This is a genomic window from Rhodococcus coprophilus NBRC 100603, from assembly GCF_001895045.1.
Lineage (GTDB): Bacteria > Actinomycetota > Actinomycetes > Mycobacteriales > Mycobacteriaceae > Rhodococcus > Rhodococcus coprophilus.
The window spans coordinates 1-114151 of the sequence record NZ_BDAM01000010.1; the positions used below are offsets into that span (position 1 = coordinate 1).

110 protein-coding genes and 5 riboswitches (1 of these 115 cut by a window edge) are annotated in these 114151 nt (G+C 67.0%); of the genes, 35 read left to right on the forward strand and 75 right to left on the reverse strand.

Going from position 1 to position 114151, the window contains the following annotated elements; genetic code table 11:
* A partial coding sequence (fgd, locus tag RDCOP1_RS16590; RefSeq protein WP_072702792.1) for a glucose-6-phosphate dehydrogenase (coenzyme-F420) occupies nt 1–1005 on the reverse strand: 1005 nt, incomplete at its 3' end.
* Nucleotides 1006–1268: 263 nt separating this feature from the next.
* On the opposite strand from fgd, the gene RDCOP1_RS16595 reads away from it, so the two are divergent.
* The 3 genes from RDCOP1_RS16595 (at nt 1269) to RDCOP1_RS16605 (ending at nt 3704) form a co-directional block, all read left to right on the forward strand.
* Entirely contained in the window at nt 1269–2033 is a 765-nt protein-coding gene (locus tag RDCOP1_RS16595) for an SDR family oxidoreductase (RefSeq protein WP_072702795.1), read from the forward strand.
* A gap of 201 nt (nt 2034–2234) precedes the next feature.
* On the forward strand, nt 2235–2885 hold the full coding sequence (locus tag RDCOP1_RS16600) for a DUF998 domain-containing protein (RefSeq protein WP_169848917.1): 651 nt from the start codon (nt 2235–2237) through the stop codon (nt 2883–2885).
* A 45-nt stretch (nt 2886–2930) separates the two neighbouring features.
* Entirely contained in the window at nt 2931–3704 is a 774-nt protein-coding gene (locus RDCOP1_RS16605) for a sulfite exporter TauE/SafE family protein (RefSeq protein WP_072702798.1), read from the forward strand.
* 51 nt (nt 3705–3755) lie between these two features.
* Here the strand turns inward: RDCOP1_RS16605 and cobU are convergent, their stop codons facing one another.
* From cobU to RDCOP1_RS16640, 7 genes are all read right to left on the reverse strand, one after another.
* Nucleotides 3756–5093, reverse strand: coding sequence for a bifunctional adenosylcobinamide kinase/adenosylcobinamide-phosphate guanylyltransferase (gene cobU / locus RDCOP1_RS16610; RefSeq protein WP_072702801.1), 1338 nt, complete (start codon nt 5091–5093; stop codon nt 3756–3758).
* A complete protein-coding gene (locus tag RDCOP1_RS16615) occupies nt 5093–5902 on the reverse strand; it encodes an ABC transporter ATP-binding protein (RefSeq protein ID WP_072702804.1) in 810 nt (269 codons plus the stop codon). The genes cobU and RDCOP1_RS16615 overlap by 1 nt, the downstream gene beginning before the upstream one ends.
* Nucleotides 5902–6861 (reverse strand): FecCD family ABC transporter permease, encoded by a 960-nt coding sequence (locus RDCOP1_RS16620; RefSeq protein ID WP_231923082.1) that lies wholly within the window; start codon nt 6859–6861, stop codon nt 5902–5904. The genes RDCOP1_RS16615 and RDCOP1_RS16620 overlap by 1 nt, the downstream gene beginning before the upstream one ends.
* Before the next feature lie 62 nt (nt 6862–6923).
* Nucleotides 6924–7805, reverse strand: coding sequence for an ABC transporter substrate-binding protein (locus RDCOP1_RS16625; protein WP_072703705.1), 882 nt, complete (start codon nt 7803–7805; stop codon nt 6924–6926).
* 88 nt (nt 7806–7893) lie between these two features.
* Nucleotides 7894–8042, reverse strand: a riboswitch (cobalamin riboswitch).
* A gap of 28 nt (nt 8043–8070) precedes the next feature.
* Nucleotides 8071–9294, reverse strand: a complete 1224-nt coding sequence (locus tag RDCOP1_RS16630; protein WP_072703708.1) for an O-succinylhomoserine sulfhydrylase — start codon at nt 9292–9294, stop codon at nt 8071–8073.
* Complete coding sequence (locus RDCOP1_RS16635) at nt 9291–9701, reverse strand: rhodanese-like domain-containing protein (protein ID WP_072702810.1); 411 nt, start codon at nt 9699–9701, stop codon at nt 9291–9293. The genes RDCOP1_RS16630 and RDCOP1_RS16635 overlap by 4 nt, the downstream gene beginning before the upstream one ends.
* A 48-nt stretch (nt 9702–9749) precedes the next feature.
* A complete protein-coding gene (locus RDCOP1_RS16640) occupies nt 9750–10184 on the reverse strand; it encodes an Rv0361 family membrane protein (RefSeq protein WP_072702813.1) in 435 nt (144 codons plus the stop codon).
* A gap of 289 nt (nt 10185–10473) precedes the next feature.
* On the opposite strand from RDCOP1_RS16640, the gene RDCOP1_RS16645 reads away from it, so the two are divergent.
* A complete protein-coding gene (locus RDCOP1_RS16645; RefSeq protein WP_072702816.1) occupies nt 10474–11871 on the forward strand; it encodes an FAD-dependent oxidoreductase in 1398 nt (465 codons plus the stop codon).
* A gap of 187 nt (nt 11872–12058) precedes the next feature.
* Nucleotides 12059–13135: an alkene reductase gene (locus RDCOP1_RS16650; protein WP_072702819.1), complete on the forward strand. Its 1077-nt coding sequence runs from the start codon at nt 12059–12061 to the stop codon at nt 13133–13135.
* 46 nt (nt 13136–13181) lie between these two features.
* Here the strand turns inward: RDCOP1_RS16650 and RDCOP1_RS16655 are convergent, their stop codons facing one another.
* The 7 genes from RDCOP1_RS16655 to purT all read right to left on the reverse strand — a co-directional run bounded on the left by RDCOP1_RS16655 (nt 13182) and on the right by purT (nt 19312).
* Complete coding sequence (locus RDCOP1_RS16655) at nt 13182–14237, reverse strand: ABC transporter substrate-binding protein (protein ID WP_072702821.1); 1056 nt, start codon at nt 14235–14237, stop codon at nt 13182–13184.
* Nucleotides 14238–14274: 37 nt separating this feature from the next.
* On the reverse strand, nt 14275–15021 hold the full coding sequence (locus RDCOP1_RS16660) for an ABC transporter permease (protein WP_169848918.1): 747 nt from the start codon (nt 15019–15021) through the stop codon (nt 14275–14277).
* A complete protein-coding gene (locus tag RDCOP1_RS16665; protein WP_231922897.1) occupies nt 15018–15749 on the reverse strand; it encodes an ABC transporter permease in 732 nt (243 codons plus the stop codon). The genes RDCOP1_RS16660 and RDCOP1_RS16665 overlap by 4 nt, the downstream gene beginning before the upstream one ends.
* A 35-nt stretch (nt 15750–15784) precedes the next feature.
* Nucleotides 15785–16621, reverse strand: a complete 837-nt coding sequence (locus RDCOP1_RS16670; RefSeq protein ID WP_084722665.1) for an ABC transporter ATP-binding protein — start codon at nt 16619–16621, stop codon at nt 15785–15787.
* A gap of 8 nt (nt 16622–16629) precedes the next feature.
* Nucleotides 16630–17475: a TauD/TfdA family dioxygenase gene (locus RDCOP1_RS16675; protein WP_072702827.1), complete on the reverse strand. Its 846-nt coding sequence runs from the start codon at nt 17473–17475 to the stop codon at nt 16630–16632.
* 152 nt (nt 17476–17627) lie between these two features.
* Nucleotides 17628–18110: a DUF456 domain-containing protein gene (locus tag RDCOP1_RS16680; RefSeq protein ID WP_072702830.1), complete on the reverse strand. Its 483-nt coding sequence runs from the start codon at nt 18108–18110 to the stop codon at nt 17628–17630.
* Nucleotides 18107–19312 carry a formate-dependent phosphoribosylglycinamide formyltransferase gene (gene purT, locus RDCOP1_RS16685; RefSeq protein ID WP_072702833.1) on the reverse strand — a complete coding sequence of 402 codons (1206 nt, stop codon included), beginning with the start codon at nt 19310–19312 and terminating at the stop codon, nt 18107–18109. The genes RDCOP1_RS16680 and purT overlap by 4 nt, the downstream gene beginning before the upstream one ends.
* Before the next feature lie 45 nt (nt 19313–19357).
* Between purT and RDCOP1_RS16690 the strand changes: the two genes are divergently transcribed.
* Nucleotides 19358–22099, forward strand: a complete 2742-nt coding sequence (locus tag RDCOP1_RS16690) for a vitamin B12-dependent ribonucleotide reductase (protein WP_072702836.1) — start codon at nt 19358–19360, stop codon at nt 22097–22099.
* 21 nt (nt 22100–22120) lie between these two features.
* Nucleotides 22121–22552 carry a hypothetical protein gene (locus RDCOP1_RS16695; protein WP_072702839.1) on the forward strand — a complete coding sequence of 144 codons (432 nt, stop codon included), beginning with the start codon at nt 22121–22123 and terminating at the stop codon, nt 22550–22552.
* Between the two features lie 19 nt (nt 22553–22571).
* Here the strand turns inward: RDCOP1_RS16695 and RDCOP1_RS16700 are convergent, their stop codons facing one another.
* Nucleotides 22572–22985 (reverse strand): VOC family protein, encoded by a 414-nt coding sequence (locus RDCOP1_RS16700; RefSeq protein ID WP_072703717.1) that lies wholly within the window; start codon nt 22983–22985, stop codon nt 22572–22574.
* A gap of 113 nt (nt 22986–23098) precedes the next feature.
* On the opposite strand from RDCOP1_RS16700, the gene RDCOP1_RS16705 reads away from it, so the two are divergent.
* Together RDCOP1_RS16705 and RDCOP1_RS16710 are read left to right on the forward strand one after the other, a co-directional pair.
* Nucleotides 23099–23479 (forward strand): nuclear transport factor 2 family protein, encoded by a 381-nt coding sequence (locus RDCOP1_RS16705; protein ID WP_072702842.1) that lies wholly within the window; start codon nt 23099–23101, stop codon nt 23477–23479.
* 94 nt (nt 23480–23573) lie between these two features.
* A complete protein-coding gene (locus RDCOP1_RS16710) occupies nt 23574–24671 on the forward strand; it encodes a CaiB/BaiF CoA transferase family protein (protein ID WP_072702845.1) in 1098 nt (365 codons plus the stop codon).
* Between the two features lie 64 nt (nt 24672–24735).
* Here RDCOP1_RS16710 and yczR read toward each other — a convergent pair whose 3' ends face one another.
* Nucleotides 24736–26187, reverse strand: coding sequence for a MocR-like transcription factor YczR (yczR, locus tag RDCOP1_RS16715; RefSeq protein ID WP_072702848.1), 1452 nt, complete (start codon nt 26185–26187; stop codon nt 24736–24738).
* A 74-nt stretch (nt 26188–26261) separates the two neighbouring features.
* Complete coding sequence (locus tag RDCOP1_RS16720) at nt 26262–27551, reverse strand: adenylosuccinate synthase (RefSeq protein WP_072702851.1); 1290 nt, start codon at nt 27549–27551, stop codon at nt 26262–26264.
* A 254-nt stretch (nt 27552–27805) separates the two neighbouring features.
* On the opposite strand from RDCOP1_RS16720, the gene RDCOP1_RS16725 reads away from it, so the two are divergent.
* The gene (locus RDCOP1_RS16725; protein ID WP_239537286.1) at nt 27806–28468 is read left to right on the forward strand and encodes a hypothetical protein; all 663 of its coding nucleotides are present in this window, start codon (nt 27806–27808) and stop codon (nt 28466–28468) included.
* A 15-nt stretch (nt 28469–28483) separates the two neighbouring features.
* On the opposite strand, the gene RDCOP1_RS16730 is transcribed toward RDCOP1_RS16725, so the two are convergent.
* The 4 genes from RDCOP1_RS16730 to RDCOP1_RS16745 all read right to left on the reverse strand — a co-directional run bounded on the left by RDCOP1_RS16730 (nt 28484) and on the right by RDCOP1_RS16745 (nt 32056).
* Nucleotides 28484–29899 carry a DUF2252 domain-containing protein gene (locus RDCOP1_RS16730; protein WP_084722666.1) on the reverse strand — a complete coding sequence of 472 codons (1416 nt, stop codon included), beginning with the start codon at nt 29897–29899 and terminating at the stop codon, nt 28484–28486.
* A 25-nt stretch (nt 29900–29924) separates the two neighbouring features.
* Nucleotides 29925–30479, reverse strand: coding sequence for a potassium channel family protein (locus tag RDCOP1_RS16735; protein ID WP_072702857.1), 555 nt, complete (start codon nt 30477–30479; stop codon nt 29925–29927).
* Between the two features lie 63 nt (nt 30480–30542).
* Nucleotides 30543–31364, reverse strand: a complete 822-nt coding sequence (locus RDCOP1_RS16740) for a class II glutamine amidotransferase (protein ID WP_072702860.1) — start codon at nt 31362–31364, stop codon at nt 30543–30545.
* 113 nt (nt 31365–31477) lie between these two features.
* Nucleotides 31478–32056: a TerD family protein gene (locus tag RDCOP1_RS16745; RefSeq protein ID WP_072702862.1), complete on the reverse strand. Its 579-nt coding sequence runs from the start codon at nt 32054–32056 to the stop codon at nt 31478–31480.
* A 230-nt stretch (nt 32057–32286) separates the two neighbouring features.
* Between RDCOP1_RS16745 and RDCOP1_RS16750 the strand changes: the two genes are divergently transcribed.
* The gene (locus RDCOP1_RS16750; RefSeq protein WP_072702864.1) at nt 32287–32940 is read left to right on the forward strand and encodes a (2Fe-2S)-binding protein; all 654 of its coding nucleotides are present in this window, start codon (nt 32287–32289) and stop codon (nt 32938–32940) included.
* 44 nt (nt 32941–32984) lie between these two features.
* On the opposite strand, the gene RDCOP1_RS16755 is transcribed toward RDCOP1_RS16750, so the two are convergent.
* Complete coding sequence (locus RDCOP1_RS16755; protein WP_084722667.1) at nt 32985–33263, reverse strand: SDR family oxidoreductase; 279 nt, start codon at nt 33261–33263, stop codon at nt 32985–32987.
* A gap of 227 nt (nt 33264–33490) precedes the next feature.
* Between RDCOP1_RS16755 and RDCOP1_RS16760 the strand changes: the two genes are divergently transcribed.
* Nucleotides 33491–33676: a hypothetical protein gene (locus tag RDCOP1_RS16760; RefSeq protein ID WP_231922896.1), complete on the forward strand. Its 186-nt coding sequence runs from the start codon at nt 33491–33493 to the stop codon at nt 33674–33676.
* Between the two features lie 21 nt (nt 33677–33697).
* On the opposite strand, the gene RDCOP1_RS16765 is transcribed toward RDCOP1_RS16760, so the two are convergent.
* Complete coding sequence (locus tag RDCOP1_RS16765; RefSeq protein ID WP_072702868.1) at nt 33698–34501, reverse strand: SDR family NAD(P)-dependent oxidoreductase; 804 nt, start codon at nt 34499–34501, stop codon at nt 33698–33700.
* Between the two features lie 184 nt (nt 34502–34685).
* On the opposite strand from RDCOP1_RS16765, the gene RDCOP1_RS16770 reads away from it, so the two are divergent.
* Nucleotides 34686–35561, forward strand: coding sequence for a class II glutamine amidotransferase (locus RDCOP1_RS16770; RefSeq protein ID WP_072702870.1), 876 nt, complete (start codon nt 34686–34688; stop codon nt 35559–35561).
* 71 nt (nt 35562–35632) lie between these two features.
* Here RDCOP1_RS16770 and RDCOP1_RS16775 read toward each other — a convergent pair whose 3' ends face one another.
* From RDCOP1_RS16775 to RDCOP1_RS16785, 3 genes are all read right to left on the reverse strand, one after another.
* Nucleotides 35633–36220 carry a TetR/AcrR family transcriptional regulator gene (locus RDCOP1_RS16775; protein ID WP_072702872.1) on the reverse strand — a complete coding sequence of 196 codons (588 nt, stop codon included), beginning with the start codon at nt 36218–36220 and terminating at the stop codon, nt 35633–35635.
* Nucleotides 36217–37668, reverse strand: coding sequence for an MFS transporter (locus RDCOP1_RS16780; RefSeq protein WP_072703723.1), 1452 nt, complete (start codon nt 37666–37668; stop codon nt 36217–36219). Before RDCOP1_RS16780 ends, RDCOP1_RS16775 begins: the two co-directional genes overlap by 4 nt.
* A gap of 143 nt (nt 37669–37811) precedes the next feature.
* Nucleotides 37812–38300 (reverse strand): winged helix-turn-helix transcriptional regulator, encoded by a 489-nt coding sequence (locus tag RDCOP1_RS16785; protein WP_072702873.1) that lies wholly within the window; start codon nt 38298–38300, stop codon nt 37812–37814.
* A 123-nt stretch (nt 38301–38423) separates the two neighbouring features.
* On the opposite strand from RDCOP1_RS16785, the gene RDCOP1_RS16790 reads away from it, so the two are divergent.
* From RDCOP1_RS16790 to RDCOP1_RS16800, 3 genes are all read left to right on the forward strand, one after another.
* Entirely contained in the window at nt 38424–38870 is a 447-nt protein-coding gene (locus RDCOP1_RS16790; protein ID WP_072702875.1) for an SRPBCC family protein, read from the forward strand.
* Nucleotides 38871–39024: 154 nt separating this feature from the next.
* Nucleotides 39025–39579, forward strand: a complete 555-nt coding sequence (abmR, locus tag RDCOP1_RS16795; protein WP_072702877.1) for an ATP-binding transcription factor AbmR — start codon at nt 39025–39027, stop codon at nt 39577–39579.
* A gap of 157 nt (nt 39580–39736) precedes the next feature.
* Nucleotides 39737–40441 carry a DUF899 domain-containing protein gene (locus tag RDCOP1_RS16800; protein WP_072703726.1) on the forward strand — a complete coding sequence of 235 codons (705 nt, stop codon included), beginning with the start codon at nt 39737–39739 and terminating at the stop codon, nt 40439–40441.
* 43 nt (nt 40442–40484) lie between these two features.
* Here the strand turns inward: RDCOP1_RS16800 and RDCOP1_RS16805 are convergent, their stop codons facing one another.
* The 5 genes from RDCOP1_RS16805 to cobN all read right to left on the reverse strand — a co-directional run bounded on the left by RDCOP1_RS16805 (nt 40485) and on the right by cobN (nt 48100).
* The gene (locus RDCOP1_RS16805; protein WP_072702879.1) at nt 40485–41267 is read right to left on the reverse strand and encodes an ABC transporter ATP-binding protein; all 783 of its coding nucleotides are present in this window, start codon (nt 41265–41267) and stop codon (nt 40485–40487) included.
* A gap of 13 nt (nt 41268–41280) precedes the next feature.
* Nucleotides 41281–42258 carry a FecCD family ABC transporter permease gene (locus RDCOP1_RS16810; protein ID WP_231923081.1) on the reverse strand — a complete coding sequence of 326 codons (978 nt, stop codon included), beginning with the start codon at nt 42256–42258 and terminating at the stop codon, nt 41281–41283.
* A gap of 74 nt (nt 42259–42332) precedes the next feature.
* Nucleotides 42333–43415 (reverse strand): ABC transporter substrate-binding protein, encoded by a 1083-nt coding sequence (locus RDCOP1_RS16815; RefSeq protein ID WP_072703733.1) that lies wholly within the window; start codon nt 43413–43415, stop codon nt 42333–42335.
* Nucleotides 43416–43425: 10 nt separating this feature from the next.
* Nucleotides 43426–43615, reverse strand: a riboswitch (cobalamin riboswitch).
* Between the two features lie 82 nt (nt 43616–43697).
* Nucleotides 43698–44483 carry a precorrin-6A synthase (deacetylating) gene (gene cobF, locus RDCOP1_RS16820; RefSeq protein WP_072702881.1) on the reverse strand — a complete coding sequence of 262 codons (786 nt, stop codon included), beginning with the start codon at nt 44481–44483 and terminating at the stop codon, nt 43698–43700.
* Nucleotides 44480–48100, reverse strand: a complete 3621-nt coding sequence (gene cobN, locus RDCOP1_RS16825) for a cobaltochelatase subunit CobN (protein ID WP_072702883.1) — start codon at nt 48098–48100, stop codon at nt 44480–44482. The genes cobF and cobN overlap by 4 nt, the downstream gene beginning before the upstream one ends.
* A gap of 53 nt (nt 48101–48153) precedes the next feature.
* Nucleotides 48154–48347: riboswitch (cobalamin riboswitch) on the reverse strand.
* Nucleotides 48348–48384: 37 nt separating this feature from the next.
* Here cobN and RDCOP1_RS16830 point away from each other — a divergent pair.
* The 3 genes from RDCOP1_RS16830 to RDCOP1_RS16840 are packed head-to-tail and all read left to right on the forward strand — an operon-like array spanning nt 48385 to nt 51650.
* On the forward strand, nt 48385–49458 hold the full coding sequence (locus RDCOP1_RS16830) for a ferredoxin-like domain-containing protein (RefSeq protein WP_072702885.1): 1074 nt from the start codon (nt 48385–48387) through the stop codon (nt 49456–49458).
* 12 nt (nt 49459–49470) lie between these two features.
* Nucleotides 49471–50121, forward strand: a complete 651-nt coding sequence (locus RDCOP1_RS16835) for a precorrin-8X methylmutase (RefSeq protein ID WP_072702887.1) — start codon at nt 49471–49473, stop codon at nt 50119–50121.
* Nucleotides 50118–51650, forward strand: coding sequence for a precorrin-2 C(20)-methyltransferase (locus tag RDCOP1_RS16840; protein ID WP_072702889.1), 1533 nt, complete (start codon nt 50118–50120; stop codon nt 51648–51650). Before RDCOP1_RS16835 ends, RDCOP1_RS16840 begins: the two co-directional genes overlap by 4 nt.
* Nucleotides 51651–51656: 6 nt before the next feature.
* On the opposite strand, the gene RDCOP1_RS16845 is transcribed toward RDCOP1_RS16840, so the two are convergent.
* Complete coding sequence (locus tag RDCOP1_RS16845; protein ID WP_072702891.1) at nt 51657–52412, reverse strand: cobalt-precorrin-4/precorrin-4 C(11)-methyltransferase; 756 nt, start codon at nt 52410–52412, stop codon at nt 51657–51659.
* Nucleotides 52409–53620 carry a precorrin-6y C5,15-methyltransferase (decarboxylating) subunit CbiE gene (gene cbiE / locus RDCOP1_RS16850; RefSeq protein WP_072702894.1) on the reverse strand — a complete coding sequence of 404 codons (1212 nt, stop codon included), beginning with the start codon at nt 53618–53620 and terminating at the stop codon, nt 52409–52411. The genes RDCOP1_RS16845 and cbiE overlap by 4 nt, the downstream gene beginning before the upstream one ends.
* Nucleotides 53621–53661: 41 nt before the next feature.
* Nucleotides 53662–53856, forward strand: a riboswitch (cobalamin riboswitch).
* A 38-nt stretch (nt 53857–53894) separates the two neighbouring features.
* Between cbiE and RDCOP1_RS16855 the strand changes: the two genes are divergently transcribed.
* The 4 genes from RDCOP1_RS16855 to RDCOP1_RS16870 are packed head-to-tail and all read left to right on the forward strand — an operon-like array spanning nt 53895 to nt 59779.
* Nucleotides 53895–55847, forward strand: a complete 1953-nt coding sequence (locus RDCOP1_RS16855) for a magnesium chelatase subunit D family protein (RefSeq protein WP_084722668.1) — start codon at nt 53895–53897, stop codon at nt 55845–55847.
* Complete coding sequence (gene cobO, locus RDCOP1_RS16860) at nt 55847–56461, forward strand: cob(I)yrinic acid a,c-diamide adenosyltransferase (protein WP_072702900.1); 615 nt, start codon at nt 55847–55849, stop codon at nt 56459–56461. The genes RDCOP1_RS16855 and cobO overlap by 1 nt, the downstream gene beginning before the upstream one ends.
* 10 nt (nt 56462–56471) lie before the next feature.
* Nucleotides 56472–58850 carry a bifunctional hydrogenobyrinic acid a,c-diamide synthase/histidinol phosphate aminotransferase CobBC gene (gene cobBC, locus RDCOP1_RS16865; RefSeq protein ID WP_072702903.1) on the forward strand — a complete coding sequence of 793 codons (2379 nt, stop codon included), beginning with the start codon at nt 56472–56474 and terminating at the stop codon, nt 58848–58850.
* The gene (locus RDCOP1_RS16870) at nt 58847–59779 is read left to right on the forward strand and encodes a cobalamin biosynthesis protein (protein WP_072703736.1); all 933 of its coding nucleotides are present in this window, start codon (nt 58847–58849) and stop codon (nt 59777–59779) included. The genes cobBC and RDCOP1_RS16870 overlap by 4 nt, the downstream gene beginning before the upstream one ends.
* 134 nt (nt 59780–59913) lie before the next feature.
* Here the strand turns inward: RDCOP1_RS16870 and RDCOP1_RS16875 are convergent, their stop codons facing one another.
* The 4 genes from RDCOP1_RS16875 to RDCOP1_RS16890 are packed head-to-tail and all read right to left on the reverse strand — an operon-like array spanning nt 59914 to nt 63135.
* Entirely contained in the window at nt 59914–60657 is a 744-nt protein-coding gene (locus RDCOP1_RS16875; protein WP_072702905.1) for a cobalt-precorrin-6A reductase, read from the reverse strand.
* Nucleotides 60654–62147, reverse strand: coding sequence for a cobyric acid synthase (locus RDCOP1_RS16880; RefSeq protein ID WP_072702908.1), 1494 nt, complete (start codon nt 62145–62147; stop codon nt 60654–60656). Before RDCOP1_RS16880 ends, RDCOP1_RS16875 begins: the two co-directional genes overlap by 4 nt.
* Nucleotides 62148–62152: 5 nt before the next feature.
* A complete protein-coding gene (locus RDCOP1_RS16885; RefSeq protein WP_072703738.1) occupies nt 62153–62926 on the reverse strand; it encodes a CbtA family protein in 774 nt (257 codons plus the stop codon).
* A 14-nt stretch (nt 62927–62940) separates the two neighbouring features.
* The gene (locus tag RDCOP1_RS16890; RefSeq protein ID WP_072703741.1) at nt 62941–63135 is read right to left on the reverse strand and encodes a CbtB domain-containing protein; all 195 of its coding nucleotides are present in this window, start codon (nt 63133–63135) and stop codon (nt 62941–62943) included.
* Nucleotides 63136–63164: 29 nt separating this feature from the next.
* A riboswitch (cobalamin riboswitch) is annotated at nt 63165–63283 on the reverse strand.
* A gap of 44 nt (nt 63284–63327) precedes the next feature.
* Between RDCOP1_RS16890 and RDCOP1_RS16895 the strand changes: the two genes are divergently transcribed.
* Nucleotides 63328–63873 carry a histidine phosphatase family protein gene (locus RDCOP1_RS16895; protein ID WP_072702911.1) on the forward strand — a complete coding sequence of 182 codons (546 nt, stop codon included), beginning with the start codon at nt 63328–63330 and terminating at the stop codon, nt 63871–63873.
* 4 nt (nt 63874–63877) lie between these two features.
* On the opposite strand, the gene RDCOP1_RS16900 is transcribed toward RDCOP1_RS16895, so the two are convergent.
* From RDCOP1_RS16900 to RDCOP1_RS16910, 3 genes are all read right to left on the reverse strand, one after another.
* Nucleotides 63878–64807: a cation diffusion facilitator family transporter gene (locus tag RDCOP1_RS16900; protein WP_072702914.1), complete on the reverse strand. Its 930-nt coding sequence runs from the start codon at nt 64805–64807 to the stop codon at nt 63878–63880.
* A 75-nt stretch (nt 64808–64882) separates the two neighbouring features.
* Entirely contained in the window at nt 64883–66025 is a 1143-nt protein-coding gene (locus RDCOP1_RS16905; RefSeq protein WP_072702917.1) for an FUSC family protein, read from the reverse strand.
* On the reverse strand, nt 66012–66428 hold the full coding sequence (locus tag RDCOP1_RS16910; RefSeq protein ID WP_072702919.1) for a DUF3151 domain-containing protein: 417 nt from the start codon (nt 66426–66428) through the stop codon (nt 66012–66014). The genes RDCOP1_RS16905 and RDCOP1_RS16910 overlap by 14 nt, the downstream gene beginning before the upstream one ends.
* A 79-nt stretch (nt 66429–66507) precedes the next feature.
* Here RDCOP1_RS16910 and RDCOP1_RS16915 point away from each other — a divergent pair, with 79 nt between their 5' ends.
* The gene (locus RDCOP1_RS16915) at nt 66508–67791 is read left to right on the forward strand and encodes an Rv0361 family membrane protein (protein ID WP_231922894.1); all 1284 of its coding nucleotides are present in this window, start codon (nt 66508–66510) and stop codon (nt 67789–67791) included.
* Between the two features lie 85 nt (nt 67792–67876).
* Here the strand turns inward: RDCOP1_RS16915 and fbaA are convergent, their stop codons facing one another.
* A complete protein-coding gene (gene fbaA, locus RDCOP1_RS16920) occupies nt 67877–68914 on the reverse strand; it encodes a class II fructose-bisphosphate aldolase (RefSeq protein ID WP_072702922.1) in 1038 nt (345 codons plus the stop codon).
* A 177-nt stretch (nt 68915–69091) separates the two neighbouring features.
* Here fbaA and RDCOP1_RS16925 point away from each other — a divergent pair, with 177 nt between their 5' ends.
* Nucleotides 69092–69841 carry a VTT domain-containing protein gene (locus RDCOP1_RS16925; RefSeq protein ID WP_304362877.1) on the forward strand — a complete coding sequence of 250 codons (750 nt, stop codon included), beginning with the start codon at nt 69092–69094 and terminating at the stop codon, nt 69839–69841.
* 122 nt (nt 69842–69963) lie between these two features.
* Here RDCOP1_RS16925 and RDCOP1_RS16930 read toward each other — a convergent pair whose 3' ends face one another.
* From RDCOP1_RS16930 to RDCOP1_RS16940, 3 genes are all read right to left on the reverse strand, one after another.
* Nucleotides 69964–71088, reverse strand: a complete 1125-nt coding sequence (locus tag RDCOP1_RS16930) for a glycoside hydrolase family 76 protein (RefSeq protein ID WP_072702925.1) — start codon at nt 71086–71088, stop codon at nt 69964–69966.
* A 114-nt stretch (nt 71089–71202) separates the two neighbouring features.
* Nucleotides 71203–71886 (reverse strand): TrmH family RNA methyltransferase, encoded by a 684-nt coding sequence (locus tag RDCOP1_RS16935; RefSeq protein WP_072702928.1) that lies wholly within the window; start codon nt 71884–71886, stop codon nt 71203–71205.
* Between the two features lies 1 nt (nt 71887).
* Complete coding sequence (locus tag RDCOP1_RS16940) at nt 71888–72496, reverse strand: hypothetical protein (protein ID WP_072702931.1); 609 nt, start codon at nt 72494–72496, stop codon at nt 71888–71890.
* Nucleotides 72497–72651: 155 nt separating this feature from the next.
* Between RDCOP1_RS16940 and RDCOP1_RS16945 the strand changes: the two genes are divergently transcribed.
* Nucleotides 72652–73095 (forward strand): hypothetical protein, encoded by a 444-nt coding sequence (locus RDCOP1_RS16945; protein WP_072702934.1) that lies wholly within the window; start codon nt 72652–72654, stop codon nt 73093–73095.
* Between the two features lie 7 nt (nt 73096–73102).
* Here the strand turns inward: RDCOP1_RS16945 and RDCOP1_RS16950 are convergent, their stop codons facing one another.
* The 9 genes from RDCOP1_RS16950 to clpB all read right to left on the reverse strand — a co-directional run bounded on the left by RDCOP1_RS16950 (nt 73103) and on the right by clpB (nt 82674).
* Nucleotides 73103–73828 carry a lysoplasmalogenase family protein gene (locus RDCOP1_RS16950; RefSeq protein ID WP_072702937.1) on the reverse strand — a complete coding sequence of 242 codons (726 nt, stop codon included), beginning with the start codon at nt 73826–73828 and terminating at the stop codon, nt 73103–73105.
* Between the two features lie 53 nt (nt 73829–73881).
* A complete protein-coding gene (gene galK / locus RDCOP1_RS16955) occupies nt 73882–75018 on the reverse strand; it encodes a galactokinase (protein WP_072702940.1) in 1137 nt (378 codons plus the stop codon).
* Nucleotides 75015–76136 (reverse strand): galactose-1-phosphate uridylyltransferase, encoded by a 1122-nt coding sequence (gene galT, locus RDCOP1_RS16960; RefSeq protein WP_072702943.1) that lies wholly within the window; start codon nt 76134–76136, stop codon nt 75015–75017. Before galT ends, galK begins: the two co-directional genes overlap by 4 nt.
* Nucleotides 76137–76139: 3 nt before the next feature.
* The gene (gene pyrE, locus RDCOP1_RS16965) at nt 76140–76679 is read right to left on the reverse strand and encodes an orotate phosphoribosyltransferase (protein WP_072703751.1); all 540 of its coding nucleotides are present in this window, start codon (nt 76677–76679) and stop codon (nt 76140–76142) included.
* 109 nt (nt 76680–76788) lie between these two features.
* Complete coding sequence (locus tag RDCOP1_RS16970; RefSeq protein ID WP_231922893.1) at nt 76789–77394, reverse strand: LemA family protein; 606 nt, start codon at nt 77392–77394, stop codon at nt 76789–76791.
* 105 nt (nt 77395–77499) lie between these two features.
* Nucleotides 77500–78285, reverse strand: a complete 786-nt coding sequence (locus tag RDCOP1_RS16975; protein ID WP_072702947.1) for an SDR family NAD(P)-dependent oxidoreductase — start codon at nt 78283–78285, stop codon at nt 77500–77502.
* Between the two features lie 42 nt (nt 78286–78327).
* On the reverse strand, nt 78328–79005 hold the full coding sequence (locus RDCOP1_RS16980) for a TtfA family protein (RefSeq protein ID WP_174555832.1): 678 nt from the start codon (nt 79003–79005) through the stop codon (nt 78328–78330).
* 21 nt (nt 79006–79026) lie between these two features.
* Nucleotides 79027–80052 (reverse strand): hypothetical protein, encoded by a 1026-nt coding sequence (locus tag RDCOP1_RS16985; protein WP_072702950.1) that lies wholly within the window; start codon nt 80050–80052, stop codon nt 79027–79029.
* Between the two features lie 66 nt (nt 80053–80118).
* Nucleotides 80119–82674 carry an ATP-dependent chaperone ClpB gene (gene clpB / locus RDCOP1_RS16990; RefSeq protein ID WP_072702953.1) on the reverse strand — a complete coding sequence of 852 codons (2556 nt, stop codon included), beginning with the start codon at nt 82672–82674 and terminating at the stop codon, nt 80119–80121.
* Between the two features lie 223 nt (nt 82675–82897).
* Here clpB and RDCOP1_RS16995 point away from each other — a divergent pair, with 223 nt between their 5' ends.
* A complete protein-coding gene (locus tag RDCOP1_RS16995; RefSeq protein ID WP_072703758.1) occupies nt 82898–84058 on the forward strand; it encodes an FAD-binding oxidoreductase in 1161 nt (386 codons plus the stop codon).
* A 30-nt stretch (nt 84059–84088) separates the two neighbouring features.
* On the opposite strand, the gene RDCOP1_RS17000 is transcribed toward RDCOP1_RS16995, so the two are convergent.
* Both RDCOP1_RS17000 and RDCOP1_RS17005 read right to left on the reverse strand, forming a co-directional pair.
* Nucleotides 84089–84652 carry a hypothetical protein gene (locus RDCOP1_RS17000; RefSeq protein WP_072702956.1) on the reverse strand — a complete coding sequence of 188 codons (564 nt, stop codon included), beginning with the start codon at nt 84650–84652 and terminating at the stop codon, nt 84089–84091.
* Between the two features lie 61 nt (nt 84653–84713).
* Nucleotides 84714–86267, reverse strand: coding sequence for an AMP-binding protein (locus RDCOP1_RS17005; RefSeq protein ID WP_072702961.1), 1554 nt, complete (start codon nt 86265–86267; stop codon nt 84714–84716).
* Between the two features lie 200 nt (nt 86268–86467).
* Between RDCOP1_RS17005 and RDCOP1_RS17010 the strand changes: the two genes are divergently transcribed.
* Nucleotides 86468–87259, forward strand: coding sequence for an FAD-binding oxidoreductase (locus RDCOP1_RS17010; protein WP_072702964.1), 792 nt, complete (start codon nt 86468–86470; stop codon nt 87257–87259).
* 47 nt (nt 87260–87306) lie between these two features.
* Here RDCOP1_RS17010 and RDCOP1_RS17015 read toward each other — a convergent pair whose 3' ends face one another.
* From RDCOP1_RS17015 to RDCOP1_RS17060, 10 genes are all read right to left on the reverse strand, one after another.
* Nucleotides 87307–89016, reverse strand: a complete 1710-nt coding sequence (locus tag RDCOP1_RS17015; protein ID WP_072702967.1) for a 3-ketosteroid-delta-1-dehydrogenase — start codon at nt 89014–89016, stop codon at nt 87307–87309.
* Between the two features lie 354 nt (nt 89017–89370).
* The gene (locus RDCOP1_RS17020) at nt 89371–90255 is read right to left on the reverse strand and encodes an SDR family NAD(P)-dependent oxidoreductase (RefSeq protein ID WP_072702972.1); all 885 of its coding nucleotides are present in this window, start codon (nt 90253–90255) and stop codon (nt 89371–89373) included.
* Nucleotides 90256–90257: 2 nt separating this feature from the next.
* Nucleotides 90258–91151, reverse strand: a complete 894-nt coding sequence (locus RDCOP1_RS17025) for an SDR family NAD(P)-dependent oxidoreductase (RefSeq protein ID WP_072703761.1) — start codon at nt 91149–91151, stop codon at nt 90258–90260.
* A 41-nt stretch (nt 91152–91192) separates the two neighbouring features.
* Complete coding sequence (locus RDCOP1_RS17030; protein ID WP_072703764.1) at nt 91193–92146, reverse strand: alpha/beta hydrolase; 954 nt, start codon at nt 92144–92146, stop codon at nt 91193–91195.
* Between the two features lie 136 nt (nt 92147–92282).
* The gene (locus RDCOP1_RS17035) at nt 92283–93131 is read right to left on the reverse strand and encodes an SDR family oxidoreductase (protein WP_072702975.1); all 849 of its coding nucleotides are present in this window, start codon (nt 93129–93131) and stop codon (nt 92283–92285) included.
* A 10-nt stretch (nt 93132–93141) separates the two neighbouring features.
* Nucleotides 93142–95130: a flavin-containing monooxygenase gene (locus tag RDCOP1_RS17040; RefSeq protein WP_072702978.1), complete on the reverse strand. Its 1989-nt coding sequence runs from the start codon at nt 95128–95130 to the stop codon at nt 93142–93144.
* Nucleotides 95131–95166: 36 nt separating this feature from the next.
* Nucleotides 95167–96783, reverse strand: a complete 1617-nt coding sequence (locus tag RDCOP1_RS17045) for a flavin-containing monooxygenase (RefSeq protein ID WP_111731703.1) — start codon at nt 96781–96783, stop codon at nt 95167–95169.
* Between the two features lie 23 nt (nt 96784–96806).
* Entirely contained in the window at nt 96807–97721 is a 915-nt protein-coding gene (locus RDCOP1_RS17050) for a VOC family protein (protein WP_072702985.1), read from the reverse strand.
* 30 nt (nt 97722–97751) lie between these two features.
* A complete protein-coding gene (locus RDCOP1_RS17055) occupies nt 97752–98936 on the reverse strand; it encodes an acyl-CoA dehydrogenase family protein (RefSeq protein ID WP_072702988.1) in 1185 nt (394 codons plus the stop codon).
* A gap of 45 nt (nt 98937–98981) precedes the next feature.
* Nucleotides 98982–100181 carry a 3-ketosteroid-9-alpha-monooxygenase, oxygenase component gene (locus tag RDCOP1_RS17060; RefSeq protein ID WP_072702991.1) on the reverse strand — a complete coding sequence of 400 codons (1200 nt, stop codon included), beginning with the start codon at nt 100179–100181 and terminating at the stop codon, nt 98982–98984.
* 213 nt (nt 100182–100394) lie between these two features.
* Here RDCOP1_RS17060 and RDCOP1_RS17065 point away from each other — a divergent pair, with 213 nt between their 5' ends.
* The gene (locus RDCOP1_RS17065) at nt 100395–101174 is read left to right on the forward strand and encodes an IclR family transcriptional regulator (protein WP_072702994.1); all 780 of its coding nucleotides are present in this window, start codon (nt 100395–100397) and stop codon (nt 101172–101174) included.
* Between the two features lie 186 nt (nt 101175–101360).
* Here RDCOP1_RS17065 and RDCOP1_RS17070 read toward each other — a convergent pair whose 3' ends face one another.
* Both RDCOP1_RS17070 and RDCOP1_RS17075 read right to left on the reverse strand, forming a co-directional pair.
* On the reverse strand, nt 101361–101765 hold the full coding sequence (locus RDCOP1_RS17070) for a VOC family protein (protein WP_072702997.1): 405 nt from the start codon (nt 101763–101765) through the stop codon (nt 101361–101363).
* Nucleotides 101762–102520 carry an SDR family NAD(P)-dependent oxidoreductase gene (locus RDCOP1_RS17075; RefSeq protein WP_072703000.1) on the reverse strand — a complete coding sequence of 253 codons (759 nt, stop codon included), beginning with the start codon at nt 102518–102520 and terminating at the stop codon, nt 101762–101764. Before RDCOP1_RS17075 ends, RDCOP1_RS17070 begins: the two co-directional genes overlap by 4 nt.
* Nucleotides 102521–102645: 125 nt before the next feature.
* Here RDCOP1_RS17075 and RDCOP1_RS17080 point away from each other — a divergent pair, with 125 nt between their 5' ends.
* From RDCOP1_RS17080 to RDCOP1_RS17100, 5 genes are read left to right on the forward strand one after another with little or no spacing between them, the layout of a single operon-like run.
* Nucleotides 102646–103461: an enoyl-CoA hydratase-related protein gene (locus tag RDCOP1_RS17080; RefSeq protein WP_072703003.1), complete on the forward strand. Its 816-nt coding sequence runs from the start codon at nt 102646–102648 to the stop codon at nt 103459–103461.
* On the forward strand, nt 103458–104615 hold the full coding sequence (locus tag RDCOP1_RS17085; RefSeq protein WP_072703766.1) for an acyl-CoA dehydrogenase family protein: 1158 nt from the start codon (nt 103458–103460) through the stop codon (nt 104613–104615). Before RDCOP1_RS17080 ends, RDCOP1_RS17085 begins: the two co-directional genes overlap by 4 nt.
* Entirely contained in the window at nt 104612–105709 is a 1098-nt protein-coding gene (locus RDCOP1_RS17090; protein ID WP_072703007.1) for an acyl-CoA dehydrogenase family protein, read from the forward strand. Before RDCOP1_RS17085 ends, RDCOP1_RS17090 begins: the two co-directional genes overlap by 4 nt.
* Entirely contained in the window at nt 105706–106995 is a 1290-nt protein-coding gene (locus RDCOP1_RS17095) for a CaiB/BaiF CoA transferase family protein (protein WP_072703010.1), read from the forward strand. Before RDCOP1_RS17090 ends, RDCOP1_RS17095 begins: the two co-directional genes overlap by 4 nt.
* A gap of 56 nt (nt 106996–107051) precedes the next feature.
* Nucleotides 107052–107759: a GntR family transcriptional regulator gene (locus RDCOP1_RS17100; protein WP_072703013.1), complete on the forward strand. Its 708-nt coding sequence runs from the start codon at nt 107052–107054 to the stop codon at nt 107757–107759.
* Nucleotides 107760–107860: 101 nt separating this feature from the next.
* Here RDCOP1_RS17100 and RDCOP1_RS17105 read toward each other — a convergent pair whose 3' ends face one another.
* The 7 genes from RDCOP1_RS17105 to RDCOP1_RS17135 all read right to left on the reverse strand — a co-directional run.
* Nucleotides 107861–109186: an NAD(P)/FAD-dependent oxidoreductase gene (locus RDCOP1_RS17105; RefSeq protein ID WP_231922892.1), complete on the reverse strand. Its 1326-nt coding sequence runs from the start codon at nt 109184–109186 to the stop codon at nt 107861–107863.
* Entirely contained in the window at nt 109173–109493 is a 321-nt protein-coding gene (locus tag RDCOP1_RS17110; protein ID WP_072703015.1) for a 2Fe-2S iron-sulfur cluster-binding protein, read from the reverse strand. The genes RDCOP1_RS17105 and RDCOP1_RS17110 overlap by 14 nt, the downstream gene beginning before the upstream one ends.
* A 9-nt stretch (nt 109494–109502) precedes the next feature.
* Nucleotides 109503–110753, reverse strand: a complete 1251-nt coding sequence (locus tag RDCOP1_RS17115) for a cytochrome P450 (protein ID WP_072703020.1) — start codon at nt 110751–110753, stop codon at nt 109503–109505.
* A gap of 42 nt (nt 110754–110795) precedes the next feature.
* Nucleotides 110796–111704 carry an SDR family NAD(P)-dependent oxidoreductase gene (locus RDCOP1_RS17120; RefSeq protein ID WP_072703023.1) on the reverse strand — a complete coding sequence of 303 codons (909 nt, stop codon included), beginning with the start codon at nt 111702–111704 and terminating at the stop codon, nt 110796–110798.
* A gap of 36 nt (nt 111705–111740) precedes the next feature.
* Nucleotides 111741–112688, reverse strand: coding sequence for an SMP-30/gluconolactonase/LRE family protein (locus RDCOP1_RS17125; RefSeq protein WP_072703026.1), 948 nt, complete (start codon nt 112686–112688; stop codon nt 111741–111743).
* 278 nt (nt 112689–112966) lie between these two features.
* A complete protein-coding gene (locus tag RDCOP1_RS17130; protein ID WP_072703773.1) occupies nt 112967–113902 on the reverse strand; it encodes an alpha/beta hydrolase in 936 nt (311 codons plus the stop codon).
* Nucleotides 113903–113954: 52 nt separating this feature from the next.
* Nucleotides 113955–114151 carry the 3' end of a hypothetical protein gene (locus tag RDCOP1_RS17135; RefSeq protein WP_072703029.1) on the reverse strand. Its footprint extends 289 nt past the window's final position, so 197 of the gene's 486 nt are visible here — the last part of the coding sequence; its start codon lies beyond the right edge, outside the window; the stop codon is at nt 113955–113957.

Consider the following 114151-nt stretch of genomic DNA (forward strand, 5'->3'; position numbering starts at 1 on the left):
TGCGCGCAAACGAGGCGCCAAATCCCGCTCGAACAACTCCAAAAACCGCCGCTGATCATGACCCGGCGCATGAAACACCAAATGATTCAACCCCGCATCCACATACGCCCGCACCGCATCGACCGCCTCATCCGGATCCGACGCCACAATCCACCGCTTCGCCACCTGCTCGATCGGCAACGCATCCGCCGCCGCCTCCATCTCCACCGGATCATCGATGCTGTGCTTCTGCTCCGGCGTCAACGACAACGGCGCCCAAAACCGCGTGTTCTCCAACGCCCTGCCCGGATCGGTGTCATACGAAATCTTGATCTCGATCATCTTGTCGATCCCCGCGACATCACGCTCGGCCTTCGCCGCACCCTCCGCCACCGCCGGCAACAACTTCTCCGTATACAACTCCATCCCCTTACCCGAGGTGCAGATGAACCCATCACCCGCCCGGCCCGCATACCGCGCCACCACCGGACCCCCCGCCGCCACATACACCGGAATCCCACCCTCGGGCACGTCATAGATCGACGCCCCCTTCGCCGAATAGAACTCCCCCTCGAAATCCACCCGATCCCCACCCCACAGCTCACGCATCAACGCCACCGACTCCCGCAACCGGGCGAAGCGTTCCTTGAACTCCGGCCACTCCCCCACATAACCGGTCGCGATCTCGTTGAGCGCCTCCCCCGTCCCCACACCCAGAAACACCCGCCCCGGATACAGACACCCCATCGTCGCGAACGCCTGCGCGATCACCGCCGGGTTGTACCGAAACGTCGGAGTCAACACACTCGTACCGAGCTGCAACCGCTGCGTCCGTTCCCCCACCGCCGTCATCCACGCCAGCGAAAACGGGGCATGCCCGCCGTTGTGCCGCCACGGCTGGAAATGATCCGACACCGTCGCCGAATCCATCCCGTGCGCCTCGGCGAGCACCCCGAGTTCGACCAGCTCACGCGGTCCGAACTGCTCCGCCGACGCCTTGTATCCCAACTTCAATTCCTGAGCCACCGATTCCTCCGACCGTCGTAATGCAACTTCCCCGAGTATGCCCCTCCGGTCGGGACCGGCGGCATGCCCCGAAAAGGTCTCGAAAGGAGCAGTGCTCCAACGGTCATCGGGTTCAAATCGGCTGGACCTGACCCGCATGTCCCCGGCTGGGCCTCGGGGCAGGTGCGCGGAGCTTCGTCGGGCCCGCGCGGACGTGCCGTACTCGGCGACCATGCCGGAACGAGTCGCAGTGTCTAGGCTCCCCCAACATCTAGGCTCCCCCCATGAGCAGACCCAGCGTGTTCGTCACCGGCGCCGCATCCGGAATCGGACGAGCCACCGCACTGCAGTTCGCGCGACACGGCTACCGCGTCGGTGCCTTCGACGTCGACGCGGCAGGATTGCAGAGCCTCGCCGCTGCGCAGCCCGACATCGTCACGGGCATTCTCGACGTCACCGACGCCGACGCCTGGGCCCGTGCACTCTCGGAGTTCTGCCCGGACGGACAGCTCGACATCCTCGTCAACAACGCCGGCATCCTGTCGTCCGGTCCGTTCGAGGACACCCCACCCGAGCGACACCGCCGGATCATCGACGTCAACGTCACGGGCACCGTCCTGGGCTGCCACAGTGCCTTCGAATATCTGCGCCGCACCCCGGGCGCGCAGGTGGTCAACCTCTGTTCGGCGTCGGCGATCTACGGGCAACCCGACCTCGCCACCTACAGCGCTTCCAAATTCGCGGTACGCGGTCTGACGGAGGCTCTTGAACTCGAATGGAGCCCGCACGATATCCGGGTGTTCGCGTTGTGGCCGTTGTTCGTCGACACCGCGATGACGGAGGAGATGAGCGTCGGTGCCGTCCGCACGCTGGGCATCCACTTGACTCCCGACGATGTCGCCGAGGCACTCTACGACGCGACCCGCGGGCGTGCCTGGGGCCGGGTGCACCGCGCGGTGGGATGGCAGGCACGACTGCTCGCGGCAGTCGCGCAGGGCTCACCGGCGAGGTTCAATCGACTGGCCAACAAGTGGGTGACACGCCGCTGACCGCCGGTCCATACCGGGACCGGCACACGGTGCTGCTTCGGACGTCGCTGCGGGGAGAGGAAGAATCGGACATACGTCGACCTCGCCGAACTGTCAGCCGCCGGATCACGTTGCGCACCTGCCGGAACAACTTGTTTCGAGGACCCGCAGAACTTCGAAATCGACGGCGTAGAAGTGGTTGATCCTGCGACGATGGAGCGCGTGGGCAGCGTCGAACGAGTAACAACCAGCGAAGCCGGACCGAGCCGCGAGCGTCCGGGCGCACCCTGGTGGGCCGTGGTCTCGGCCGCGCTCGCTCCCGTTTCGTTGACCGCGGGGTGGGTGATCGCGGGCGCGGTACAACCACCGGAATACAGCGCTGTGCGGCAGAGCCTGAGCGTGCTCGCCAGCCACGGCGGTGCCGAGCGCTGGATCATGACGACGTCGCTGTTCGTGCTCGGTGCCTGCCACGTCGTCACGGCCCTGGGCCTGACATCTTTGCGACCTGCCGCGCGTCTCGTTCTCGGCGGCGCGGGAGTGTCGGGAATCGCGCTCGCAGCACTTCCCCAACCGGCCGGGGGATCCGCGTCGGAACATGTCGCATCCGTCGTCATCGGCTCGGTGTTGATCGCGGTCTGGCCCGCGTTCGTCGGCTCGTCCGGCCGCTCGCAGTCGTTCGTTCTCAGCGTCCGCGGGTCGGCAGCCGCCACCACGGTATTCGTTGCGCTGACTGTGGCATTCCTGATCTCCGCTCAGGGTGGGAACTACTTCGGGCTCGTGGAGCGGGTAGGGATCACACCCGAAACGGTGTGGCCCCTCGTCGTCGTTCTGGCCTTGCGGCGCAGTGCACGCCGGGAGGTAAGCGTGTCGTAGAACGCGCCGCCTCGAACCCGTCAGCCCGTCCGTAGACTCCGAGCAGTGACACCGCTGGAGTTGTTTCTCGTCGCCCTTGCCGGGCTCGGCGCCGGCGCCATCAACTCCCTCGTCGGCTCCGGAACCCTCATCACCTTCCCGACCCTCGTCGCGTTCGGTGTCCCACCGGTCACCGCGACCATGTCGAACGCGATCGGACTCGTCGCGGGTGGCGTTTCCGGAACATGGGGATATCGCCGCGAGTTGCGCGGCCAGTGGCCGACGTTGCGGTGGCAGATTCCCGCTTCGATCTCCGGTGCGCTGATCGGGTCGTGGCTGCTGCTCCACTTGCCGGAGACGGTCTTCGAAACCGTCGTGCCGGTGCTGTTGATCCTCGCGCTCGTTCTCGTCGTGCTCCAACCGCAGATCCAGAAGTGGGTGCTGCGGCGCACCGACGGTGACCCGGACGGGCGGATCGGCCCGGTGCGGATGATTCTGCTGGTGGTCGGCACTTTCGCTGTCGGCATCTACGGCGGATATTTCACCGCCGCGCAGGGGATTCTGCTGATGGGTTTGTTCGGGGCGCTGCTCACCGAACACATCCAGCGTCAGAACGCCGCGAAGAATCTGCTCTCGTTGCTCGTCAACATCGTCGCGGCCACCGCATACATTCTCGTGGCGTTCGACCGCATCGATTGGACGGTGGTCGTGTTGATCGCCGTGGGATCGCTGATCGGCGGATATCTCGGTGCCCGCTTCGGCCGGCGTATGTCCCCGACGGTGTTGCGTGCGGTCATCGTGACCGTCGGGCTCATCGGTCTGTACCGGTTGCTCGCCTGATCGGCCTTGCGCGTCAACGCGTCACGCCCGATCCCGCTCCGCGCAGGTTCGTCACCGCAACGTCAGCGGGATCCCCGCGACGACGAGCGTGACCGTCTCCGACACCGCAGCCACGGAGGCATTGAGACGCCCGAGGGTGTCACGGAACAGGCGGCCCGATGCACTGCCCGGGACCACACCACTGCCCACCTCGTTGCTCACCGCGACGACCGGAACCGGGCACCGCTGCCACGCGTCGAGGAGTTCGGTGATGTCGGCGTCGACTGCGCCCATGTCGCCGCCGTTCCACACGTCGTGCAGATCCATGCGCGCGGTGAGCCAGGTGCCGAGACAGTCGATCAGCAGGGGATCGGTCGCCGCGCGCAGAACGGCACTCACATCCGAAGTCTCCACCGTGGACCACGATTCGGGCCGCCGCTCGCGGTGCAGCGCGACCCGCTGCGCCCACTCGGCGTCCCCGGCACGGGTCCCACCGGTCGCGACGTAGGTGACAGCGCGGTACGACGCGAGCAGTTCTTCGGCGTGCCGTGACTTACCCGAGCGCACACCTCCGAGAACCAGCGTCCGGTGCGCCTGCTCGGCCTTGTCCCCCACACGCACCACCTCTCCGTCGGTCCCGGGCCGGGCCCCGCACTCTCGCAGTCGCTCCCGCAACCGGGTGATCGGCGGGTTGTGGTGGCCGAGGTGCACCGCGACCACCTCCGTCGTCTCGGTAGCGGCACCGCACCCGCGCAGCGCGGAGACGGTGTCGAAGAATTCCGGCAGCCCGTGGTGCCCCGAGCCCAGATCGGAACGATCGCCGAAGGTCTCTTCGAGGAACACCGCGTCGAACCGCGCGTCGCGAACGGCGTCGAACCACTCGGGCGGAAGCGGGCCGGTGTCGCACGCCCACAGGATCCGGGACCCGTCAGGACCGGTCAGGTCGTAGAGCACCGCGTCGCCCTCGCGGAACACCTGGTGCCGTGCGGGTAGAACACGCACCGCATAGCCGCCGACGGTGAGCGTGTCGCCCGCCTGGACCGGCACGAACCGAACCGGATCGTCCGGGCCTGCCCACGGCCGGCACGCGTCGAGCGCATCCGCCGGACCCACCACCTCGACGACGTGCCCCACGTCGACCCAGGAGCGGAACAACAGTGCCTGCGCTCCGAGGTGGTCGGTGTGGGCGTGGGTGAGCAGGATGTGGCGCACGTCCGCGAGCGTCCGGCCGAAACGCACCGCGGCGCGCGGGGCTTCGGGGCCGCAGTCGAGCATGAGCACGTCGTCGATCAGCGCGGCGGTCTGCCCGCGGATGTCGCCTCGACGCGCGGCATCCTGACAGGACGCGCACCCACAGAAGGGGTTGGGCCAGCCGTCCGCCGCACCGGTGCCCAGCAGCATTACGTCCATCACGGCGCCTTCCACGGGTCGCGAAGCGGGAGCACGGCACGCCCGGCGGGCCGGTCGAGGATCTCGACCCGCGCCCCGTAGACCTGCGCAATCCGGTCGACCGTGAGCACCGCGGCCGGCGTTCCGTCCGCGACGACCCGCCCGCGGTCCAGGAGCACCAACCGGTCACCGTACTGCGCCGCCGACGTCAGGTCGTGCATCGCGGCGATCACGGTCAGATCGCTCTCGGTACGCATCGAGTCCACGAGTTCGAGTACCTGCTGCTGATGACCGATGTCGAGTGCGCTGGTGGGTTCGTCGAGCAGCAGGACCCGTGGCTCCTGCGCCAGCGCGCGCGCGAGCACCACCCGTTGCAACTCGCCGCCCGACAGTTCCGTCGCGAACCTGCGTGTGAGCGGCCCGAGTTCGAGGCGCTCGACGACACGGTTCACGATCGTGAGATCGCGTTCCGTTTCCGATCCGAACCGCGCGATGTGTGGTGTGCGGCCCAGCCGGACGAGTTCCTCGACGGTGACGCCCTCGGGCACGACGGGGCGCTGGGGCATCAGCGCGACCGTGCGAGCGGTCACCCGCCGCGCGGCCCTGCCCGGGCTCACGGATGCGATTCGGACTTCTCCGCTCGACGGCACGAGTCCGGCGAGAACGTGCAACAGAGTGGTCTTGCCGGATCCGTTGGGTCCGACGAGCGAGACCCACGCGCCGGGCGGCACCACGAGATCGACGTCGTGGAGCACCTGGACGCCGCCGCGGGTGGCCCCGACGTGCCGGCACGTCACGGCGGGCGACGGGCCGGAACCTTCACCGGACATCAGGCACCTCGGCTTCGTCGGAGCACAAAAAGGAAGAAGGGCGCGCCGATTGCTGCGGTGACCACGCCGATGGGCAGTTCCGACGGTGACATCACGGTGCGGGCAACCACATCGGAGAGCACGAGGAACGTCGCGCCGACCATGAGCGAGAGCGGCAGCAACATGCGGTGCCCCGGCCCGACGAGCAACCTGACCGCGTGTGGCACCACGATGCCGACGAAGCCGATCAGTCCGCTCGCCGAGACCACGGCCGCCGTGCCGAGGGTGGCGACGCAGACGAGGAACAAGCGCACGCGCGCAGGGTTGATTCCCAGGCTCGCCGCTTCGACGTCGCCGACGGCCATCACGTCGAGGGTGCGGCGATGCAAGGCGATGATCGCGACGGTGACCACGACGTACGGGAGGACCACCCTGACGTCGGTCCAACCGTCGGTGGACAGTCGGCCGAGCATCCAGGAGTACACCTGGCGCAAGGTGTCGTCGTGCAACTGCATGAAGAACGTCTGGATGGCGTTCGCGAACGCCGCCACGGCCACACCAGCGAGGATGATGACGACTTCGGAACGCACCCCGCCGACCGAGCGCCCGAGCGCGTAGGTCGCGCCGACGGCGAGCAGGCCGCCGGCGAACGCGGCGACAGGCACCCCGGCAAAGCCGGCGGCGCCTCCCACGACGATCGCGAGCGTCGCACCGAGTCCGGCCCCGCTCGACACACCGAGCAGGTAGGGGTCGGCCAGCGGGTTCCGGAAGACGCCCTGGTAGGCCGCTCCCGCGACCGCGAGCATCGCTCCGACGAGTACTCCCAGCACGACGCGCGGCATGCGGATGTTCCACAGGATCGCTTGCTGACGCGTCGAGAGACCGGACTCGACGTCGACGAGCGGCAGCCGGTCCACGATGTCGAGGAGCACGCCGCGCGGTGTGAGCCCGGCCGGGCCGACGAGGATGCTCACCAGCATCGCCGCAAGGAGGAGGATCGCCGCACCGCCCAGCACGACGGCGCGGCGACGCGGCGTCGCGATCAAGGTGCGGTCTGGGCCGCGGGAATCCCGGTGACGATCCTGGCGACTTCGCGCATCAGATCCACCACGCGCGGTCCCCACCGACTGGCGATGTCCTCGTCGAGGACGTAGACATGCCCGTCGCGGACCGCGGTGAGTTCGTTCCACCCCGCCCGCTGCGCCACGTTCTCGGGGGTGACACCGCAGCACTGTCCGTCCGCGAGGAAGACGACGTCCGGGTTCTCTTCGAGGATGAACTCGGACGACAGCTGCGGATACCCGATCTCTCCGGTCGCGATCGACGTGAGCCCCAGCATCGAGAAGATCTCGCCGATGTAGGTGTCGTCGGTGACGGAGTAGTAGGTGTTGTCGAGTTCGTGGTAATACCGAAGCGGCACTTCGTGTTCGGGCAGACCGGCGAGGATCTCGTCGACCTCGGTTCGCATCTGCGCGACCAGTTCGGCGGCGTCTGAGACATGTCCGGTGGCAGCACCGACCTGCTCGATCTGCGCGTACGTGTCGTCGAGGGTCGTTGCCGCGGGGAGGATCAGGGTTTCCACGCCGGCCTGTTCGAGTCCGGCGACGAGATCCGCGGTGTCGGCGTTGGCGACCACCAGGTCGGGTTCGTACCCGAGGATCGCTTCGACGTTGGGGGTGTATCCGGACAACTCGGTGACCGGTACGCCTGCCGGGTAGTCGGATTGGTCGTCGACGGCGATCACCTGATCGCCGGCACCGACTGCGTACAGCAATTCGGTGCTCACCGGGCTGAGCGACACGATGGCACTGGGCGTGTCGGTTGCAGCAGTATCGGGGGCGTCGTCGACGGCGCCACACGCCGTCGCCAGCACAGCACAGGCGGTGATTGCGGCCGCCAGCAACCGCGGGGAATCGAGGGGCACAGCCATCCTCCGTAGCTCGGAGGACGAAAACAGTACGGCTGCAACATCGGGAGTTGCGGCACGTGACCGTCCTTCGTCCGAGGATCAGTACGTGCCCGCGGCGCCGGCTGACCTGGCTTCCCCGGTGGAGTGCCGGGGTTCACAGTTGCGGGGACAGCGCCGGATTCTCACCGGCTTCACCGTAACGCTGCGGGTGCCCTGCCCTACTGGCAGAGCACCCGCAGCGTATCCCACAGTCTTTCCGGCTCGGAAGAGTGCTACCCGATCAGGAGAGTGCCTGTTCGAGGTCTTCGAGCAGATCCTCGGGATCTTCGAGACCGACAGAGAGGCGCACGACGCCGTCGGTCAGCCCGATCGCGGCCCGCCCCTCCGGGCCCATCGCGCGATGGGTGGTGGTCGCCGGGTGGGTGATGAGCGACTTCGAGTCACCGAGGTTGTTCGAGATGTCGACGATGCGCAGCTTGTTGAGCAGTTCGAAGGCACGCTTCTTGCCTTCGCCTTCGGGAGCGTCGAGTTCGAAGGTGAGGATCGTGCCGCCCCCGCTCATCTGCGAGCGCGCGAGGGCGTGCTGCGGATGCGACTCGAGGTACGGGTACTTGACCCAGCGCACCTTCTCCTGCGTCTCGAGGAACTGTCCGAGGCGCAGTGCGGAATCGACCGCGGCGCGCACCCGGATCGGCATCGTTTCGAGGCCTTTGAGCAACGTCCATGCGTTGAAGGGGCTCAGCGCCGGACCGGTGTGGCGAATGAGCTGCTGCACGGGGCCGTCGATGTAGTCCTTGGGCCCGAGGATCGCGCCGCCGAGCACGCGGCCCTGGCCGTCGATGTGCTTGGTGCCCGAGTACACGACGACATCCGCACCGAGATCGATGCTGCGCTGCAAAAGAGGTGTCGCAAAGACGTTGTCCAGCACCACTTTTGCTCCGGCGGCGTGAGCCATCTCGGAAACGGCACGCACATCGACGAGGGTCTGCATCGGGTTCGAGGGCGTCTCGAAGAACACGGCGGTGGTGGGCACGGACAACGCCTGTTCCCACTGGTCGAGGTCTTCTCCGTCGACGAACACCGTCTCCACACCCCATCGGGGCAGGATCTCGTTGCACACCACGAAGCACGAGCCGAACAGGCTGCGCGCCGCGACGAGCCGGTCACCCTTCCCGAGCAGGGCCGCGAGTGCCGTGAACACGGCGGACATACCGGACGCTGTCGCGTAGGCACCCTCGGCGCCGTCGAGCAACCGCAACCGCTCCTCGAACATCTTCACGGTCGGGTTGCCGTACCGCGAGTACACGAAGTGGTCGACTTCACCGGTGAACGCCGCCTCGGCGGCCTCCGCCGATTCGTATACGAAACCGGAATTGAGGTACAGCGCCTCGGAGGTCTCCTCGAAGCCGGAACGCAAGGTCCCGCCGCGCACACCGAGGGTGGCGGGACGCACCCCGTCGGGCAGACGGCGCTCGAAGGCGCCGCCCTTGGGGATGGAACTCACGATTGCCTCCACGGCAGGCCCGCTGCTCGCCAGCCCTCGGCGCCGCGGTGCCCGTCGTCGGCGAGCGCACCTTCGAAGCCTTCGAGGATGTTGTAGGCAGGGGTCAGGCCCGCTGCGGTCGCCGCCTCGGCAGCACCGATCGAACGCTGGCCCGAGCGACACAGGAACATGACGGGACCGCCGGAGACCCCGGCCTTCGCCAGGTCGTCCACGAACGTTCGGTTCGGGGCACCGTCCGGGTGGCGAACCCATTCGACGAAGACGGTCCGGCGGCCGAGCGACGAGGTCTCGGGGACCCCGACGTATTTCCATTCGGCGTCGGTTCGTACATCGACGAGCACGGCATCCGGGTTTTCCCGCAGCAGCTCCCAAGCTTCCTGCGGCGTTATGTCACCTGCGTAGCTCACCAGGACATGTTTTCACAGGTCACGGCCTGCCGTGCACGCGGGAGGTGGTCAGAACGTGCAGACTCGCCAGACCGAGTCGACCCGGACGACCTGCCAAGTCTCGATCTGCGACGTCCCGTCGACGGTCGCGCGCACGTCCACGGTCGCGCGGTCGCCGTCCACCGCGATGTCCTGGGTGGCCTGCAACTGCACGTTGCCCTCGACGTCGGCGAGCGGCGCTTCTTGTGCCGGCAGCTCCGCGCAGCGCAGGCGCGCGAGGATGTCGGTGTCGTTCTCGTTGTGCGCGCTGACGTAGTCGGCCACCGTACGGTCGATCCGCTCGTCGTCGCTCAGTTCGTTCTGCGCGGGCGACAACATCTGAGCTCCCACGACACCCAGGATGAGCAACACGACGATCAGCAACGCCCCCATGAAAGGCCAGGGGGTACCGCCGTCGGGGCCGTCCGCGGCGGGTTCGGGATCGGGTGTTCGACGCTGTGCCATACCCCCGATCGTATCCCCGGCCGGATTGCAGCCGGTCACGGAGCATTTGCCGAATAAACCCTCTCGAGGTAGGAATTGTGGCGTGGAAACCACTCAGCTCGTTCGACGCCTCGCCGTCGACCTGTGCCGTATGAGTGCCCACATGTGTTGTCGCTGAGGCGATTCTCTCGACGGTTCTCTCATTTCACCCATACCGTCCTTCCCCGCGCACTGCGCCCGCCCACTGAGGGCAGCCTTAATTTAAGCTGGATATGTCCGTCCGCTCACCGAAGAGGTAGTTGATCCCCTGATGACTGATCAGACTCGTCCCCTTCGCGTCGCGATCGTCGGTGCCGGTCCCGCCGGTATCTACGCCGCCGATGCGCTCATGAAGTCCGACACTGCGCAGGATCCGGGAGTCAGCATCGACCTGTACGAGCGGATGCCGGCGCCGTTCGGCCTGATCCGCTACGGCGTCGCGCCGGATCACCCCCGCATCAAGGGCATCATCACCGCCCTGCACAAGGTGCTCGACAAGCCGAACATCCGGCTGCTCGGCAACCTCGACTACGGCACCGACTTCACGCTCGACGACCTGAACCGCTTCTACGACGCGGTGATCTTCTCCACCGGCGCGAACGCCGACCGGGCGCTGAACATCCCCGGTGTCGACCTCGACGGAAGCTACGGCGCGGCCGACTTCGTCTCCTGGTACGACGGCCACCCGGACGTGCCGCGCGAATGGCCCCTCGAGGCCGAGAAGGTCGCGGTGCTGGGCGTCGGCAACGTCGCGCTCGACGTCGCACGCGTTCTCGCCAAGACCGGCGACGAGCTGCTGCCGACCGAGATCCCGCCGAACGTCTACGAAGGCCTCAGGAACAACAAGGCCGTCGAGGTGCACGTGTTCGGGCGTCGCGGCCCGGCGCAGGCCAAGTTCACACCACTCGAACTGCGCGAACTCGATCACTCCCCCACCATCGAGGTTATCGTCGACCCCGAGGACATCGACTACGACGAGGGCTCGGAGCATGCTCGGCGCACGTCGAAGCAGGTCGACATGGTTGCCAACACCCTGCAGGACTGGGCGATCCGCGACGTGGGCAACCGCCCCCACAAGCTGTTCCTTCACTTCTTCGAGTCGCCGCACGAGATCCTCGGCGAGGACGGCAAGGTCGTCGGCCTGCGCACCGAGCGCACCGAACTCGACGGCACAGGGAACGTCCGCGGAACCGGCAAGTACCGCGACTGGGACGTGCAGGCCGTCTACCGCGCGGTCGGCTACCTGTCGCAGAACATCGCCCAGCTGCCGTTCGACGAGCAGGCGGGCACCGTCCCCAACGAGGCGGGTCGCGTCCTCGAGAACGAGGCCGGCGACGGTCCGCAGCGCTTCATGCCGCACACCTACGTCACCGGCTGGATCAAGCGTGGTCCCGTCGGCCTCATCGGCCACACGAAGGGCGACGCCAACGAGACGGTCGCGAACCTGCTCGAGGACCGCTCGGCGGGTCGCCTGAACACGCCCGAGGAGCCGTCGGAGGACGCGGTGGTGAAGTTCCTCGAGGGCAAGCAGTTGCCGTACACCACGTGGCAGGGCTGGTACCGCCTCGACGCGCACGAACGCAGCCTCGGCGAGGCCGAAGGCCGCGAGCGTGTGAAGGTCGTCGAACGCGAGGACATGTTCCGCGCGTCCGAGCCGCACAAGGCCTGATCCACCGGCTTCTCCGCCCGGTGACGCCTCGCGTCGCCGGGCGGAGTTGTATGTGCGGCCTGTACTGCGGTGATGGGAAATGATCGGCTCCGACGGGCCGCGGTCGGCCGCCGCGATCGGCGGTGACCCTTCTCATAGCCGGCCCGGCATCGGGAATCCCGGCCGCAGGGACCCTGTTGCGCAACGAATGGATCTGTTCACACCTGTCACACTCGGCGACCTCGAACTCGGCAACCGCATCGTCATGGCTCCCCTGACCCGCCTTCGCGGCGGACCGGAGGGCATCCCCGGCGACCTGATCGCCGAGCACTATCGGCAGCGGGCCGGTGTCGGACTCGTCATCGCGGAGGGGACCTACGTCAGCTTCGAGTCGCAGGCCTTCGTCGGACAGCCCGGCATCGTCACCGACGAGCAGGCCGAGGGCTGGCGGCGGGTCGCCGACGCGGTGCACAGCCGTGGCGGCCGCATCGTGCTGCAATTGATGCACGGCGGCCGGGTCACCCACCCGGATGTGAACGGGGGCCGGCGCGTCGTCGCACCGAGTGCGATCGCGATCGACGGGGAGGTCCACACGACCGCCGGCAAGCAGCCGTACCCGGTACCGCACGCGTTGACGACCGACGAGGTCAAGGCAGTCGTCGACGACATCGTCGCCGCGGCGCGCCGGTCGATCGAGGCAGGCCTCGACGGCGTCGAGATCCACAGTGCCAACGGCTACCTGCTGCACGAGTTCCTCTCACCGGCGTCGAACCAGCGCACCGACGAGTACGGAGGTTCGGTCGAGAACCGGATCCGCCTCGTCGTCGAGGCGGTGACCGCCGCGGCGGAGGCCGTCGGTGCGGGGCGCGTCGGGCTGCGTATCTCCCCCGAGCACAACATCCAGGACGTCCTCGAGACGGACCGCGAGGACGTATCCGCGGTCTACGGCGCCCTCGTCGACCGGTTGCGGCCCCTCGGCCTGGCGTATCTGTCTGTGCTGCACAGGGAACCGACCGGAGAGTTCGTGCAGGAACTGCGACAGCGCTTCGGCGGCAAGGTGATCGCCAACAGCGGCTTCTCGTCGCCGACCACGCGCGACGAAGCCGTACGCCTGATCGAGGATTCCCACGCGGACGCGGTCGCGGTGGGCCGCGCGGTGCTCGCCAATCCCGATCTCGTCGAGCGGTGGCGCAACGAACACCCGGAGAACGCACTCCGGCCGGAGCTGTTCTACGGACCCGGCGCCGAGGGATACACGGATTACCCTCGCCTGCAAGAGGTCTGATCCCTACCCGCCCTTCGGGTGCGTGGTGGCCGGAGCACGCCGTCCCTCACTGGGAGGAACGCGCCTCGGCCACCACCGCGAGGTCGACGAAAGATGACGGCTCGGGAAGGTTTTCGTAGCCGCCGGCCGTGAGTGCCTGCCACATGGGCCCTTCCATCTGGGCCACATCCATCGAGAAGAGTCCGCTCGGACTCTCGACGAGCGGCACCTGAAGTTCTGCCTGGCGAATCTGCTGTGCTTCCTCCAAGCCCAGGTCGACGCCGTACTTCCCGACCGCGAGTTGTGCCGCGGCCGCAGGATCGGCGAGGTAGTCCTCCCAGCCGCGCATGGTGGCGCGCATGAATCGCACGATCTTGTCGCGGTTCGCGTCGAGGGCTGCGCGTTCGACGAAGACGAGGTCGGCGTACTGCGTCGAACCGAGTTCCGAGAAGGTGACCACCTCGTAGCCGTCACCCTTACGCAACCCGTACTGCTGCTCCAGTGTGATCGGCTGATTGGTGACGAAACACGTGTAGCAGTCGCCTTGGCCTTCGACCAGCGGGCTCGGGTCGAATCCGACCGGCGTGAAGTCGTACACCGGGTCGAGTCCGGCCCCGATGAGCACCGCGTCGAGGGTGGTCTGAATACCTTCCTGCCCGAGGATGCGGGCACTCGCGAGGTCTTGCGGAGTCCGAATGGGCTTGTCGGACAAAGACAACAGCCCTGCCGGTGAAACCTGGAACTGCGCACCGAGCGCCACGAAGTCGTTGCCCTGACCGATCGCGGTGTAGAGGTCGGCGGCGCCGGCCGCGACACCGATGTCCGCGGACCCCGCGGCGACCGCCTGCATAGGAGTGGGCGCGTTCGGACCGCCCCCCTGGAATTCGACGGTGAGCCCTTCCTCGGCGTAATAGCCTTTGTCGTCCGCGACGTAGTATCCGCCGAACTCGGTGTTGAGGATCCAACCGAAAGCGACTCGCACAGTGTCGGAATCGGTTGTGGAGTCTCCCGATCCACAAGCGGCGAGAGTGCCTGCCGCAGCGAATCCGAGGGCACCGACAGCGGTTCCGCGCAGGAAGGTGCGCCGGCTCAGGCCGGGTCCGGTGAACGGGTGAGCGGACATGATGGCTCCTGGTGAGAGTCGAGGATGAGGCGATCGGTCAGGTCAGCCGGGCAACGGCCCGGTCGGCCACGGCACGTGCCGCGAAGAAGAGCGTGGTGGAGACGACCGTGGCGACCACGGCGACACCCCACGCGTGCTGGTTCTGGCTGTAGGTGATGGAACTGGAGAACATCTTCCCGAGTCCGCCTGCTCCCATGAGGTATTGGCCCAGCAGCACGGCCAGTACCGCCGTCGGCGCGCTCACCCGCAAGGCGACGAGGAATCCCGGCAGGGCGTGCGGAAGCAGCAACCGCCTCAACCGCACTGCTTTGTTCGCCCCGAGGACGGTGTACACGTCCCCGAGTGATGCGGGTGGAGTGGCCAGCCTGGCGCCGACGAACACGAATGCCGGCAGGAAGCAGATGATGGCGGTCACGACGAAGACCGTGAGCTGTCCGTACCCGAGCACACGGGCGAGCACGGGGATCATCGCCACGACGGGCACCGAGTTGAGAAGCAATGCCATCGGGGTGAGCACTCCCGCGACGAGGCGGGACGACCACACCAGCACCGCGCAGGTTCCGCCCGCCAGAAGTCCTGCGGCGAGCCCGCCCAGAGACAGGCCCAGGGTCGGCAGCAGTGCGGTGACGTACGCGTCCCGGTCCCGGATGATCGCGGCGAACACGTCCTGCGGGTAGGGCATCACGATCTGGTTGAAGTCGTTGACGGCGACCACAGCCCACCACACGAACAGCAGGACCGGCAGAATCCAGTACCGCGCCACGACGGCACGGACGGCGCTCACGAGAACCTCCGGTGCACGGGGACCGCGAGGACCCGAACGGACGTGTACGCGGCCAGGGACAACACCACACATCCGATGGCCGCCGCCCACAGCAACGGAATCTGATAGTTGTTCATCGCGCTGACCAACAGCACTCCGAGTCCTTTGGGCGCCCCGAACCATTCGCCGAGCACCGCCCCGAGGACCGCGGCCGTCACAGCGAGTCCGGCTCCGTCCGTCACCAGCGGCGCGGTGTGCGGGAGTTGCAGGTACCGCAGACGCGACCATCGGGACGATCCGAGGGCGGTGTGCACATCGGATTGCGCTGCGGGTGCCGATGCCAATCCTGCGGACGTCGCGACGAAGATCGCGAATCCGGCACCCATGGCCGCGACGACAGTCGCGGTGTGCACGCGCCCGACCGTACTGACCAGAAGTGGCGCGATCGCGATGAGCGGTACCGCATGGACGATCGTGGCGAGGCGGTCGAGGCCGGGCGCGGTCCACCTCGCCACCACGGTGACGCACGCGAGCGCGCCACCCACGACCGCTCCCAGCGCGAATCCCGTCAGCGCCGACGTCGCGGTGGCACCGAACGCGCGCAACAGCGTGGCCTGCACCGTGTCGCTGCCTGCCACATATGCGACGACGTCGCTGAGCGGTGGCCAATTCTTCCCGAACAGTTGCAGACGGCCGATCGTCTCGAACACCACGAGCAGTGCAGCACCACCGACGATGTTCGACGCCACGGCCGGAACGTGAACTGCCCGGGTGAGACCCGGGATCACGTCGCGGGTCCGTCGAGCAACGCGGTGAGCCGGTCGACGATCTCGTGGAACCGGGGGTCGCGGGTCACCTCCGCCGGCCGGGGCCGGGGCAGGTCGACGTGCTCGAGGTGCCGTACCCGGCCCGGCCGTCCGGTGAGCACCACGATCCGGTCGGCGAGCAGAACCGCTTCGGCGACATCGTGGGTCACCAGCACCGTCGTCGACCCCGCGTCGGCCCAGATACGCGCGAGTTCGAAGTTCATCCGGCGCCGGGTCACCGCGTCGAGCGCTCCGAACGGTTCGTCCAGCAGCAGCACATCGGGATCGAGAGCGAGCGCCCGGGCGATGGCGACACGCTGGCGCATTCCCCCGGACAACTGCTTCGGTCGTGCCTTCTCGAAACCACGAAGCCCGACAAGTTCGACGAGTTCGTCGACGCGACCGGAGTCGACCGTCCGTCCGGCGATGCGGAACGGCAATGCGATGTTGTGCCACACGTCCGACCACGGCATCAGTGCGTGTTCCTGGAACGCGACGCCGAGCCTCCGCGAGGCCACGAGATCGGCGGGTCCCTTTCCCTCGATCAGAACGGTTCCCGCGGTGGGTTCTTCGAGACCGGCGAGCAGGCGCAGCACGGTGGACTTGCCGCAACCGGACGGGCCGAGGAGCGCGACGAACTCACCTCGCTCCACCGTGAGATCGAATGCTTCGACGGCGGTGAGCTCACCGCGTCGTCGCCCGAGCGGATATGCCTTGGATACGGCCTTCAGTGCGATTGCCGGAGTGTGTTGCCTGTCGGCAACTTTCGCTGCGGCCTCCGCGTATGCCGTTCCGCGGTGCAGGGCGGCACTCATGGCCGGGCTCAGCCGGCCAGCGCCGCGAGATCGGGTACGACGATGTCGAGTTGATTCGCCGGTACAGCAACCGCGTCGGTCGTCCAGCCCCAGATCGAGTAGAGCTCCCTCGCCGGATCGGTGTACCCGTCGCGTCCGTGCAGCAGCCGGTAGTTGTCGACGCAGATCATGTCGCCGGCGCCTGCGCGAAACATCGGACCGTTGTCGCGGACGTGCAGCACGGTGTCGCTCCAGCGTCCGATCATCTCCGCGTCCTCGGGTCGAGTCGAGCCCGGAACGGGAGCGAGGTACGGGTGATACCGGGCTTGCACACGGCCACTGGCCACGGTGCGCACGATGGGTGAGTACGTACCCTGAGGAAAGTTCGGTTCCGAATGGTCGATGTCGACGCTCCGGCAGAATTCGGCGAGGTCGGCGGTCGCGGGGTCGGCTGCGAGCAGTTCGGACAGCTTCCACGCGTCGATGAGGAACGAGTCGCCACCGGACTCTGCGGGGCGTTTGCACCACAGGAAGAGATAATCGGGAGCGTAGTCGCCGAATGCAAAACCGTCGTTGTGCGCGGTCATTCGTTCGCCCGGGTTTCCGAACGACCGCTTTCGTCCGCGCCCGTCGACCGGCTGCGCATCGACGACGGCGGCTTCACGCTCGTGATTGCGCATGCTCGCCTCGAACTGACGTCCGAGACGTACCAGCTTGTCGCCCAAAACTTTCGACGCGAAGTCGAGCGCCTGCTCCTCGGTGTGGATTCCTCCGACGACGGCAGCTCCGTCGGCCTCGATCACGGCTCGCGCCTGGGCCGGCGTGTCGATCCGTTCGGGCACCACACCGGCTTCTGTCAATCGTGACGAGAACATCCCACCTCCGGTGGCAGCGACGTGACTGTCGGTGGGTTCGACGCTGAACCGCTGATGGCAACGACGTTAGGCCCCGGCACATTTCAACGGCGTAACACATCGGATCGAGCGCGTAAACATCACCGGTCCCGGCCTGAGCAGGAGGTGGACTCCTACCAGAACAACACCGCGGCGAGCCACGCTCCCGCCGCGATCAGCGCCCCGAACAGTTCCACGAGGATCGACAATCCCGCAGCCTTCGTCGCCGCCACGGTGGACCGCCACGCGTCGGTATGGGTGCGGTGCCGCTGCACCTCCGAGACGTACACGCCCAGCAGGAAGCCGAGTACGAGGCCGATCACCGGGATCACGAAGAAGCCCACGATGCCGACCAGCCCGCCGATCATCAGCGACCGGTTCGGTACACCGGCCTGCTGCAGACGCCGACCGGGCCAGGTGTACTTCACGACGGCGGTGACCACCAGCGCGAGCGCCGCGATCGCGAAGACCGTCCACGCAACCGCACCGCCGGTGACGAACGCCCACACCGCGATGGCCGCGAAGATGAGCAACGTGCCCGGCAGAATCGGCAGGACGATACCGAGGAGCCCGACGAGGATGACGAGGCCGACGAGGACCTCCGCGCCTGCGCTCACGAAGCGGTAGGCCGTACGCGTGACGCGGCTTCGGTCGCGCGTGCACGTGCGGTCTCGATGTCCGCCGCGGTCGACACCGCGACCCCCATCCGGCGCCGGCGGAACGATTCGGGCTTGCCGAACAGTCGCAGGTCCGTTTCGGGCACCCGCAGCGCGTCGGCGACCCCGTCGAATGCGATGCCCGTGGCGTCGACTCCGCCGTAGATCACCGCGGACGCCCCCGGGGTGAGCATCGTGGTGTCGACCGGCAGCCCGAGGATCGCACGGGCGTGAAGTTCGAATTCGGAGTAACGCTGGGTGCGCAACGTGACCAGTCCGGTGTCGTGCGGGCGAGGACTGACCTCGGAGAAGTAGACCTCGTCGCCCTTGACGAACAGCTCGACGCCGAAGACGCCGCGGCCGCCGAGCGCCGCGGTCACCGCCGCGGCGACCTCACGGGCACGTGCGAGAGCAGCCTCGCTCATCGGTTGCGGCTGCCACGACTCGACGTAGTCGCCGTCGCGCTGCACATGCCCGATGGGATCGCAGAAATACGTCTCGACCTCGCCCGACTCGCCGATCGCCCGCACGGTGAGCTGCGTGATCTCGTAATCGAAATCGACGAATCCCTCCACGATCACGGTGCCGTGGTTGATGCGTCCCCCGGCGAGCGCGTACTCCCACGCACCGGCGAGGTCGTCGGCCGAACGCACCGTCGACTGGCCCTTGCCCGACGAGGACATCACGGGCTTGATCACACACGGGAATCCGACCTGCTCGGCGGCGGCCCGGACTTCGTCGAGGGACTGCGCGAACCGGTACGGCGACGTGGGCAGGCCGAGTTCTTCGGCTGCGAGCCGGCGGATGCCCTCGCGGTTCATGGTCAGCTGGGTCGCGCGGGCGGTCGGGATGACCTCGGCGAGCCCGCGTTCTTCGACCACAGCCAGCGCGTCGGTGGCGATGGCCTCGATCTCCGGCACCACCAGGTGCGGACGCTCCGCCTCGATGATCGCCAGGAGGGCCTCGGGATCACTCATGTCCACCGTGTGAGCACGGTGCGCGACCTGCTGGCCGGGCGCGTTCGAGTAGCGGTCGACGGCGATGACCTCGACGCCGAGTCGTTGCAGCGCGATGATCACCTCTTTGCCGAGTTCCCCGGAGCCGAGGAGCAGAACACGGGTGGCAGACGGAGACAGCGGAGTGCCGAGACGCGGTGGGACCATAGTGGGACTATATGTGGCATCGATCGCCGTCCCTGGAGGAAAGCGATGACCAGTGCAGTGCCTCACAGCAGCACCCGGCAGTCCGGGGCCGTCTCGTCCGCCGATGCGCGCGCGGACGCCCGATTCTTCACGCGAGCGGGCGTCGATCCGGCCGACGAAGTGGACTGGCAGCGACGCGACGCGCGGATCGTCCACCACGGCACCGGCAAGGTGGTGTTCGAACAGACGGGAGTCGAGTTTCCGGCGTTCTGGTCCCAGAACGCCACCGACATCGTCACCCAGAAGTACTTCCGGGGACAGCTCGGCAGCGACCGGCGCGAACAGTCGTTGCGTGATGTGGTGGCCCGGATCGTCGACACGATCACGGCCTGGGGGCACACCGACGGCCATCTGGACGACCCGGAAGCGTTCGCCGCGGAATTGACGTTCTTGCTGCTCCATCAGCGGGCTTCGTTCAACAGCCCGGTGTGGTTCAACATCGGCGTGCCCGACAAGCCACAGCAGGCCAGTGCGTGTTTCATCCTGTCGGTCGACGACAGCATCGACTCGATTCTCGAGTGGTACCGGCAGGAAGCACTGATCTTCAAGGGCGGGTCGGGAGCGGGGGTGAACCTCTCGCACATCCGGTCGTCGGCCGAACCCCTGACCGGTGGGGGTGTCGCGTCCGGGCCGGTGAGCTTCATGCGCGGCGCCGACGCCTCTGCGGGCACCATCAGATCGGGCGGCAAGACCCGGCGGGCCGCGAAGATGGTGATCCTCGACGTCGCTCATCCCGACATCGAGGAGTTCGTCGAGTGCAAGGCCATCGAAGAGCGGAAGGCGCGGGTGCTCGCAGAGGCCGGTTTCGACATGAGCCTCGACGGTGCCGACACCTATTCGGTCCAGTACCAGAACGCCAACAACTCGGTGCGGGTGACCGACGACTTCATGCGCGCGGTGGTCGACGACACGGAATGGCCGCTGCGCGCCGTCGTCACGGGCGAAGTGCTGCGTACCGTTCGTGCCCGGGACCTCTTGCAGCGCATCGCGGCCGCGACGTGGGAATGCGCCGACCCCGGCATGCAGTACGACTCCACGATCAATGCCTGGCACACCGCTCCGGCGACGGGCCGGATCAACGCGTCGAATCCGTGTTCGGAGTACATGCACCTCGACGACTCGGCCTGCAACCTCGCCAGCCTGAATCTGCTGACCTTCCTCCGCGAGGACGGTACGTTCGACGTGGCCGGATTCCGGCACGCCGTCGCGGTGATGCTCACCGCCCAGGAAATTCTCGTGGGCCGCGCCGACTACCCCACAGGCAAGATCGGGGAGACGTCCCGGCGGTTCCGGCAACTCGGCCTCGGATACGCGAATCTCGGTGCGCTGCTGATGGCCTCGGGTCTGCCGTACGACAGTGATGCGGGTCGCGCATGGGCGGCAGCCGTCACCGCGCTGATGACGGGAGTCGCCTACGAGGTCTCCGCACAACTCGCCCAGCGCCTCGGACCGTTCGACGGGTTCCCCGAGAACCGCGAGCCGATGCTCGGGGTGCTCGCCAAGCACCGGGGAGCACTCGACGACATCGACACCGACCTCGCGCCGCCGGAAGTCCTGTCCGCCGCTCGCGAGTCGTGGGATCGCGCGATCGCCGACGGCACCGCACACGGCGTGCGCAACAGTCAGGTGTCCGTGCTGGCACCGACCGGCACGATCGGTCTGGCGATGGACTGCGACACCACCGGCATCGAACCGGATCTGGCCCTCGTCAAGACGAAGAAACTTGTCGGCGGTGGATCGCTGTCCATTGTCAATCGCACTGTGCCGCGCGCACTGTCGCGACTCGGATACGACCCGGCGCGGGTGGCGGACATCGTCGCGTATCTGGACCTCCACCACACGATCGACGGCGCGCCGCACGTCCGGGACGAAGACCGACCGGTGTTCGCGACGTCCATGGGCGACAACGTGATCGCGCCGCGCGGGCACGTGGGGATGATGGCGGCGGTCCAGCCGTTCCTGTCGGGTGCGATCTCCAAGACCGTGAATCTTCCCGAATCGGCGACGGTGGAGGACATCTCCGACCTGTACGTCGATGCGTGGCGGCTCGGGCTCAAAGCCCTCGCGGTGTATCGCGACAACTGCAAACTGGGTCAGCCGTTGTCGGCTACGGCCCGCCCGGCGGACCGGGTCGCGGCCACAGCGCCCCTACCGGCGCCCAGGCGCGAACGGATGCCACGCACCCGGCGATCGCGCACCTTCGAGTTCCGGGTCGCCGACTGCAAGGGCTTCGTCACGGTCGGCGAGTACGCCGACGGCAGGCCCGGTGAGATGTTCCTGCGCGTGTCGAAACAGGGCTCGACTCTTGCCGGGATCATGGACGCGTTCTCGATGTCGGTCAGTTACGGCCTGCAGTACGGGGTTCCGTTACGCACGTTCGTCCGGGCGTTCACGAGTACCCGTTTCGAGCCGGCCGGGATCACCGACGACCCCGATCTCCGGATCGCCACGTCGATCCTCGACTACATCTTCCGGCGGCTCGCGGTGGACTACCTCGATCCGGAGGAACGCACCGAATTGGGGATCCTGACGAGCGAGGAACGTACCGTCCCGGATGCGCCTGCGCTCTCCGCCTACACGGGTACCTCCGCGGAGACACCCGCGACGCCACCGGCACCCGGTGGCCTCACCGCGTCGTCGCCGGGCAACCCGGATGCGCCGTACTGCATGCAGTGCGGGGTCCGCATGCAGCGCGCCGGTTCGTGCCACGCCTGCCCGTCGTGCGGGAGCACCAGCGGATGTAGCTGAGGGGTGCCCCATACTGGCGCGATGGATCTGGGGGTCGACACCGAACTGACTTTGCTGGCGGCGGGGCTGATCTTTCTGGCCGCGCTCGGGCTGGGGGTATGGAAGTACCGGCAGATGACGACCTCTGCGGATCATCTCGCGCATCCGTACGTCGACATCGCGCACCGCTCCGCGCTGCTGTATGCGTTCGCGACGCTGCTCCTCGCGGTGTTCGTGGAACTCAGTGCGTGGCCCACACCGGTGAACCTGGTTGCCCCGGCGGTCGTCGTCGTGTTCTTCGTCGGCGCGATCGCCAGTTATGTGTGGCACGGCGCCGCGCGCGACACCACCAACCAGTTCGCGCATCCGGTCCGCGGTACGGGAGCGGCGATGGTCGCGTTGATCGCCGGGGAGATGGGCGGCTTCGCGGTGTTGCTGTCCGGATTCGTGTGGGGCACATTCCTCGCCGGGTGAGCCGGCCGGCGGTTCGACGTCAGGACTGTTCGGCGTCGGTTCCGGCCTGCATGTCGGTTCCGGCCTGCATGAGGGAGAGCACGTTTCCGTGCGGATCGCGGAACCATGCGACACGGGACCCGTCGGGTGCGGTCCACGCATCGTGGTCGTCCTGGTCCATCCCGTTGTACCGGATGAAGTCGACGCCCTTGTCGCGGAGCCGGTCGACGGTCGCGTCGAGGTCGGCGACCCGCCAGCCCAGCGCGGTGTAGCCGGTCTCTCCCCTCGACTGCACCAGCGTGATCCTGACGCGGGCGCCGTCGCCACCGTCGATCACCAGGACGAACGGATCGCGCCCGAGCTTCGGGAACTGCAGGGTGTCGACGTAGAACATCTCCGAGACGTCCAGGTCCGTGCTCGGAACGAAGCTCACGAGTTGTCCTGTGATCAGCATGTGTTCCACTGTGCCCGGCACGGACCTTCCGGGCGGTCGATTCCGCGGATTCGGGCCCACCCGGGGCCGGACGAACGATGTCGACGTCAGGGCCGGAACGCTAGGCTTCGATCATGAGTACCTCCGAGATCGCTACCGTTCTGGCCTGGCACGAGGCCGTCAACAGCAACGACATGGACACACTCCTCGAGCTGTCGAGCGACGACATCGTGCTTCCTACCGACGACGACGACGCCGATCAGGGTCTCGACGAGCTGCGTGAGTGGGCGACCACCTCCGGGGTCACCCTCGAGCCCGGACGGATGTTCGTCCATGCGGGCATCGTGGTCGTCGAAGAGCGCGCGACGTGGGCGGGCGAGCCGGGTACCCCGGTCGACGAGGCGATCGCCTTCCGCGTGGTCGACGATCAGGTCGTCATGGTGGTGCGGCACGACAACCTCGAAGAGGCATTCGAAGCGACCGGGCTGAGCGAGGCCGACCTGTACGAGGCGTGATCTTCGACACCGTGACCACGCTCATATTGCTGAGCGATCGCTAAGGTACTGTCCCGGTCGGAGAGTCCCTACGCATCGGAGTGAGGTTCGACGAGTGTCCGCTGAAGCTGTTGAGAAGAAGGGCCCGCTCGCGGGCATCCGCGTCGTCGAGTTCAAGGGGCTCGGTCCAGGACCACACGCGGCGACCCTGCTCGCCGACCTCGGTGCGGACGTCGTGATCGTGCAGCGTCCCGGCGAGATCCCGCCCGCCGGACACCGCGACCCGATTCAGCGCAATCGTCGCGTCGTCGAGGCGAACCTCAAGGACCCCGCGGACGTCGAGAAGGTGCTCGGGTTGCTCGAGCGCGCCGACGTGCTCATCGAGGGCTTCCGGCCGGGCGTCACCGAGCGCCTCGGCCTCGGACCGGACGTGGTGCTCGAGCGCAATCCCCGGATCGTCTACGGCCGCATGACCGGCTGGGGACAGGAAGGCCCGCTCGCGAATGCCGCCGGCCACGACATCAATTACATCTCCCTGACCGGCGTGCTGCACGCGATCGGCCGGGAGGGCGAACGCCCGGTGCCGCCGCTCAACATGGTCGGCGACTTCGGCGGCGGCTCGATGTTCCTCGTCTTCGGCATCCTCGCGGCGCTCGTCGAGCGGCAGACCTCCGGTCGTGGACAGGTCGTCGACGCGGCGATGGTCGACGGCGCCCTCGCCCTGTCGCACATGATGTGGTCTTTCCGCGGCCAGGGTGCGTGGTCGGACGAGCGTGGCGTGAACATGCTCGACACCGGCGCCCACTTCTACGAGGTGTACGAGACTTCGGACGGCAAGTACATGGCCGTCGGCGCGATCGAACCGCAGTTCTATGCGCTGCTGCTGAAGGGCCTCGAGCTCGATCCGGCCGATCTGCCGCACCAGCTCGACAAGGCCGCGTGGCCGGAGATGAAGAAGGTGTTCGCCGAGAAGTTCCTTACAAAGACCCGCGACGAATGGTCCGAGGTGTTCCTCGGTACCGACGCGTGCGTCTCCCCGGTCCTCACCTTCGCGGAAGCACCGCAGAACGCGCACCTCGTGGCACGCGAATCGCTCATCGAGATCGACGGTATCGTCCAGCACGCTCCCGCGCCGCGCTTCTCCCGCACCCCGTCGGGCGAACCGGCAGCACCGGCCGCCGAGGCGACCGACATCGAGACCCTCTGGGTCTGACACAGCCGAGCGTCGACCGGTGCCCCGTCGGAACTTCCAGCGGGCCACCGGTTTTCACCGTAGGTCAGACGACGATCCTGCTCTCGTCGAGGTCCGAACCCGCCGCGACGGCGCGGTAGGCCGCGGCCACTGATTCGATTCCCCGCCTCAGCGCGTCGGGTTCCTGGGTGTAGGGCAACCGCACGAAACGTTCGAAGGCGCCCTGCACACCGAACCGCGGACCGGCTGCCAGGAGCACCCCGTGAGCCGGGCCCGTCGCAGCGAGAGCGGTCGACACCGGTTCGGGCATCCTCGCCCACAGCGACATGCCGCCCTGCCCGAGCGTGTACTGCCACGTCGGCAGCAGATCCGCGAGGGCGTCGACGAGCACGGCACGCCGCTCGCGGAGTGTGCGACGACGCGAGTCGAGCAGATCCTCGACGTCCTCGAGCAGATGCGCGGCGGCAAGCTGTTCCATCACCGGTGTCCCCAGATCCACTGCCGCGCGCGCTCCGGTGAGTCGCACGATCAGGTCCCGATCGCCTCGGATCCAGCCCACCCGCAACCCACCCCATAACGACTTGCCCGTCGACCCGACGGTGACCACCTGCCCGCCGAACGGTGTCGCGGCGACGGGTGGCGGCGGCGGGGAATCCAGCCACAGGTCCACCATCGTCTCGTCGACGACGAGCGTCACACGGGCATCACGCATGATGCGGGCCAGTTCGGCCCTGCCGTCCGCGTCGAGGCACAGCCCGGTCGGGTTGTGGAAGTCCGGCACCAGGAAGGCGGTGCGCGCGCCGGCCAGACGGGCAGCCCCGGCCAGTCCGTCGAGGTCCCAGCCGCCGGCGGGCCCGTCTTCGGGTCGAACCGGAACCGGTACCGGCCGCGCCCCGTGACGCCGGATCGCCTCGAGGGCGTTGGGGTAGGTCGGGTGGTCGACGATCACCCGGTCGCCGGGGTCGGCGAGCACACCGAGCAGAAGCCGCATCGCGTGCTGCGCCCCGGAGGTCACCATGATCTGATCCGGGGTGGTGGGAAGTCCGCGGTCGCGGTAGCGGCGGGCGATCACGTCGCGCAGCACCGCCACACCGACCGGTTCCATACCGTGCGACCCCAGGTACGCCGACATCGAACCCAGCGCCGCACCGTATGCGGCTTCGATCGCCGACGCCGGAGCGGCGAGCGAGGCGTTGCGGAGATCGACCGTCGCCCCTTCGACCACCCGTCTGGACGACGGCGGCCTGTCTCCTTCGGCCGGCATCGCCACGGTGCTGCGCGCGCCCTGCCGACTGCGAAGGTAACCCGCATCCCTCAGGGCGGTGTAGGCCGCGGTGACGGTGGTACGGCTCAGCGACAGCGCGGACGCAAGCTCGCGTTCACTGGGCAGAGCCACCCCGAGTGGCAGCCGCCCGTCGTGGACCAGCAGACGGATGCCGTCGGCCAGCGCGCGGTACGCCGGCCTGCGGTCACCGGTGTCCTGCCAATTCCCGAGGTCGCGAACGAGCGCCCCGGCCCCTATCGCGCGCGTGATCACCGGTCCAGTATCGCCGAAAGTGGACCGATCAGATCAGGCCAGTCGGGCGGGCCCGGACGGACAGCGGCGACGCGTCAGCGAATGACGTCGCGGCGGACGATCGTCTCGTCCCGGCCGGGACCGACGCCGATGCACGAGATGAACGCTCCCGAAAGCTCTTCGAGCCGCAGCACGTAGTCCTGCGCGTTCTTCGGAAGCTCCTCGAAGGTGCGGGCGTGGGAGATGTCCTCCCACCAACCCGGCATCTCTTCGTAGATCGGCTTGGCGTGGTGCACGTCGGTCTGCGTCATCGGCATCTCGTCGACGCGGACCCCGTCGACCTCGTATCCGACGCAGATCGGCACGGTGTCGAGGCCGGACAGCACGTCGAGCTTGGTGAGGAAGTAGTCGGTGATGCCGTTGACGCGGGTGGCGTAGCGGGCGATCACTGCGTCGAACCACCCGGTGCGGCGCGCGCGACCGGTGGTGACACCGACCTCGCCGCCCTTCTTCGCCAGGTATTCGCCGTAGTTGTCGAACAGTTCGGTCGGGAACGGGCCCGAACCGACGCGCGTCGTGTACGCCTTGAGGATTCCGAGGACGGTCGTGATCTTCGTGGGGCCGATGCCCGATCCGACCGCCGCGCCGCCTGCGGTGGGGTTGGACGACGTGACGTACGGGTAGGTGCCGTGGTCCACGTCGAGCAACGTGCCCTGCGACCCCTCGAGGAGGACCGTCTCACCACGGTCGAGCGCGTTGTTCAGCTCGAGGCGAGTGTCGGTGATGCGGTGCTTGAATCCCTCGGCCTGGGTGAGGACTTCCTCGACGACCTGCTCGGGATCGAGCGCCTTGCGGTTGTAGATCTTGACGAGCACCTGGTTCTTGAACTCGAGTGCCGCCTCCACCTTCTGAGTGAAGATCTTCTCGTCGAGAACGTCGGCGACCCGGACACCCACGCGGGCGAGTTTGTCCTGGTAGCACGGCCCGATTCCGCGGCCGGTGGTGCCGATCTTGCTCTTGCCGAGGAAGCGCTCGGTGACCTTGTCGATGGCCACGTGGTACGGCATGATCAGGTGCGCGTCGGCCGAGAGCAGCAGGCGGGACGTATCGACGTCGCGCTCTTCGAGGCCGGCGAGTTCGGTGAGCAGCACACCCGGGTCGACGACGACGCCGTTGCCGATGACGTTGGTGACGCCCGGCGTCAGGATGCCCGACGGAATCAGGTGCAGAGCGAACTTGTCACCGTTGGGGAGCACCACGGTGTGCCCGGCGTTGTTTCCGCCCTGGTAACGCACCACCCATTGCAGACGTCCGCCGAACAGGTCGGTAGCTTTGCCCTTGCCCTCGTCGCCCCATTGGGCTCCGATCAGGACGATTGCCGGCATGTCGCGCTCTCCTCAGACGAGTGGTACGTGCGGGCGGTCTCGCCCAGCAGGGTCCTGCCCTCGAACCGGACAGCAGCCGGGACCACAGTGTAGTCCACTCCCCTTCGGCCGACGGGCCCGGCATCGCTCTCGCCGGAACCCGAGACGAACCGGAGGGCGCGCGGTGCCCGGCTGGTCCACCCTCATTGGTCGCCTTCCGTTTAGAGTGGAGCCGAGCCGAGACCGCACGAACCCGACATCCGCGAGGAGATCTGTTGACGCCGGTAGTGTTCAGATGTGGCGAGGTACCCCTGCCACTGACTCTCACCCCGGAGACGACGTTGTCTGCTCCCGCCCTTCCGGAAAAGGGCGACTTCGAGGACGTCCTCGCCCAGGTCGATTCGGTGGAGAACCCCCGGCTGATCGTCGTCGGAGACGACGCTGCTTTCGCCGCGACACTGACCCGGCTGATGCGTCTCGACCGCCTCGACATCGAACTCGCCTACGTACCGGAGTCACGCACTCCGGCGACCGAGGCCTACGGACTGCGCAGCGGATCCAAGGCGGCGACCGTCGCGCTGCAGAGCGAGGCGACGCCGATTCCCCTCATCCGCGACGACTCCGGTATCGCGCTCGTCGGCAGAGCACTGGTGTGTGGTGACGAATCCGACCTCGTCGGTGAGGCGTACGTCGACGACACCCGCCTGTTCTCCGGCACGGTGCCGGGAATCCGCATCGAGCCGACTCCGGCGATGCCGGGCCTGCGCGCCGCCATCGACCGGCCGCGCTGGTTCGGCGGTTACAAGTGGCTGGAGGGACGCGCGATGCAACTGGGTTCACCGGCCGCGACGGTCACCCGCGACGGGGTCGCGAATCCACGAGCGCTGAAGCGCTCCACGTTCTACCGGCACGACAGGAAGTGGCTGCTGGTGCGTTAGCGCCCCTCCTCCGTCTCACAGACCCGTCCGGGCCTCGATGCGGCCGGAATCGATCGCCGCGAGCAACGTCTGGTGGTCCCGGACGTTCCTCTTCGCGTACGCCTCCGCAAACTCCGCTATCGCGTCGTCGAATTCGGTGCCGGATCCCAGGTACGCCGCGATCGCGGTCCGGTCGCCACCGCGAGCATGCCCGTATGCGAGGGCGCGAGCGCAGAGCCGTCCGTACAAGGTCATTCCCGTCGGCGTCATCGCGTCCACCACCGCGGAGCCCTTGCCGTCGCGCAGTTGCCGGACGTAGAAGTCCCGGCGGACGCCGTCGACGCCCGGACCCTGTTGCCATCCGAGGAAGATGTCGCTGGCAGCCTGCATCAGCCGTTGGCCGTGCACCACCCGTTCGCCTTCGTTCTCGCACACCGGCCCGTCGACGTAGTCGGCGAGCACGGATTTCTGTGCCTCCTTGGCCTGCAGGATCAGCGGATCGTCGTCCGCGCCACGCATCAGGACGATCCATGCCCTGGTACCGACACTGCCGACGCCGACCACCTTGCGGGCCGCCTGGACGAATTCGAACTGTCCGAGCAGCGTGCGACGATCCGATTGTAACGTCGCAGCGTATTCGATTATCCGCCTGCGCAATTCGCCGTACAACTGAGTGGCATCGGCGTCCGCGAAAACGTCCTCGATCGGCACGATCAGCGGTGGTCGGCTGATGAACGTACGACGGCCGTCCACGACCGTCGTGAGCTTCCCGGCCGCCTGCACGCTGTCGTTGTGGGCCGACTTGCCGAGCAACTTACGGACGCGTTTCTTCATCGAGGAGTCGAGTTCGTCGCGCAGTTCCACCATCTCGGTGGTCGGCTCGATATGGGAATACCAGACAGCCAGGTTGCCCTGCTCGGCCTGTTCCAGCATCGCTTCCCGATACTCCGACGCGCACTCCTTCGTCATTCGCCGGCGCTCCCGCGACGTGAACTCGTTGTCCCGGGCGGCGACCGCCAGGCTTGCCGCCAGTCGCTTGACGTCCCACTCGAACGGACCGGGGTAGGTCTCGTCGAAATCGTTGATGTCGAAGGCGAGCTTCCGCTCGGGCGTTGCGAAGATGCCGAAATTGGACAGGTGCGCATCACCGCACAGTTGGGTGATCAGCCCGCTGGACGGAGTGCGGGACAGATCGTCGGCCATCACGAGCGCGGCGCCGCGGTAGAACGCGAACGGTGAGCCGGCCATGCGACCGTGCCTGACGGGGACCAGTTGGGGCACCCGGGTCGCAGCCTGCTTCAGGAGCAGGTCGATGGGGGCGCGGTCGGGTGCGCTGTCGCATGCGGCAAGCGACTCCAGGGGAACCGAGCGCCGCGCTTCCTCACCCCGTGCTCTCCGCGCCGGAGTGTCGAGGTACACCGCATTGTCGGTCGGGAAATCGGGTCCGGTCACGATCCTGGTCCTTCCAACTGCCGTTCTACCCGCCGGAGGGCGGGACGGGAGGGTTCTCCCGTTGTCTGCGGCGCCACTGCACTACTCCGGTCAGAACACGGATGCCGACCGCGAGGAGAATCAGATTGCCGACTATCTGGACCGACACGACCGCTCGTGTCGCATCCGTCGTAGCCACGATGTCGCCGAATCCGACCGTGGCGAACACGGTGAGGGAGAAATACAGTGCATCGACCCGTGAGAGAACCTCACTGAATCCCAGCTCGTCCGTTCCGGAGATCACGTAATAGAGGGTGGAATAGCCGACGAGGTACACCGCGACGGTGGCGGCGGCCGCTTCGACGGCCCGCACAGCCGGATACTGCGACCCCATCACCTTTCTGATCTGCCAGACGGCCACCGCAACCACCACGAGCACACCGGCGACCAGCATGAACACTGCACTCAGGTTGCCGACACCATCAAGCGGCGCAAGGAAATACACGACCAGCAGGACGACAGTGGTCGACAGCGGCCGCGCCGCGGCCGACAACAGCAGCCTGCGGGTCGCCCTGCCACCGAGCGCTGCTCGATCAGTCACGCGAACCGCCGGGGACACCGGGTATCGGAGTTTCCGACGCGATCACCATGTCGCCGGCGCTCGCTACGCCACACCGATCGGGATGAACGGAACGATGTCGTCGCGACCTTCGCGGACGATCGCCGCGGACCCTTCGGGCATTTCGTTCCACGCGCCCGGCAACTCGCGTATGGGTTCCGAGACGATCAGTCTCGCGGTCATCCCGAAACGCTGGAGAGCTTCCACCTCGGGGTGCAGCGAGCGCAGACGTGAAATCTCGGTGGAATAGAACAGGGAGCGTGTTTTCCCCTCGGTCGAATACCGGAACGCCCACACAGAGGTGCCGTCCGTCGTCGCCGCACTCATCTGTACCGCGTTCTCGATGCCGTATCGATGTGCGAGGCGTTCGACGAACCCGACGGCCCGGCCCACCGCGCCTAGCGGGTCCTCCCACAATCCGAACGTCAACGCGAGGAAGAACAACACTTCCGAGTCTGTGGATCCTTCGATATCGGGGTAGAGCTCGGGTTCGATCGCGAAGATCAAGTCCCTTTTCATCCGGTCGAACCCCTCGATGCTCCCGTTGTGCATCCAGAGCCAGTTCTCGTGCCGGAACGGGTGGCTGTTGCTTCGCTGGACGGCGCTTCCGGTCGACGCCCGGATGTGCGCGAACAGCAAGCGGGTGCTGACCTGAGCGGCGATCTCGCGCAGATTCGCGTCGTTCCACGCGGGGTCGATCCCCTTGAACACCGCGGGCCGTTCGCCCAAGCCGTACCAGCCGACTCCGAATCCGTCACCGTTTGTGGTTGTGGCACCGAGATGTGAGTGCAGGCTCTGGTCGATCAGCGAGTGCTCCGGCCTGAACAACAAATCTTCGGCGAGGATCGGATCACCGGAGTAGGCCATCCATCTGCACATTCCATCAGTGTCCCACCGCGAGTGAGCCGGTAAGGGGCGTTCGCGGCAGTTCCGCAGACACGCCGCGGGTCCGGTGACGAACCCGCGGCGGCGCGACCGGCTCAGCCGATATCGACCCCGTAGTCGCGGGCGATGCCGGCGAGACCGGACGCATAACCCTGGCCGATCGCCCGGAACTTCCATTCGGCACCACGGCGGTACAGTTCGCCGAACACCATCGCCGTCTCCGACGACGCGTCCTCGCTCAGGTCGTAGCGCGCGAGTTCGCGATCGTTGGATCGGTCCACCACCCGGATGAAGGCGTTGCGGACCTGACCGAACGACTGCCCGCGAGCATCGGCATCGTGGATCGACACCGGGAACACGACGGACTGCACTTCGGCGGGCACCGCTACGAGGTCGACATTGATCGACTCGTCGTCACCGTCACCCTCGCCGGTGAGGTTGTCGCCCGTGTGCTCGACGGAACCGTCCGGCGACCGCAGGTTGTTGTAGAAGACGAAGTGCTGATCCGAGAGCACCTTGCCGTTCGTACCCGTCATGAGCGCGGTGGCGTCGAGGTCGAAGTCTGCGCCGGTGGTTGCACGGACATCCCAGCCGAGACCGATGGTGACCGCTGTGAGGTTCGGCGCCTCCTTCGACAACGAGACATTTCCGCCCTTGGCCAAACTCACACCCATGCCAGTCCTTCCGATCGGTTGCCGTGGAATCCACGATAGTCGGCTTCGCGAGGGACACCCTTTCACGCCCGGAGCCTGTGCTACCTTCCCGAGTCGAGACGACCAGCGAGTAGAACCGCGTTCGCCCCGCACCCGTAATCGGTGAGCGCGCCCCCGTTTCGGCCCCGCCCGCAAAGGGGCTCGACGGCGGAGGCGAGCGAGGACCCGAGAGCCAGGAGACGAAGACCGTCGTGACCGACGCAGCCGGGGTACTCGAACGGATCGCATCCCTGAGTCCGTTTTTCGCCGTCGGTACAGGCCCCGTTCCGGACGGACGTTGGCAACCGACGACGACGCTGCGCGATCCCCTCACACGCGACGCTCTGATCGCCGCGACCGCCGAACGGATGGGAATCACCGAAGCGCGGGTCGCGGCCTCGACACTGCACCTCGGTTACGCGGCGCGGTTGTGGTCCGTCGCGGTGGGCTCGGTCGCGGTGTCGGGTAGGTGCATCGGGCTGGAACCGGAACGATTGCTGTGGAAGACCGAGGGCGGCACCCTCCTGCTGCATCTTCCCGATCCGCAATTCGGAGCATCGCCGTCCGCCGAGGTGCTCGACGGGCAGATCGAACCGCTCATCACGGCGTGGGGAAGTGTCCTCGCACCCGGTGCGATGTGGGGCAACACAGCCTCCGCCCTGACCGGTGTCGTTCAGGTGGTCGGAGATCCCGCGATACCGCACGTCGAGGCACTGCTCGCCGAGCCACGGTTGCGCGCGGCTCTGGACCCGTCCACACGGCGGCGCCGCAGTTGCTGCCTGTTCTACCGCACCCCGGGCGGCGGAGTGTGCGGTGACTGCCCGTTCCCGAGCCCGCCCGCCGATGCTCCGCGACATCGGCGCTGACAACGGCCGGGTACCTCATCTCAGGTGAACGGCACCCCCGCCCGTTACCGCGATGGTCTCCCCGTGATGTAACTCGAGTCCTGCGCAGCGCAGGAATACGTACGCGGGAGCCGACTCCGCGGGCCGGCCGGTCGGCCGAGGGGGTCATCCTTGCCGAACTGCTCGTACGCGTCCTTCGGCAGGGTCGCAGGGATCAACGGTGTCCAGATAGGACCAGGCGCAACAGCATTGACCCGGACCCCTTTGCCCGCGACGTCCGAGGCGAGCCCCTTCGTGAAGTCGACGATGCCGGCTTTGGTGGCTCGTCGGTGGCACCTGGGTATCCGATCTCGGGCTGCTGCTCAGCGGGGGAATCGGGTGTTGCAGGCCGGGTGTTGCATCCGGTTCGAATCCTGATCGGACACGGTCGCCTCCGTCGGTCGTCGGGCTTGTTGTGTTCGATACCCGGCACGGCTTGTGTTCGATACCCTGCACGGCGGTGTTCCACACGAGCGATTGAGCATCACCGATGTGGGTACCCGTCGCGAACGTCCCGACGAAGGAGCATGCAGTGGCCGACCACAAGGACCCCGAAACCACTTCGACCGATCACGGTAGAGAGGATGCGGCACCCGACGTCGTGTCGGATCCCGCACGCTCCACGGAGGGCGAGTCGACGGAGTGGACCACCGAGGGTGGGGCTACTCCCGCCGGTCCGGCCACCGAGACCGAAAAGCCCGACAAGAAGCAGTCGTAGGGCCGGCGGTCCGCCTGACCCTCAGTGCTCGACGAGCGAAGCCATTCTCTTCGCGACGAGTTCGATCGTGCGGCGCGGCATCATCCGTGACAGCAGATCGATCATCGTGGCATCCCTGCCGATGCACAGGCGGAACGTGCCCTTTTCGATGGCGTTCGCGATGCGTAGCGCTGCAGCCGCGGACGAGGTGATCTTCGCAGCCTGCGCGTCGGTGTCACGGCCGGGGATCGACGCCCCCGAGTTCTCGGCGATGCCTGTGCGGACCGCGCCGGGAAAGACAAGTGTCACCGCCACATTCGTGGTGCGGAGTTCGGCATACAGGCCTTCGGTCAGAAGCTTGACCGCGGCCTTGCTGGCACCGTACACGGCCTGGCCGGGAACCGGTGCGAGGCCACCCATGCTGGACACGTTGAGCACACTGGCTTCCGGACGCTTCATCAGCGCGGGGAGGAAGGCCCTGCACATGTGCACGACGCCCCAATAGTTCACGTCCATCACCTTGGCCATCTCGTCGTACGAAAGCTCGGTGAAGGGCACGAAGTGCTGGATGATTCCGGCGACGTTCGCGATGCCGTCCACGTGCCCGTGAGCGGCGGTCACCTCGGCGACGAGCGCTTCGACGGCGTTTCGATCCGACACGTCGACCGTGTGCGTCGTCAGCCGGTCGCCGGCGGCGGGTGCGAGGACCCGGGTTCCGTCGAGACCCTCGCTGCGGAGGTCGACCGCCGCGACGCGCGCCCCGCGGACGAGAAGTTCGAGGACGACGTCTCGTCCGATTCCGTTGCCGCCACCGGTGACGACGAATACCTTGTCGCGAATACGCATTTGCTCCCTTTCGTTTTCTCTCACCGTAGCCCCGATCCCGAAGTCCCGTCGGGCCTCGAGGCTCGGTTCCGGACGCGCAGTCGCACGTCGGCAGAGCCGGTTTTCCGGTGTGGAACGAGCCCGGCGGCGCTCTTGCCGTGGTCATACTGGGTGAGGATCCTGCTTCGACGGAGAGGACGACGGCATGTGCCGACTGTTCGGGATGTCCGCAGCACCGCACCGTGTGCACGCCACTTTCTGGCTCATCGACGCCGAGGACAGTCTCGCCCAGCAGAGTCGCCGCATGCCCGACGGCACCGGTCTCGGCACGTTCACGGACGACGACACGCCGCTGGTCGAGAAGCAGCCGATCGCGGCGTATGAGGACCGGCAGTTCGCCCTCGAGGCGAAGGAACGAATGTCCCGGACTTTCGTCGCTCACGTCCGGTATGCAACGACCGGCGGGACCGTCCCGGCCAACACCCATCCGTTCGAGCAGAACGGCCGGCTGTTCGCGCACAACGGGGTGATCGAGGACCTGCCACTGCTGGAGGCCGAACTCGGCGACTACCGAAGACTCGTTCACGGTGACACCGATTCGGAACGGTACTTCGCGCTGATCACTCGGCACACCGACGAGCACGACGGCGATGTCGGCGCGGGGATCACCTCGGCGGTCGGATGGATGGCGGACCACCTGAGGATCCTGTCGCTGAACTTCGTGCTCGTCAGCGCCCAGGAGCTGTGGGCATTCCGGTACCCCGACACGCACGACCTGCTGGTTCTGCCGCGGCAGGCGGGTGGCCCGGGTGGAAGTCGTCATCTAGAGCACGCGAGTGCCGCCGGGACCGTGCGTGCCCGGTCGGGCGACCTGTCCTCCACGCCCGCAGTTGTGGTCGCCACCGAACGGATGGACGAGGACCCCGGATGGGAGTCGCTGGCGTCGGGGGAACTCCTGCACGTCGGACCGAACCACGAGGTATCCCGAACGATGATCGCCGAGCACGAACCGCGTCACCGGTTGACACTCGCGGATCTGACGGGTCGCGCCAGGGCCGCTCAGGCCCCGAGTGCCCCCTGACAGCAACTGCACCGCGGTTCGTCGCGCCGGTCGTGATCTCACGCAGATCCGTCAGGCGTTGTCGCTGCGCCTCACCGGCCGGAGTCGATGACTTCCTGAACGAGTCCGCCGTAGATCTCGATGAGGTCCTCGCTGCCAAGCTGGTCGGCGGGGAGCACCTCGAATGTGCGCAGTCCACCGGCGAGTCCGAGCAGGAGCGTCACGATGATCCGCGACCGCACCAGACCCTCCGACTGCTCACCGATCGTTGCCGCTATCCGCGGCACGACACGCGTCACCATCTTCTCACGGGCAATCTCCGGGTCGGGTGCCTCTTGGACGAGGAATGGTGCCATGGACCAGAATTCGTAGTCACCCGTGTCGCGCCGCTCGACGAGCGCACGCACCATGCGGCAACCGATCGACTCGTCGGGGCGCTCGACGTCGGCGAGACCCGGCGCGTCCGGCGCAGCTGCCTGGAACAGTTGAGCTTTGCTGCCGGTCAGTTTCATCACCAGGGCCGGCGAGACGCCCGCCGCTTCGGCGATGTCTCTGATCGTGGTTCCGCTGAAACCACGTTCCGCGAACAACGTTCTGGCGCTGTCGAGGATGACCTCGCGGGTGCTTCGCTCACCGGTGCCGGATCCCGCCTGGGGGTCTCCGTTGTGCCCGGACGTCATGACCCAGCCGAAGTGGGCACAGGGTCCACCGGTGTGGGGCTCACGGGTCGCTGCTTCGGAAGGAACACAGCAGCCAGCGTAGCCATGAACGTCGCGCCACCAGCGATCGCGAACATCGCGACGATGGCACCGTGCGCGGGGAAGGACCGTCCCGCCAGTTCGATGGTGAGCCCGGTCAGCAGCGCGGCGACCACCGCACTCATACCCGACGATCCGATCGTCCGGAGCAGACTGTTGAGGCCGTTGGCCGCGGCTGTCTCCGTCAGCGGGACCGCTCCCATGATCAGCGCGGGCATCGTCGCGTAGGCCATGGCATTGCCGATGCTGACCAGGACGGCGCCGACGATGATCAGGGACACGGTGTCGTCGAACGCGATACGGAATGCGTAGGACGCCGTCATGACGAGAGTCGCGGCGACGAGGGTGGCACGCCCTCCCAACCGGGAGGCCATCCTCGCCGACAGCGGCGAGAAGATCAGCATCGCAATACCTCCCGGCACCATGCACAGCCCAGCAGCTGCCGCACTGAGGCCGAATCCGAAGCCGGTGATCTCAGGGAGTTGCAACTGCTGAGTAGTCGAAAGCGTGTTCGCGTACGCCGCGAACCCGACGAACAACCCGGCGATGTTGGTCAGGAGCACGGGGCGGTACATGGATACACGAAGGTCGACCATCGGTGCGGGAACGCGCAATTCGTGCGGTACCCAGAGAGCGAGAACCGCAACGGCGGCGACGAGACTCGCGATGGTCTGCGGACTCGACCACCCCCAGGCCGGGCCCTTGGAGATTCCGAGCAGCAGTGCCGTCAGAGCCACGGACAGCAGGATCGCGCCGACGATGTCGAAACGGTTCCGCGTACCGGTGGCGGAGGCGGGGACGACGAGAAGGATCCCGAGCAGCAGCAGGCAACCGCTCGCTCCCGACACCCAGAAGACCGACGCCCAGCCGAAACTGTCGTACAAAACGCCCGCCGCGGGCAGTCCCAGTGCGCCACCGATCCCCATCGTCGAGCTCGTCAATGCGACCGCGCCGGCCACCTTCTCACGCGGAAGCACATCGCGGAGCACAGCCATCGCCACCGGGATCAACGCGGACGAGAACCCCTGCAGGGCACGGCCGATGAGCACTGCGAGAAAGCTTCCGCCGAGCGCGGCGATCAGGGAGCCGACGACCATCATCGACAGCGCCAGCACCATCATTCGCCGCTTGCCGTACATGTCCGCCAGTCGGGAGACGATGGGTGTGGCCACCGCTCCGGTCAGCAAGGTGATGGTGACCAGCCAAGTGGCGTCCCCGGCGGACACGTCGAGAAGCTCCGGGAAGTCCGGCAGCAACGGAATGACCAGCGTGGTCTGCAGTGCGGCAACGAGTCCCGCCAGGCTCAGCAGCGCCGTGATCGTGCCGCTCGACGCGGGCTTCCTGCGCGCCTCTGTCTCCACGCCGTGCATCCGTTCTCCTTCCACTGGGGTGAACATTGTTCACCCCAGTGAGTGAACGATGTTCACCCCCGAGTTGTCAACCGACGCGCGTGGACTCGGTGCGTGGCGGGCCGCCGGCCGCACCGCGAGGATTCGGTCTCCGGATGTGACGTTCAGGAAGTACGACGCGGCCGGCGATTCGCGAGATACTCCGCAGGCATACCGGCGCCGGGCCGGACCCCGACGTCGCCGGGGTCGATGGGACCGCACTCGTCGCAGACGATCTCCTGACGAACCTCCGCGCCGCACGTCTTGTGGCGGTAGAGAATCGGCGGCTCACCGGGGCTCGCCCACCGGTCTCCCCATTCCGTGAGCGCTACCAGTGCGGGAGCGAGATCGCGACCTTTGTCGGTCAGGACGTATTCGTACTGTTCCGGGCTCGCCGAGTACAGACGGCGTTCCATCAGACCAGCGGCGAGGAGGGTGTCGAGCCGGGATTTGAGAACATTCGGCGCGATCCCGAGGTTGTGCTGATGATCGGTGAACCGCGTGACGCCCGCGAACAACGCATCGCGAACTATGAGAAGGCTCCAGCGCTCACCGACGATTTCGAGGGCGCGAGCAATCGAACAGACCTGACTGTCGTATGTCCTGCCGAGCATGCCGAAAGTCTACTCAGGGGGATTGCATCATGATAATTCCGTGCGTAACGTTACTTGCATCACGCAAGCTCACAGTTCGTCGGGCTTAAGCGCTCGACGCCGACGCAATCGGACGGAGCGATCATGGACAACAACCTCACACTGACCTTCTCGGCTGACCGGACACCGGAGCAGATGTTCGCGGCAATCAACGACGTGCAGGGATGGTGGTCGGGAGAGATCGACGGTACGACCGATCGACTCGGCGCCGAATTCACCTATCGCGTGGCAGACATCCACTATTCCAAGTTCCGGATCACCGAATTGACCCCCTCGTCGAAAGTGACGTGGCTCGTTCTCGACAGCTACCTGTCCTTCGTGGACGACAAAGAGGAATGGACTGGAACCACCGTCGACTTCGATCTCTCGGAGGAAAACGGCCGCACCCGGGTGCGATTCACCCACACGGGATTGGTCCCCGAGAGCGAGTGCTACGACGCGTGCGTCCGGGGATGGAGCGAGCACATCCTGGGAGGGTTGAAGAACCTGGTGACGGCGAGCACCGAACCCTCGCGCCCGACGACCCCCTGAACCTCCTGGGCTTCTTCGCCTCCGCCGTGTCGCAAGCAGGCAACCGCATGCCCGTCGAGAGATCGAGCGGCTTCTTTGTGGCACAGGTCACATCAGAGGAGTAACAATGTAATCATAGAAAAACTGCACGTCGATGCGTCCTAGGAGGAGCATCATGCGACATCCACACGCGCACGCACACGGATTCGGCCGCCCGGGCGGGTGGCAGCAAGCTGGAATACCCGATGGCGGTGACGCAGCCGAATGGTTCACCGGCCGACTCCCGGACGACTGGTTCACCGGGCCCCCTTCGGTCGAAGTGGACCGCGAGGAGATCGTCGTCGTGGGTGAACTGCCCGCACCCGACGACACCTCGGTGGCCGCCCTCGAAGGCCGCATCTCCCGATTCAGGGAAAGCACCCGATCCGACCGGATGCACATCGCCGACGAAGCCGAAGCGAGGTACGGGCGCAAGGTCGCCTGGGGAGTCGAAATCGGCGACCGGCGCGTCCTGTTCACCCATCTCGCAGTCCCGGTCATGACCCGCCTGGCACAGCCTGAACGGAAGGTGCTCGACACCCTGGTCGACGCCGGCGTCGCCCGGTCCCGGGCCGACGCACTGAAGTGGACCGTCCGACTCGCCGGGCAGCACTCCGAGGAGTGGCTCACCGAGTTGCGTGAGGCGATGAAGAAGGTCGACGATCTCCGATCCGAGGGTCCTCAGGTCTGACGACCATGCACTACCCCACGCACCGAGGCGACGATCGAGACGTGCGAATTCGCCACGGCCGTAAGCCGTCCATCGGCCGAGCCGAAACGAGCGCGATGACTTCCCGGTGGACGCCCGGTCACAACTCCAGACCAGATCCACTCATCTCGGAGGCATCATGACCCAGCAGACCTCGAGCGCCCTACCCCCGGTCGTCGACCGGCAGACCTGGCAGACCGCGCTGGACGACCTACGCAGACGCGAAAAGGCCGCCACCCGCGAACTCGACGCGATCGCCGCGCAGCGCCGCAGACTCCCGATGGTCGAGCTGCCCGACTACACGCTGATCGGACCGGACGGACCGATCCGGCTGGCCGACGTGTTCGACGGACGCTCACAACTGATCGTCTACAACCACATGTGGTCCGACGGTGCGGAATGGCAGTGCGGTGGCTGCACGGGCCTCACGTCGCAGTGGACCCGGCTGGGAATCCTCGACAACTACGACGCCCGCTTCGTCGTCGTCACCAACGGGCCCATCGACGAAGCTCTGGCATACAAGGCGAAGACCGGCAACACGATGGACTGGTACTCGTCGTCGGAGAGCTCGTTCGGAGCCGACGTCGACGCACCGCCCGGCGGTGGTTTCGCGGTCAATGTGTTCCTCCGCGACGGAGACACGGTCTACCGCACCTGGCACACCACCGGCCGCGGCACCGAACAGCTCACCTACACCTTCCCCTTGGTCGACATCCTGCCGTGGGGCCGCCAGGAGGAATGGCAGGATTCTCCCGAGGGCTGGCCGCAATCGCCCACGTACTCCGGGTGGCTCGACTCCCCCGACATCGCACGGCTCTACGGCCCGAACGGCGACATCCGATGACATCCCGGTAGAGACGTGGGTGTCCGTCACTCCTGAACGACAGTCACCCCTGCCCGGCCGACTCCTGCTCACGGACACGGTGATACCGGATCACCGGGGTCCTACCGTCCTCGGCGACGGAGGCACGCACCCCGTACACCCGCTCGATCATGTCCGACGTCAACGCATCGACAGGTGACCCGTGCGCCACGATGCGCCCTCTCGAGAGCACGACCACCCGGTCGCAGAACATCGCGGCGAGGTTGAGGTCGTGCAGCGCCACGTAACTGGTCACCGGCAATGCCACAACCCGTTCCAGGATGTCGAGCTGATGCTGGATGTCGAGGTGGTTCGTCGGTTCGTCGAGCAGGAGTTCCTGCGGGTCCTGGGCGAGAGCCCGCGCGATCTGGGCGCGTTGACGTTCGCCACCCGACATGGCACGCCACATTCGGTCGGCATGCCCGGTCATACCGGTGACCGCAAGTGCCCGTCCGATCGCGGCGTCACCGCCCTCGTCGCGACCGAATACATCCGAGTGCGGCACGCGTCCGAGCCGCACGACGTCCCGCACTCGGATATCGACCTCGGTGTGCGAGTGCTGGCTCACCATCGCGACCCTCTTGGACAATGCACGACGGCCGAGCGTCCGGATGTCGGTGCCGTCGAGCGTCACCGCTCCCGAGTCGGGACCGTCGACGCCGGCGAGCAGACGCAACAACGACGACTTGCCGGAGCCGTTGGGGCCGAGCAGCCCGATCGTCTCGCCGGGCTGCGGGTCGATCGTCACATCGTCGACGACGAGGTTGCCGCCGCGACTCCACCTCAGCGATGTTGCCGCCAGTGTCACTGTTTTCCCCTTGTCACTGCGTGCTCCTCATACGGAAGAGGATCAGGGCGAAGGCAGGCACACCGATCAATGCGGTCACCACACCGACCGGTACCTCCTGCGGCGCGAAGACCGTGCGGGCCACCGCGTCGACCCACACCATGAACACCGCGCCCACCACTGCCGCGACCGGCACGAGACGACTGTGTCTGGGGCCGATCAGGAATCGCGCGGCATGCGGAAGTACGAGACCCACGAATCCGATGGCACCGGCCGCGCTGACCAGCACCGCGGTGATGAGTGCCGTCACCACCAGGAACATCAGACGGGTACGCCCCACCGCGATTCCGAGCGTCGCGGCCGTGGACGACCCGAAGGTGAAGGCGTCGAGTGCGGATGCCTTGAGCAGGCACACCGCGATGCCGAGCACACACACGGCACCGCAGAGGATCACGTCACTCCAGGCTGCACCCGCGAGCGACCCGAGCAGCCAGAACAACACTCCACGGGTGCGTTCCGCGTCGGCCGACGAGATGACGATAAAAGAGGTAAGCGCCGAAAACAATTGCGTACCCGCAACACCGGCGAGCACGATGCGGGAGGTCCCGCCACCCGCACCTGTCGCGAGCAGCAACACCAGGCCGAACGACACCAGTGCGCCGAGAAATGCGCCACCCGACAACGAGATTGCGCCACCACCGATGCCGAGAACCGCGATCATCACCGCGCCGGTGGACGCACCGGACGAGATACCCAGCACGAAGGGGTCGGCGAGCGGGTTGCGGAGCAGGGACTGCATGATCACGCCGCACACGGCCAGGCCCGCCCCGCACACCGCCGCGAGCAACGTCCGCGGCAGCCGCAGCTCCCAGACGATGCCCTCACGAATCGCGCTCACCGTCGACCCGCTCAACCCCAGCTTGTCGAAGATCACCGAATATACTTCCGCAACAGAGAGATTCGCAGGACCGATGGTGACAGTGACGGCGATCGACAGGGCGAGTGCCACCATCCCCAGGGCGATCGCGCCGACGACCGGGACCCGGTCCCCCGTGACGGGCGACCGGGTCTTCGTCTCGACCACCATCAGCTGCCGATGTTCCATTCACGCACTGCAGCCGCGACCTTCTCGATCCCGTCGATGGTGCGGATGGACGGGTTCATGTCCGCTCCGTTCACCACGATGTAGCGCTTGTTCTGCACAGCGGACAGTCGCTGCGTGACCGGATTCGACTCGAGGAAGGCGATCTTGCTGTCGAGGGCGTCACCGTCGATGCTGCGACGGCTCAGATCTCCCAGCACCAGCGCAGTCGGGTCCCGGTCCAGGACCGACTCCCAGCTCACCTGCGGCCATTCGTTGGTGGTGTCGTCGAAGACGTTCTTCGCCCCGACGGAGTTCGTGATGATGCCCGACGAGCCACAGCAGCCGGCCACATAGGGGGTGTTGATATCAGCGAACCAGAACGCCAGCGACACATCCGACGCATCGATCTCGCCGGCGGCGTTCTCGTACCGCCGCTCGAGTTCCGCGACGAACTCCTCACCGCGATCGCGCACATCGAAAATGGCTGCAAGCTCGCGGATCTCCCTGTAGACCGAGTCCATCGTGAGCGGTTCGGTGCGGTTGCCGTCGGCGTTGACGCTCTCGTCGTTCTTGCCTACGCAGTCGGTGGGCGACAGGTACGACGGCACTCCGAGCCGGTCGAACTGATCCCGAGCGGCCACACCGCCCTCGCCGAGTGTGCCGCCGAACGATGCCGATACGAAGTCTGGTTCGGTATCGAGGACCACTTCGAACGACGGTTTGTTGTCGGCGAGACGCGGAACCTTCGCATTGTCCGCCGCGAGGTTCTCGCGCACCGGGTCCGTCCACGTCGCGGTGCCGACCATCCGATCAGCGAGTCCGAGCGAGAGCAGGATCTCCGTGGAGCCCTGGTTCAGTGAGACGGCCCGTTGCGGGGGCGCATCGATCGTGACGGAATAGCCGCAATTGTCGATCGTCAGTGGGTAGTTCGTCGCAGACGACGAGACCTCGACGTCCTGTTCGGCGCCCGTCTCCGTTTCGCCGGTCGAGCAGCCTGCGACCGCGAGGGTCGCGACGACGAGTGCGATGCCTGTGCGCAGCACCGAGTTCCGCCCCTGCCGGGCGGTGAATATCGAGTTGTTCATGTCCATCCTCGTGGTGTCACTTCGGTCGGCGCAGGTGTCCTGGCTCCCGGATCGACGCTCTCCCCCGGCCTTCCAACCGTGATGGGTCGTGGCCATACGAGTGGGGGATCGCTCCTCGGTGACAGTTGCGGGACAGCCCCGGATTCGCACCGGTGTTCCCTACGTCGCATCGAAGCGTACAAGACCTTCGCGAACAGAGACACAGCGGCGGTCCGGCAAAAGGGCACGCCGATCGGGAAAATGGTATTCACGGCCTGAATCGACCACCGACGTCACCCCCGCTCAGGAGGGACCGGCGGAGGCGCGGCGAAGAAGATATGTATCCATCACCCAGCCACGCGCGACCTTCGCCCGCGCCCGCGCCTTCTCGATCTGGGGAAGTACGTCGGGGAGGCGCCCGGCTACAAGTTCTTCGTCGGTCGTTCCCAGCTGTGCGCCCCACCAGATATCCCACACACCAGACAATTTCGAGCACGCGAGCTGTCCGTCGAGCATCACCACGATGTTCTCGGCGCCTCCGGCGACCTCCTCGAGAAGCCGCCGGCCCGTCGTGACGGTGATAGGGCCTCCGATCACGTTGAGCACGATCCGGTGTCGGGCCGCGAGCATCTGCACGCTGCTGACTCCCGGGATGACGTCGTAATCGATGTCGAGTCGTCCGCGCATGCGAATACGTTCGACGACGCGAATAGTGCTGTCGTACAAGCTCGGATCTCCCCACACGAGGAGCCCGACGGTCTCGCCGTCGAGAACCTGTTCGAGGAGCGCGATCTCGTAGGCTTCGGCGCGGGCAGCGTGCCAGTCGCGCACCTCGGCGCCGTACACCTCGGGAGTCCGGTCGCGCGGCGGATCGGGCACCGCGATCACACGATAGTCCCCCGTGCTGTGACGGCGGCAGATCTCTTGCCTCACAGCGACGAGACCACCGGTACCGGCACGTCCGGCTTCGGCTTCCTTGTCGGCGACAAGGAACACGTCGACGCTGTTCAACGCGCGTACGGCGGTCACCGTCAGGTCGTCGGGCCCACCCGGGCCGATACCGATGAGCCGCAGCCGCCGGACGGTCACCCGCGGTCCTCGAGGTCACCTTCTGCGTCGAGGTACGCCTGTTGCAGCGCCTGCATCGTGTCGGGATCCGGCTCGGCCCACAGACCACGGTCGGCAGCTTCGGTGAGCCGCTCGACGATCCCGCGCAACGCCCACGGGTTCGCCTCGCGGAGGAACTGCTGATTCTCGGGATCGAGAGCGTATGTGTGCGCGAGGGTTTCGTACATCCAGTCGGCGACGACACCGGCCGTGGCGTCGTACCCGTAGAGGTAGTCGACGGTGGCGGCGAGTTCGAACGCACCCTTGTAACCGTGCCGGCGCATCGCGGCGAGCCAGCGCGGGTTCACGACCCGCGCCCGGAACACGCGCGCAGTCTCCTCCGTCAACGACCGGGTGCGGACCGCATCGGGGGTCGTGGAGTCCCCGATGTACGCCTTCGGGTCGCCACCGGTGAGCGCGCGCACGGTCGCGATCATGCCGCCGTGGTACTGGAAGTAGTCGTCGGAGTCGGCGATGTCGTGCTCGCGGGTGTCGGTGTTCTTGGCCGCGACCGCGATGCGACGGTAGTTGGCGCGCATGTCGTCGGCAGCGGGCTCGCCGTGCAGATCACGCCCGTAGGCGAACCCTCCCCATGCCGTGTACACCTCGGCGAGGTCTGCGTCGGTCCGCCAGTTCCCGGTGTCGATGAGTTGCAGAATGCCCGCCCCGTAGGAGCCGGGCTTGGAACCGAAGATCCGCCGCACCGCGCGGTCCGCGTCCCCGTGCTCGGCCTCGTCCCGCTGGGCATGGGCGCGAACGTAGTTCCGGTCGGCAGGTTCGTCGAGTGCCGCGACCATGCGGACCGCGTCGTCGAGCATTCCGATGACATGCGGGAACGCGTCGCGGAAGAACCCGGAAATACGGACGGTGACGTCGATGCGTGGCCGGCCGAGTTCCTCGAGCGGCACTACGGTCAGCTCTCGGACCCGGCGCGATTCGGGGTCCCATTCGGGGCGCACGCCGATGAGCGCGAGGACCTCGGCCACGTCGTCCCCCGCGGTACGCATCGCAGACGTTCCCCACACCGAGAGCCCCACCGACTGCGGGTACTCCCCGACATCGGCGAGGTATCGCTCGACCAGGGCATTCGCGAGAGCCACGCCGGTGTCGTAGGCAAGACGGCTCGGTACAGCCTTCGGATCCACGGTGTAGAAGTTGCGGCCCGTGGGCAGCACGTTGACCAGGCCCCGCAACGGCGATCCGGAAGGTCCGGCGGGGATGTAGCCGCCGTCGAGGGCATGGAGCACAGCGTCGAGTTCGTCGGTGGTCCGCGCCAGGCGGGGCACCACTTGCTCAGCAGCGAACTCCAGCACTCGTGCGACCTCGTCGTCGGCACGTCCGAGTACGGATTCGACTGTGGCCGCGCCGGATCCGCGAGTCCAGCCGCAGTCTTCCATCGCTTGGACAAGCGCACGGGCCTGGGCCTCGACCGCGTCGACCTCGGTGAGCGGCGCATCGGGTTTCAAACCCAATGCGGCGCGAAGCCCGGGCACCGCGTGCGATTTCCCTCCCCACACCTGGGCTGCGCGCAGAATGGACAGCACCAGATTCACGCGCGCCTCCCCCTCGGGGGCACCACCGAGCACATGCAGGCCGTCCCGGATCTGCGCATCCTTCACCTCGCACAGCCAGCCGTCGACGTGCAGCAGGAAGTCGTCGAACTCCGCGTCGTGCGGGCGATCGTCCAGGCCGAGGTCGTGGTCGAGTTTCGCGGCCTGGATCAACGTCCAGATCTGCGCGCGGATCGCCGGGAGCTTCGCCGGGTCCATCGCCGCGATGTTCGAGTACTCGTCGAGCAACTGCTCCAAACGCGCGATGTCGCCGTAGGATTCGGCGCGGGCCATCGGCGGAATCAAGTGATCGACGATCGTCGCGTGTGCGCGTCGCTTGGCCTGCGCGCCCTCGCCCGGATCGTTGACGAGGAACGGGTAGATCAACGGCATGTTGCCGATCGCGGCGTCCGTCGCACACGACGCGGACAGGCCCGCATTCTTGCCGGGCAGCCACTCCATCGAGCCGTGCTTACCGAGATGCACGACGGCGTCGGCGCCGAAACCGTTCTCCACCCACCGGTATGCGGCGAGATAGTGGTGTGACGGCGCCATGTCGGGATCGTGATAGATCGCGACGGGGTTCTCACCGAAACCGCGTGGCGGCTGGATCATCAGCACCACATTGCCCGCCTGCAACGTGGCAAGGACCACGGCCTTGTCGTCGCCGTCGCCGTCGACGAACAAGGAGCCGGGGGCATCTCCCCAGGTTTCCGTCATCGCATCGGTCAGTTCCGCGGGCAGATTCTTCGTCCACTCGCGGTACTGAGCCGTGGTGACGCGCACAGGGTTACCGGACAACTGCTCCGCGGTAAGCCATTCCTCGTCTTGTCCCCCCGCATCGATAAGCGCGTGGATCAGGGCGTTTCCGGCTTCTGCGTCGTCGTCGAGATCCATGCCCGGAAAGCCGTCTCCCACGTCGTAGCCCTGTTCACGCATGGTCCGCAGGAGCCGGATCGCCGATACGGGGGTGTCCAGGCCCACGGCGTTGCCGACCCGGGAGTGCTTCGTCGGATATGCCGACAGCATGAGGGCGATCCGCCGCTGTGGTGGCGCTACATGCCGTAACCGGGCATGTGCCACCGCAATACCCGCGACCCTGCGGCAGCGTTCGGGATCGGTGACATAACGCGGCAGTCCGTCGACATCGAGTTCCTTGAACGAGAACGGCACGGTGATGATGCGCCCGTCGAATTCGGGAACTGCGATCTGGGTGGCCGAATCCAGCGGGGACACACCGTCGTCGGAGTCGGCCCAGTTGTCGCGGCTCCACGTCAGGCACAGCGCCTGGAGGATCGGGATGTCGAGTGCAGCCAACGCCGCTACGTCCCACGTCTCGTCCTCGCCACCGGCGCTCACTGTCGCGGGTTTGGTGCCACCCGCGGCGAGGACCGTGACGACCAGGGCATCGAGGGTGCCGAGTTCGCGCAGAAGATCATCCGGGGCACCGCGCAAGGACGCGCAGTGGATTGCGACGCCGCATGCCTTGCCGGTCGCGTCGATCGCGTCGGCCAGGTCGTGCGCGAACTGGACGTTTCCGCTGGTGTGGTGGGCGCGGTAGAACAACACCCCGACTCGCGGAAGCACCGCGTCAGGGTTTGCGGGACGGTCGAGAACGCCCCATTCGGGCAGCTCGAGCGGGGGTTCGAAGCCTTCACCGCCGAGGAGCACCGTGTCGGACAGGAACGCGTGCAGCCGAGCGAGGTTCGCCGGGCCGCCATAGGCGAGATAACGGTGGGCCTCTGCGGCGGTACCGATCGGCACCGTCGACCAACCCATCAACTCCGCATCGGGGGTCTGCTCACCACCGAGAACGATGACGGGAACTCCTTGGGCAAGAACCAAGTCGAGCCCTGTCTGCCAGGAACGGGCGGATCCGAGGATCCGCACGACGACCAGGTCGGTTCCGGTCAGCAAGGCAGGGAGCGCTCGGGGATCCTCGCCGGTCAGGTCGAGGCGGGACGGGTTGCCGACCACCCAGTCGGCGCCACTGGAACGCGCCGACAACAGGTCGGTGTCCGACGTCGACAACAGCGCGAGCCGCGTCACAACGCAACCCCAAGCAGCACAACAGAAGCCATGTTCAGTCTCCAAAACCCTCGTGGACCTCGCGTGCCGTGGCCGGTCTCCTGGCTGACGGATCGACGCTGCTCGGCCGACCTTCCCGGAGCTGACTCCAGTGGTCTCCGCACCGGCGGACCGGTACGGACGAGGGCGAACAACTACCCGCTCACAGTGGCGAGGGCCGCGTCGGTTTTTCACCGACTTCCCGAGCACCACGGCAAACCGAGAGTAGCGCACGGTTTTCTCCGGGTGTGCAACCATGTGCGCTCATGGCCGACCTTCCTCCCGAAACCTTTGCACCGGATCGGTGCCCCGGGGTGTTGCGTCCGCATCTCGCAGCCGACGGTGCGCTGGTACGACTGCGTGCGCCGGGCGGCCGGGTGCCGGACGGTGGTGTGCACCGGTTGTCGGTGGCGGCCCAGCAGTTCGCGGACGGCGACCTTCACCTCACGTCACGCGGAAACATACAGATCAGAGGCATTTCCGTCGACGAATGCGGGGCCGTTCCGGAAGGACTCGTGCAAGCGGTCTCCGGTGCCGGGTTCCTGCCGTCGGCGTCCCACGAACGTGTACGGAACATCGTCGCGTCGCCGCTGTCCGGACGGTTCGGCGGGCTCGCCGACATCCGGCCGCTCGTCGGTGCGCTCGACGAGGCCCTGTGCCGGGAACCTGCACTCGCCGACCTGCCCGGCAGGTTTCTGTTCGGTCTCGACGACGGCCGCGGCGATGTTGCGGCTCTCCGGTGCGACCTCGCCGCGGTCGCGGTCGATGCCCGCAGCGCACGGCTCACCATCGGAGATCTGTCCGGCCCGACACTGCCGCTGCCGGACGTGGTCGACGTCATGATCGCGACGGCGCTGCGGTTCGTCGAGGCACGGGCGACACGGTGGCACGTGCGGCAGCTCCCTGAGGCCGGACGCGAAATCGGCGGTGTTTCAACCGTTCCCCCGGCACCGCCTGCCGTGATGCCGTACGGCGTCCTCGGTACCGCGGTGTCGGTGCTGGTTCCGCTGGGGATACTCACCCCGCCGATGGTCGCCGCGCTGCCGGCCCGAGGCGTGATCGTCACACCGTGGCGTGGACTCGTTCTTCCCGGTGACAGCGATCCGGCCGCGCTGGCCGCGGCCGGGTTCGTGCTCGACGACGATTCGCCGTGGCGACGGGTCACCGCTTGCACGGGTGCACCCGGGTGTAACCTCGCCGGTGGAAACACCCGAGCACTCGCACGCCGCGTCGCTGCGTCACCCCTCCCGGACCGCGCTGTGCATGTTGTCGGCTGCGAACGCTCCTGCGGCGCACCGCACTCCCCTCACTCCCTCGTCTTCGCCTGCAGTTCGCCGTAACAGGAGCCCGCCGTGATCGAATCCCCGCCACCCCGTCGGTACGAGTACGAAACCGACGGTGCCGAGATCTACGTACGCTCGTTCGCGACGATCCGGGCAGAGTCCGATCTCGCCGCGATTCCCGCGGACGCCGAGAAGGTCGCGGTACGTATGATCCACGCGAGTGGGCAGACCGACCTCGCCCGAGATCTGGTGATCCATCCCGATCTGGTCGTGGCGGCCCGTCGGGCACTCGACGCCGGGGCGCCTGTTCTCACCGACGCGAACATGGTTGCCTCCGGTATCACCCGCACCCGCCTGCCCGCCGGCAACGAGGTGCTGTGCCTGTTGCGTGATCCACGGGTTCCGGCTCTCGCGGAACGTTGGGGAACCACCCGATCGGCGGCGGCGGTGTCGCTGTGGGCCGACCGGCTCGACGGGGCTGTCGTCGCGATCGGCAACGCTCCCACCGCCCTGTTCCACCTGCTGGAAATGCTCGACGCCGGCGCGCCCCGACCGGCCGCAATCGTCGGGGTGCCGGTCGGTTTCATCGGTGCCGCCGAATCCAAGGAGGCACTGATCGAACACGGTCTGCAGATCCCGTACCTGGCGGTCCGGGGACGACGGGGCGGCTCGGCGATGGCATCGTCCGCCCTCAACGCACTGGCACAGGAAGCGGAATGACCACTACAGCAAACACTCCCGGCAAGATCTTCGGCGTAGGCCTGGGACCCGGCGACCCCGAACTCATCACACGCAAAGCTGCACGACTGGTCGGAGATGCCGACGTGATCGCCTACTATTCGGGAACACACGGCCGGTCGATCGCGCGTGCCATCGCGGCCGACCTCATCCCGGACGGTGCGTTCGAGGAACGTCTGGTGTACCCGGTCACCACCGGCACCGTCGACCACCCGGGCGGATACGACGGCGCGATCGCCGACTTCTACGACGAGTCCGCGGCCCGGTTGGCCGTCCACCTCGATGCGGGCCGGACCGTGGTGGTGCTGTGCGAGGGCGACCCGTTGTTCTACGGCTCCTACATGTACCTCCACGATCGACTCGCGACCCGCTACGACGCCGAGGTGGTTCCCGGAGTGACGTCGTTCTCCGCAGCGGCGGCCGCGGCGGCGGAACCGCTGGTGCGACGTACCGATGTCCTGACGATTCTGCCGGGAACGCTGCCGGAACCGGAACTGGCGCGTCGCCTCGCCGACACCGACGGCGCCGTGATCATGAAGCTCGGCCGTACCTTTCCCGCAGTCCGCAACGCGCTCGCGCACTCGGGTCGGCTCGCAGATGCCGTATATGTCGAGCGCGCATCGATGGATGGTCAGCGGATCGCACCCGTTGTCGATGTCGATCCGGCCGACGTGCCGTACTTTTCGGTGATCCTGGCCCCGGGCGACCGGGCGCCGCGAAACGCCGGCATCGCGGACCGGTCCCGTCCGGCGGTCGAGACGAAGTCGGAACTTGTTGTCACCGAGGAGGTTCTGGTGATCGGGTTGGGTCCCGCCGACGAGAAGTGGCTGACGCCGGAAGCGTCCGATGCACTCGCGTCCGTGGACCACGTCGTCGGATACGGGCCGTACGTGGACCGGGTTCCGGTTCGACCAGGCCTGCAACGGCATTCGACCGGCAACACTGTGGAGGTCGATCGTGCCCGGTTCGCTCTCGATCTCGCGCTTGCCGGAGAGAAGGTTGCCGTGGTCTCCGGTGGCGACGCCGGGATCTTCGGCATGGCGGCGGCAGTGTTCGAGGCCGCTCGCGACGACAGATACGAGTCCGTACCGATCCGGGTACTTCCCGGTGTGTCCGCGGTTCAGGCGGTCGCGGCCCGTGCCGGTGCACCCATCGGAGGAGATTTCGCGGTGATGAGCCTGTCAGACCGGCTCAAGCCGTGGGAGGTGATCGAACGACGTCTCGTCGCTGTCGCCGAAGCCGACCTCGTGCTGGGTATCTACAACCCTGCGTCTCGCTCACGCACGACGCAGGTCGCCGACGCCAAGGACGTACTGCTGCGACACCGCCCGGGCGACACCGTCGTCGTAGTGGGACGCGACGTGGGCCGCCCCGGAGAATCGCTCGACGTCACCACGCTCGAGAAACTCGACCCGGCGAGCATCGACATGAAGTGCCTGCTCATCATCGGCGCTGCAGCAACCTCGGTGACGGCAGCCGGGGCGGTGTGGACCGCACGATCGGTTCGGTGACGACCGCTACACAGGGCGGTCGCGCGCCGGGTCGTAGAGATGCGAACACGCCACTTCCGACTGCTCCCGGACACCGAGCGCCCTACCTACGAGAATCACCGCGGTGTGCTTCAGGCCGGCCCGCTCGACCCGGTCCGCGATGTCCGCGAGCGTGCCGCGGAGAACCAACTCCTCGGGGCGCGATGCGAAGGCCACGACGGCAGCTGGGCAGTCGGTTCCGTACTCCGTGCTCAACTCCTCGGCGAGGGCCCGCACCCTGGTGATCGCAAGGTGCAGAACCAGACTGGCGCGCAAACCCGCGACCCGCGCGAGTGCCTCGGTGTCGGGCATCGCCGTCGACCGCGCCTGCGTACGGGTGAGCACGACCGTCTGCACAAGTTCCGGCACCGTCAGTTCGGCGCCGAGGGTCGCAGCTGCCGCCGCATACGCGGGCACGCCCGGAGTGACGTCCCACGGCACTCCGGCCGCGTCGAGCCGCCGGGTCTGCTCGGTGAGCGCCGAGTACAACGACGGATCGCCCGAACACAACCGCACCGCGTCGAGTCCGCGGCGGTGCGCGTCGACGAGATGCTCGGTGATTCGATCGAGGTCCAGGTGCTGGGTGTCCACGAGTTCGGCATCCTCGGCGCAGTGCGCGAGGATCTCCTCGTCCAGGTAGGTACCCGCGTACAACACCACCGGCGCCTGTCGCAGCAGACCGGCCGCACGCAGCGTGAGCAGATCGGCCGCGCCGGGCCCCGATCCTACGAAATGAACTGTCATTTCCCACCTTTCACAACGGACCACTGCACGACCGGACTCAGTGACTGCCACCCGGTGAATGTTCCTATGGACGCAGCCTGTTCGACCGACAACCGGGTCAGCTCACCGCCGTGCGCCTTCCACCATTCCACGAGCACCGCCTCGGTCTCGAGGGTCACCGAGTGAGCCACGAGACGACCACCATCGCGCAGCGCGTTCCAGCACGCGTCGAGCACTCCGGCCCGGCTACCACCGCCACCGACGAAGATCGCGTCAGGCGTCTCGAGTCCCGACAACGCCTCCGGTGCCTCACCGCGCAACACGCGCACCGAGGTCGGCACCCCGAGCCGGGATGCGTTGCGCTCGACGGCCTCCGCGCGTGAGGGGTTCCGTTCGAGTGCGATCGTCCGGCAGTTCGGATCGGTACGCGCCCATTCGATTCCCACCGATCCTGCACCGGCCCCGATATCCCACAACAACTGTCCCGGTTTCGGTGCCAGCGCGCACACCGCTGCGGCCCGGACGGGTCGTTTGCTGAGCTGTCCGTCGTGTTCGAAGGACTCGTCGGGTAGCCCCGGAATCGTCGATCTTCCCTCCGCTCCTACACATTCGACGCACAGAAGGCTCAGGTCGTCACCTGTCACGCCGACGAACTCCCGCGCCGTTCCCGCCCGGCGCGACTCGTCGGCCTCGCTGCCGAGATTCGACAGGATCGTCACCCGCGCCGCACCGAATCCCTCGTCGACGAGCAGTCGCGCGACCACGTCGAGACTCGATGCATCCGAGGTCAGCACGATCAGCCGTCGATCACGAGACAAGTACCGGCGCAACGTGTCGACGTTCCGGCCGACGAGAGTGGCGGTCTCGCAATCCTCTGCGGCCCAGCCCATCCGGGCACGGGCCAGTGCGACGGACGACACCGCCGGAATCACGTGCACCGCGTCGCGACCGAGCCTGCGGATCAAGGTCGATCCGATTCCGGACACCAGTGGATCACCCGACGCGAGCACAACGATCGACCGCCCGGCATAGCGGGCGAGCACGTCGTCGAGACCCGCGAGCAGCGGGGAAGGCCACGGCTCGCGGATCGCGCCGGAGTTTGGCACAGACGCGAGATGCCGACGCCCGCCGAGCAGGACTTCGGCGCCCAGAACGTGTGCCCGCGCGGCCGGCGCCACGCCGGCCCAACCGTCGGCACCGATGCCGACCACGGTGATCGAAGAACCCATGGCGGTGAACCATAGTGCAGGGCGGTGTGGATACACTCGGCCACGGCAAGACAATCGAAGGTGCCCCTCACGGGGATAATCGGGAAGCCGGTGAGAATCCGGCACAGGCCCGCTGCGGTGACCCGGGAGTCGTCGATCATGCGCGTACGCGCAGCCACTGGACCATCGGTCCGGGAAGGCGATCGCACGATGTCCGACCGGGAAGTCCGAATACCGGCCTTCGATTCAGCTGCCGAATAGTACGTCCCAGCGGGAGCCTGTGGAGGGTCGAGTAGTGCACGTGTATCCGTTCAGCGCCGTCGTCGGTTCAGACGATCTGGCGCTCGCCCTGACGCTGTGCGCGGTGTCGCCGGAGATCGGCGGCGTGCTCGTGCGCGGCGAGAAGGGCACCGCGAAATCGACGATGGTCCGAGCGCAGGCAGCACTGTTGCCGCAGGTCGACGAGGTCGAGGGCTGCCGCTTCGCGTGTGATCCCCGGTCGGTCGACCCCGCCTGTCCCGACGGGCCGCACCCGACGAACGCGCCCGTACGGCGTCGTCCGGCGCGCCTCGTCGAACTGCCCGTGGGCGCCACCGAGGACCGGGTTACCGGGTCGCTGCACCTGCAGAAAGCGTTGTCGGCGGGCACTGCGGAATACGAACCCGGCCTGCTGGCGCTCGCGCATCGCGGCGTGCTGTACGTCGACGAAGTGAACCTCCTGCACGACCATCTCGTCGATCTGCTGCTCGATGCCGCTGCGATGGGTCGTTCCACGGTCGAGCGCGACGGGGTGTCCGTCACCCATGCCGCACGATTCGTGCTGGTCGGCACCATGAATCCCGAGGAAGGCGAACTGCGACCGCAGCTACTGGACCGGTTCGGCCTGACGGTCGACGTGGCGGCGCCACGTGATCCGCAGTTGCGTGCCGAGATCATCCGCCGTCGCCTGGCATTCGACGCCGACCCCGCAGCATTCACCGCGCAGTGGGCCGATGCCGAAGCCGCGCTGTCCGAGCGCATCGTCGATGCGCGCCACAGGATGCCGCAAGTACAGCTCGGTGATGCTGCGCTCGTCGCGATCGCGGAGGTGTGCGCTGCGTTCGACGTCGACGGCATGCGTGCCGACCTGGTGACCGCGAAAACTGCCGTGGCGCATGCAGCCTGGGAAGGCCGCGGTGAGGTGACCCGGGGGGACATCGCGGTCGCAGCGAAACTTGCGCTGCCTCACCGACGCCGCCGCAATCCCTTCGACTCGCCGGGGATGGACGAGGATCTGCTCGACGAATTACTCGGCAACACCGCGCCAGACGAGGATCCCGACGGCGGTCCGGACGGTGACGGCCCCGACGGTGGCGGCGCGCCCGATCCGTCCGGTCCGGCAGGCGGCGAGGCGGATTCTGCGTCCCCCGAGACCGAGCCGGAGCAAAAATCCGCTCCCGCACCCACCGCGGTGTCCGCCCCCGGCGACCCGTACCGCACCCGACTGTTCACCGCAGACCGCACCGGACGCGGCGCGCCGGGCCGGCGTTCACGGGCACGCACCACCACCGGCCGCACGGTCGGTGAGCGTCGCGGCGATACCGGACCGATCCATCTCCCCGCCACGATCCGCGCGAACGCCCTCTCCCATTCGGTCGGGCAGCAAGCAGGGCCGGGTGGGCTTCGGGAGTTGCGACGCAGGGTGATCGAGGGTCGCGAGGCAAACCTCGTGCTGCTGTGCGTCGACGCCTCCGGGTCGATGGCCGCGAAACAGCGCATGACACAGGTGAAGACGGCGATCCTGTCGCTGCTCCTCGACGCATACCGACGTCGCGACACCGTCGGTCTCGTCACCTTCCGGGGGACCACCGCGAGTCTCACCCTCCCTCCCACCAGCTCGGTCGATGTGGCCGCCGCACGACTTCGCGACCTTCCCGCCGGCGGCCGCACACCGCTCGCCGAGGGATTGATCGAATCCGCCGAGACGGTTCGGCGGCACAGGTTGCGCGACCCGGACCGGCGCGCGTTGCTCGTCGTCGTCACCGACGGTCGCGCGACGTCCGGCGAGAATGCGGTCAACAGAGCCCTCGCGGCGGCCGATGTGGTTGCAGAACAGAGAATCTCCGCAGTGGTCGTCGACTCCGAAACAGGCCGGTTCCGCATGGGACTGGCGGGGCGTCTCGCCGAACGACTCGGAGCCGAATACATGCAGGTCGGCGATATACATGCAGATGCACTCACCGGGATCGTCCGAGGAAGGGCCGCCTGATGCCGAAGGGACAACCGTCCATCGTGCCCGACGACGGGCTCACCACCCGCCAACGGCGCAATCGCCCACTGCTCATGGTCAACACCGGTGACGGCAAAGGGAAGTCGACGGCTGCATTCGGACTTGCCCTGCGCGGCTGGAACCAGGGTTGGCCGGTCGCCGTGTTCCAGTTCGTGAAGTCCGCCAAATGGCGACTCGGTGAGCAGACAGCGTTCGAAACCCTCGGCGAGTTGCACACCGCTCGTGGCACGGGCGGGCCGATCGAATGGCACAAGATGGGCTCGGGCTGGTCGTGGTCGCGCAAGGAAGGCAACGACGAGGACCACGCCGCCGACGCACTCTCGGGATGGCGCGAGATCCAGCGACGTCTGGCTGCGGAGCAGCACGGCTTGTACGTGCTCGACGAATTCACCTACCCGGTCAACTGGGGCTGGATCGACATCGACGAGGTCGTCGATACCCTCTCCCACCGCACCGGGCACCAGCACGTCATGATCACGGGACGTCGTGCGGACCCGAAACTGCTCGACATCGCCGACCTCGTCACGGAGATGACGAAGATCAAGCACCCCATGGACGCGGGCCAGAAGGGCCAGCGGGGAATCGAATGGTGAGAGCAAACAAGTGGTAGCCCTCCCCCGCCTCGTCGTCGCCGCGCCGGCCTCCGGGCACGGTAAGACCACCGTGTCCGCAGGGCTGATGGCGGCCCTGCGGCGCACCGGAATGGTGGTCTCGGGACACAAGATCGGCCCCGACTACATCGATCCCGGTTACCATGCACTGGCGACGGGACGTCCCGGCCGCAACCTCGATCCACATCTCGTCGGCGAAGACCTCGTGGCACCGCTACTCCTCCACGGTGCCGCGGGCGCCGACATCGCGGTGGTCGAGGGCGTCATGGGGCTGTACGACGGAATGCTCGGCACCGACGGTTACGCGTCGACCTCACACGTCGCGTCGTTGCTGACCGCGCCGGTGATCCTCGTCGTCGATGTGTCGCACGCATCGCGGTCGATCGCGGCGATCGTGCACGGCATGGCGTCGTACGACCGCGGCACCCGCATCGCGGGAGTGATCTTGAACAAGGCCGGTTCCCAACGGCATTCGGACGAGGTGATCGCTGCGCTGGAACCGACCGGCATCCCGGTGCTCGGCGCACTGCATCGTGACGACGGGATCTCGGCCCCCTCCCGGCATCTGGGCCTGATACCCGCAGAGGAGCGTGCGGAGGCGGCCGGGCAACTCGATCGACTCGCCGACGCCATCGCGGAACACATCGACCTCGCCGAACTCGTACGGATCGCGCGGACGGTACCGGATATGCACAGCCTGTCGTGGGAGCCCGGCGAGCCGGTGTCCCACAGCGACGTGCGCCCGGTCGTCGCGATCGCGGGTGGCCGCGCCTTCACCTTCCGCTACACCGAAACCGAAGAACTGTTGCGCGCCGCCGGATGCCGCACCGTCACCTTCGATCCCCTGCGCGACGAGAAGCTTCCGGACGGCACCACCGGAATCTATCTGGGCGGCGGATTCCCGGAGGTCCACGCCGCGGACCTCTCCGCGAACGTTCCACTGCGTGACCATCTCCGGGCTGCGATCACCGCCGGTGTACCGACCGTCGCAGAATGCGCCGGACTGCTGTATCTGTGCCGCGACGTCGACGGCGCCGAGATGGTCGGCGCACTCGATGCGTCCGCGCGGATGACCTCGCGCCTGACCCTGGGCTACCGCACCGCGATTGCCACCACCGACAGCCTGCTGGCCACCGCCGGCACCCGCGTCACCGGACACGAGTTCCATCGCACCGTCGCCGAGCCCGGCCCGGCCCCCGGCTGGTTGCTCGACGGGCGGCCCGACGGTTTCGCGACCGCGACACTGCACGCGTCCTACCTGCACACTCATTGGGCCGGTCACCCGCAACTCGCGCAGCGGTTCGTCGACGCCGCCCGCGCCGCGACACCCGTCCCGGCACCGCCGCCGCAGCGCCGCCTGCGCGCCCCCGACCTACACCATCACGGCGATCGCGAAGCCACCCCAGGGCTCGTCGACCTCGCCGTCAACGTTTCGAAACGGCCGCGTCCCGCGTGGCTGGACGATGCACTGCGCGCGTCCCTCCACGATCTGGACCGGTACCCGGACCCGGAGGCCGCCTGCTCCGCGCTCGCAAGCCGGCACGGCCGTACCGCCGACGAGATACTGCCCACCGCGGGCGGCGCCGAAGCCTTCACGCTCATCGCGCGGGCACGGGAATGGCACGCCCCGGTGGTCGTGCATCCGCAGTTCACCGAACCGGAAGCGGCACTCGCAGCGGCCGGACACGACGTGCGGCGTGTGATCCTGCGCGCCGGCGACGGCTTCGTCCTCGATCCCGGTGCCGTGCCCGACGATGCGGATCTCGTCGTGATCGGCAACCCCACGAACCCGACATCGGTGCTGCACCCTGCCGGAACGTTGCGGGCACTGCTCCGGCCGGGACGTGTCGTGGTGGTCGATGAAGCTTTCATGGATGCTGTTCCCGGAGAGACGGAGTCGCTCGCGGGGGAGCGACAATCCGGATTAGTGGTGGTTCGTTCGCTCACGAAAACCTGGGCGATTCCGGGCATCCGGTCGGGGTATGTCGTCGGTGCCGCCGACGTGATCGTGGATCTCGCGGCGCAGCAACCTCCGTGGTCGGTGTCGACCCCTGCCGCCGCGGCAATGATCGCGTGCGCGGCCGCACGCGCCACGTCGGAGGCGGAGACGATCGCCCGGGAAATCGCCGCCGACCGGGCCGCACTCGTCGAAGCTCTCAAAGACTCCGGCCTGACGGTGGCCGGCACTCCCGCCGGACCGTTCGTGCTGGTCCCCGTGCGCGCCGGTACGCGGGAGAAGTTGCGCGCGAGAGGCTTCGCGGTGCGTCGCGGTGACACCTTCCCCGGACTCGGCGAAAAGTGGGTGCGGATCGCGGTACGCGACCGTGCCACCACCGCCGCACTGCTCGATGCGTGGAGATCGATCCGATGAGGGCAGCAGGGTTGGTGCTGGGGTACGTCGCCGACCGGGTTTTCGGTGATCCGCGGCGGTGGCATCCCGTGAGCGGGTTCGGAAAAGTCGCGCGGTGTGCCGAACGAACGATGTATGCCGACAACCGCAGCGCCGGAGTTGCATTCACAGTCCTACTCGTCGGCTCCACCGGGCTGCTGGGCTGGACCGCCGACCGGGCCACCCGATCCCGCCCTCTGCTCAACACCGCGGTCACTGCATTCGCAACCTGGATGGTGCTCGGGGGTCGATCCCTCGGCACCGAGGCGCGCGCCCTGGACCGCCAGTTGCGGCGCGGCGACCTCGCCGCGGCACGGGTGCAGGTCACGCATCTCGTCGGCCGCGACCCCTCACAGCTCGAAGCGAACGACATTGCCCGCGCGACAATTGAATCCGTCGCCGAGAACACCTCGGATGCCGTCGTGGCACCACTCCTCTGGGGAGCGGTTCTCGGTCCGGCCGGACTGCTCGGCTATCGCGCAGCGAACACGCTGGACGCCCGGGTCGGGCACCGCACCCCCCGCCTGGAACGATTCGGGTGGGCATCGGCGCGACTCGACGATGTACTCAACCTCGCCCCGGCTCGGCTGACCGCGCTGCTGGCCGCGGCAATGGGTGGGAACCCTGGTGCGGCACTCCGCACATGGCGACGGGACGCGCACAAACACCCGAGTCCGAATGCCGGTCCCGTCGAGGCGGCTTTCGCCGGGGCGCTCGGAATCACGCTCGGGGGAGCGAACGTCTATCACGGAGTCGTCGAGGACCGCGGGACGCTGGGCGACGGCCCGGCACCCGGCCCGGCGGATATCGGTAGAACCGCGCGTCTCGCAGCACGGGTAGGTGCGGGAGCACTGATTTCGACCGTTGCGCCGGTCGTCGCTGTGCGGATTGCGGTGCGCGCACGCCGGTGACGGTCGGGGTCGAGACTCGTCCCACCGGGACGTTCCGGCAGGGATGACATTTCCAAAGTGGCGCACACGACGTGCAACGGTGCCTGCGCGCCCGACGCGAGGAACGCCGCTGAAGTGCGAGAAACCCGACGAACTCAGATCCGAGACACCGCAGGTTCGAGGACCCAGGCGGCCGCTTCACCCACGGTCGCCACGGTACGGACGCCGGGCGGCCCCGCCGGCCGGCTGACCATGATCACTCGGACGCCGAGTTCAGCGGCCGCGTCGAGCTTCGCTCTTGTGAGGTCGCCCCCGGAATCCTTGGTGACCAGCGTATCCACTTCGTATTTCCGCATCAGCGCGCATTCACCATCGAAGGTGTACGGGCCGCGGGCGTGCACCAATGTCCAGCCGAGCGGGAACTCGCCGTCGAGCGGGTCGACGATTCGCGCCACCACCCGGTGCTTTCGGAGCGGTTCGACGAAGCGATCGAGCGTCTGACGGCCCGTACTCAAGAAGACACCGGATCCGTCGGCCGCAACTTGCGCAGCCTCCTCGTGGGAGGACACCCGGATCCATCCACCCGTCTCGTCGGACCATCCTGGGCGCTGCAAGCGCAACAACGGAATTCTCGCTGCACGGCAGGCATCGGCCGCGTTGGCACTGATGCCCTTCGCGAAAGGGTGTGTCGCGTCCACGACCGCATCCACACCCCCGGTACGCAGGTACGCTTCGAGCCCGTCGACGCCACCGAACCCGCCGATACGCACTGCACCCACCGGCAGTCGTGGATTGTGCACTCGCCCAGCGAGCGAGGACACGAAGTCGACTTCGTTGTCGCACAAAACCTGTGCGAGTTCACGCGCCTCTCCGGTGCCACCGAGAACCAGCACGGTCATGCGAGTGCTCCCGTCAGGGTCGGCAGCGTGGGGTGGTCCCCCATCGTCGAGAGCAGCACATCGACGCCGATGTGCTCGTCGATCATGTCGGCGAGCAGATCGAGTCGAGCCTCGCGTTGTGCAGCGAAATCCACCGCACCGGTGTGCACCTCGCGGCCGACCGCGACGGCTACCTCGCGCAGCCACGCCGTACGCAGTGCATCGCCCTCCAGGGTGCCGTGCCACATGGTGCCGAACACGTTGCCTCGCCGGGCCCCACCGAGGAATTCGTCGTCGCCGCCGGCACAGATACGTCCGTGATGGATCTGGTAGCCCGTCGCTTCGGCTCCGAGTGCCGAGGCGGCCGGTAGCCGCAGCACTTTACTGCGGCCGAATTCCGTTCTCACATCGAGTAGTCCGAGACCATGATCTCGCGCACCCGGAGTTCCTTCGACACCGTGCGGGTCGACGATCTCGCCTCCCAGCATCTGGAACCCGCCGCAGATGCCGAGGACCACTCCACCGCGACGCACGTGGCCGACGATGGCCGCGTCGAGGCCGCGGGAACGCAGCCACGCCAGGTCGGCGAGTGTCGCGCGGGTGCCGGGCACGATCACGACGTCCGCGCCCGCGAGAGCCCGAGGATCGTCGACGAACCGCACTCGCACATCCGGTTCGAGGCAAAGTGCGTCGACATCCGTGAAGTTGCTGACGCGCGGCAACATGACGACGGCGATCGTGAGCGCGCCGTCGCCGTCGTGGCTCGGACGGGATGTCAATGCAAGGGAGTCTTCGGAGTCCAGCCACAGGTCGCGCTGCCAGGGCAGTACCCCGAGCACCGGGCGTCCCGTCAGTGCGCGCAACGAATCCAGGCCGGGTTTCAGCAGAGTGACGTCGCCGCGGAACTTGTTGATCACGAAACCGCGCACCAGCTGCTGATCGGCGGCGTCGAGGAGGGCGAGCGTGCCGTACATCGATGCGAAAACCCCGCCTCGGTCGATGTCGCCGACAAGTATCGTGGGAAGCGAACCGTGTTGTGCAAGTCCCATGTTGACATAATCGTGTGCACGGAGGTTGATCTCGGCTGCACTACCCGCGCCCTCGCACACGACCACGTCGAACCGGTTACGGAGGTCGTCCAACGCCGCGAAGGCCGCTTCGGCGAGATGGTTACGGCCACCCGCGAATTCACCGGCTTCGAGAGTCCCCGCCGGTTGTCCCAGCACCACTACGTGGCTGCGGCGGTCGCTGCCGGGTTTGAGGAGTACAGGATTCATGGCCGGTTCCGGCGTCGCGCGGGCAGCGACCGCCTGAATCCATTGCGCGCGCCCGATTTCGGCACCCTCACCGGTTTCGGGGTCGATCGTGACCATGGAGTTGTTGGACATGTTCTGCGCCTTGTACGGCGCGACCGTCAGGCCGCGACGCGACAGGGCACGACAGATTCCGGCGGTGACCACGGACTTTCCCGCATCCGATGTCGTTCCGGCGACAAGCAGACCGTGCGCCATGTTCGTCAGGCCACGACCCGGACGGGACGGGACGCGCGTTCGGTGAGAAACGCGAAGGCCGAGCCCAGTGTGGCCCAGAGCGCGATCTGGACAGCGAACGACGACACCCGGAAGTCCCACAACAAGGTGGCCGGGAAATCCTCGCCGACCTCGTCGATCGTCGGCAGCACGAGATATCCCAGACTCACCACGATCAGGAATGCGAGGGCGGGTGCCACGAGGCGCACCGTCCGGAATTCGTTGTTCGCGAGTGCTTTCGCGACGATCACTGCGACCGCGACGGCGATCAGGCCGAGGACGACGGTCGCGGCCCACAGCCAGGTTCGCTGGTCGATCGTGTCGGGATCGCCGACGGCGGGCGGATTCGCCGGGTATTTCAGGAACGGAACCGCGCCGATCGCGAGCCACCCCAGGACTGCACCGGTGAGCGCGAGAACAGGGGCGGACAGGTTCGTGCGACGACGGGCGAAGTGGAGGACGGTCGCGAAGAGGGCCCCGACGGCAAGGCCGGTCAGCGCGGTCGCGAGGAACAACCCGGCCTTCTGACCGGACCGGTTCACCGTCGCATCGTCTCCGTGACTGTGGCCCGCCGCTCCCTCCGCGTCGTGCGAGTGCTCTGCCGCACCGAGGGAAGGCGCTGCACCGGCGGCCTCTTCGAGTGCAATGGCGGACTCGATATGCGGTTCACCTGCGACGAAAGCCACCGCGCCCGCGAGCAGACCTGCGATCAGTCCGGCCAGCAGTCCGCGCAACAGCAACTGGACGAAGGTCCCGGGCATCGGCGCTTCAGGTTTCAGTGGCATGGCAGGCCCAGCAGATGACGGCCGTCGTGCATGAGTTCGTGCATGAACATGCCGGTTCGCGATACGGCGCCCTGGTCGAAACCGACCAGGTAGAGCGTCAGCACAGCGAGCACGACGATCGCGGTGACGGCGGCGGCGAGCGCGGCCGAACTCAGCGTGTCGTCCGGGGTATGGGCAACAACCATGGCAACCTCCTGGGATTTCGCGTCCCATCCGAAAGCCATGCACCGAGGGAGTTTTCTGGCTTCCGAAAGAGGAAGATCTTTCGGTTACAGTGGCGCGACCGCTCCGGTATCCCACCGGATTGCCTGCACCTCGACACATGCGTACCGGGGAACCCTGACACCACCGACACGCCCTGTCAAGCGTGCGCGACAATGGCTCTCGTGCCCCGACTGTTCCTGATCTCTCACGCCTCCACCGACGCGCAACGCGCCGTTGCTTTTCCGCGCGACGAGCCTGTCTCAGGTCGTGGACGACGAGAACTCGTGCGAGCGACGGCGCCCGTCGCCGACGTCGCGCTCACCGCACCGGAACTCCGGACAATCGAGACAGCTACAGCCCTGGGCCTGTCCCCCACCGTGGAACCACTGCTGCGCGACATGGATTTCGGACGGTGGTCCGGCACGGCGATGGAGGAGATCCCCGCAGCGAGTCTCGCCGTATGGCTCGCCGATCCGGAGGCCGCCCCGCACGGAGGGGAGTCGATCCACGACGTGATCGTGCGTACCGGCACCTGGCTCGCCTCACTGATGGATTCACCGGAACGCATCGTCGCGGTGACGCACGCCGCAGTGGTACGGGCGGCGACGCTGTGCGCGCTCGGTGCGCCCGCGTCGGCGTTCCGGCGCATCGATGTCCGTCCGCTCGCTGTCACCCGACTCGACGGCAAGGACGGCCGCTGGAACCTGCGGTTGGGATGAACCGCTACCAGGTCACGTCCTGCTCGCAACGCCGGCCGTCGACCGTTCCCTCGACCTGCACCGTCGCGTGCTCGAGGCCGTGCGATGCGAGGGTCGTGCGCGCCGAGTCGAGGATCCACTGGGGGTCGTGGTCGCTCACCAGGTGCACGGTGGCGACGTCCATGCCGGTGGTCAGCGTCCACACATGCAGGTCGTGAACTCCGCACACCCCCGGCAATGCCGCGAGGTCGGAGCGGAGCGCATCGACGTCGAGGTGCGCCGGCGACGCCTGGGTGAGAATCCGCAGCGATGCTGCGGCGAGACGCAGCGCGCGAGGGACGACCCACACCGAGATGAGAACGCCGACGACGACGTCGGCAAGATTCCATCCGAACGCGAGCACCAGAACGCCCGCGACGAGGACACCGACGCTGCCGACCGTGTCGGCAAGCACTTCGGTGTAGGCGCCGCGCACGGCGAGACTGCCCTCGGCATCGGGGCGCAGCATCACCATCACCACGACGTTCGCCACGAGGCCCGCGAGCGCGGTGACGATCATCGGAAGTCCCGGGAGGTCGGGCGAGTCGTCGATACGGCTGATCGCCTCGTAGAAGACCCAGCCCGCAACCCCGAGAAGCAGGACCGCATTGGCCATCGCGGTGAGTACCTCGGCGCGATGCCACCCGAAGGTCCTCGCGGCAGCAGCGCTTCCGCGCCGGGCAAGAATCAGTGCGACCAGGCCCATCGCCACACCGACCACATCGGTGAGCATGTGGCCCGCGTCGGCGAGCAAGGCCAGGGAACCGATCCACAACCCCACCCCGGCTTCGAGCACGAGGAAGATCAGCAGGATCCCCAGCGCGATCGCCATCCGCTTGATGACCCCAGGCGACGGCCCGGCAGAGCCACCGTGTCCGTGGCCTGCGCCGTGCGAATGTCCGTGACCGGAGCCCATGGCCCTCCTTCCAGAGTCCCGGCCATCGTATGCATGAATGCGCATGCATTCAACGGCGAGGTCCGATCGCGACGGTCAGGACTCCGGTTCGTAGGCGGGATGCTCCACCGTCGGCGGCAACGTCGCGATCGCCGAGATGCGTTTGAGCCCTGCGACCTGCAACAAGTCCACGACCAGCGAACGCATCTGCGCGAACACGACCGTCGCCGATACGCCCGCACCCTCGACGAGATCGGGGCTCAGCTTCTTCGCCACGTGTCGCAGCACGCGCGCGGCCTCGGCCCGGTCGGGCTGCTCCCCCGGGTCCGTGAGAGCCATCTCGCGCAGGACGTCGACGGCGTCGGCCAGTTCGTCGAACTGCGCGACGAGCCGCGAGTCGAGAATTTCGTCGTCCCGCACGAGCGTGAGCGACCGCCGGGCAAGCACGCGGACGTTGCGCATCGCATTGTCGATCGGATCGGCCGCCGCCGTCAGTACCTCGAGGCGTGAGCGGCTGTTCCAGTAGAGCGGTGAGATCCGGCTGATCTCCCTGCCACCCTTGAGGTGGGTGCGCATGGTGTCGATGGCCGGCTGGGTCGCGCGGGCCTCGCGCAGTGCCTCTTCGATCGGTTTCGGATTGTTCTCGACCAGCCCTGTCTCGACCTTGCGGAGCACATCTACGGCCGTCCCGAGGATCTCTGCGGCGTTGCGGCGCGCGCGCCGAACCGGATGAGTCGGAACCAACGCCACGACCGCGATCCCCACCAGGCCACCGACCAGTGCGTCGACCATCCGGTCGAAACCGCCCGACTCGCCGGGCGGAAGGAGCGTCGCGACCAACACCGCGGAGTTGCCGGCCTGGATCGCGAAGACCGGGCCGCTGTTGAGCGCCACCGCGGTGGCCATCGCCAGCGCCACGACGAGGGCGATCTGCCACGGGCCGGATCCGATGAGCGACACGATCAGATCGCCGACACCGATTCCCACGGTGACGCCGCACACCAACTCGACGCTGCGGCGCAACCGTGCGCCCAGCGACAGCCCGAGCGACACCACAGCCGCGATCGGAGCGAAGAACGGCGTCGCGTGGTGGATGACGTCCTTGGCCACCCACCACGCGATGCCGGCAGCGAGCGCGCACTGCACGATCGGCAGCGCGGACGAACGTAGGCGTCGCCCCGATTCCTTCAGGCGCTCCCGCGCGTCGACTCGGGCGGGAAAGCGCCTACTCGACGCCAAGTGCTTCCGCCGCGCGGGGGTCGCAGTCCTCCAGGAGGTCGAGGCAGCGTGCGTGCTCGTCTGCCTCACCGATGTCCTTTGCGGCCTTGGCGAGTGCGGCGACGCAGCGCAGGAAGCCGCGGTTCGGTTCGTGGCTGTAGGGGACGGGACCGAAACCCTTCCATCCGTTCCGGCGGAGCTGGTCGAGACCACGGTGGTACCCGGTTCGGGCGTATGCGTAGGCGGCGATGGTGTCGCCGCGTTCGTGCGCAGCTTCCGCGAGGTACGCCCACGCGATCGAGGCGGTGGGGTGCTCGGCTGCGACCTTTGCCGGGTCCTCGCGATCGAGCAGCGCCGACTCCGCTTCGTCGTCGCCGGGAAGGAGGGTGGGCTGGGGTCCGAGAAGATCACCGAATGACGTCATGGGCCCATTCTGCCCGTCATGCCCCGCCGGTCGATAGGCTGCCCGGGTAACCGCAGTCTGTCGAACGAGGTGCAAGCGCGTGCCCGATCCGAACAACGAAGATCCCACCGAACCGAAGCCGACCGAAAAGCCGACGTCCACGGAGTCCGGTGCCACGGCTGCGGGCGACGATTCTCCGGCCGGCCCGGACGATACCGTCGACGCGCCAGCCGATCCCGGCACCGAACCGAAGACGGTCGTCGCCGAGGCTCCGGAGAGCGACAAACTCCCGAAGAGCACCGACGTTCCCCAGACGACCGAGCTTCCGAAGACCGAGCTTCCGAAGAGCCCCGACGTTCCGGTGAGCGACGAGGCTGCCGCAGTCGAAGAACCCTCGACCGCCGAGCCGGCTCCGTCGAGCGAGCATCCGGCACCGACCGAGCAGCCGGCACCGAAGGCACCGAAGGCACCGACCGGCGATCCCGCGACCACTGAGAAAACTGCGGCCACCGAGGAGATTCCGGCAGCCACCCACTCCCCTGAAACGGAACACGCTGCGGCCGCCGAGAATCCCGCGGCAACCGGGGCCTCTGCGGCGACCGAGGACTCGGTTACAAACGACGACTCGGCGACAACCGAGGACTCGGCGGCGACCGTCAGTTTTGCCGCACTCGACAAGAACGTCGAACAAACGAACGCCGAACCTCGCCCCGCGGAGGACACGTCCGTCGACCCGTCGGGTGGTGTCGGGAGTCCTTCGCGGTCGTCGTCGCGAACTGGGCCGGCACCGAGTCCCGCCGACGCGCCCACCGTGCAGATCCCGGTCATGGCGCACACCCCGAAACCACCCCCGGAACGCATCCCGCCCCGGAGCGCTCAGCCTGTGCGTCCAGAGCCGGCACCGGTCGCGCTGCAGCCGTCACCGACGCGGATACCACCGTCCAAGGACAACGACCGCCGACGCCGGATGATCGCTGCCGGAATCGGTGCGGTCGTGGTCGTGGTCGTCATCGCTGCCGTCGCCCTCGCCGTCTTCCTGCAGGACCGTGCGCAGAACTCCCCCGAGAGTCGAATCCGGGCGAGCATCGACACGTTCGTGCAGGGTCTCACCGACGGGGACCTCGACACGCTGCGCGCGTCGACCTGCGGGTCGCTCGCCGACTTCTACGCGTCGGTCGACCCGGCCGATTTCGCCGGCGTCCACGCCCTGGCGGTGCAGGACGGTTCCATCCCCGTGGTGACCAGCGTCGACCGCATCCAGATCACCGACACCACCGCCATCGCGCAGGTGACGGCTCACACCACCCGCAGCCCGGCGGACGTCACCGACCGCACGTTCGACCTCGCGCTCGTCGGTGACGAGTGGAAGGTCTGTAGCGAGTAACCGCCCGACGACGTGAAAGGGGCGCCGACCCTCAGGTCGGCGCCCCTTTCGTGTCGAACAGCGAGTTGTTCCGCTGCTGACGGACTTACTTGGCGGAAACGGACCGTCCCGCGGACCGGAGATCGTTGCAGGCCTCGATGACGCGCTCGGTCATCGACGCCTCCGCCTTCTTCAGGTAGCTGCGCGGGTCGTAGACCTTCTTGTTGCCGACCTCACCGTCGATCTTGAGGACGCCGTCGTAGTTCGAGAACATGTGCCCGGCGATCGGACGGGTGAAGGCGTACTGCGTGTCGGTGTCGACGTTCATCTTCACGACGCCGTAGCCGAGCGCTTCGTCGATCTCGGACTTCAGCGAACCGGAACCACCGTGGAAGACGAGGTCGAACGGCTTCGAGCCCTCGGGAAGTCCCAGCTTCGACGCGGCGACGGCCTGGCCCTCGGCCAGAACAGCCGGCTTGAGCTTGACGTTGCCGGGCTTGTAGACGCCGTGCACGTTGCCGAAGGTCGCGGCGAGCAGGTAGTGACCCTTGTCGCCTGCACCCAGCGCGTCGACGGTCTTCTCGAAATCTTCGACGGTCGTGTAAAGCTTGTCGTTGATCGCGTTCTCGACGCCGTCCTCTTCGCCACCGACGACGCCGATCTCGATCTCGAGGATGATCTTCGCTGCGGCGGCGTCGGCGAGGAGCTGCTTCGCGATCTCGAGGTTCTCGTCGATCGGGATGGCCGAGCCGTCCCACATGTGCGACTGGAACAGCGGGTTCTTGCCGGCGTCGACGCGCTCCTTCGAGATCGCGATGAGCGGCCGGACGTAGCTGTCGAGCTTGTCCTTGGGGCAATGGTCGGTATGGAGCGCGATGGTGACGTCGTACTTGTCGGCAACGACGTGAGCGAATTCGGCGAGTGCCACGGCACCCGTCACCATGTCCTTGACGCCCAGGCCCGAGCCGAACTCGGCGCCACCGGTGGAGAACTGGATGATGCCGTCGCTACCGGCGTCCGCGAATCCCTTGATCGCGGCGTTGATGGTTTCGGACGAGGTGCAGTTGATCGCCGGGAATGCAAAGGAATGCTCCTTGGCGGTAGCAAGCATCTCGGCATAGATCTCGGGAGTCGCGATAGGCACAGCGGCTGTCCTCCAATGAGAAGTCGATCGGCATCCCGCCGGGGTGAGGCAGGTGCCGTGGTTGTCCTTGCAGTATGTCAACTGACACGCCCGGTCGATACCCGGGCCGGGTCCTGCACGATCCCGCCAGGGTGTTGCGATTCGGGTCCCCACCCCCGCGCCGGTACCCTGGCGAACGTGACTTTGGTAGAAGCCTCGGAATCTGTGACCAATTTGGCCTTGTTGCCCGGGTTTCTCGACCCTGTCAACCTTCTGAACTCGTTCGGCACATGGATGCTCATCGGCCTGCTGGTCGTGGTGTTCATCGAATCGGGACTGCTGTTCCCGCTGCTGCCCGGCGATTCCCTCCTGTTCACCGCGGGTCTGATCGCGGCGGCGAAGTCCGCGGAGGTCGAACCGTTCGCGCCGTTGTGGGTGCTCATGGTGACGATTCCGATCGCGGCGATCCTCGGCGACCAGGTCGGGTACTTCATCGGCACCAAGGGCGGCGCGAAGCTGTTCAAGAGCGATGACGCGAAGATCTTCAAGAAGAGCTACCTCGACGAGTCACATCGCTTCTTCCTGCGGCACGGCCCGGCCATGATCTTCCTTGCACGCTTCGTACCCATCGTCCGCACGTACGCGCCGCTCGTCGCCGGCGCCGCGAAGATGCCCTACCGCGTGTTCATCACCTACAACGTCATCGGCGGAATCGTGTGGGGTGCGGGCGTGACGCTGCTGGGCTATCTGCTCGGCCAGATCACGTTCATCGCCGACAACGTCGACTACATCTTCCTGTTGATCGTGTTCGTGTCGGTGCTGCCGATCCTCAACGAGATCGTCAAGCGGTTCCTCGCGTCGCGCCGCGGCACCGCTGCCGCTGCCGCACCGGCCGCCGACTCCGAGCCCGCGACGATGCCCATCCCGCGTATCACCCGCGGCGAATAGTCCTCACGTCGGAGAAGGTGGTTGCCGTCCGGTTCGCCGGGTGGCAACCACCTTTTTTCGTCTGTAAGGGCAGTGGAGTCTGCTGAGGGCAGTGGAGTCTGTGAGGGCAGTGCAAACGAGCCCTAGGTCGTCGCAGGTTTCGCCGCGCGTTCGGCTGCGACGGCATGCGCGGCCTCCATGAGCATCCAGCCGCCGAGTTGCACAGACAGGTCTCGTTCCGCGATTGCGGAACCGCGCACGGAGCCGTGGGAGAACTGCGCGATCGCTGCCCCGAAATCGGGCAGACGAGCCTGCCGCGTCCAGTCCTCGCCGAACAGCGGAAGTTCTTCGACCTGCAGACGGTTCTCCCACGCGGCGTCCGCGGAGGCCAGCACGATCCGCGCCGCAGTGTTGCGAGCACGCACGTCGTCGTTGTCCTGCACGGGCAGGGTCGTCGCGACCATTGCGAGATACCGGGCGAGAATGCCGTTGAACAGTCCCCCGTCACCCCCGCCACCCCCGCTGATCACGCTACGTTCGGTGAGGTTGTCGTCGACAGCTTCGACGAGCCGATGTACGCGTTCCCGGTGCCTGGAGTCACCGAGTTGGACGGCGAGTTCGGTTTCGAGCCCGAGCGTGACGCCTTGCGAGTAGCTGTAGACGGCACGGTCGTGCACACCTTTGCGGATGCCGTCGAGCACGAGGCCGGTCTCGGGGTCCACGAGCGTCTCGTCGATCCAATCCCCCATTTCCTGCGCCCGCCAGACCTTGCCCGCACGAGCGAGCAGCAATGCTGCCGGGCCGTTCGCCGGAGCGTTGAAGAAGTCGTCGCGGCGACGCCACGGGATACCGCCACCCTGCTCGGGTTTCCACGCGTCGGACAACTCGCCGGCGATGGTGTCGAGCGCGGAACGGTGGTCGACATAGAGGTGCCGCTGGGCGCGCTCGAGCGCCAGGCCGAGCCATGCCATGTCGTCGAAATAGTCGTTGGTCCAGCCCGTGAGGTTTCGGATGCGGTGTGTGCGGGTCAGGCGCACGACACGTCGGCGGCGCCGGGACGTCGCCTCGCGTTCGGCGGCGTCGACGGCCAGGTCGATCAGGTGCGCCTGCCACCAGTAGTGCCACGTTCCGAAGATCCGCTCACGCCGCGCTGCGGGCCACCCGACCACGCCCAGCGCCGTGCCCGGTAGCGCCCACAGCCTGCGCACGTGACGTGACATCACGGCGGTTTCCGCAGCGTCTGCACGCTCCGACCACAGCCCGGGCATAACGTTCATGATCCTCATCCCACAATGCCTGCAAAATCCCGCTGCGGCACCGCGTGGTGCCGGATTCTTCATCCCACTTCGGACGGTCCGCGTTACTCCGCCCGAGTGAGATCGTTACCACGCGTCGGCGAGGTCGGCGTGCTGCCGAATCCAGGCGTGCATCGCGATACCCGCGGCCACTCCCGCGTTGATCGAGCGGGTCGAACCGAATTGTGCGATGGAGACGGTCATCGACGCCACCTGCCGGGCCCGTTCGGTGACGCCCGGCCCCTCCTGCCCGAACAGCAGCAGGCAGTTGCGCGGCAGTGCGACCGTCTCGAGAGGCACCGATCCGGGCGTGTTGTCCACCGCGACGACCGTCAGGCCCCTGGCCGCCGCCCAGTCGAGCAGCGTGTCGACGTCCGGGTGATGCATCAGGTGCTGGTACCGGTCGGTGACCATGGCCCCGCGCCGGTTCCAGCGTCGACGGCCGATGATGTGCACGGTGTCGACCGCGAACGCATTCGCCGTGCGCACCACGGTACCGATGTTGGCGTCGTGCCCGAAGTTCTCGATGGCCACGTGCAGCGGGTGCCGGCGGCGGTCGATGTCGGCGACTATCGCCTCACGCGTCCAATAACGGTAGGCGTCGACGACGTTGCGGCTGTCGCCGTGCGCGAGCAGTTCGGGGTCGTAGCGCGGGTCTGTGGGCAATTCTGTCCCGAATTCTTCGACCCACGGTCCGACGCCGTGCGGGTGTTCTCCCCACTCGGTAGGTCCGGGAGTCTCTTCGGCCTGGGTCTGCTCGTCCGTCGACACGTCAGAAGGTTTCGTTCGAGCCGGGTGCGATGGTGAAGCCGTGCCCGGTGCTGTCGTTGGCGCACGTCACGTCGACGTCCGTGGTGGTGCAGGTGTAGCCCAGTTGCGTGAGTGCGGAACCGGGCGGGAGCGCCGGGCTCGTTCCGTCGGGCGAGAGATACACCGGACCACCCGAACAGAGGAATTCGCCGGGTCCGGTGTCCTTCACCCGGATGCCGTGGCCCCAGTTGACGACACAGTTGTCGGGCTGCGGGGGTACGGGGTCGGTGGCACCTTCGCAACCCGCCTCGGTGCGGGTGGGCAGGCGCACGATGCCGCACTGGAATGCTCCGTCGGGGCTTGCGAAATAGTACGACTCGTTGCGTTCGTACTCCACGTCGACCAGCGTCGTGGTGGGCGCGCTCGGGGTGGGTTCCGGCGGCGGAGTGGTCTCCGGCAGTGCGGACGTGGTGGTGGGCGCCGATTCGGTCGTCACGGTGGCCGCTGCAGACGTCGAACGCGCCGCGGACGGCGTTTCGGCCTGCGACTCCTCGGTGGTGGACGAACCGCACCCGGCCAGGACGAGTGCGGCGCACCCGACCGCCGCGACAGAGGACAACCGACTTCTCACGTAACACCCTCCCGACGATGTGCGGAGTTCACTCTAACGATCCGGGAGCGGCACCCGAGCACCCACCGTGCTCGTGCGGACCCCGCCCCGAATGCTTCGCCGCAACGCGGCCACGAGGCGGGCCCTCCGGTCTACCCTTGGACGCGGAGGGAGTCATGTACCACCGTCGAACCGGGTACGCCGTCGCATTCGTCACGACGGCGTATCTCATCGTGTTCTCGCTGTGGCTCAACCTCTTCTATCCGAAGTCCGAGCCCGGGACGGTGGGATTCCAGATCATGTTTCTCGTGTGCCTGTACGGCACCGTCCTGGGTTTGGCGATGATCTTCTCCGATCGCGCTTCCAAGGTCCAGCGCAAGATCGAGCGGGAAGGGTTCGAAGGCTGGGCGACGGTTCGTTCCGCGCGACCCGTTCGCAAGACCCGCTCGGGTCAGCTCACCGAACTCGATCTCGACCTGATGGTTCCGGGTTCCGAGCCCTACCACGGGAAGGTCTTCTACGAGGTTTCTCGTAAGCACCTGCCGCGCTATACCCCGGGACAGGTGGTGACGATCTTCGTCGACCCCGACGACCGGGACCGGATCCTGCTGTTCCCCTGATCCGCCGTTATCGCGCGTTCCGGCGCGCGAGGGCGAGCATTCCCTCGACGAGCATCACCTGCGCCGCCACGTACGTCACCAGCACGAATCCCTCCGCGGCAGCACGCGCCCGTTCGTTCTTCAGCAGCGTGCGACGCAGGACGATCGTGCCGTCGGAGGCGGTGAAGACCAGTCCGCCCAGCCCGAGCCAGCTACGCCGGTCGGCGCCGGGTACGGCAAGCCCCGCGACCCGCGGAGCGCCGGGGGCGAGAGACGAATCGCCGGCGAGCGTCGCGGTGGTGCCGAGCACCGCGCCGTAGCCGGTCAGAGGTAGGGCGACCGTACGGCTGCGGGTGCCGAGCAGTCCTGCCGCACCGAGGACCGCGCCCGCGCGTTGCAACGCGGCGCTCCTGGTCACCCGGGCGCCGTGCCGGACGAGCACCGTCGAGTACGCAGCCTGCATCACCGCGAACGAACCGGCGCCGCGCAGGATGCGCGGATCCTCGTCGGAACGGATCATGAAGACGTCACCGGCCGTGGCGGCGGCGAGACCGCCGAGCAGCAGTGCGGTGTCGGCCGGCGTGGTGTCGCGCGACTGCCGCAGCACCCGTACCGCGAGAGCGGGTCCGATGAGGGGCTTGGCGACGCGCTGCCAGGATTCCTTCTCGAGTACCGCACCGGCGACGGTCACGGCGGTCGCCGCCGCGAGGACCACGTGTTCTGCGCCCCACGGACGTCGACCGAACCAACTCATGGGCCGCACAGTACCTGTCGTCATCGCCCAGACGGCATCGCGTCCCGGCGTGACTATCGGCAGCGACGCGCGGCCCCCGCCGGTGCCGCCCGCAGGAAGCCGGGGGCGGGAAGCGCCCGCCGGGCAGCGGCATCGGTGACCGCCGCTTCGATCGCGTCGACGCGATCGAGGTCGCACAATACGATCGCCGAACCACCGAACCCGCCGCCGACCATCCGGGCTCCCGCGGCACCCGCGTCATGTGCGGCGGCGACCGCGGTGTCGAGTTCGAGGCAACTGACCTCGAAGTCGTCGCGCAGCGACCGGTGCGACGCGTCGAGCAGGGTTCCGAGATCATGAATCCGGCCCGTCCTCAGGGCGTCGGCCGCGAGACACACCCGGTCGATCTCCGTGACAACGTGCCGGGCGCGGCGGCGCAGCACCGGGTCGTCGAGTCCGTCGATCGACGAGGCGTCGCGCAGTGTCGCGACCCCGAGTTCCCGGGCGGCGTCTTCTACCGCACGGCGACGCTCGCCGTACTGCCCGTCGACGAGGCGGTGGGCGGTGCGTGTGTCGACGACCAGAAGCGTCAGGCCGTGGGACGCGGGATCGAAGGGAAGATGCTCGACGCTGCCGTCCGCGCAGTCGAGCAGGAGTGCGTGGCCGGCACGACCGCGCAATGCGATCTGCTGATCCATCCCGCCGGTCGGCGCTCCGACGTACTCGTTCTCCGCAATGACGCAGGCGGCGGCGAGCCGGTCGCGGCCCGCGTCGTCGGTGGGCAGACCGTACAGCTCGGCCGTCGCCAGCGCGACCGCAGCCTCGAGCGCAGCGGACGACGAAAGACCGGACCCTACAGGAACATTCGAGGAGACTGCGATGTCGAGGCCGGTACATCCGGGTGGGTCGAGCGCGTACAGGACACCGGCGGCGTACGCGGCCCAGCCTCTCACCCGCGAGCGCCCACGCAGCGACGGCAGGTCGGTTTCGGCACGGTCGAATCCCGCGCTCACCATACGCACGCGGCCGTCGCTGCGGCGACGCACGGCAGCCGCCGTGATCTGCTCCAGCGCGATCGGCAGACACAACCCTCCGGCGTAGTCGACATGCTCACCGATGAGGTTGACGCGCCCCGGTGCGCACCACACGCCGTCCGGTTCGCCGCCGAACGACTCGGTGAACGCGCGCGCCGCGTCGTCGCACACCGTCACGGTCCGACCTCGCGCAGGCGCGCCGCGATACGCTCCGGGGTGGTGTCGCTGATCCACGCACCCATCGCGGACTCCGACCCCGCCAAGTACTTCAGCTTGTCGGGGGCGCGACGCAGCGAGAAGATCTGGCAGAACAACCGGCCGTGTTCCCGATCGTCGCCGACCGGCGCCTGATGCCACGCGGCGATGTACGGCACCCGGTCGACACCCTCGAAGTAGCGGTCGACACGAGCGAGCATGTCGCACTGGAGCATCGCGAGTTCGTCGCGTTCGGCATCGCCGAGAGCAGCAAGATCGGGGACGTCGCGGTGCGGCGCGAGATGCACTTCGATCGGCCAGCGGGCCGCGGCGGGCACGTAGGCGGTCCATGCGCGGCCGGACCACACCACCCGGGTTCCCTCCCGACGTTCGGCGTCGAGCACGTCGCGTTGCAGCGACCGGCCGGTGCGCGCACGATGCTCCCGGGCGCGCTCGACGAGCGTCGCCGTGCGCGGCGGGAGGAAGGGATAGGCGTAGATCTGACCGTGCGGGTGCTGCAGTGTCACACCGATTTCGGCGCCGCGGTTCTCGAAGCAGAACACCTGCCGCACTCCCGGTACTTCCGACAGGGCGGCGGTACGGGCAGCGAGGGCATCGACGACGGTCCGCGCCCGCGAGGGACCGAGGTCGGCGAACCGTGCGTCGTGCGCGGAGGTGAACGCGACGACTTCGCATCGCCCGTCGGCGGGGCGGCGCGACCACAAGGGGTCACGATCGGTATCTGCAGACGCGCTGTCGTCACCGTGGGCACCGAGGGCGGGGAATCGGTTCTCGAAGACGACGACGTCGTAGTCGCCGGCGGGAATCTCGGTGGCCGTCTCGGGAGTGCTCGGGCACAGCGGGCAGTCGGCGACGGCAGGCAGGAAGGTGCGGTCCATGCGATGAGCGGCGAAGGTGACCCACTCCCCGGTGAGCGGGTCGCGGCGCAACTCCGACATCGCAGCGACCGGCGGCAGCACTCGCCGGTCGTGGGATTCGCGGGTCGCCGTAGCGGACACGTACGGTTCGGTGTCGTCGAAGAAGATCAGCTCGCGGCCGTCCGCGAGCCGCGTCACCGTCTGCCGGACCCGCTCGGCCACGCGCTACCCGTCGGCCAGACCCAGGTCGTCGAGCCCGAGCAGCGAACGGTATTCCACGCCCTCGGCAGCGATGACCTGGTCGGCGCCGGTGGCGCGATCCACGACGGTCGCGACGCCCACCACGACCGCGCCCGCATCCCGCAGGGCCTTGACGGCCGTGAGCGGGGAGTTGCCGGTCGTGGTGGTGTCTTCCACGACGAGGACGCGCTTGCCGGTCACGTCCGGTCCCTCGATCTGACGCTGCATCCCGTGTGCTTTCGCGGCCTTGCGGACGACGAACGCGTCGATCGGGCGTCCGGGAGCGTGCATCACGGCCATCGCAACCGGATCGGCGCCCATCGTCAAGCCGCCGACGGCGTCGAAGTCCCAGTCGGCGACGAGTTCGCGGAGCAGTTTGCCGATCAGGGGAGCGGCGCGGTGGTGGAGCGTCGCGCGGCGCAGATCGACGTAGTAGTCGGCTTCCTTGCCGGACGACAACGTCACCCGGCCGTGCACCACCGCCAGCTCACGTACCAGTGCTGCCAGTTCGTCACGGTCACTCATCAGTCGTCCCTCATCGTCGTCTCGCGCGGCCGGTCGTCGCGTCCGCTTCTTCGCGGCCACCCGGTTGGCGGCGCAGCGTCGGCAACGAGCCTAGTCGCCCACCCGACGGTCAGGCAGCGACGGGATCGGGTCCCGCCTTCGGTGCGAGGGTTCCGTCCTGAAGGGGCGCATCCTGCACCGGAGACACGACCGGGGCGGCCGCCTCGAAAAGCGGGACCGGACCGATAGCCCCGATCTTCGCGTACAGCGAGGTGGGGAAACTCGCGACCGCATCGTTCAGCGTGGTGCCGATGTCGTTGCACACCCGGACGGCCCCGGCGATCCGCTGCTCCCGCACCTGCAACTCGCGGGCGACACGCACGAAAGGCCAGTGGCTGGTGCCGTCCAGGCCGCCGATGAGATCGTGCAGGGCCGCGGAGAGGGTGTTCTCGGCAGCGGCGCGCTCCGCGAGCCCGAGTCGCTGGTCGCGCATCTCGATGGCGAGCGACCGGGCACCGACGACGGGCCGCAGCATGGCCCGGTCCACACCGGCTCCCGCCGACGCGGCGATCAGCGTGGGGACGAGATCGTAACGGTCGTCGAGTTCGTGGCGGAGCAACCGCAAGCTGTCGCGATGGCGGAGTCGCAGCGTCCGCAGGCGCTGGACACCCACGCGTATCCAGAGTGTCGTTGCCGCCACCGACGCCACAACAATCACCACAGCCACAGAGGTCACGGTTGAGAAATGTACTCACGTGTGTGGGCGACGCGATAGAGGGCTCCCGCGTGTCACCTTCGCGTAGCCGTAACGTGACCTTCCGGCCCGCGTGGATCGCCCGGTTCAGGTGCGTCCGCGCCCGTTGCCCAGACGGGCGGCAATCTTGCGCACCAGGTTCTGCGGCACGAGGCGGCCGGCGGTCGCGAGCACCTTGTACTGGATACCCGGGATGCTCCGAACCTTTCCGGATTCGAGGTCGGCGAGCGACGTGCGGACCACTCGGTCGACGTCGAGCCACAGCACGCCCGGGGTAGACGACATGTCGATCCCCGCGCGCTTGTGGAACTCGGTGCGCACGAATCCGGGGCACAGCGCCTGTACGCGTACTCCGGTCCCGGCGAGACCACCCGCGAGACCTTCGGTGAACGAGACCACGTACGCCTTGCTTCCCGAGTAGGTGGATCCACGACCGGGCACCAAGCCGGCGACACTCGCGACGTTGATGATGTCTCCCTTGCCTGCCGCGATCATCGACGGCAACGCGGCGCGGGTGAGCTGGACGACCGCCGTGACGTTCACGTCGAGCTGGGCCTGCAGCAATTCGGGGTCGGCGGTCCAGAATTCGCCCGTGGTCCCGAAGCCCGCGTTGTTGACCAGCATGTCGACGCCCCGCGCGAGGCGCTCCGCCACCGACGCGCGACCGTCCGCCGTCGCGAGATCGGCGGGAAGCACTTCGGACGAGGCACCGAACCGGCGCTCGAGTTCGGCAGCGAGATCGTCGAGAGCGGTTCGATTGCGGGCGACGAGAACGAGGTCGTATCCACGTTCGGCGAGGGTCCTCGCGAATCCTGCACCGATGCCCGAGGTCGGGCCGGTCACGAGCGCGACGGGACGCGAAGGTGAAGTCATGGCCGCCACCCTAGCGGCGAGCCGCACCCGCCGGAAGGAATGTCAGCGATGCGTGGACGGGCGGCCCGGGTCGTGCTCGACGCGCGCGATCTCCTCGGATTCCGTGGATGCGACCGGGGGCGGAAGCACATGCAGGATCCCCGACAACCGGGCAACCGTCTCGATGGCCGAATCCCACTCGCGTCCGTTGCTACCCACCGGGATCGATCCCAAGGTCCATTCCCCTTCGCTCCACAGCATCTGGATGTGGTCGGGGATGGACTGGGTGAACGCGACCATTCGCTGGTCGCACACGCGTCGTGCGATCTCGAGATCGGTGGCGAACACGATGCGGGGCCCGATCGAACCGAGCAGGTTCATGTCGGAGTCCTTCGGGGGCGGCGTCGACTTCAGCCGCAGGTCGATGTCCACATCGGAACCGACCTTGCGGCGCACCGCAATGATCGTCGCGGTCTCTTCGATGTCGAAGAGGGTGAAGTGCTCGCCGCGGCGGACACCCCGCACGACATCGATGGCACCGAGGTACTCCTGCTTGGCCAGCGCGGCGCGGTGCCAGTGCGACGGCAGGTGGTCGTCCGACGCCGTGTACTTGTAGCCCTGGGCACGCGCCCAGATCTCTCGCACACGCCCCGATTGTTCACGCCGGGTCCGGTCGACATACAGCAGCGCGAGCGCGCCGAGCAGCGCGACCGCAGCGAGAGCAAACCACAAGAAAGTCATCGACACGAAAGCCTAGCCTGTTCAGCGACCCGGACCGTCGAATGACGGCATCGACGCGCTGACGACGGTCTCGGCGGTCATGCGCCCCGACTCGACCGGCGTGCCGGTCGCGACCACTGCCGAGCCGACGGTCAGCGCGGACGGATCGTCTCCCGACAAGGTGATGATCTGGGTTTCGGGTGTGAGCAGCACGGTGACGAGCGACCCACCGAGCCCGCTGATCGTCAGGCTCGTCCCTTCGTTCGCGGTGACCGTGCCCACGACTGCCCCGGAATCGCCGATGATCTCGCCGAGACCACCCGGAAGCTGGTCGAGGGGAGGAATCGACGGCGACGCCTCCGGGGAGAGGTCGTCGGGCTCGGCCGGGGCCGTGGGCGCCGGCGTGGTGAACGGGCGAGCTCCGGTAGCCGAGTCCGACGTACCGCTATTGCTGAGAAGGAAACCGATGGTTGCTCCGAGCGCGATGAGGACCACCACGGCGAGCAGAAGGATCCCCCAGCGCGGGCCTCGCGGAGTCTTCTGCGATCCGTCCGGTCCGGTCGGGCCCCCGGGAGGCATGGTCGGGGGGTAACCGGGGGGCGTCTGGTCCGGCGATTGCCCGAAGGCTTGGGTCGGCTGATAACCCTGCGGACTCTGGTACCCCGCCGCCGGCTGGTACTGCTGTTCGTACTGCTGCGTTGGGTACTGCTGCGTCGGCTGGTACTGCTGCGTCGGCTGGTACTGCTCGGCCGACCCGTACTGCTGCGTCGGATACTGCTGCGTCGGCGCGTGATCCTGCGTGGGCTGGTAACCCTGCGTCGGCTGGTAGCCGGGCGCCGGGGGGTACGGCTGACCGGGCTCCGGATACACCAGAGTCGGGTTGGTGACCGGTGTCCCGTACGCCGCGGTGGGGTCGTCGGTGTGCAGCACACGGGTGTCGTCGTGCGCTGGGCTCTGCTGCGCCTGCGTCGGGTCCTGCTGCGACTCGTCGGACGGCGTGACGCCCTGCGACTCGTCGAGCGCGTAGGCCCGCTCCTGCGGCGTGCGCGGATCGCGCGGCTCTGTCATAACCCCTCCCACAGTAAACGTGCGCGTTTCCGGTAGCGAGTGCTACCGGAAACGCGCACGAGAGGGTCAGTTACCGAGGACGAGCCGGTCGCCGTCGTCGCTGACGCCCACCGGGACGGTGTCGCCGTCCTTGATCTCACCGGCCAGCAGCTTCTTGGCCAGCTGGTCGCCGATGGCCTGCTGGATGAGCCGGCGCAGGGGGCGTGCACCGAACTGCGGATCGTATCCACGCACTGCCAGCCACAGCCGCGCACTGGAGTTGACGTCGAGCGTGAGGCGCCGTGCCTCGAGCCGCTTCGCCAGCTGCCCCAGCTGGATGTCGACGATCTGCGCGAGCTGCTCTTCGGAGAGCGGATCGAACACGACCACATCGTCGAGCCGGTTGATGAACTCCGGCTTGAACGCTGCCCGCACCGCCGCCATCACGTGGTCCTTGTCGCCTCCGGCGCCCAGGTTGGACGTGAGGATCAGGATCGTGTTGCGGAAGTCGACGGTACGTCCCTGTCCGTCGGTGAGCCGGCCGTCGTCGAGCACCTGGAGCAGCGTGTCGAACACGTCGGGGTGGGCCTTTTCGACCTCGTCGAACAGCACCACCGAGTACGGGCGCCGCCGCACGGCTTCGGTGAGCTGACCACCCGACTCGTAGCCGACGTATCCCGGAGGCGCACCGACCAGACGCGCGACCGAGTGCTTCTCGCTGTACTCCGACATGTCGATGCGCACCATGGCCCGCTCGTCGTCGAACAGGAAGTCGGCGAGTGCCTTGGCCAGCTCGGTCTTACCGACACCCGTGGGGCCGAGGAACAGGAACGAGCCCGTCGGACGGTTCGGGTCGGACACACCGGCCCGCGCCCGCCGTACGGCATCGGACACCGACTGGACCGCCTGGTCCTGGCCCACGACACGCTTGCCGAGTTCGTCCTCCATCCGGAGGAGCTTCGCGGTCTCACCCTCGAGCAGACGACCTGCCGGGATGCCCGTCCACGCGGCGACCACATCGGCGACATCGTCCGGCCCGACCTCTTCCTTGAGCATCACGTCGTCGCCGGCGCCGGTTCCCGACGCGGCAGCCGCGGCTTCGAGTTGCTTTTCCAGTTCGGGGATGCGGCCGTACCGAAGCTCGGCGACCTTGCCGAGATCACCGTCGCGCTCGGCCCGTTCCTCTTCGCCACGGAGCGCTTCGAGTTGCTCCTTGACCACGCGGACCGAATCGATCGCGGTCTTCTCGTTCTGCCACCGCGTGGTGAGCTGGTTGAGCCGTTCGCGTTCGTCGGCGAGTTCGGCCCTCAGCTTTTCGAGACGATCCTTCGAGGCGGCGTCGGTTTCCTTCTCCAGCGCCATTTCCTCGATCTCGAGGCGCCGGACGATCCGTTCGACCGAATCGATCTCCTCGGGGCGGGAGTCGATCTCCATGCGGAGCCGCGACGCCGCCTCGTCGACGAGGTCGATGGCCTTGTCGGGCAGGAAGCGCGAGGTGATGTACCGGTCGGACAGCGTCGCCGCGGCGACGAGCGCGGAGTCGGTGATGCGCACACCGTGGTGCACTTCGTAGCGCTCCTTGAGGCCGCGCAGAATGCCGACGGTGTCCTCGACACTCGGCTCCCCGACGAAGACCTGCTGGAAGCGCCGTTCGAGCGCGGCATCCTTCTCGATGTACTTGCGGTATTCCTCGAGGGTGGTCGCACCGACGAGACGCAGTTCGCCGCGCGCGAGCATCGGCTTGATCATGTTGCCCGCGTCCATGGCGGATTCGCCGGTCGCACCGGCACCGACGATCGTGTGCAGCTCGTCGATGAACGTGATGATCTCGCCGGCCGAGTCCTTGATCTCGTCGAGTACCGCCTTGAGTCGTTCTTCGAATTCGCCGCGGAACTTCGCACCGGCGACCATTGCGCCGAGGTCCAGTGCCACGACGGTCTTGCCGCGCAGCGACTCCGGCACGTCGCCGGCGACGACGCGCTGAGCGAGCCCCTCGACGATGGCCGTCTTGCCGACGCCGGGTTCACCGATGAGAACCGGGTTGTTCTTGGTGCGGCGCGAGAGCACCTGCACGACACGGCGGATCTCGTTGTCGCGGCCGATGACCGGATCGAGCTTGCCCTCACGGGCACGGGCGGTCAGATCGGTCGAGTACTTCTCGAGGGCCTGGTAGGTCGCTTCGGGGTCCGCGCTGGTGACGCGGCGGTTTCCGCGCACAGCGGTGAACGCGTCGCGCAGGGCCTCGGGCGTCGCGCCCTGTCCCACAAGAAGCTTCGCGACGTCGGAGTCGCCGCTCGCAAGTCCGACGAGGACGTGTTCGGTGGAGACGAACTCGTCCGAGAGTTCGGTTGCCAGCTTCTGAGCGGCCGAGAGCGCGGCGATCGCCTCGCGCCCGAGTTGCGGGGTGGTGGTGGCGCCGGTGGTCTGCGGAAGTGCACCGACGAGCCGATCGGCCTCGGCACGGACCCCCGACGGGTTGACGCCCACCGCTTCGAGCAGGGGCGCGGCGATGCCGTCCGTCTGGTCGAGCAGCGCCACGAGAAGATGAGCCGGCCGGATGTCCGGGTTGCCGGCAGTGGACGCGGCCTGGAGAGCCGCCGTCAGTGCGGCCTGAGTCTTGGTCGTCGGGTTGAACGAATCCACCGCGCGCCCCTTTCACGTCGAATGCTGGTGATTCTGTACCTGTGGACCGGTGTCCACGAGGTTCGCTATGCATAACGGATACAAGATTGAGTTTGTTCCGCTCAAGTTTCTTGCTGCTGTGATTCACACCATAGCTACAGATGGACACTCACGGTGTAGCCGACCGGCACTCGACCGACTACAGTGACGGCGTCCGGCAGGCGCAGTACGTGGGAGGATGGCGTTGGAGACTTTCGCCATCGCGCGAGTGCAATTGAGCTTCGCGTCGATCGCAGCGACCGCAACCGGACCGGAACGGTTCGCCTCGGCGTTCTACACGACCCTGTGGTCCGAGTCCTCCGGCACCCGCGAGCTGTTCCCGGCGGGCATGGAGAGCATGCGTCACCGGTTCACCACAGCGATCGGCTGGGTCGTCAACCGGTTGACCGACTTCGATGCCGTCGAGGCGTTTCTCGGCCAGCTCGCGCGCGACCACCGCAAGTACGGCGTGCGGCCGGAGCACTTCCGCGCGGCCGGTTACGCCCTGCTGTTCGCCGTGCGGGAATGCACTCCGTTCATCCTGTGGACCGCCGCCCTCGAGCGAACCTGGGCGGAGGTGATCGGGCGACTCGTGGAGACCATGGCAACCGCCGCGGCCACCGACGATCTCCCGGCCGTCTGGGGCGCAACGGTTGTCGGCCATGAGCGGGTGCTGCCCGATGTGGCGATCATCCGCCTCGAGACAGACACGCCGATACCCCACTACGCGGGTCAGTACATGAGCGTGCAGATCCCCCAGCGGCCCCACATGTGGCGTTATCTGTCAGCCGCGATTCCCCCGAATCCGCACGGCCAGATCGAGTTCCACGTGCGACGCGTCTCGTCCGGCTGGGTCAGTCCCGCACTCGTCAACGAAGTGCGCGTCGGCGACCGCTGGCTGATCGGACCCCCTCTCGGTGGTCTGCGCGTCGACCGCGACAGCGGCCAGGACGTCCTCATGATCGCGTCCGGAACCGGACTGGCACCCCTGCGTGCGCAGATCATGGAGATGGCGATGCGCGGCACCAATCCGCGGGTGCACCTCTTCTACGGCGGCAAGTACCCGTGCGACCTCTACGATCTCGAGACGCTGTGGCAGATCGCGATGACCAACCCGTGGCTCACCGTGGTCCCCGTCGTCGAAGAGAACGAAAACCCGTGGTGGCACCCGGTACCCGTGCGCGAAACACCCAAGGGTCTCCACCGCACGATGTACGGAAAGCTCGGGAAGGTCGTGGGCCAGTTCGGCACGTGGTCCGATCGGCAGATCCAGATCGCCGGCTCACCGTCGATGATCCGGACGACGATCTACGCGTTGTCGGCGGCGGGCACACCTCGCCAGAACATCAGCTTCGATCCGCTGTAGTCCCGGCGCCAGTGGGCTGCGGGGCCGGTGTCAGGTGCCTTGTGCGGCAACGGCGCGGGCGAATTCCGGATGCGCCCGCGACACCACCAGATGCGCACCGTCGTCCGCCACAGCCATCCCGAGCGCCGCCCGCGGTTCGATGACGCGCAGCGCCACGTAGATGGGAAGAAAGGACAACCCGAACACGGCGAGCAGCGCGAACCCGTAGACCTTGGGTGCGCCCTGCACGAGGGCGAACACCAGCGCGAGGAAGACGACGCCGAGCACGGTACAGGTCGCGGCCGCGGCGATCTGCCAGCGGACGCGGACGGCGACGCACCGCGCGCACGCCGGCCACTCCACCGCTGCGACCTGCACTGTGTACGCGGCCTCGAGCGCCGAACCGAGCCGACCGGACTTCTGTTCGGGCCACGACGCGTCGGAGGAGACGGTGACGCGCACACGGTCGACCTCGGGTTCCCCGTGCCGAGCGCAGATCGGTGGCACCGGCTCGATCGGCGTCATCGCTCCGCTACCCAGCGTGTCCACCGCCCCGGGACCCGGATACTCGACGGCCAATCGCACCTCGACCCGCTGGGGTCCCCCGTTTGCCATGCGAGGGAGTATGTCAGGCCGCGCTCCGCCGGGAAAGCCGACATTTCCGGCGACAGCCGATCTATCGGTACGACGCGCGCAACGTCTTCTTGTCGAGCTTTCCGAGCGGCGTGAGCGGCAGCGAATCGAGGAAATCCACGGACTTGGGGGCATGTACCGAACCCTTGGCGGCGCGGACCTGCTCGATCAGTTCTTCCGCGGTCACCGTCCGGCCGTCACGCAGCACGACGCAGGCCTTGACGGCTTCTCCCCACTTCTGGTCGGGCACACCGACAACCGCCACCGAGGCGACGGCGGGGTGGGACGAGATGGCGTCCTCGATCTCGCGGGGGAAGACGTTGAAGCCCCCGGTGACGATCATGTCCTTCTTGCGGTCGACGATGGTGAGGAAGCCGTGCTTGTCGGCGCGCGCCACGTCGCCCGTGTGCAACCACCCGCCGCGCAACGCGTCCGCGGTTTCGTCGGGCTTGTTCCAATAGCCCTTCATGACGAGCGGGCCTCGCACGCAGATCTCACCGAGTTCTCCCTGCGGCACCTCGCGGAGGTCGTCGTCGAGCAGGCGCACGTCGAGCCACGGCACCGGTCGTCCACACGACGCGAGTCGTTCCGGATCGTCCGCGAGGTGTTCCTCCTTGCGCAGCACCGAGATCGTCATGCCGCACTCGGACTGGCCGTAGAACTGGAAGAACACCTGGCCGAGCCGCTCGATCCCTTCCTGCAGCCGCGCCGGCGACATCGCCGAGGCTCCGTAGAAGAGCGTCTCGAGGCTCGACAGATCCCGGGTGTCGAAGTCGGGATGGTCGAGCAGCAGGTAGATCATCGTGGGTACGAGCATCGTCGCGTTGATGCGGTGCTTTTCGATGGTTTCGAGCACAAGTCCGGGTTCGAAGTACGGCAGCACGTACAGGCAGCCACCGCGCAGCAGCGTCGGCACGAAGAACGCGGCACCGGCGTGCGAGAGCGGCGTGCAGATCAGAAAACGCGGCTGGTCGGGCCACTGCCACTCGGCCATCTGGATCTGGGTGAGCGCGGCGCCGGAACGGAACGACCCCATCACGCCCTTCGGCTTGCCGGTGGTTCCGCCGGTGTAGACCATCGACGACGTGTCCTCGGCCGACACCGGAGCAGCCACGAGGCGCTGCTCGGTGAACTGCTCGGCGAGCGCGAGGATGTCGGTGCCCACGGACGAAGGGCCCAGCGAGAACAGGTTCTTCAGGGTCGGGATCTGCGCCTGGAGTTCGGCGGCCCGCTCCTCGAAGTGGTCGGGATCGAAGATGAGCGTCTCGATCTCGGCGTCGGAGGTGATGTAGAGGTGGTCGGCGAGCGAACCCATCGGGTTGAGTGCACTGTTCCGGCAGCCCGCCACCATCGTCGCACCCATCGAGATGAGAACCTCGGGCCGGTTCTTCGACAGCATCGCGACCGACGATCCCTGCCCGATCCCCACCGACGCGAGGGCTTGCTGGAACCTGCTGATCGCGCCGCGCATCTCGGCGCCGGTGAGGACCACGTCGCCGAGGTTCAGCGCCGGACGATCCGCGCTCCGGTCGAGCGCGGTGATGAGCAGGTCCGGCGTGAAGACGGGCCGGTGCAGGTCCGCGTACTCCTCGATCATGGTCGTCCTTCCGGGTCGGTATCGTGGTCCGGTGGGTGTGACGGCCTGCGAGGTCGCACTGAAGATGTGGTCGTCGTCACCCGGCTCACGTCACGATAACCGCTCCACCACCAAAACTGAAACACGTTCCACTCTGTCGGGGTGTGTGTTCCTCGCCTAGAGTCTGTGCAACATCGCGCCACACCACCCGGGGGTCACGAATGCAGTCGGCTACGCCGTCATCGACCGACACCGACGTCGCGGTCTCCGCAACCGTGGTCGAGCACCACCGTCTGCGGCACGATCTGGCCGTCGTCAGACTCGAATGCGACAGCGAGATCGTGCCGTTCCGCGCAGGCCAGTACGTGGACGTCACAGTGCCGCAACGCCCCAACCTCCCGCGTCGCCTCTCGCCCGCGCTGCCCCCGTCGATGGACGGCAAGCTCGAATTCCACGTCCGCACAGTGCCTGGCGGCTGGGTCAGCAAGACGATCGTCGAGTCGACGAGCCCCGGTGACGTGTGGACCGTGGGCAGCCCCCGCGGCGGGGACCTCCACATCGACGACACCGGACGCATCGTCGTGATGATCGCAGGCGGCACCGGACTGGCCCCCCTGCGCGCACTCCTCCTCGACGTCGCGCGGCGGCCGCAACCGCCGCGCACATTCCTGTTCGTGGGTGGCCGCTCGCCTCGCGACCTCTACGCGGCAGACATGCTGGCACTGCTCGGGGAAGCGTTGCCCTGGTTGACGATCGTGCCGGTCACCGAGTCGCTGTACGACCCCGCGATCGCCGATCCGTTCCACGACCGGATCGCCGCACACGTCGGTGATCTCGGCATCGACCCCGAGGAACTGCTCGAAGGCACTCTCGGCGACATCGTCACCTCGTACGGGGCGTTCGGCGATCACCAGGTGCTCGTCTGCGGGTCCGCGCCGATGGTGCGATCCACCGTGCAGAGGTTGCTCGAGACCGGGACACCGCTCGAGAACATCCGCTACGACCCGTACTGAGTCCCCGGCGGTCGCGCCGCCGGGGACTCGGTGCCTCACCGCGTGCTTTACTGCGCGGCGGCTGCTCCAGCTGCGTCGCGGGCGGCAATGTATCCGAACACCAGCCCCTGGCCGATGGTCGCGCCGGCGCCGGGATAGCGATGACCGAAGGCGTTGGCCGCGGTGTTGCCCACCGCGTAGAGCCCGTCGATCACACTGCCGTCTTCGCGGAGCACGCGCGCCCGCTCGTCGGCCCGCACGCCACCGCACGTGCCGAGATCGCTCAGGGTCATCTTCACCGCGTAGAACGGGCCGTGAGTCAGGGGGCGCATGTTCGGGTTGGGCCGAACCGTGGGATCACCGTAGTACCGGTCGTAGGCGCTGCCGCCACGGCCGAACTCGGAATCCGTTCCGGCTGCGGCATCCTCGTTGAACGCGCCGAAGGTCTCGGCGAACGTGTCCACCGGCACTCCCATCGACGCCGCGAGTTCTTCGGCGGTCGAAGCACGGTGAGCGATGCCGGCCTTGTACCAGGCCTCCGGCAGCGGCTGACGCGGAAACACCCCGGCCGCGAACACGTAGCTGTTGCGGTACTTCTGGTCGAAGACGATCCACATCGACTCGATCGGATCACCCGCGCGTTCACGTTCGAGCACCAACTGCCCGAACGACATGTAATCCGAGGACTCGTTGGTGAAGCGCCGTCCGGTCTGATCGACGATGAATGAACCGGGCAGCGATCGCTCCGCGAGCATGACCATCGGCGGCTTGCCCGGCCTGGTGGGCGCGACGGCAGGGAACCACCACGCCTGATCCATGAGATCCAGGTCGGCACCGATCTCCTGGGCCGCCTTGATCGCGTCACCGGTGTTGGTCTCGGCGCCGAGGCTTTCGTTGTCGAGCAGGCGCTCGGACTGGAACTTGCGCCGCATCGCCATGTCGTGGTCGAAACCGCCTGCGGCGAGTACGACTCCGCGGCGCGCGGTCACCGTTACCTCACGCCCGTTCTGCTCCAGGACGGCGCCGGTGACCCGGTCGCCTTCGGTGACCAGACGCACGAGCGAGGTCTCGGTCCAGACCGGTACGCCGGCCTTCAGCACACCCGCGAACAGTCCCGCGGCGATCGCCTGGCCACCGGCGACATATTCACGCTTGACGGCGAGCCCGGCGACGCCCTGCGCCAATCGCTTGAAGATGCGCGGGAAGCCCTTGTGCGGCACGCGCAGCATGAGGTTCATCCACTTGTAGTCGGCGCCCGTCGTCGGCATCGGCAGCCCCGCCTCCATCAGGCCCGGGCGCAAACGTCCGCGTTCCTCACCGAGCACGGACAGGTCGAGCGGCTTGCATTCACAACTGCGTCCCACCGCCGAGCCACCGGGCAACTCGGGGTGGTAATCGGAATAACCCTCCGCCCAGAACAGCTTCATCGGCGTCGTGCGCCGGAGCATGTCTACGGTCGCCACACCGTTGTCGACGAAGGCCTCGCCGCGCTCGGCCGGTGCCGTGCCGTCCACCACGGACCGGACGTAGGTGTGGCCGCGCTCGAGGGTGTCCCCCGACCCCGCCTCGGTCAGAATCGGGTTGGCCGGAACCCAGAACGCACCGCCGGAGCGAGCCGTGGAACCACCGACATGCTGTGCCTTCTCCACGATCAGGGCCGACATGCCCAATTCCTTGGCGGCGAGGGCAGCGGACATTCCGGTGCCCGAGCCGATCACGAGCAGATCGACGGTGGTATCACGGGCGGTGGTCACGGGCGGAACAGGCATCGTCGCCATCAAATCTCTCCTTGGCCTGGTTGTGTGCTGGACCGTATGGCAGGGCGGGCGCCGCTACGGACGTGTTCCCGACCAACGGGATCTGTTTTTGTCGTACGAAGACATCGAGTTATGGGGTCGATTGCCCCGGTTGCAGCAGTGCCCGGCCGGGTCGGACTCCCGCGTCTGATCACCCACACGTCGATCCGGAACGCTGTCCTGCCGCGGTGGGCCGCAGTTCGCATCCGGAACCAGTTCGGTGGTCGCCGCGACGTCGATCGCGGCGCGGGCCGGACCCATGATCAGCGTGACACCGCACACGACCCGGCTGTGGCCGTCACCCTCTGCGCAGCGACGGGAGAGACTGCCCGCGATTCACGAGACACGTTCTACGTCGATTCCCATCCGCGTCAGCATGCCTCGTGGATCGGCCGGCGGCGCCAGATCGAGAAGTTGATTGCCCCGGCGGTGAGCGGCCGCGGCACACATCTCGTCGTCGGAATGGATCCAGAATTCGCCTCGGGCAATCTGTTCGACCATGTGCTCCGCGGCGACGAGCGGGTCGAGCCCCTTCTCCACATTGTCGCGCTGCATTGCGGCGAACACCGCGTTCGCGGTGGGGTTGCCGGTCGGCGCCTCGCGCTGCGCCGACAGGAAGATCTCGCTGCGAATCGAATGCGGAATGACCGCGCTGACCTGGATGGGTGCGCCCACGATCGCCAGATCTTGATACAGGCACTCGGTCATCGCCAGCACCGCGTGCTTGCTGACGATGTACGGAGCCTGGACGGCGACAGCATTGAGTCCACCGACCGACGACATGTTCGCGATGCACGACGGAGTGCCCGCTGCGATCATCCTCGGGACGAAGGACTGCAGACAATAGAAGACGCCGTCGACGTTGATCTGCATCAACCGATGCCACCGCTCGCGGTCGATCTCCCACAGCAGACCCGCCGACTCCACGCCGGCATTGTTCACAAGCAGTTCGACGCTGCCGTGACTGTTGAAAACCGCTGCGGCCATCGCCTCGACGGACTCCGGATCGGCGACGTCCACAGCGTAGGGTTCCGCGCAGCCACCTCCCGCCACGATGTCGTCGGCCACTGTCGCTGCCCGCTCGGCATCGATGTCTGCGACGATCACCGTCATCCCCAGGGAGGCGAGATGCCTCGCCAGACCTTCCCCGATACCCGCAGCGGCACCCGTCACAACGGAAACACCTCGGGAGAACCGCTTGCGCGCAGCACTTTCCTGCATCCTCACACCTTCAATCCGTCGGCAGCAATGTTCGGGTTCGCCCACGACGGCGGCTCTCGCCGAGGCAGTTCGATCCGCCCGTCCAGACTCATCACCGGAATCTGCTGCGACCAGGGGAAGTGCAAGCTGAATGCGATGCGCCCGGTGCATTCCTTTGCAGGCGATGTGCACATCTCCAGAACCGTCTGAGCGAGGTACTCGGGCGGTTCGGTGTCGTAATCGTCCGGCAACAGCGCCGCGGCCCCCGGTGTCATGATCGCCGTCGACGGGCCGACCACATTGACGGCGATGTTGTCGTCGAGGACTTCCGCCGCCAATCCCTCGGTGAACCGATGCAGCGCAGCCTTTGCCGACGCGTAGATCACGTCACCGGAGGTCTTGTTGTACTCGCGGAACGGGCGGATCGGCGGGAGCCCGGTGGAGGAACCGATATTGACGATCCAACCGCGCCCGGACGCGCGCATACGAGGGATCACGGCCTGCGACAGAAGGAACGGGACCTTCAGATAGTGCTCGAGGGTCCGGTCGAAGGTGTCCTCCCCCATGTCCTCGATCGACGAGTAATCGGCAAAACCGGCGTTGTTGACCAGGATGTCGACTCCCCCCACGGCGTCGACGGCAGCGTCGACGAGACCTGCACGCTGAACCGGATCCTCGAGGTCCGCCGCGATCGCAACCGCCCTGCCGCCCGCTCGCTCGATCAGCTGCACCGTCTCCTCGAGAGTGCCCGAGAGCACGTGCTCCCGTCCGCCGCGAAGCGACCGCGACGGTGTCATCGAGCGGGCGGTGACCACGACGGTGGCGCCCTCGGCCGCGAGGCGCTGCGCGACAGCGCGGCCGATTCCGCGGCTACTCCCCGTGACGAGAGCGGTGCGACCGGTCAATCGTTGTGTCATGTCGGTTCCTGTTGTGTTGTCCGGGTTCGTGTCCCGATCGGTCATGGTCGTGTGGCGGCGCGGGTGCGCGGGTCCTCGATATGGCCGTCACAGAAAGCGGGGTCGAGAATCCGGCGGACCAACTGCCAGAGCTCCTCCCGCGCGGGCCCGGTCAGGGAGAGCTGTGGAAAGGTGAGGAAGCCGTGAAACAGCCCGTCGAAACGGTGTGCGAGCACCGGAACCCCCTCCGCGGCAAGCCGCTCGGCGAATGCTTCGCCCTCGGAACACGGCGGGTCGAGCTCTGCGGTCGCGACCAACGCCGGAGGCAACCCCGCCAGTGTCGATGCACGAGTCGGCACGACGAGTTCGCTGTCTCGGCCCTGTGGCGCGTACTGGTCCCAGTACCAGCGCATCGCCTTCGTGGTGTTGTAGTAGCCGACGCCGTACTGCCGGTACGACTCCGTATCGAAGTCGTCCCCGAGCACCGGATACAGCAGGATCTGCGCCGCGACGGCCGGGCCTCCACGTTCGCGGGCGGCGAGCGATACCGTCGCCGAAAGGTTTCCGCCTGCACTGTCACCCGCAACCGCAACCCTGGCCGGATCGCCGCCATAGGACTTGACGTTCTCCACCGTCCAGCACAGTGCGGCGTACATGTCCTCCATCGCCGCCGGCGCCGGGTTCTCCGGAGCAAGCCGGTAGTCGACCGCCACCACGACGGCATTCACGGCCTCGGCCATCGACCGGCAGAACTCGTCGTGGCTGTCGAGATCGCAGAAGACGAAGCCACCGCCATGGGCGAACACGATGACAGGGCGCGGCGAATCCAATTCTCCGTGCGGAACATACACCCGCAGTGTCAGGTCACCGCCCGGTCCGTCGATCACCACATCCTGCGCCACGTCCATATCCGGGGTGCGCGTCAGAGGTGCGCGACGCGAGACGATGATCTGTCTCAGCTCGGCCGCCGGATACTGCGTCACGTCCGGGAAGCCCGCTTCCAGGCCGGCGAGCATGGTCTCGACATCGGGATGCAGATCGGGGCGGCGCACAATTACCTCCTGGTTGAAATGTTGCAGAAGCTGTGACAAACACGGTCTTTCACGATGCGCTGAGGCTTTCCGGGACGAACCACCCGCGAGGCAGAGTCGGTCACCGACCGAAACCGCGGAACTTACGCAGGTAGGACACGATTCGTCGAACAGGAACCGGGCGCGGCCAGTCGTCGGCACGGAAGTATGCATCGGAACCGCCGTCGACGAAAACCACGCTGCCACAGAGGAAGTCTGCGGCGTCAGACAGCATGAACACCACCCAGTCACCGAGCTGCCCGGCGTCACCGAATCCACCGACAGGCACCGGGAACGAGCGGATCGCCTTCGCCTCGGATGGAGTGGCGAGCTGCGTTTCCAGCAACGGCGTCATGATCGCACCCGGTGCGAGCGCGTTCAGTCGGATTCCTGCGCCCGCCCACTCGGGCTGCACGGCACTGCGTCGCACCCACCTGCTGACCGCGATCTTCGAGCCCGCATAGATGATGGCGGGAGACGTCTTACCGAACATCCGGACCGAACTCACGGCTCGCTCCACATCACCCCGGAGGAACGCGCCGACCGTGCGACGGGGTACGGCCGGTGTCACCGTCGTCGAATTGCTGGAGAATACGACTACTTTCGCGTTCCCCGCGGCGGCAAGGGCGTCTCGCCACCCTTCCAGTAGGTCGACCACGCCGAAGTAGTTGACCTCGGCGATCAGCCGCGGGCGATCTTTGCCCGGCGCCGGTCCGAGGCCGGCCGCGAGCACGGCACCGTCCAGCCGGTCGCCGGAGGCGGCCAGGACCTCACGCACCGCCTGTTCCCTGCCGCGAGCAGTGGACAGGTCCGCGACGACGTCGGCCTCCCGGAGATCGACTCCGATGACGGTGTGCCCGCCGGCACGAAGCTTGTCCGCAACGGCTCGGCCCATTCCCGACGCCGATCCGGTCACTGCATAGACGCCCACATCATCCCTTTCACATTTCACCGACTCGCCCGGACGCAGGGTCGATGAACTCGAAGGCGTCCGGGTTCGGCTCCCGCAGCAGTGACCAGTAGTCGACCAACCGCCACGGGCACGGCACGACCGCGCGTCCTGCGCTGTTTCGGTAGTAGCCGTTGACCTCCGCGCCGGGATGCACCCATACGGTCTTGTCGAGTGCCTCGTCGACCTTGCGGTTGTAGTCGTCGAGCACGTCCTGCCGCACGTCCATCGCGTCGTGCCCGTTCTCCAGGAGGTACTGCAGGCATTCGACGGTGTAGTGGACGTGCTCTTCACTCAAAATATTGTGTCCGGCACCGTGGTTCGGAGCAGAGTTCGGACCTGCGGTGACAAAGAGGTTCGGGAACCCGGACACCTGGATGCCGAGGTAGGCGCGGGGGTCGTCACCGCCTTTCCATCGCTCTGCCAGTGTATGCCCGTCCCGTCCGACGATGTCGATCGACGTGGTGAACTCCAGCGCGAATCCTGTTGCCAGGATGATCACGTCGGCCCGCACGAATTCGCCCTCCGTGGTGATCACTCCCTCGGGCGTCACCCGCTGGAACGAAGCCCGGTGCAGTGTCACATGGTCACGGGTGAGGGCCTTGTAGAAGCCGGGGTCCTTGACGATCCTCTTGGCGTAGGGGCGGAAGTCGGGGGTCAGCTTTTCCACGAGGTCGGGACGGCCCGCGAAACTGGTCTCCATATAGTTCCGCGCAGTATTGAGCACCATCTCGTTGGCGGGAGATGCGGAAAAGTGCGTCTGTGCCCATTCGGGATCGATGCGCGGCATCACGTACAGGTTGTCGGACGCGAACCAGTACGACCGCAGCCGGAACCATTCGTGGTAACGCGGAATATTGGCGAGCGCCCACTTCTCGCCGTCCGGAACATCGTTGACGACAGCCTTCTCCGGCACGATCCAGTGCGGTGACCGGACCACGACGTCCAGGCTCTCCACCTCGTCGACAATGCTCGCGACCACCTGGACCGACGTGCATCCGGTTCCGAGTACGACCACCCGCTTTCCGGTCAGATCGAGGCTCTCGTCCCATTCGGCGGTGTGGACGATGGTGCCGCCGAACGAGTCCATGCCCTCGACATCGGGGATGTTCGGCGAGTTGAGCATGCCGAGCGCGGTCACCACCGCGTTTGCACGATGGACCTCGCGGGTGCCGTCCGCGGATTCGGTGGTCACCTCCCACACATGCTGGTCATCGAGCCAACGTGCGGACAGCACTCGCGTGCGGAACGCAATGTTATCGGCGATCCCGTAGGACTCGACAACGCCCTTCAGGTACTTCTGGTACTCGACGCCCGACGGATAGTACTTCGACCACCCGGGGTTCAGTTCGAAGGAATACGAGTAGTAATGGCTGGGTGTATCGACGGCAGCTCCCGGATACGTGTTGCGCGACCATGTTCCACCGATTTCGTGGCGAGCCTCGAACACGCGGTACGCGAAGCCGGCGTCTGCCAGCTTTATCGCGGCGTTGATTCCGACGATGCCCGCACCGATGACGATGACGGAGAAGTCGTCGGGCGGCGTGACGGTGACCGGGACGCGGCGTTCGGCGAGAACGAACCCGGCCTGCTCGCGCAGGATCGGAACGAACTCGTCGTCGACGCGCTCCGAGGTCGCCACCGTTGCCATGCGACGGAACAACTCGGAATCAGGCACGCTCAGGAGATCGTCCATCTCAGGTGTGAGCAGTTGGTGCGCGCGAGCCCGGATATCGGCGATCACGTCGACCGGGTATTGACCGGGCGGCGTGGTCGGGCGCGTTCCGGTGCGATAGTGGTTGCCCGGTTCGCTGATGGTCAGGCGCAGCCCGAACTCGTCGAGCAAACCGGTATCACCGGTTACGTGGACGAGAGACATGAGCAGTGGCGCCGGGTCGCACACGTCGATCGCGGCGTGCAGTTGTGCTACGCGGTCCTCATCGTCGGCCGCACGGGAGTCGAGGGGCATCGTCTCGGTCATCGTTCATCTCTCGTCGACAGATGTGGAGGGGTCATGTCAGGCCTTCTCTGCCGTGGCGATGTCGAACCCCTTGTATCCGGCTGCGGCGACCTCGGCGCAGATGTTGCCGTAGTTCGCGAAGCCGCCGATGTACGGCATGAAGACCCGAGGCTTGCCGGGAATGTTGGCGCCCATGTACCACGAGTTCGCCGAGGGGAAGAGCGTTCCCGCGGCCTTCTCGTTGCACTCGGCGACCCACTCGTCGACGGCGCGCTCGGTCGCTTCGATCGAGACCGCGTTGTGTTCGTCGAGGTGGGCGATACAGGCAGCGATCCAATCGACCTGCTGTTCGGCGCCGAGCACCATGTTCGCGAGCACACTCGGACTTCCCGGACCGACCATGACGAACAAGTTCGGGAAGCCCGCCACCGTCATGCCGAGGTAGGTACGCGGCCCGGCCGACCATTCTTCCCGGAGAGTTCGTCCGCCGCGACCGCAGATGTCGATGCGCGACAGCGCACCCGTCATCGCGTCGAATCCCGTTGCGAAGATGAGCATGTCGAGCGGGTAGTCGGTGTCGCTGGTTCGGACGCCCTCTTCGGTGATCTCTACGATCGGCGTGGAGCGCAGATTCACCAGCGTCACGTTGTCCCGGTTGTACGTCTCGAAATAGCCGTCGTCCGTGACGATCCGCTTCGTGCCGATGGGGTGATCGTCGGGGATCAGTTGGTCCGCGATCTCCGGATTCTTCACCATTTCACGAATCTTCGCCTCGACGTACTCGCGGGCGCTGTCGTTCGCCTCGAGGTTCACGGTCTGATCCGGGAATGCCTTGGCGAACAGGTAGCCGCCGCGAAGCCACCACTCGTCGTACACCCGGCGCCGCTCGGCGGCGTCGACCTCCATCGCACCCTTCGGATAGGGGGTGAACGGCGTGCCGCCGCCGCTCAGCCGTGCCAATCGTCGCCGCTCCGGGTACGAGGCTTTGACCTCCGCGATCTGTTCGGGACTCAGCGGACGGTTCCCGGCGGGGATCGAATAGTTGGGGCTGCGCTGGAACACGACGACCTGATCGGCTTCTCGGGCGATTACCGGAATCGACTGGATGCCGGAAGATCCCGTCCCGATCACACCGACGCGCTTACCGACGAATTCGACAGGGTCGTGGGGCCATTCGGCGGTGTGGTAGGACTCGCCGGCGAACGAGTCGCGGCCCGGGATGTCGGGCCGATTCGTCGCCGACAACACCCCCGTGGCCATGATGCAGAATCGTGCGGTCAGCGATCGCCCCGTGTCGGTGGTGATGGTCCACCGTGCCGCCGCCTCGTCGTACACGGCGGACACCACACGGGTGAGGAACTCGAAGGCGCTACGCAGTTCGTGCCGATCCGCGACGTGCTCGAGGTACGCGAGGATTTCCCCTTGGGTGGCGAACCGCTCGGACCATGTCCACTCCTGCTGGAGGTCCTCGTCGAACGAATACGAGTAGTCGATACTCTCGACGTCGCATCGAGCACCCGGATAGCGGTTGTGGAACCAGGTTCCGCCGACTCCCGCCGCGGACTCGAAACCGTGCACCGTCATTCCGTGCTCACGGAGCTTGTACACCGCGTACAGACCGGAGATACCGGCACCGATCACGACGGCATCGACATCACTTGCCTGCGCGTCCATTGTGTTCACATCCTTGTCGGAGGTCATGCGGTCGCTGCGGCCTTCGTCTCCTTGGCCCACGACCATTCGTGACCCCAGTAGCTGTCCGCAGTGATCTCTTCTGCCGTGTAGTAGGTCTCGTCGACGAGCTTGCCCTCGGTGCCGTACTCGATATCGAAGCCACCCGGGGCCCGGACGTAGAACGAGATCATCTTGTCGTTGGTGTGACGGCCCAGTGTCGACGACACCGGGAAGCCGTGCGCCTCCACCTGGTCGAGTGCCCGGCCCACCGCGTCGAGCGAGTCGACCTCGACCATGACGTGAATCAGTCCCGGGTCGCGATCTTCGAAGCTCGGCATGATCGCAAGACTGTGATGTCGCTGGTTGACACCGAGGAACCGGATTCGCATCGGCTCCGTGCCGGGGGGCGTCGGCATCCGGAACGCACCGCGCGGAAGGAATTCCAGCACCTCGGTGTAGAAACGGTACGACTCGTCGAAGGCGGTGGTCGGCATGACCACGTGTCCGAGTCCCTGTGACCCGGTGACGAACTTCTGGCCGTAGCGGGTGATGACCGGGCTGTGGTCGAGCGCCGGGCCGAAGAAGAACTCCAGCGGCGTGCCGCCCGGATCGATCATGGTCAGCCCGGCCTCGACGCGGCGCATTTCGCACGTGTCGAACGGCATCGGCGCGAATTCGCACCCGGCAGTGTCGAGTCGGTCGGCGAGTGTCCTCAACGCGGTACCGTCGCGAACCTCCCAGCCCACCGCCGTGACCCGGTCGGCGTCGCCGGGCTCGACGGTGATCCGTGCCGGCCTTTCATCCATACGGAAGTGCAGTGCGTCGTCCTCGGGGCCTGTGCCGGGCGCGAAGCCGAGCACGTCGAACCCGAGTTCGCGCCAGCGCCCCATGTCGGTGGCCTGGACGCGAACATATCCGAGCCCCTTGATCTCAGTCACAGTGTTCCTTTCGATAAGTCGGATGAAGCGTCAGATCATCACGCGGAGAGGACCGTTCGGGACGTCGACGCCCAGCGACGCCATCGCCGAGGCGTGATATGTCGTGCTGGTGACGTGAATGGCGTGGTGCAGGCCGGCGTGGGCGTCGCGCCAGAACCTCTGCAACGGGTTGTCCACGCGCAACGCGTTGCCACCGGACCGGTCGAAAACCTCGTCTGCGGCGCGGACGGCGCGCCACGCCGAGCGCACCTGGTTGCGCCGCGAGGTAGCACGGGTTTCGAAGTCGACCTCTTTGCCTGCGTCGACGAGGTCCCAGATGCGGTCGACATTGGCGAGCAGTTGCTGGCGGGCGGCGTCGATCTCCGAGGCCGCCTCACCCAGTGCGTGCAACACGTACGGGTCGTCCTTGATGGCAGTCCCGGCCGCGCCGACCCGGCCGCGCTGATAGTCGATACCGGCAGCGAGCACGCCCTCGCAGATACCGATGGTCGCGGAGGTGATCCCGAGGGGGAACATCGTCGACCACGGCATCCGGTACAGAGTCTCCGTGACGCCGTACTCCTTCGCCGCGGTCCCGTCGATCACATCCTGCCCCTTCATCACCCGGTAGTCCGGAATGAAGGCATCCTTGACGACGACGTCCTTGCTCCCCGTGCCGCGCAGGCCCACCACGTCCCACGAGTCGTCGATGATCTCGTAGTCGGAGCGCGGAAGGATCACGTGAAGTCCTACGGGAGGCATCAGCGGCTTGCCGTCCGCGCCCCCGACCATCGCGCCGAGAAAGATCCAGTCGCAGTGATCGGTTCCGGACGAGAACTGCCACCTGCCCGACATGCGGTACCCACCATCGACGGGAACGGCGACACCACCCGGCATGTACGGGGACGCCTGCCAGGTGTCGGAGTCGGCACCGAGCACCTCGTCCTGCACCTTGGGGTCCGCGAACGCGAGCTGCCACGGATGGACGCCGACGATGCCGCCGACCCAGCCCGCGGATCCGTAGATGCTCGCGGTCTTCATCACGGTCTCGGCGAACTCACGCGGGTGCGCCTCGAAACCGTCGTACTTCTTACGTTGCAGCAACCGGATGATGCCGGCGTCTTTCAGGCTGTCGGCCATATCGTCGGTCAGCCGGCCCAGCGAGTCGGAGTCCTCGGCTCCCGCGCGGAGGTCGTCGGCGATCGCGACAATCTTGTCGAGCACTTCGTAGCTCATGCGGTTCTCCTGTGCGGATTCGAATGGGTGGTTGTGGGCCGCGGGTCAGGATTCCGACTCCGCCGAGATCGCCTCGCGGGGCGGAGTCAGGTTCGACGCGAAAGCACTGCGCCCGGCGGCTAGATTCTCGTCGACCTCTGCCTGCCAATTCGCAAGCGCGCGCGCGGTGTCGATTTCGTACTCGAACCGGTTGACCATCTCCGGACGGACGTCGTCGACGTCGACATAGAACTGCTCGTACCAGCGCCGCAGCTGGTAGACGGGGCCGTCCTCCTCGCACAGTAGAGGGTTGTCGATCCGGGACTTGTTCTTCCAGATGTGCACGTCCTGCTCGAACCCGATCGCGACGCCCTCGGCAACCGCTCGGGCGATCTGCTCGGCCTGCTCGTCCGAAACACCAGCCGACTTCTCCACCATGACGCCGTACTGCAGCCGGAACGACGTCGGCGAAATCGGGTAGTGGCAGTTGATCAGGTAGATGTTCGGTTCGGATTCGGGATCGCGGCCACCGCTCCACAACTTGTCGATCATGTACGAAGGCCCGTAGTACGTTGCGTCCGACTGGCTTTCGACGCCGTAGTTGGTGGACTGACTGACACCTGCGGCATCTGCTCGCGGCCTCGACCGCATCACCTGCGTGGCCGTATGGCGCTCGAACACGTTGCGGAAGTAAGTCGGCATTCCATAGTGCACGTAGAAGAAGTGCGCCATGTCGACGATGTTGTCCACGATTTCGCGGCAATGAGATCCGGTGACCTCGATCGAGTTCCACACCCAGTCGGTCCAGTCCGGACTTCCGTAGGTGGGGATCTCGGGAATCGCCAACTCAGCGGGCGGTTTCGCACCCTGAGGGTCGTGCCATACGAAGAGCTGGCCGCTGATCTCGGCCACCTGCCATGTCCGCGTGCGGGCGAGCGGCGGGACGCGGCGTGCGTAGGGAATTTCCGCGCACTTTCCGTCACCGCGCCAACGCCAGTCGTGGAACGGGCACGCGACGGTGTTGCCCTTGACCGTTCCCTGCGCCAGATTCCCGCCCATATGCCTGCAGAACGCGTCCAGGACGTTCAATCGGCCGTTCTCACCCGCGAACACAACAAGAGCGGTTCCGAATGCGTTGACCTGGTGGGGTTTGCCATCAGCGAAGTCGCGTACCAATCCGAGGCAGTGCCATCCACGCGCGTACCGTTCCGGCGGTGTGCCGGTGTCGATGACGCGAACTTCGCCGTCTGTGTCGGTGGAATCCACTGTGCCTCCTGATCGACTGATCGCGACACTCGCCCGTCGCAGTGCGATCAGCTTGGCCAAGCAGCGAGGCCCTGTGACGTCGGTCTCCCGCACAACGGGAAGGTAGTTTCGGCGACAGCGGCGCCACCTGGCACGGTCATGCAATTGATACGTGCCACACCCCACGGGTACCGTGCTGCGCATCACACCGATTGTGGGTGTCAGGAGGATGAGTTGAGTACGTCGAACACCGACGGGGTACCGATTTCCGTCGTGGACCGGGTGTCACTGGTCCTCGAGGCCCTGAGCGCAGGGCCCATGACATTGGCCAAGGTGACGGCGCGAACCGGGATCCCCAGATCCTCGGCGCACCGGCTGCTCGAACAGCTCGCGAACGCCGGATGGCTGGCCCGATCGCCCGAACAGACATACGAACTCGGAGTGAAGGCCTACGAGATGGGTCAGGCCGCACTCAACCAGAACCGGCTCCTGCATCACGCGCGCCCCGTGATGCACGCGTGTGCGCAGCGGACGGGATTCACCATCCAGCTCGGAGTCGTCGACCGTGGTGACACGGTCTATCTCGCCAAGGTGAACGGACGCGCGTCGGGGTCGACCCCGACGGCGGTCGGCCAACGGGTGCCGGCACACCTGACCGCGCTGGGCAAGGTCGTCATGGCGTACTCGGCGGTCTTCGGGTCCCGGTCACCACGTGGACTCCACAGTGCGGACGCGGGCACGCCCGTCGCCCGGGCCTCGTCGAGCCGGTTCGAGGAGGAGATGAATCAGGTGCGCGAACGCGGCGCCGCGTTCGACCGCGGCGAAGCATTCCCCGGTATCGCCTGCGTCGGAGTCTCGATCGGCCCGCCCGACCACATGTACGGCAATCTCGCCGGGCTTTCCTTCATTGCTCAGGTCGGTGCGTTCGACCACCAGAAGGTGGTCGCCCCCCTGCGATTGGTGGCCGGTGAGATCTGGCAGCGCTGTGTAGCCGCAGACCTCGCGAGTCACTGAGCAGACGTCGACATCGAGGATCGATCGCTGCGATGCAGCCTCTCCCGATCCGACCACAACGACGTCGAACTCATTGCCCCACAGGACCATCGACGCACTTCCTGTCGGAGTTCTCGAATTCCTTTCGCAGCCCCCTCCACGCCGGCGGTTCACGGCACCGGCATCTCCCGCTGATTGTCAGACGTCTCAGGACGGGCCGCGTTGCACGAACTCCACGAGGTAGCCGTCGGGGTCGCGGACTGTACCGACAACCATGTCATAGGCGTCGAGCCTTGTCGCCGGAGCGACCTCGGCACCACCGTGTTCGCACGCGCGGGTCATTTGCGCCTGCGCGTCCGGGGTGTTGACGACAATCTTGACCAGCATGTTGCCGTGTTCGGGTTCGTCTGCGCCACCGTCCGTCGGCAGCATGAGTTCCAGCCCGGCAGCCCCGGCACGGACGATTGTCGCCCGGAAGGCAGGGGTCGTGAGGTCCTTGTCGTGCACGAATCCGCATCCCCGGACGTAGAACTCGGTAGCGCGATCGAGGTCGGCCACCCGTAGTGCGCTGAGCGACAGCGTGGTCTGCCGATTCGGAGATTGTGCGGTCATCGCGTCTGGGATCCTCCGTTGAAGTCCATCGTCTGCCCTGTCAGACCACCCGCTTCGTTCGACGCGAGGTAGGCACAAAAAGCGCCGACCTCGATCGGATCACCCAGGCGGCCGATCGGAATCGTCCGCAAGATCTGCTCGATCATCTCGGGGCTCATCTTGTCTTCGAGGTTCTTCTGATGACCGAGGGCCACGATGTTCGCGGTTACTCCGTACTGCCCGGTCTCGGCCGCGAGGTGACGAATGAATCCCTCGATGCCACTCTTACCCGTTGCGTACATCGACTGATTGATGTTCTGGCCGGTCCGTGCGGAGCCCGACGAGATCTGGACGACCCTTCCCCAGCCCGCATCGCACATCCCGTCCAGAGCGACCTTGATGCAGTTCATCGCACCAAAGATGTTGAGGTCGATCGGAGCCCGCCATTCCTCCGGCGACAGTTCCCGGAAGGGTTTGATGACACGCCCTTCCGCGACGCCCGCATTGTTGACGACGATGTCGACGTGACCGCCGAGTTCCTTCTCTGCGGCCCGAACGTGTTCGAGGGTCGAGTCGAAATCGGTGACGTCGAATGCAGAGGCAACGGCGACATTCCCCTCCTCGACGATCGCGGCCGCAACCTTCTCTGCGCGTTCCGCGTACAGATCGTTGACGATCACCGCCGCTCCTTGTCGCGCCAGCACTTTCGAGATCCCCTCGCCGACACTCTGACCGGCTCCGCTGATCAGTGCGATGCGTCCTGCCAAGCTGAACACGGGTACTCCTTCCCGCCGCCACCTGTTGCGGCGACTTGTGATGCGGGCCAGTGCACCGCAACTCCGCACTTTTTGTCAATCAATATTGGATCCAAAATAATTCACCAATCTGCTACGGTCAGCGCATGACCCAGTCTTCTCCCGATCCGGAGCTGGGCGAAGCCCCCACGGAATCCCCGATTCTCACCTCCGTTGCAGACGGCGTCGCCCGTATGACTCTGAACAATCCTCGTCGCAAGAACGCGATCACCTTGGCGATGGCGGCCGACATCGCCGCCTTCTGCGACCTCGTCGAATCCGACCTCACGATCGGCGCCGTCGTTGTCGATACCCGCGGCGGCTACTTCTGCAGCGGCGCCGATACTCGAGACCTCGCGTCGTCCTCCTCCGATCCCGCGTCCCCCGAAGCGGTCCGCCGCACGTCGGCCGTCTACGGCGCGTTCGTGCGTATCGGCTCCCTCCCGGTGCCGACCGTCGCGGTGGTGGCCGGTGGCGCCGTCGGCGCCGGACTGAACCTCGCGATGGCCGCCGATATCATGGTGGTCACACCGGACAGCGTGCTCGACAGCGGTTTTCTCGCCCGCGGCATCCATCCCGGAGGAGGGCACATTTCCCTGCTCGGACGCTCCCTCGGCTGGTCCGGTGCCATTGCCCTCGCCGCATGCGGACAATCGCTGACCGGGACGGAAGCCGTCGCACGCGGACTCGCCTATACGGCGGTCGCGGCCGAGGATATTCCCGAAACGGTCGACGCCCTGGTCCGAACGGCTGCCGCCGATCCCGAATTGACCCGCCGCGTCATGACCAGCGCTCGCCTCGAACTCGGTCCACCCGTCGTCAGCTGGTCGTCGGCACTCGAGATCGAGCGTGGCGTGCAGATGTGGTCGATGTCCAGAAAGGGCAACGCCGCGTGGTCGTCCCGAGGACCGGACCGAGCATGACCACCACCGCGACCGCGCATCTCGGCGACATCGAATCGCAGTTCGGAGGTCTGCGCACCGAGGTGCGCGAATTCCTCGCCGGCGAACTCGCTTCGGGCGGTTTCGTCCCCGACACCGACAGCTGGATGACCGGATTCGATGCGGGATTCAGCACCCGCGTCGCCGAGCGAGGCTGGCTCGGCATGACGATTCCCACCGAATACGGCGGACACGGCCGCAGCCCCCTCGAACGCTTCGTCGTCAACGAGGAGATGCTCGCACACGGTGCGCCGGTCGCCGCGCACTGGATCGCCGACCGTCAGATGGCCCCGGGCATCCTCGCAAACGGCTCGGACGAGCAGAAAGAGCGCTACCTTCCCGGAATCGCCTCGGGCAGCTCCTTCTTCGCCATCGGAATGAGCGAACCCGATGCCGGCTCGGATCTGGCAGCGGTCCGCGCCCGCGCCGTCGACCACGGTGATTCGTGGACGATCAACGGAACCAAGGTGTGGACCACCGGCGCGCACATCGCGCACGCGATGGTGGTACTCGCCCGCACCGACGGACAGCCCACCGACCGCCAGATCGGCCTTTCCCAATTCGTCGTCGACCTCCCCCACCCCGACATCGAGATCCGTCCGCTGCACAGTATCGACGGCCAAAGCCATTTCAACGAGGTGGTGTTCCACGACGCGCGAGTGCCCGCATCGGCGCTGCTCGGTATCCGCGGCAACGGCTGGAGCCAAGTAATGAGCGAACTCGCATTCGAACGCTCCGGTCCCGAACGCTACCTCAGCACGATGCCACTACTGCGCGCCTGGGCCACCCGCCTCGCCGAGACCGGCGCCACCGCCGGACAACGGCACACCCTGGGCTCCCTGACGGCACGCGCATGGGCACTACGCCGAATGTCGCTGCAGGTCGCGGCCGAACTGTCGGCGGGTTGTAAACCGGATGTGCTCGCGGCGATGGTCAAAGACCTGGGCTCGACCTTCGAAGGAGATCTGGTCGAGGCCGTGCGAGCATCGAGCCACATCGTGGTCCGTCGCGACGGAGTGGACCCCCTCGCCCGCATGCTGGCCCAAAGCATCCTGCACACACCGGTATTCACGCTCCGGGGTGGCACCAACGAGATTCTGCGCGGGATCGTCGCCCGCGGACTGGGGGTTCGATGAGCGAGTTCACCGCCGAGTTGATCTCGGCGACCACGTCGATGATCGACCGCATCGGTGTCGATCTGCAGACCCCGGCACCTGGTATGGCCGAGACGATCTGGACGCAGTTCGGCGATGCCGGCTTCGCCACCCTCGGAGTTCCCGAGACCGCGGGTGGGAGCGGAGCGACACTCGCAGACGCACTCGCGGTCGTCTCGGTGGCAGCGCAACGCGGGGCCCTGACCCCCCTCGTCGAGCACGGAATCCTGGCGACCTGGCTCTCCGCCACCGCCGGTCACACCCTGACGTCGGCGACCGCAACCGCCGCCGCCGGTCCCGCATGCACGGTCCGTCTGCTCGACAACGCCGTTGTGCTCGACGGCACGGTCACCGACGTCGCCTATGCCCCAGACGCGGACACCGTGGTCCTGATCCTCCCACCGGAACCCGGCGCCGAAGGCTCGTCCGTCGCCGCCGTGCCGCTCACCGAACCCGGCGTCACCGTCTCGTCCCACACCGACCTGACCGGCGCCTCTACCGGCGACATCACCTTCGAGGGCGTACCCGTCACCTTCTTCGGGAGTTCGCCGATCTCGCTCGACGAATTCACCCGCCGCGGCGCTCTCGCCTACGCGGCCGCCACAGCCGCGACGGCCACCGCAGTTCACCACTACACACTGCGTTACGCCTCCGAGCGCACCCAGTTCGGTCGCCCCCTCGCGAAGTTCCAGGCGGTCCAGCAACAACTCGCGCAGGTCGCCGCCCTGACCACAATGATGGAAATCGCGGTGGATGTGGCGATCACCGCACACGAAAGACCCGGCGACACACGAGTGGCGACGGCGGCCGCGAAGTTGGTGACGGCAGCGTCGGCCCACCCGGTCGCCGCCACGGGTCACCACATTCACGGTGCCATCGGAACCACATCCGAACACCCACTGGGCCGATTCACCACATCGCTGTGGAGCTGGCGCGATCGCTACGGATCCGAACGGTTCTGGGCCGAGGACCTGGCGAGCCTGATCCTCGACGACGGCGTGGACGTCTGGGACGTCATCGTCGGAACACGACTCCCACGAACCAGCACACCGACCACGAACAGGAACCCGGCGTGAACGTATCCGCACCGTCCGGCGATACCGCGCAACCGTCCGGCTCCGAAGAACGCGTGATCGACGGCCGCGCGGCATGGCGTACAGCGGACCGGGACACCGGGAAGGGCGTGCTCGCCGGGCTGCGTGTACTCGACCTCAGCAGGGTCCTGGCCGGCCCGTACACGGCTCAGACGCTCGCAGACCACGGCGCCGAGGTCATCAAGGTCGAAGCGCCGACCGGAGACGAAACCCGGGGTTGGGGACCACCTTTCGACGAGGGTGGACAGAGCAGCGCATACTACGCCGGCCTCAACCACAGCAAAGAGAACATCTGCCTCGACCTGCGAACCGACACCGGTCGCGACGTACTGCGACACCTGCTCGACGGCGCCGACGTGGTGATCGAGAATTTCAAGGCCGGAACCATGGCCCGCTGGGGGTTCGACTACGAGACCGTTCTGGCCGAGGCCGACCCGCGACTGGTGTACTGCCGGATCACCGGGTTCGGCGTCGACGGACCGATGGGCGGCCTCCCCGGCTACGACGCGGTACTGCAGTCCTTCGGCGGACTCATGAGTGTCAACGGCTATCCGGACGGCACCCCTTTGCGCGTCGGCGTCCCGATCGTCGACATCGTCACATCACATATGGCGGTCAGTGGCATCCTGCTCGCATTGACCGAACGTGACCGCAGCGGCCGCGGACAACTCGTCGACATTGCTCTGCTCGACGCGGTGATCTCCCTCCTGCACCCCCACGCCTCCAACTGGATCTCCAGCGGGAAGGTGCCACAGCGCACAGGCGATTTCCATCCCACCGTCGTGCCGTACCAGGTGTTCGCCGCCCGCGACGGCGACTTCTTCGTCAGCGCGGCCAACGACCGGCAGTTCCGCTCCCTGGTCACCGCGCTCGGTGCCCCGGAACTCGCAACCGATCCGCGTTTCGTCTCCAACGGAGTGCGCTCGCAACACCGCGACGAACTCGCTGCCCTGCTCGGCGACCGGATCGCCCAGTGGAACCGTGACGACCTCGCCGCCGAACTCGAACGCGCCGGCGTCGCCGCGAGCCCCGTCCACACCGTCGACCAGGCACTCACCGCACCGCAGACCGTTCACCGCGGCCTGTTCCTCGACACCGTCGACTATCGTGGCCTGGGCGTACCGATCAAGCTGGGTAGGACTTCGACACGCACCCCCCGCAGAGCGGTGCCGCGCGGATCCGACACCGAGGCGGTCCTCGATGCGATGGGGTACTGCGCGGACGACATCGGCGCCTTGAGGACCGGCGGCGCGTTCGGCGGCGCATAACCGAGCGCAGCCTTGTGCGTCAGCCGCCCGAGACAACGGCACGAGGAGGGATCACGGTGGGTCGACGAGCGACACCGGCCGGCGAGGTCGTCACAGACGCGGGTGGCTCCGCGTCCGTTCGGGGCGCCGACTGGGTGGCCACCGAGATCGAACGTATGATCTCCACCGGAGATCTACTCCCCGGTCAGCCGGTCCGGCAGGAACTGATGGCCGAGCGGCTCGGTGTCAGCAGGCTCCCGATCCGGGAGGGACTGCGGCAGCTCGCCTCGCAGGGACTCGTCGAACACCGACGCAACATCGGCTACGCAGTGGTCAGGCTCGAACAGTCGGAGTTCGACCAGATCTATTTGATGCGCGGCGTGCTCGAACGCGAGGTGCTCGCCACCTTGCCCGCCTTAGACGACGACGCCCTCACCGAGATTCGCGCGCTCGGTGACCGCGTCGCCGAGGCGGCGGTGCGCGGGGATGTTCTCGAGATGCGTCTGGCGAATCAAGACTTCCACTTCGCCATCTTCGACCGCTCCAGCCTGCGACTGGTCGTGACGGAGATCCGCCGTCTGTGGCGGCTGGCTACGCCGTACCACGCCGCCTACCTCTTCGATGCCGAAGTGCGCCGACGGGTCGTAGCAGAGCACGATGCCATGATCGACGCGCTCACCGACCAGGACAACGAGCGCCTCGTCGCACTGATGAACGAGCATCGTCGCGGCGGTGAGGCCGGTACGAACATGTTGCTGCGCAACACGACTCGCCCGAACTCGTGACGCACCCTCCAGCGCATTCACTCGCCGAGGTGAACGGTTGACCTGCGGTAGCCGGACACGAACCAGCCGACACGGCTGCGAGCCGCGCCGGCTCCGGTGCCTCATTCCGCACACACCGCCGTGAGGAGCTTCTTCAACGGTACTGTGTTGTCCACCAAGATATCTCGAGGCAGCAAGCGGCCACGCGCGAGCGCCGACCGGACCGCCACGAAGTCGGCGGGTGCATTGACACATTCCGCTGCGACCAGGACATCGTCCTCGAAGTACAGCGCGACACGGCGATGCGGCTTATCCGGATCGGTCCGGACGACCACATCGGTGTTTCCACCGATCAACCCGACGATCTGCAGTTTCCACGCGCCCTGATCCGACCAGAACCACGGCACGGGTCGCCCCCGCACATCGCGGCCGAGCAGCGTGGCTGCCACCGCATTCGCCTGCTCGGTCGCGTTGTCGACGGATTCGAGGCGCACCCGGACGCCGTCACACCCCTCCTGCACGGCGCAGTCCCCGAGTGCGAGGATTCGCGGGTCGGAGCTCCGGCAGCGGTCGTCCACCACGACGCCGCGCTCGCAGTCGAGGCCGAGGTGCTCGGCCAGTTCCGTTCGAGGGTCCGCCCCGACACCCACGAGCACTGTCGTCCCGGCGATCTCGCGGCCGTCGGCGAGCCGAACCGCACGGATCCGGTCACCGTCGACGACGATCTCCGTGGGAGTCGTATCCAGCAGCACGTCCACACCCATCTTCCGGTGTGCCGCAAGTAGGAACTCGGCCGTCCCCGCCCCGACAGCTCGGCCCATCAACTGGCTGCCCGCCTCTACGACGGTGACCTCGATGCCGAGACCACGGAGGGTTGCGGCCACCTCGAGGCCGACGAATCCCCCGCCGATCACCACGACCGGTCCGGAACCGACACGCTCCGCCACGCGGTGGGCATGGTCGAGTGTGCGCAGCACCAGCACGTCTCGGTGATCGCCACCGGGGATCTCCAGACGGCGTGCCCGGGCCCCGGTGGCGAGAACCAACCGATCGAACGTGCGCGTCCGGTCCGATCCGTCGGAGTGACGCATCTGCACAACCACGCCGTCGTTCTCACGATCGATCCGGCGAACCGTCGTACCGAGAATCAGCTCGATCCCGTTCCCGCGGTAATGGTCCGCGGTGCGCAGCACCAGCGAGTCGGGTGTCACCTCGCCTTTCAACCAGGCTTTCGACAGCGGCGGCCGCTGGTAGGGCAGGTGCGCCTCGTCACTGATCAGGGTCAGCGCCCCGGTGTAGCCGCCGAACCTGAGCTGATCGGCCAGGTGAACCGCCCCGTGCGAGGCGCCGACGACCACCACACTGTGTGGTGGCCCCTCGGCACCCTGCTCGGAGCGCGCGACAACACCGCTACCCCGCACCGATTCGTGCATGTCATGCCTGCTCATCTGGAACCGTCACATGCAGGTCGATACCCTCGCAGAGGACCAGTTGGCACGACAGCCGTGACGTGTGTTCGCGCTCGCTCGCGGTGCAGTCGAGCATGTCGTCCTCGTCCTCGGTGGGCGGATCGAAGTGCCGCTGATCGCTCTCCGCCAGGTAGACATGGCAGGTCGCGCACGACAACGACCCTCCACACTGTCCGACGATCCCCGGTACACCGTTGCGCACCGCCGTAGACATGACGGAATCACCTGCAGTACCGTCGATTACCCGTTCGCTCCCGTCGGGCTGGGTATAGAAGACCTTCGGCATATCGACTCGCTACCAGCTCACAGGAAGGTCGACTGTGGGGGTCGTGAGGTTGTCGTAGTCGACGACGGGTTCCCCGACCAGTTTCAGGGTCGGCAGCCGTTTGAACAGTTCGGCGATCGCAACCTGCATCTCCATCCGCGCCAGCGGAGCACCGAGGCAGTGATGCAGACCGTAGCTCAGTGTCAGGTGCGGGTTCTCCTTGCGACGCACATCGAACTTCTCTCCGTCGGCGATCGCGATGCCGTCGTGGTTGGTCGACCCTGGATCCACCAGTACTGCCTCACCCTTCGCAATGAGGTGACCGTCGATCGAGACATCCTCGGTGGCCACGAACGGAACCAGACCTCCACCGCCGGCAACTGTGTCGTCGATGGCCATGCGGCCGTGACGCAGCACCTCCTCCACAGCGGTAGGGGCGACACCGTCGACGTCCTCGAGGAAAACCTTCAGCTGATCGGAGTGACGCAGCAACGACAGCACGCCGGCACAGATGAAATTCGCGGTGTTGTCGAAGCCGGCGACGATCAGGATCATCGCGATAGGCAGGATCTCACCGTCGGTGAGGGAATCGTCCTTGTCCGGAGCGTTGGCGAGGTCACTGAGGAGATCCTCGCGAGGATTCTTGCGACGTTCTGCGATGAGATCGTTCAGGTACACGAACAGTTCGGTCATGTTCTGCACGACCTCGTCTTCGGGCATGTTCGCCACCGCGAGCGTGGCCGCGCTCCACTTCTGGAACTTCGGGCGGTCCTCGGGCGGCACACCCAGCAGGTTCGACAGCATCTGGATGGGCAACGCGACGGCGTAGTCGCTCACCAGGTTCGTGGGCGCACCCTTCGCCACCATCTCGTCGATCAGATGATTCGCGAATTCGACTGCCGACTCCCGCATAGCGCGCACGCGCTTCGGGGAGATGGATTTCTGCACGAGCTTACGGAGCTTGGTGTGATGCGGCGGATCCTCGAACTGGATGGTCGACTTCAGGAAGTCCGGAAACTCCACGAAGTAGGGCACGGCCCGCTCACCGGTACGGAAGGGCCCCCGGACGAAGCGGGGATCACTGAGCATTTCGCGCGCCGCAGCGTTCCGGTGGATGACCCACACGTCACCTCCGATCGGCATGGTCATCTTGGTCATGGGCCGCTCGGCCGCGATGGCCGCATACCGCCGGGCCGCCTCGTTCGGCTCGACCGGGGCAAACGGGTAGGTAGTGTCCACCGTCTCGTTGGTGGAGTTCGTGGATGTTTCCGTTGAGCTCACTGTAATTCTCCTGGGGCTGAGGCGGTTTCGTGAGGATCTCGCTCAGGGCGAGACGGGAACCTCGGCCGGCGCGATGACCTGCGGGGTCGCATCGGGACCGATCGCCATGATTTCGCCGAACCGTGCCGCGACGGTTTCCACGGTGAGCGCCGGATCGTGGATTCCGGCCGTGTTGACGAGGGCGAGCCGATTGACGATGCCGCCGGCGACGTTGAACACTTCGCCGGTGACGGTGCAGCTCGGATGGACGAGATACGCCGCGACCGGCGCGACGTGCTCGGGAAGCAGCTGAGTGCGCATGTACTCCATCACTTCCGGGGAGAGCGTGTCCGCCGCGGCCTCGGCCATGCGGGTGCCCGCACCGGGCGCGATGGCGTTGACCGTCACCCCTCCTGCCATTCCTTCGACAGCAAGGTTGCGGGTCAGACCGAACAGGGCACCTTTCGATCCACCGTAGTGCGACATGTCCGGATTGCCCAGCATCGCTTGGGAAATTGTGTTCACCACGCGACCGGCCGGCGACTTCAGCAGGTGCGGCCACGCTGCGCGGCACACTCGCAACGCGCCGAAGTAGTGCACGTCGAGGTGGCGCTGGTATTCCTCGTAGGGCACCTGATCGAACGGTGCGGTGCGGACGATGCCCGCATTGTTGATCACTGCGTCGAGCTGTCCGAACGCGGAGATCGCGGCCTCGACGAGAGCAACGGCGCCCTCCTCGGTGGTGACGTCGGCCGAACAGGCGACTGCACGCCCGCCCGCCGCGGTGATCGCGTCGGCGACCTCGCTGGCGGGGTCGTCACCGTCGATTCCGGAACCGTCGATGGTGGATCCGAGATCGCCGACCACCACCGCGGCACCGCGGGACGCGAGCAGCTCGGCGTGTGCTCGCCCGATACCGCGGCCCGCTCCGGTGATGACGACCACGCGGTCGGAGAAATCCAGTGCTGTCATGGGAGATGTCCTCGAATGTGAAGTGACGATGCGAATTCAGGGCCGGGTCGCGCCACCGCGATGGGAGACATCGGCAACCCAGAGGCTGCCCAGCGCCTCTCGGGCGGATTTCTCGAAGTCGAAGACCTCGACACCGACGGTCAGGTAGAGGTTCGAGCGGTCGGGGCCGCCGAGCAGGCACGCGGATGCGACGCCGTTTTCCAGCGCGAGCGGGATCGCGTCCGTCATGCCGTCCTCGGTGAACCGGGCCACATAGCCGCTTCCGGGCATCGCCGCCCACACGCCCCCGTCCTCGTCGAGGCCGATGCCGTCGGGAAGGAACGGGCAGGCGGCGAACGGGCGGGGGTTGGACAGCGATCCGTCTGCGGCACGATCGATGACTGTGAGCTTCTGCGCCATCACCTCGGCGGTGTAGACCTTCGTTCCGTCTGCACTGATCGTGATGCCGTTGGCGCACAACAAGGGTCCGACCTCGTCGGCTGTCGATGCTGTGCCGTCGGGCTCCACGACGATGATCGGAGACGGGACCGGTTCGTCGCCGGCGAAGAGGTCGAATCCGAGCTGCGTCACATATGCGCGACCATCGGCATCGACCACCATGTCGTTGATCGCCGCCTTCGCGAAGGACGAGACGTCGGCGAGGACCTCGAGGTCCTCGGGACCGTTGCCGCCGTGAACGAGGACGAGTTTCTCGTGCATCGAGGTGACGATGAGCCGACCGTCAGGAAGCCACCCGAAACCGCCGAGGGTGACCGGAACATCGGTATGTGCGCGGCGAGCCGTAGCGTCGACCACGACCGTCGCATTGCCGTCGGCATCGAGGGTTTTCAGTGTCGCGGTGTACATGTCGGTGAACCAGAAGGTGCCGTCGTGCCAGCGGGGGCACTCCGGCCACGAGAAGCCGCTCGCGATCTTTCGGGGTTCGATGATGCGCGCGCCGGCTTCTGCGACTGCGGCGGCGGTGTCGGCAACTACATCGGTCATGTGGAACCTTCCAGTGAGGGCGACCGGACACAGGTCACGGTGGGGTTCGCCGGCGTGACGAGTACGGTTTCGGGCGTGAACTGCGTCACAACAGATTTCGTAACGGACGATAGAGTTCCGAAAAACGCGGCGGATGGGGGCCTCCCGCTGAGCGGACAGTTTCCTTACCCGAGCAGCTCGAGCCACGAGTCGGCAGCGCTCAGGCCACGGAGCCTTGGCCGCTGCAGGATCGTCCGGCCGATGACGAGCGTCTCGTCCCGGCCACGCGCTTGGGTGCGCTACTCGGTCATCCACACCGCAGGGGAGAGCACGCGGGTCAGAAAGTCCACGATCCGCTCGAAAAGATCCCCGGCCGGGGCCAGCGCCGCAGTCATGGTGGCGAAGCCGTGCATCATGCCCTCGTAGCGTCGCAGTTCCACCGGGACACCGGCGGCCCGCAGTCGGTACGCGTACTCCTCGGTGCCGTCCCGAGTCGGATCGATTTCGGCGGTGGCGACGAAGGCGCGCGGAAGGCCGCTCAGGTCGGCAGCCGCGCCGGGATCGACATACGGCGAGTCGCGCGCGGCCCGGTCCGGTACGTACATATCCCAGAACCAGTGACAGTCGTCAGGCGACAACAACACCGTCTCGTGTTCCGGGTTGGTAATCCGCATCGTCCCGGTTCCGTAGAGGCAAACCTGCGCCGTCGGAAGCGGCAATCCCCGATCCCTCAGCTGTTGACTGAGGGTGAATACCAAAGTTCCTCCGGCACTTTCACCAGCCAGAGCGACACGGTCGACGTCTGCGGTCCCCAGGTCGCCGGGCCAGGATTTGATCCACTCCCACACTGATCGACAATCGTCGAGTGCAGCAGGGTACGGGTTCTCTGGCGCCAGCCGGTAATCGACCGACACGAGAACCACCCCTGCCGCGATACTGAGTTTGCGCAGATACTCTTCATTCTGGTCCAGGCCGCCGACTGCGAAGCCGCCGCTGTGCATCCACTGCACCACCGGAAGCCCCACGTCACCGGAGGGCCGGTAGATCCGTACCGGAACTCCACCGGCGGGAGATGGCACGACGACATCTTCTCGGTGGTGGATGGGCGTGGTCGCCGGAATTGCGCCTGCCGCCAGTAAGGCGCGCAACTCGCCGACCGGTGTCTGATGCATGGGTTTCGCCATCCGGGCGGCCGACGCATCGACAACTCGCTGTGCATCCGGTGACAACGGCACACGCACTCCCTTCGTACGACGAACAGTCTGTTCCGTTCCGAGCGCGAATCGGTCAGTGCTCAGCCGCGGCTGCACGGACGGGGTGATCGGCATAGCGCACCGAGTCCTGCGTATCCAGTACGACGTCGACGCGACTGAAAGCCAGACCGGCCGCCGTCGCTCGCACCGCGCCGCGCACCACACCACTCGAAACGTTGTGGGGTCTGCCGTCGACAATCTTGGTGACGAAAATATAGGACGTGAAGGAGA

Bases quoted from the DNA above. Each gene is read 5' to 3' on its own strand.
- RDCOP1_RS16700 (WP_072703717.1), bottom strand. From the start codon at position 22,985: ATGCTGATCACAGGACAACTCGTGAGCTTCGTTCCGAGCACGGACCTG.
- RDCOP1_RS16790 (WP_072702875.1), top strand. From the start codon at position 38,424: ATGGACAACAACCTCACACTGACCTTCTCGGCTGACCGGACACCGGAG.
- RDCOP1_RS16900 (WP_072702914.1), bottom strand. From the start codon at position 64,807: ATGGGCTCCGGTCACGGACATTCGCACGGCGCAGGCCACGGACACGGT.
- RDCOP1_RS17025 (WP_072703761.1), bottom strand. From the start codon at position 91,151: ATGACACAACGATTGACCGGTCGCACCGCTCTCGTCACGGGGAGTAGC.
- RDCOP1_RS16885 (WP_072703738.1), bottom strand. From the start codon at position 62,926: ATGCCCGGGACCTTCGTCCAGTTGCTGTTGCGCGGACTGCTGGCCGGA.
- RDCOP1_RS17010 (WP_072702964.1), top strand. From the start codon at position 86,468: ATGCAGTCGGCTACGCCGTCATCGACCGACACCGACGTCGCGGTCTCC.
- RDCOP1_RS16975 (WP_072702947.1), bottom strand. From the start codon at position 78,285: ATGACTTCACCTTCGCGTCCCGTCGCGCTCGTGACCGGCCCGACCTCG.
- RDCOP1_RS16800 (WP_072703726.1), top strand. From the start codon at position 39,737: ATGACCCAGCAGACCTCGAGCGCCCTACCCCCGGTCGTCGACCGGCAG.
- RDCOP1_RS17125 (WP_072703026.1), bottom strand. From the start codon at position 112,688: ATGACCGATGTAGTTGCCGACACCGCCGCCGCAGTCGCAGAAGCCGGC.
- RDCOP1_RS16830 (WP_072702885.1), top strand. From the start codon at position 48,385: ATGGCCGACCTTCCTCCCGAAACCTTTGCACCGGATCGGTGCCCCGGG.
- RDCOP1_RS17080 (WP_072703003.1), top strand. From the start codon at position 102,646: ATGACCCAGTCTTCTCCCGATCCGGAGCTGGGCGAAGCCCCCACGGAA.
- purT (WP_072702833.1), bottom strand. From the start codon at position 19,312: ATGGTCCCACCGCGTCTCGGCACTCCGCTGTCTCCGTCTGCCACCCGT.
- cobU (WP_072702801.1), bottom strand. From the start codon at position 5,093: ATGGACGTAATGCTGCTGGGCACCGGTGCGGCGGACGGCTGGCCCAAC.
- RDCOP1_RS16845 (WP_072702891.1), bottom strand. From the start codon at position 52,412: ATGACAGTTCATTTCGTAGGATCGGGGCCCGGCGCGGCCGATCTGCTC.
- RDCOP1_RS16765 (WP_072702868.1), bottom strand. From the start codon at position 34,501: ATGCGTATTCGCGACAAGGTATTCGTCGTCACCGGTGGCGGCAACGGA.
- RDCOP1_RS16785 (WP_072702873.1), bottom strand. From the start codon at position 38,300: ATGCTCGGCAGGACATACGACAGTCAGGTCTGTTCGATTGCTCGCGCC.
- RDCOP1_RS17090 (WP_072703007.1), top strand. From the start codon at position 104,612: ATGAGCGAGTTCACCGCCGAGTTGATCTCGGCGACCACGTCGATGATC.
- RDCOP1_RS16890 (WP_072703741.1), bottom strand. From the start codon at position 63,135: ATGGTTGTTGCCCATACCCCGGACGACACGCTGAGTTCGGCCGCGCTC.
- RDCOP1_RS17015 (WP_072702967.1), bottom strand. From the start codon at position 89,016: ATGGCGACGATGCCTGTTCCGCCCGTGACCACCGCCCGTGATACCACC.
- RDCOP1_RS16870 (WP_072703736.1), top strand. From the start codon at position 58,847: ATGAGGGCAGCAGGGTTGGTGCTGGGGTACGTCGCCGACCGGGTTTTC.
- RDCOP1_RS16945 (WP_072702934.1), top strand. From the start codon at position 72,652: ATGTACCACCGTCGAACCGGGTACGCCGTCGCATTCGTCACGACGGCG.
- RDCOP1_RS16720 (WP_072702851.1), bottom strand. From the start codon at position 27,551: ATGCCGGCAATCGTCCTGATCGGAGCCCAATGGGGCGACGAGGGCAAG.
- RDCOP1_RS17070 (WP_072702997.1), bottom strand. From the start codon at position 101,765: ATGACCGCACAATCTCCGAATCGGCAGACCACGCTGTCGCTCAGCGCA.
- RDCOP1_RS16655 (WP_072702821.1), bottom strand. From the start codon at position 14,237: ATGTCCGCTCACCCGTTCACCGGACCCGGCCTGAGCCGGCGCACCTTC.
- pyrE (WP_072703751.1), bottom strand. From the start codon at position 76,679: ATGAGTGACCGTGACGAACTGGCAGCACTGGTACGTGAGCTGGCGGTG.
- RDCOP1_RS17005 (WP_072702961.1), bottom strand. From the start codon at position 86,267: ATGATCGAGGAGTACGCGGACCTGCACCGGCCCGTCTTCACGCCGGAC.
- RDCOP1_RS16930 (WP_072702925.1), bottom strand. From the start codon at position 71,088: ATGCCCGGGCTGTGGTCGGAGCGTGCAGACGCTGCGGAAACCGCCGTG.
- RDCOP1_RS17120 (WP_072703023.1), bottom strand. From the start codon at position 111,704: ATGACAGCACTGGATTTCTCCGACCGCGTGGTCGTCATCACCGGAGCG.
- RDCOP1_RS17085 (WP_072703766.1), top strand. From the start codon at position 103,458: ATGACCACCACCGCGACCGCGCATCTCGGCGACATCGAATCGCAGTTC.
- cobO (WP_072702900.1), top strand. From the start codon at position 55,847: ATGCCGAAGGGACAACCGTCCATCGTGCCCGACGACGGGCTCACCACC.
- RDCOP1_RS17110 (WP_072703015.1), bottom strand. From the start codon at position 109,493: ATGCCGAAGGTCTTCTATACCCAGCCCGACGGGAGCGAACGGGTAATC.
- RDCOP1_RS16650 (WP_072702819.1), top strand. From the start codon at position 12,059: ATGGATCTGTTCACACCTGTCACACTCGGCGACCTCGAACTCGGCAAC.
- RDCOP1_RS16645 (WP_072702816.1), top strand. From the start codon at position 10,474: ATGACTGATCAGACTCGTCCCCTTCGCGTCGCGATCGTCGGTGCCGGT.
- RDCOP1_RS16745 (WP_072702862.1), bottom strand. From the start codon at position 32,056: ATGGGTGTGAGTTTGGCCAAGGGCGGAAATGTCTCGTTGTCGAAGGAG.
- RDCOP1_RS16695 (WP_072702839.1), top strand. From the start codon at position 22,121: ATGGATCTGGGGGTCGACACCGAACTGACTTTGCTGGCGGCGGGGCTG.
- RDCOP1_RS16615 (WP_072702804.1), bottom strand. From the start codon at position 5,902: ATGTCCGGTGAAGGTTCCGGCCCGTCGCCCGCCGTGACGTGCCGGCAC.
- RDCOP1_RS16690 (WP_072702836.1), top strand. From the start codon at position 19,358: ATGACCAGTGCAGTGCCTCACAGCAGCACCCGGCAGTCCGGGGCCGTC.
- RDCOP1_RS16595 (WP_072702795.1), top strand. From the start codon at position 1,269: ATGAGCAGACCCAGCGTGTTCGTCACCGGCGCCGCATCCGGAATCGGA.
- RDCOP1_RS16840 (WP_072702889.1), top strand. From the start codon at position 50,118: ATGACCACTACAGCAAACACTCCCGGCAAGATCTTCGGCGTAGGCCTG.
- RDCOP1_RS16640 (WP_072702813.1), bottom strand. From the start codon at position 10,184: ATGGCACAGCGTCGAACACCCGATCCCGAACCCGCCGCGGACGGCCCC.
- RDCOP1_RS17020 (WP_072702972.1), bottom strand. From the start codon at position 90,255: ATGCAGGAAAGTGCTGCGCGCAAGCGGTTCTCCCGAGGTGTTTCCGTT.
- RDCOP1_RS16705 (WP_072702842.1), top strand. From the start codon at position 23,099: ATGAGTACCTCCGAGATCGCTACCGTTCTGGCCTGGCACGAGGCCGTC.
- cbiE (WP_072702894.1), bottom strand. From the start codon at position 53,620: ATGGGTTCTTCGATCACCGTGGTCGGCATCGGTGCCGACGGTTGGGCC.
- RDCOP1_RS16675 (WP_072702827.1), bottom strand. From the start codon at position 17,475: ATGTTCTCGTCACGATTGACAGAAGCCGGTGTGGTGCCCGAACGGATC.
- abmR (WP_072702877.1), top strand. From the start codon at position 39,025: ATGCGACATCCACACGCGCACGCACACGGATTCGGCCGCCCGGGCGGG.
- RDCOP1_RS17040 (WP_072702978.1), bottom strand. From the start codon at position 95,130: ATGACCGAGACGATGCCCCTCGACTCCCGTGCGGCCGACGATGAGGAC.
- RDCOP1_RS16740 (WP_072702860.1), bottom strand. From the start codon at position 31,364: ATGGCCTACTCCGGTGATCCGATCCTCGCCGAAGATTTGTTGTTCAGG.
- RDCOP1_RS16670 (WP_084722665.1), bottom strand. From the start codon at position 16,621: ATGAGTGCCGCCCTGCACCGCGGAACGGCATACGCGGAGGCCGCAGCG.
- RDCOP1_RS16880 (WP_072702908.1), bottom strand. From the start codon at position 62,147: ATGGCGCACGGTCTGCTTGTCGCCGGAACGACATCGGATGCGGGAAAG.
- RDCOP1_RS16895 (WP_072702911.1), top strand. From the start codon at position 63,328: ATGGCTCTCGTGCCCCGACTGTTCCTGATCTCTCACGCCTCCACCGAC.
- RDCOP1_RS16770 (WP_072702870.1), top strand. From the start codon at position 34,686: ATGTGCCGACTGTTCGGGATGTCCGCAGCACCGCACCGTGTGCACGCC.
- RDCOP1_RS16985 (WP_072702950.1), bottom strand. From the start codon at position 80,052: ATGACAGAGCCGCGCGATCCGCGCACGCCGCAGGAGCGGGCCTACGCG.
- RDCOP1_RS16980 (WP_174555832.1), bottom strand. From the start codon at position 79,005: ATGACTTTCTTGTGGTTTGCTCTCGCTGCGGTCGCGCTGCTCGGCGCG.
- RDCOP1_RS16810 (WP_231923081.1), bottom strand. From the start codon at position 42,258: ATGGTGGCACTCGCCCTGTCGATCGCCGTCACTGTCACCATCGGTCCT.
- RDCOP1_RS16620 (WP_231923082.1), bottom strand. From the start codon at position 6,861: ATGCTGGTGAGCATCCTCGTCGGCCCGGCCGGGCTCACACCGCGCGGC.
- RDCOP1_RS16780 (WP_072703723.1), bottom strand. From the start codon at position 37,668: ATGCACGGCGTGGAGACAGAGGCGCGCAGGAAGCCCGCGTCGAGCGGC.
- RDCOP1_RS16950 (WP_072702937.1), bottom strand. From the start codon at position 73,828: ATGAGTTGGTTCGGTCGACGTCCGTGGGGCGCAGAACACGTGGTCCTC.
- RDCOP1_RS17055 (WP_072702988.1), bottom strand. From the start codon at position 98,936: ATGAGCTACGAAGTGCTCGACAAGATTGTCGCGATCGCCGACGACCTC.
- RDCOP1_RS17045 (WP_111731703.1), bottom strand. From the start codon at position 96,783: ATGGACGCGCAGGCAAGTGATGTCGATGCCGTCGTGATCGGTGCCGGT.
- RDCOP1_RS16910 (WP_072702919.1), bottom strand. From the start codon at position 66,428: ATGACGTCATTCGGTGATCTTCTCGGACCCCAGCCCACCCTCCTTCCC.
- RDCOP1_RS16815 (WP_072703733.1), bottom strand. From the start codon at position 43,415: ATGAACAACTCGATATTCACCGCCCGGCAGGGGCGGAACTCGGTGCTG.
- RDCOP1_RS16875 (WP_072702905.1), bottom strand. From the start codon at position 60,657: ATGACCGTGCTGGTTCTCGGTGGCACCGGAGAGGCGCGTGAACTCGCA.
- RDCOP1_RS17030 (WP_072703764.1), bottom strand. From the start codon at position 92,146: ATGCTCGCCGGCCTGGAAGCGGGCTTCCCGGACGTGACGCAGTATCCG.
- RDCOP1_RS17000 (WP_072702956.1), bottom strand. From the start codon at position 84,652: ATGGCAAACGGGGGACCCCAGCGGGTCGAGGTGCGATTGGCCGTCGAG.
- RDCOP1_RS17105 (WP_231922892.1), bottom strand. From the start codon at position 109,186: ATGAGCAGGCATGACATGCACGAATCGGTGCGGGGTAGCGGTGTTGTC.
- RDCOP1_RS16775 (WP_072702872.1), bottom strand. From the start codon at position 36,220: ATGACGTCCGGGCACAACGGAGACCCCCAGGCGGGATCCGGCACCGGT.